Origin of the sequence: Guptibacillus algicola (assembly GCF_020171805.1) — a bacterium.
Lineage (GTDB): Bacteria > Bacillota > Bacilli > Bacillales > Guptibacillaceae > Guptibacillus > Guptibacillus algicola.
Genome location: NZ_JAIVAF010000001.1, coordinates 57,672 through 172,496, shown reverse-complemented (window position 1 = coordinate 172,496; position 114,825 = coordinate 57,672). Strand labels below are relative to the sequence as shown.

General features: G+C 40.3%; 127 protein-coding genes, 8 tRNA genes and 1 riboswitch (2 of these 136 running past the window's edge). Of the genes, 116 read left to right on the top strand and 19 right to left on the bottom strand.

Going from position 1 to position 114,825, the window contains the following annotated elements:
* A protein-coding gene (locus tag LCM09_RS00970; protein WP_224878085.1) for a DUF309 domain-containing protein crosses the window boundary here: on the bottom strand, positions 1–408 show its 5' portion. 120 nt of this gene lie to the left of the window's left edge; 408 of the gene's 528 nt are visible here — the first part of the coding sequence; it begins with the start codon at positions 406–408; its stop codon lies beyond the left edge, outside the window.
* Between the two features lie 133 nt (positions 409–541).
* Between LCM09_RS00970 and LCM09_RS00965 the strand changes: the two genes are divergently transcribed.
* The 17 genes from LCM09_RS00965 to LCM09_RS00885 all read left to right on the top strand — a co-directional run bounded on the left by LCM09_RS00965 (position 542) and on the right by LCM09_RS00885 (position 15,006).
* A complete protein-coding gene (locus LCM09_RS00965) occupies positions 542–694 on the top strand; it encodes a hypothetical protein (protein ID WP_224878083.1) in 153 nt (50 codons plus the stop codon).
* Between the two features lie 107 nt (positions 695–801).
* Entirely contained in the window at positions 802–1,551 is a 750-nt protein-coding gene (locus tag LCM09_RS00960; RefSeq protein ID WP_224878081.1) for a segregation/condensation protein A, read from the top strand.
* The gene (gene scpB / locus LCM09_RS00955; RefSeq protein ID WP_224878079.1) at positions 1,548–2,126 is read left to right on the top strand and encodes an SMC-Scp complex subunit ScpB; all 579 of its coding nucleotides are present in this window, start codon (positions 1,548–1,550) and stop codon (positions 2,124–2,126) included. The genes LCM09_RS00960 and scpB overlap by 4 nt, the downstream gene beginning before the upstream one ends.
* 27 nt (positions 2,127–2,153) lie before the next feature.
* On the top strand, positions 2,154–2,495 hold the full coding sequence (locus tag LCM09_RS00950) for a hypothetical protein (RefSeq protein ID WP_224878077.1): 342 nt from the start codon (positions 2,154–2,156) through the stop codon (positions 2,493–2,495).
* A gap of 100 nt (positions 2,496–2,595) precedes the next feature.
* Positions 2,596–3,681 carry a type III polyketide synthase gene (locus LCM09_RS00945; RefSeq protein WP_224878075.1) on the top strand — a complete coding sequence of 362 codons (1,086 nt, stop codon included), beginning with the start codon at positions 2,596–2,598 and terminating at the stop codon, positions 3,679–3,681.
* Between the two features lie 2 nt (positions 3,682–3,683).
* Positions 3,684–4,223 (top strand): isoprenylcysteine carboxyl methyltransferase family protein, encoded by a 540-nt coding sequence (locus tag LCM09_RS00940; RefSeq protein WP_224880018.1) that lies wholly within the window; start codon positions 3,684–3,686, stop codon positions 4,221–4,223.
* A 74-nt stretch (positions 4,224–4,297) separates the two neighbouring features.
* Positions 4,298–5,461, top strand: a complete 1,164-nt coding sequence (locus tag LCM09_RS00935) for a D-alanyl-D-alanine carboxypeptidase family protein (RefSeq protein ID WP_224878073.1) — start codon at positions 4,298–4,300, stop codon at positions 5,459–5,461.
* Positions 5,454–6,026, top strand: a complete 573-nt coding sequence (locus tag LCM09_RS00930) for a nucleoside recognition domain-containing protein (protein WP_224878071.1) — start codon at positions 5,454–5,456, stop codon at positions 6,024–6,026. The genes LCM09_RS00935 and LCM09_RS00930 overlap by 8 nt, the downstream gene beginning before the upstream one ends.
* A gap of 12 nt (positions 6,027–6,038) precedes the next feature.
* Positions 6,039–6,557, top strand: coding sequence for a spore maturation protein (locus LCM09_RS00925; protein ID WP_224880016.1), 519 nt, complete (start codon positions 6,039–6,041; stop codon positions 6,555–6,557).
* A gap of 140 nt (positions 6,558–6,697) precedes the next feature.
* Positions 6,698–7,432 (top strand): pseudouridine synthase, encoded by a 735-nt coding sequence (locus LCM09_RS00920; protein ID WP_224878068.1) that lies wholly within the window; start codon positions 6,698–6,700, stop codon positions 7,430–7,432.
* Positions 7,433–7,500: 68 nt separating this feature from the next.
* Complete coding sequence (resA, locus tag LCM09_RS00915; RefSeq protein ID WP_224878066.1) at positions 7,501–8,028, top strand: thiol-disulfide oxidoreductase ResA; 528 nt, start codon at positions 7,501–7,503, stop codon at positions 8,026–8,028.
* 12 nt (positions 8,029–8,040) lie between these two features.
* Entirely contained in the window at positions 8,041–9,663 is a 1,623-nt protein-coding gene (gene resB, locus LCM09_RS00910; protein WP_224878064.1) for a cytochrome c biogenesis protein ResB, read from the top strand.
* Positions 9,664–9,693: 30 nt separating this feature from the next.
* Positions 9,694–10,893 (top strand): c-type cytochrome biogenesis protein CcsB, encoded by a 1,200-nt coding sequence (gene ccsB / locus LCM09_RS00905; RefSeq protein WP_224878062.1) that lies wholly within the window; start codon positions 9,694–9,696, stop codon positions 10,891–10,893.
* 176 nt (positions 10,894–11,069) lie between these two features.
* Positions 11,070–11,786 (top strand): response regulator, encoded by a 717-nt coding sequence (locus LCM09_RS00900; protein WP_224878060.1) that lies wholly within the window; start codon positions 11,070–11,072, stop codon positions 11,784–11,786.
* Positions 11,786–13,555, top strand: a complete 1,770-nt coding sequence (locus LCM09_RS00895; RefSeq protein WP_224878058.1) for an ATP-binding protein — start codon at positions 11,786–11,788, stop codon at positions 13,553–13,555. Before LCM09_RS00900 ends, LCM09_RS00895 begins: the two co-directional genes overlap by 1 nt.
* Before the next feature lie 122 nt (positions 13,556–13,677).
* Complete coding sequence (locus LCM09_RS00890; protein ID WP_224878056.1) at positions 13,678–14,061, top strand: hypothetical protein; 384 nt, start codon at positions 13,678–13,680, stop codon at positions 14,059–14,061.
* A gap of 135 nt (positions 14,062–14,196) precedes the next feature.
* Complete coding sequence (locus tag LCM09_RS00885) at positions 14,197–15,006, top strand: histidinol-phosphatase (protein WP_224878054.1); 810 nt, start codon at positions 14,197–14,199, stop codon at positions 15,004–15,006.
* Between the two features lie 426 nt (positions 15,007–15,432).
* Here the strand turns inward: LCM09_RS00885 and serA are convergent, their stop codons facing one another.
* Positions 15,433–17,013, bottom strand: coding sequence for a phosphoglycerate dehydrogenase (gene serA, locus LCM09_RS00880; protein WP_224878052.1), 1,581 nt, complete (start codon positions 17,011–17,013; stop codon positions 15,433–15,435).
* Between the two features lie 157 nt (positions 17,014–17,170).
* Entirely contained in the window at positions 17,171–17,419 is a 249-nt protein-coding gene (locus LCM09_RS00875; RefSeq protein ID WP_224878050.1) for a ferredoxin, read from the bottom strand.
* A 213-nt stretch (positions 17,420–17,632) separates the two neighbouring features.
* Between LCM09_RS00875 and LCM09_RS00870 the strand changes: the two genes are divergently transcribed.
* From LCM09_RS00870 to LCM09_RS00855, 4 genes are all read left to right on the top strand, one after another.
* Positions 17,633–18,685 carry a YpbB family protein gene (locus LCM09_RS00870; RefSeq protein ID WP_224878048.1) on the top strand — a complete coding sequence of 351 codons (1,053 nt, stop codon included), beginning with the start codon at positions 17,633–17,635 and terminating at the stop codon, positions 18,683–18,685.
* Complete coding sequence (locus LCM09_RS00865; RefSeq protein ID WP_224878046.1) at positions 18,685–20,208, top strand: RecQ family ATP-dependent DNA helicase; 1,524 nt, start codon at positions 18,685–18,687, stop codon at positions 20,206–20,208. The genes LCM09_RS00870 and LCM09_RS00865 overlap by 1 nt, the downstream gene beginning before the upstream one ends.
* The gene (locus tag LCM09_RS20860) at positions 20,198–20,776 is read left to right on the top strand and encodes a CPBP family intramembrane glutamic endopeptidase (protein ID WP_224878044.1); all 579 of its coding nucleotides are present in this window, start codon (positions 20,198–20,200) and stop codon (positions 20,774–20,776) included. The genes LCM09_RS00865 and LCM09_RS20860 overlap by 11 nt, the downstream gene beginning before the upstream one ends.
* Positions 20,777–21,059: 283 nt before the next feature.
* On the top strand, positions 21,060–21,509 hold the full coding sequence (locus LCM09_RS00855) for a DUF2663 family protein (RefSeq protein ID WP_224878042.1): 450 nt from the start codon (positions 21,060–21,062) through the stop codon (positions 21,507–21,509).
* A 3-nt stretch (positions 21,510–21,512) separates the two neighbouring features.
* Here LCM09_RS00855 and LCM09_RS00850 read toward each other — a convergent pair whose 3' ends face one another.
* Positions 21,513–21,728 carry a hypothetical protein gene (locus LCM09_RS00850; RefSeq protein ID WP_224878040.1) on the bottom strand — a complete coding sequence of 72 codons (216 nt, stop codon included), beginning with the start codon at positions 21,726–21,728 and terminating at the stop codon, positions 21,513–21,515.
* 213 nt (positions 21,729–21,941) lie between these two features.
* On the opposite strand from LCM09_RS00850, the gene LCM09_RS00845 reads away from it, so the two are divergent.
* From LCM09_RS00845 to LCM09_RS00825, 5 genes are all read left to right on the top strand, one after another.
* Complete coding sequence (locus LCM09_RS00845) at positions 21,942–22,577, top strand: CBS domain-containing protein (protein ID WP_224878038.1); 636 nt, start codon at positions 21,942–21,944, stop codon at positions 22,575–22,577.
* A 57-nt stretch (positions 22,578–22,634) separates the two neighbouring features.
* The gene (locus LCM09_RS00840) at positions 22,635–23,027 is read left to right on the top strand and encodes a hypothetical protein (protein ID WP_224878036.1); all 393 of its coding nucleotides are present in this window, start codon (positions 22,635–22,637) and stop codon (positions 23,025–23,027) included.
* Positions 23,024–23,785, top strand: a complete 762-nt coding sequence (locus LCM09_RS00835) for a metallophosphoesterase (RefSeq protein ID WP_224878035.1) — start codon at positions 23,024–23,026, stop codon at positions 23,783–23,785. The genes LCM09_RS00840 and LCM09_RS00835 overlap by 4 nt, the downstream gene beginning before the upstream one ends.
* Positions 23,786–23,862: 77 nt before the next feature.
* Positions 23,863–24,774 carry a MerR family transcriptional regulator gene (locus LCM09_RS00830; RefSeq protein WP_224878033.1) on the top strand — a complete coding sequence of 304 codons (912 nt, stop codon included), beginning with the start codon at positions 23,863–23,865 and terminating at the stop codon, positions 24,772–24,774.
* Positions 24,775–24,911: 137 nt separating this feature from the next.
* Positions 24,912–25,502 carry a genetic competence negative regulator gene (locus LCM09_RS00825; RefSeq protein WP_224878031.1) on the top strand — a complete coding sequence of 197 codons (591 nt, stop codon included), beginning with the start codon at positions 24,912–24,914 and terminating at the stop codon, positions 25,500–25,502.
* A 45-nt stretch (positions 25,503–25,547) separates the two neighbouring features.
* On the opposite strand, the gene LCM09_RS00820 is transcribed toward LCM09_RS00825, so the two are convergent.
* Positions 25,548–26,261, bottom strand: a complete 714-nt coding sequence (locus LCM09_RS00820) for a PIG-L deacetylase family protein (RefSeq protein WP_224878029.1) — start codon at positions 26,259–26,261, stop codon at positions 25,548–25,550.
* A 202-nt stretch (positions 26,262–26,463) separates the two neighbouring features.
* Between LCM09_RS00820 and LCM09_RS00815 the strand changes: the two genes are divergently transcribed.
* The 3 genes from LCM09_RS00815 (at position 26,464) to LCM09_RS00805 (ending at position 30,079) form a co-directional block, all read left to right on the top strand.
* The gene (locus LCM09_RS00815) at positions 26,464–27,378 is read left to right on the top strand and encodes a D-alanine--D-alanine ligase (protein ID WP_224878027.1); all 915 of its coding nucleotides are present in this window, start codon (positions 26,464–26,466) and stop codon (positions 27,376–27,378) included.
* A gap of 309 nt (positions 27,379–27,687) precedes the next feature.
* Positions 27,688–28,968, top strand: coding sequence for a Glu/Leu/Phe/Val family dehydrogenase (locus tag LCM09_RS00810; protein WP_224878025.1), 1,281 nt, complete (start codon positions 27,688–27,690; stop codon positions 28,966–28,968).
* 118 nt (positions 28,969–29,086) lie between these two features.
* The gene (locus tag LCM09_RS00805; protein WP_224878023.1) at positions 29,087–30,079 is read left to right on the top strand and encodes a YpdA family putative bacillithiol disulfide reductase; all 993 of its coding nucleotides are present in this window, start codon (positions 29,087–29,089) and stop codon (positions 30,077–30,079) included.
* 441 nt (positions 30,080–30,520) lie between these two features.
* On the opposite strand, the gene LCM09_RS00800 is transcribed toward LCM09_RS00805, so the two are convergent.
* A complete protein-coding gene (locus LCM09_RS00800) occupies positions 30,521–31,492 on the bottom strand; it encodes an asparaginase (protein WP_224878022.1) in 972 nt (323 codons plus the stop codon).
* A gap of 122 nt (positions 31,493–31,614) precedes the next feature.
* Here LCM09_RS00800 and prsW point away from each other — a divergent pair, with 122 nt between their 5' ends.
* The 7 genes from prsW to rpsA all read left to right on the top strand — a co-directional run bounded on the left by prsW (position 31,615) and on the right by rpsA (position 37,493).
* A complete protein-coding gene (gene prsW, locus LCM09_RS00795; RefSeq protein ID WP_224878019.1) occupies positions 31,615–32,304 on the top strand; it encodes a glutamic-type intramembrane protease PrsW in 690 nt (229 codons plus the stop codon).
* A gap of 119 nt (positions 32,305–32,423) precedes the next feature.
* Positions 32,424–33,215 (top strand): spore cortex-lytic enzyme, encoded by a 792-nt coding sequence (gene sleB / locus LCM09_RS00790; RefSeq protein ID WP_404800774.1) that lies wholly within the window; start codon positions 32,424–32,426, stop codon positions 33,213–33,215.
* 15 nt (positions 33,216–33,230) lie between these two features.
* Positions 33,231–34,580, top strand: coding sequence for a germination protein YpeB (gene ypeB, locus LCM09_RS00785; protein WP_224878017.1), 1,350 nt, complete (start codon positions 33,231–33,233; stop codon positions 34,578–34,580).
* Between the two features lie 12 nt (positions 34,581–34,592).
* The gene (locus LCM09_RS00780; RefSeq protein ID WP_224878016.1) at positions 34,593–34,760 is read left to right on the top strand and encodes a DUF5359 family protein; all 168 of its coding nucleotides are present in this window, start codon (positions 34,593–34,595) and stop codon (positions 34,758–34,760) included.
* A 141-nt stretch (positions 34,761–34,901) separates the two neighbouring features.
* On the top strand, positions 34,902–35,573 hold the full coding sequence (cmk, locus tag LCM09_RS00775) for a (d)CMP kinase (RefSeq protein WP_224878013.1): 672 nt from the start codon (positions 34,902–34,904) through the stop codon (positions 35,571–35,573).
* A gap of 4 nt (positions 35,574–35,577) precedes the next feature.
* The gene (locus LCM09_RS00770; RefSeq protein ID WP_224878011.1) at positions 35,578–36,159 is read left to right on the top strand and encodes a lysophospholipid acyltransferase family protein; all 582 of its coding nucleotides are present in this window, start codon (positions 35,578–35,580) and stop codon (positions 36,157–36,159) included.
* Positions 36,160–36,347: 188 nt separating this feature from the next.
* The gene (gene rpsA / locus LCM09_RS00765) at positions 36,348–37,493 is read left to right on the top strand and encodes a 30S ribosomal protein S1 (protein WP_224878010.1); all 1,146 of its coding nucleotides are present in this window, start codon (positions 36,348–36,350) and stop codon (positions 37,491–37,493) included.
* Between the two features lie 45 nt (positions 37,494–37,538).
* On the opposite strand, the gene LCM09_RS00760 is transcribed toward rpsA, so the two are convergent.
* Positions 37,539–37,676, bottom strand: coding sequence for a YpzI family protein (locus LCM09_RS00760; protein ID WP_224878009.1), 138 nt, complete (start codon positions 37,674–37,676; stop codon positions 37,539–37,541).
* Between the two features lie 120 nt (positions 37,677–37,796).
* Here LCM09_RS00760 and LCM09_RS00755 point away from each other — a divergent pair, with 120 nt between their 5' ends.
* From LCM09_RS00755 to ndk, 17 genes are all read left to right on the top strand, one after another.
* Positions 37,797–38,399, top strand: a complete 603-nt coding sequence (locus LCM09_RS00755) for a YphA family membrane protein (protein ID WP_224878008.1) — start codon at positions 37,797–37,799, stop codon at positions 38,397–38,399.
* Complete coding sequence (locus LCM09_RS00750; RefSeq protein ID WP_224878007.1) at positions 38,396–39,286, top strand: YIEGIA family protein; 891 nt, start codon at positions 38,396–38,398, stop codon at positions 39,284–39,286. The genes LCM09_RS00755 and LCM09_RS00750 overlap by 4 nt, the downstream gene beginning before the upstream one ends.
* Positions 39,283–39,468 carry a capping complex subunit for YIEGIA gene (locus LCM09_RS00745; protein WP_224878006.1) on the top strand — a complete coding sequence of 62 codons (186 nt, stop codon included), beginning with the start codon at positions 39,283–39,285 and terminating at the stop codon, positions 39,466–39,468. The genes LCM09_RS00750 and LCM09_RS00745 overlap by 4 nt, the downstream gene beginning before the upstream one ends.
* 173 nt (positions 39,469–39,641) lie before the next feature.
* The gene (gene der / locus LCM09_RS00740) at positions 39,642–40,955 is read left to right on the top strand and encodes a ribosome biogenesis GTPase Der (RefSeq protein ID WP_224878005.1); all 1,314 of its coding nucleotides are present in this window, start codon (positions 39,642–39,644) and stop codon (positions 40,953–40,955) included.
* Positions 40,956–40,989: 34 nt separating this feature from the next.
* Entirely contained in the window at positions 40,990–41,589 is a 600-nt protein-coding gene (gene plsY / locus LCM09_RS00735; RefSeq protein WP_224878003.1) for a glycerol-3-phosphate 1-O-acyltransferase PlsY, read from the top strand.
* A gap of 12 nt (positions 41,590–41,601) precedes the next feature.
* Positions 41,602–42,654: an NAD(P)H-dependent glycerol-3-phosphate dehydrogenase gene (locus tag LCM09_RS00730; RefSeq protein ID WP_224878001.1), complete on the top strand. Its 1,053-nt coding sequence runs from the start codon at positions 41,602–41,604 to the stop codon at positions 42,652–42,654.
* Between the two features lie 71 nt (positions 42,655–42,725).
* A complete protein-coding gene (locus LCM09_RS00725; RefSeq protein ID WP_224877999.1) occupies positions 42,726–42,977 on the top strand; it encodes a stage VI sporulation protein F in 252 nt (83 codons plus the stop codon).
* Between the two features lie 256 nt (positions 42,978–43,233).
* The gene (locus LCM09_RS00720) at positions 43,234–43,431 is read left to right on the top strand and encodes a DUF2768 domain-containing protein (RefSeq protein ID WP_224877997.1); all 198 of its coding nucleotides are present in this window, start codon (positions 43,234–43,236) and stop codon (positions 43,429–43,431) included.
* 37 nt (positions 43,432–43,468) lie between these two features.
* Positions 43,469–44,188: a YphF family lipoprotein gene (locus tag LCM09_RS00715; protein ID WP_224880013.1), complete on the top strand. Its 720-nt coding sequence runs from the start codon at positions 43,469–43,471 to the stop codon at positions 44,186–44,188.
* Between the two features lie 221 nt (positions 44,189–44,409).
* A complete protein-coding gene (gene spoIVA / locus LCM09_RS00710; protein ID WP_224877995.1) occupies positions 44,410–45,888 on the top strand; it encodes a stage IV sporulation protein A in 1,479 nt (492 codons plus the stop codon).
* A 313-nt stretch (positions 45,889–46,201) separates the two neighbouring features.
* A complete protein-coding gene (locus tag LCM09_RS00705; protein ID WP_224877993.1) occupies positions 46,202–46,474 on the top strand; it encodes an HU family DNA-binding protein in 273 nt (90 codons plus the stop codon).
* 118 nt (positions 46,475–46,592) lie between these two features.
* The gene (gene folE / locus LCM09_RS00700; protein ID WP_224877991.1) at positions 46,593–47,159 is read left to right on the top strand and encodes a GTP cyclohydrolase I FolE; all 567 of its coding nucleotides are present in this window, start codon (positions 46,593–46,595) and stop codon (positions 47,157–47,159) included.
* A 21-nt stretch (positions 47,160–47,180) separates the two neighbouring features.
* On the top strand, positions 47,181–47,402 hold the full coding sequence (gene mtrB, locus LCM09_RS00695) for a trp RNA-binding attenuation protein MtrB (protein ID WP_224877989.1): 222 nt from the start codon (positions 47,181–47,183) through the stop codon (positions 47,400–47,402).
* 124 nt (positions 47,403–47,526) lie between these two features.
* On the top strand, positions 47,527–48,354 hold the full coding sequence (locus LCM09_RS00690) for a heptaprenyl diphosphate synthase component 1 (protein ID WP_224877987.1): 828 nt from the start codon (positions 47,527–47,529) through the stop codon (positions 48,352–48,354).
* A 4-nt stretch (positions 48,355–48,358) separates the two neighbouring features.
* Positions 48,359–49,069, top strand: coding sequence for a demethylmenaquinone methyltransferase (locus LCM09_RS00685; protein WP_224877986.1), 711 nt, complete (start codon positions 48,359–48,361; stop codon positions 49,067–49,069).
* 44 nt (positions 49,070–49,113) lie between these two features.
* Positions 49,114–50,085, top strand: coding sequence for a heptaprenyl diphosphate synthase component II (gene hepT, locus LCM09_RS00680; RefSeq protein ID WP_224877983.1), 972 nt, complete (start codon positions 49,114–49,116; stop codon positions 50,083–50,085).
* Positions 50,086–50,185: 100 nt separating this feature from the next.
* On the top strand, positions 50,186–50,629 hold the full coding sequence (ndk, locus tag LCM09_RS00675; RefSeq protein WP_224877981.1) for a nucleoside-diphosphate kinase: 444 nt from the start codon (positions 50,186–50,188) through the stop codon (positions 50,627–50,629).
* Positions 50,630–50,692: 63 nt separating this feature from the next.
* Here the strand turns inward: ndk and LCM09_RS00670 are convergent, their stop codons facing one another.
* Complete coding sequence (locus LCM09_RS00670; protein ID WP_224877979.1) at positions 50,693–52,111, bottom strand: amidase; 1,419 nt, start codon at positions 52,109–52,111, stop codon at positions 50,693–50,695.
* Between the two features lie 348 nt (positions 52,112–52,459).
* Between LCM09_RS00670 and aroC the strand changes: the two genes are divergently transcribed.
* From aroC to LCM09_RS00555, 23 genes are all read left to right on the top strand, one after another.
* A complete protein-coding gene (gene aroC, locus LCM09_RS00665; protein WP_224877977.1) occupies positions 52,460–53,632 on the top strand; it encodes a chorismate synthase in 1,173 nt (390 codons plus the stop codon).
* A gap of 3 nt (positions 53,633–53,635) precedes the next feature.
* Positions 53,636–54,712 carry a 3-dehydroquinate synthase gene (gene aroB, locus LCM09_RS00660; RefSeq protein ID WP_224877975.1) on the top strand — a complete coding sequence of 359 codons (1,077 nt, stop codon included), beginning with the start codon at positions 53,636–53,638 and terminating at the stop codon, positions 54,710–54,712.
* Between the two features lie 3 nt (positions 54,713–54,715).
* Positions 54,716–55,078, top strand: coding sequence for a chorismate mutase (gene aroH / locus LCM09_RS00655; protein ID WP_224877973.1), 363 nt, complete (start codon positions 54,716–54,718; stop codon positions 55,076–55,078).
* A gap of 270 nt (positions 55,079–55,348) precedes the next feature.
* Positions 55,349–56,869 carry an anthranilate synthase component I gene (gene trpE / locus LCM09_RS00650; protein ID WP_425589972.1) on the top strand — a complete coding sequence of 507 codons (1,521 nt, stop codon included), beginning with the start codon at positions 55,349–55,351 and terminating at the stop codon, positions 56,867–56,869.
* The gene (gene trpD, locus LCM09_RS00645) at positions 56,862–57,884 is read left to right on the top strand and encodes an anthranilate phosphoribosyltransferase (protein WP_224877971.1); all 1,023 of its coding nucleotides are present in this window, start codon (positions 56,862–56,864) and stop codon (positions 57,882–57,884) included. Before trpE ends, trpD begins: the two co-directional genes overlap by 8 nt.
* Positions 57,877–58,644 (top strand): indole-3-glycerol phosphate synthase TrpC, encoded by a 768-nt coding sequence (gene trpC / locus LCM09_RS00640; RefSeq protein WP_224877969.1) that lies wholly within the window; start codon positions 57,877–57,879, stop codon positions 58,642–58,644. Before trpD ends, trpC begins: the two co-directional genes overlap by 8 nt.
* Positions 58,634–59,266 carry a phosphoribosylanthranilate isomerase gene (locus LCM09_RS00635; protein ID WP_224877967.1) on the top strand — a complete coding sequence of 211 codons (633 nt, stop codon included), beginning with the start codon at positions 58,634–58,636 and terminating at the stop codon, positions 59,264–59,266. The genes trpC and LCM09_RS00635 overlap by 11 nt, the downstream gene beginning before the upstream one ends.
* A 2-nt stretch (positions 59,267–59,268) precedes the next feature.
* A complete protein-coding gene (gene trpB / locus LCM09_RS00630) occupies positions 59,269–60,453 on the top strand; it encodes a tryptophan synthase subunit beta (RefSeq protein ID WP_224877965.1) in 1,185 nt (394 codons plus the stop codon).
* On the top strand, positions 60,446–61,273 hold the full coding sequence (trpA, locus tag LCM09_RS00625; RefSeq protein ID WP_224877963.1) for a tryptophan synthase subunit alpha: 828 nt from the start codon (positions 60,446–60,448) through the stop codon (positions 61,271–61,273). The genes trpB and trpA overlap by 8 nt, the downstream gene beginning before the upstream one ends.
* Before the next feature lie 9 nt (positions 61,274–61,282).
* Positions 61,283–62,386, top strand: coding sequence for a histidinol-phosphate transaminase (gene hisC, locus LCM09_RS00620; RefSeq protein ID WP_224877961.1), 1,104 nt, complete (start codon positions 61,283–61,285; stop codon positions 62,384–62,386).
* Positions 62,383–63,486, top strand: coding sequence for a prephenate dehydrogenase (locus LCM09_RS00615; protein WP_224877959.1), 1,104 nt, complete (start codon positions 62,383–62,385; stop codon positions 63,484–63,486). The genes hisC and LCM09_RS00615 overlap by 4 nt, the downstream gene beginning before the upstream one ends.
* Positions 63,487–63,505: 19 nt before the next feature.
* The gene (gene aroA / locus LCM09_RS00610; RefSeq protein WP_224877957.1) at positions 63,506–64,792 is read left to right on the top strand and encodes a 3-phosphoshikimate 1-carboxyvinyltransferase; all 1,287 of its coding nucleotides are present in this window, start codon (positions 63,506–63,508) and stop codon (positions 64,790–64,792) included.
* Positions 64,793–65,051: 259 nt separating this feature from the next.
* The gene (locus LCM09_RS00605; RefSeq protein WP_224877955.1) at positions 65,052–66,044 is read left to right on the top strand and encodes a hypothetical protein; all 993 of its coding nucleotides are present in this window, start codon (positions 65,052–65,054) and stop codon (positions 66,042–66,044) included.
* Positions 65,984–67,252 (top strand): tetratricopeptide repeat protein, encoded by a 1,269-nt coding sequence (locus tag LCM09_RS00600; RefSeq protein ID WP_224877953.1) that lies wholly within the window; start codon positions 65,984–65,986, stop codon positions 67,250–67,252. The genes LCM09_RS00605 and LCM09_RS00600 overlap by 61 nt, the downstream gene beginning before the upstream one ends.
* Before the next feature lie 77 nt (positions 67,253–67,329).
* A complete protein-coding gene (locus LCM09_RS00595) occupies positions 67,330–67,866 on the top strand; it encodes a ReoY family proteolytic degradation factor (RefSeq protein WP_224877951.1) in 537 nt (178 codons plus the stop codon).
* Positions 67,867–67,938: 72 nt separating this feature from the next.
* Positions 67,939–68,763 (top strand): GNAT family N-acetyltransferase, encoded by an 825-nt coding sequence (locus LCM09_RS00590; protein WP_224877949.1) that lies wholly within the window; start codon positions 67,939–67,941, stop codon positions 68,761–68,763.
* The gene (locus LCM09_RS00585; protein ID WP_224877947.1) at positions 68,760–69,230 is read left to right on the top strand and encodes a YpiF family protein; all 471 of its coding nucleotides are present in this window, start codon (positions 68,760–68,762) and stop codon (positions 69,228–69,230) included. The genes LCM09_RS00590 and LCM09_RS00585 overlap by 4 nt, the downstream gene beginning before the upstream one ends.
* A gap of 131 nt (positions 69,231–69,361) precedes the next feature.
* Entirely contained in the window at positions 69,362–69,859 is a 498-nt protein-coding gene (locus LCM09_RS00580; RefSeq protein WP_224877945.1) for a ubiquinol-cytochrome c reductase iron-sulfur subunit, read from the top strand.
* 12 nt (positions 69,860–69,871) lie between these two features.
* Positions 69,872–70,543 carry a menaquinol-cytochrome c reductase cytochrome b subunit gene (gene qcrB / locus LCM09_RS00575; protein WP_194221909.1) on the top strand — a complete coding sequence of 224 codons (672 nt, stop codon included), beginning with the start codon at positions 69,872–69,874 and terminating at the stop codon, positions 70,541–70,543.
* A gap of 58 nt (positions 70,544–70,601) precedes the next feature.
* The gene (locus LCM09_RS00570) at positions 70,602–71,369 is read left to right on the top strand and encodes a menaquinol-cytochrome c reductase cytochrome b/c subunit (RefSeq protein WP_224877943.1); all 768 of its coding nucleotides are present in this window, start codon (positions 70,602–70,604) and stop codon (positions 71,367–71,369) included.
* 66 nt (positions 71,370–71,435) lie between these two features.
* Complete coding sequence (lhaT, locus tag LCM09_RS00565) at positions 71,436–72,029, top strand: lipoprotein heptaprenylglyceryl N-acetyltransferase LhaT (RefSeq protein WP_224880009.1); 594 nt, start codon at positions 71,436–71,438, stop codon at positions 72,027–72,029.
* A 67-nt stretch (positions 72,030–72,096) separates the two neighbouring features.
* Positions 72,097–72,870, top strand: coding sequence for a sporulation protein YpjB (locus LCM09_RS00560; protein WP_224877941.1), 774 nt, complete (start codon positions 72,097–72,099; stop codon positions 72,868–72,870).
* Positions 72,871–72,967: 97 nt separating this feature from the next.
* Complete coding sequence (locus LCM09_RS00555) at positions 72,968–73,645, top strand: zinc metallopeptidase (RefSeq protein WP_224877939.1); 678 nt, start codon at positions 72,968–72,970, stop codon at positions 73,643–73,645.
* Positions 73,646–74,030: 385 nt separating this feature from the next.
* Here the strand turns inward: LCM09_RS00555 and LCM09_RS00550 are convergent, their stop codons facing one another.
* On the bottom strand, positions 74,031–74,900 hold the full coding sequence (locus tag LCM09_RS00550; RefSeq protein WP_224877936.1) for a YitT family protein: 870 nt from the start codon (positions 74,898–74,900) through the stop codon (positions 74,031–74,033).
* A gap of 182 nt (positions 74,901–75,082) precedes the next feature.
* On the opposite strand from LCM09_RS00550, the gene LCM09_RS00545 reads away from it, so the two are divergent.
* The 19 genes from LCM09_RS00545 (at position 75,083) to LCM09_RS00455 (ending at position 92,415) form a co-directional block, all read left to right on the top strand.
* Positions 75,083–75,421 (top strand): nucleotide pyrophosphohydrolase, encoded by a 339-nt coding sequence (locus LCM09_RS00545; RefSeq protein WP_224877934.1) that lies wholly within the window; start codon positions 75,083–75,085, stop codon positions 75,419–75,421.
* Position 75,422: 1 nt separating this feature from the next.
* Complete coding sequence (gene dapB, locus LCM09_RS00540) at positions 75,423–76,223, top strand: 4-hydroxy-tetrahydrodipicolinate reductase (RefSeq protein ID WP_224877932.1); 801 nt, start codon at positions 75,423–75,425, stop codon at positions 76,221–76,223.
* A gap of 11 nt (positions 76,224–76,234) precedes the next feature.
* A complete protein-coding gene (gene mgsA / locus LCM09_RS00535) occupies positions 76,235–76,648 on the top strand; it encodes a methylglyoxal synthase (RefSeq protein WP_224877930.1) in 414 nt (137 codons plus the stop codon).
* The gene (gene bshB1 / locus LCM09_RS00530; protein WP_224880007.1) at positions 76,635–77,333 is read left to right on the top strand and encodes a bacillithiol biosynthesis deacetylase BshB1; all 699 of its coding nucleotides are present in this window, start codon (positions 76,635–76,637) and stop codon (positions 77,331–77,333) included. Before mgsA ends, bshB1 begins: the two co-directional genes overlap by 14 nt.
* A 10-nt stretch (positions 77,334–77,343) precedes the next feature.
* Positions 77,344–78,480 (top strand): N-acetyl-alpha-D-glucosaminyl L-malate synthase BshA, encoded by a 1,137-nt coding sequence (gene bshA / locus LCM09_RS00525; protein WP_224880004.1) that lies wholly within the window; start codon positions 77,344–77,346, stop codon positions 78,478–78,480.
* Complete coding sequence (locus LCM09_RS00520; protein ID WP_224877928.1) at positions 78,477–79,664, top strand: CCA tRNA nucleotidyltransferase; 1,188 nt, start codon at positions 78,477–78,479, stop codon at positions 79,662–79,664. Before bshA ends, LCM09_RS00520 begins: the two co-directional genes overlap by 4 nt.
* On the top strand, positions 79,649–80,626 hold the full coding sequence (locus LCM09_RS00515) for a biotin--[acetyl-CoA-carboxylase] ligase (RefSeq protein WP_224877926.1): 978 nt from the start codon (positions 79,649–79,651) through the stop codon (positions 80,624–80,626). Before LCM09_RS00520 ends, LCM09_RS00515 begins: the two co-directional genes overlap by 16 nt.
* 274 nt (positions 80,627–80,900) lie before the next feature.
* Positions 80,901–81,740, top strand: coding sequence for a 3-methyl-2-oxobutanoate hydroxymethyltransferase (gene panB, locus LCM09_RS00510; protein WP_224877924.1), 840 nt, complete (start codon positions 80,901–80,903; stop codon positions 81,738–81,740).
* Entirely contained in the window at positions 81,737–82,600 is an 864-nt protein-coding gene (gene panC, locus LCM09_RS00505) for a pantoate--beta-alanine ligase (protein ID WP_224877921.1), read from the top strand. Before panB ends, panC begins: the two co-directional genes overlap by 4 nt.
* Before the next feature lie 5 nt (positions 82,601–82,605).
* Positions 82,606–82,989 carry an aspartate 1-decarboxylase gene (panD, locus tag LCM09_RS00500; RefSeq protein WP_224877920.1) on the top strand — a complete coding sequence of 128 codons (384 nt, stop codon included), beginning with the start codon at positions 82,606–82,608 and terminating at the stop codon, positions 82,987–82,989.
* A 120-nt stretch (positions 82,990–83,109) separates the two neighbouring features.
* Positions 83,110–85,905, top strand: coding sequence for an ATP-dependent DNA helicase DinG (gene dinG, locus LCM09_RS00495; RefSeq protein WP_224877919.1), 2,796 nt, complete (start codon positions 83,110–83,112; stop codon positions 85,903–85,905).
* Positions 85,906–85,947: 42 nt separating this feature from the next.
* The gene (locus LCM09_RS00490) at positions 85,948–86,781 is read left to right on the top strand and encodes a ComEC/Rec2 family competence protein (RefSeq protein WP_224877918.1); all 834 of its coding nucleotides are present in this window, start codon (positions 85,948–85,950) and stop codon (positions 86,779–86,781) included.
* A 224-nt stretch (positions 86,782–87,005) separates the two neighbouring features.
* Positions 87,006–87,176, top strand: coding sequence for a YpmA family protein (locus tag LCM09_RS00485; protein ID WP_224877917.1), 171 nt, complete (start codon positions 87,006–87,008; stop codon positions 87,174–87,176).
* A 13-nt stretch (positions 87,177–87,189) separates the two neighbouring features.
* Positions 87,190–87,675, top strand: coding sequence for a cell wall elongation regulator TseB-like domain-containing protein (locus LCM09_RS00480; RefSeq protein ID WP_224877916.1), 486 nt, complete (start codon positions 87,190–87,192; stop codon positions 87,673–87,675).
* A 24-nt stretch (positions 87,676–87,699) separates the two neighbouring features.
* Positions 87,700–88,893 carry a pyridoxal phosphate-dependent aminotransferase gene (locus LCM09_RS00475; protein WP_224877915.1) on the top strand — a complete coding sequence of 398 codons (1,194 nt, stop codon included), beginning with the start codon at positions 87,700–87,702 and terminating at the stop codon, positions 88,891–88,893.
* Positions 88,894–89,005: 112 nt separating this feature from the next.
* Positions 89,006–90,298 carry an asparagine--tRNA ligase gene (asnS, locus tag LCM09_RS00470; RefSeq protein ID WP_224877914.1) on the top strand — a complete coding sequence of 431 codons (1,293 nt, stop codon included), beginning with the start codon at positions 89,006–89,008 and terminating at the stop codon, positions 90,296–90,298.
* 174 nt (positions 90,299–90,472) lie between these two features.
* Entirely contained in the window at positions 90,473–91,186 is a 714-nt protein-coding gene (locus LCM09_RS00465) for a DnaD domain-containing protein (RefSeq protein ID WP_224877913.1), read from the top strand.
* 70 nt (positions 91,187–91,256) lie between these two features.
* A complete protein-coding gene (gene nth, locus LCM09_RS00460; RefSeq protein WP_224877911.1) occupies positions 91,257–91,919 on the top strand; it encodes an endonuclease III in 663 nt (220 codons plus the stop codon).
* Positions 91,909–92,415, top strand: coding sequence for a YpoC family protein (locus tag LCM09_RS00455; protein ID WP_224877909.1), 507 nt, complete (start codon positions 91,909–91,911; stop codon positions 92,413–92,415). The genes nth and LCM09_RS00455 overlap by 11 nt, the downstream gene beginning before the upstream one ends.
* 20 nt (positions 92,416–92,435) lie before the next feature.
* Here the strand turns inward: LCM09_RS00455 and LCM09_RS00450 are convergent, their stop codons facing one another.
* Positions 92,436–95,129 (bottom strand): PBP1A family penicillin-binding protein, encoded by a 2,694-nt coding sequence (locus LCM09_RS00450; protein ID WP_224877907.1) that lies wholly within the window; start codon positions 95,127–95,129, stop codon positions 92,436–92,438.
* 75 nt (positions 95,130–95,204) lie between these two features.
* Positions 95,205–95,813: a Holliday junction resolvase RecU gene (gene recU / locus LCM09_RS00445; RefSeq protein ID WP_224877905.1), complete on the bottom strand. Its 609-nt coding sequence runs from the start codon at positions 95,811–95,813 to the stop codon at positions 95,205–95,207.
* A 94-nt stretch (positions 95,814–95,907) separates the two neighbouring features.
* Between recU and LCM09_RS00440 the strand changes: the two genes are divergently transcribed.
* The 5 genes from LCM09_RS00440 to LCM09_RS00420 all read left to right on the top strand — a co-directional run bounded on the left by LCM09_RS00440 (position 95,908) and on the right by LCM09_RS00420 (position 99,128).
* The gene (locus LCM09_RS00440) at positions 95,908–96,873 is read left to right on the top strand and encodes a DUF2515 family protein (RefSeq protein WP_224877902.1); all 966 of its coding nucleotides are present in this window, start codon (positions 95,908–95,910) and stop codon (positions 96,871–96,873) included.
* 339 nt (positions 96,874–97,212) lie between these two features.
* Positions 97,213–97,713: a MerR family transcriptional regulator gene (locus LCM09_RS00435; RefSeq protein WP_224877900.1), complete on the top strand. Its 501-nt coding sequence runs from the start codon at positions 97,213–97,215 to the stop codon at positions 97,711–97,713.
* Between the two features lie 88 nt (positions 97,714–97,801).
* Positions 97,802–98,182 (top strand): YppE family protein, encoded by a 381-nt coding sequence (locus LCM09_RS00430; protein ID WP_224877898.1) that lies wholly within the window; start codon positions 97,802–97,804, stop codon positions 98,180–98,182.
* 137 nt (positions 98,183–98,319) lie between these two features.
* Positions 98,320–98,571 carry a DNA alkylation repair protein gene (locus LCM09_RS00425; RefSeq protein WP_224877896.1) on the top strand — a complete coding sequence of 84 codons (252 nt, stop codon included), beginning with the start codon at positions 98,320–98,322 and terminating at the stop codon, positions 98,569–98,571.
* Between the two features lie 53 nt (positions 98,572–98,624).
* On the top strand, positions 98,625–99,128 hold the full coding sequence (locus LCM09_RS00420; protein WP_224877894.1) for a hypothetical protein: 504 nt from the start codon (positions 98,625–98,627) through the stop codon (positions 99,126–99,128).
* A gap of 49 nt (positions 99,129–99,177) precedes the next feature.
* Here the strand turns inward: LCM09_RS00420 and LCM09_RS00415 are convergent, their stop codons facing one another.
* Positions 99,178–99,381 carry an alpha/beta-type small acid-soluble spore protein gene (locus tag LCM09_RS00415; protein ID WP_224877892.1) on the bottom strand — a complete coding sequence of 68 codons (204 nt, stop codon included), beginning with the start codon at positions 99,379–99,381 and terminating at the stop codon, positions 99,178–99,180.
* A 172-nt stretch (positions 99,382–99,553) separates the two neighbouring features.
* On the opposite strand from LCM09_RS00415, the gene LCM09_RS00410 reads away from it, so the two are divergent.
* Positions 99,554–99,718, top strand: coding sequence for a hypothetical protein (locus LCM09_RS00410; protein WP_224877890.1), 165 nt, complete (start codon positions 99,554–99,556; stop codon positions 99,716–99,718).
* Positions 99,719–99,901: 183 nt separating this feature from the next.
* Positions 99,902–101,107 carry a D-alanyl-D-alanine carboxypeptidase family protein gene (locus LCM09_RS00405; RefSeq protein ID WP_224877888.1) on the top strand — a complete coding sequence of 402 codons (1,206 nt, stop codon included), beginning with the start codon at positions 99,902–99,904 and terminating at the stop codon, positions 101,105–101,107.
* Positions 101,108–101,143: 36 nt separating this feature from the next.
* Here LCM09_RS00405 and LCM09_RS00400 read toward each other — a convergent pair whose 3' ends face one another.
* The 7 genes from LCM09_RS00400 to kynU all read right to left on the bottom strand — a co-directional run bounded on the left by LCM09_RS00400 (position 101,144) and on the right by kynU (position 106,300).
* Positions 101,144–102,067: an NAD(P)/FAD-dependent oxidoreductase gene (locus tag LCM09_RS00400; RefSeq protein WP_224877886.1), complete on the bottom strand. Its 924-nt coding sequence runs from the start codon at positions 102,065–102,067 to the stop codon at positions 101,144–101,146.
* A 10-nt stretch (positions 102,068–102,077) separates the two neighbouring features.
* Positions 102,078–102,611 (bottom strand): 5' nucleotidase, NT5C type, encoded by a 534-nt coding sequence (locus LCM09_RS00395; protein WP_224877885.1) that lies wholly within the window; start codon positions 102,609–102,611, stop codon positions 102,078–102,080.
* Positions 102,612–102,718: 107 nt separating this feature from the next.
* On the bottom strand, positions 102,719–102,814 hold the full coding sequence (locus LCM09_RS20950) for a YjcZ family sporulation protein (RefSeq protein ID WP_224880002.1): 96 nt from the start codon (positions 102,812–102,814) through the stop codon (positions 102,719–102,721).
* A gap of 158 nt (positions 102,815–102,972) precedes the next feature.
* On the bottom strand, positions 102,973–104,355 hold the full coding sequence (locus tag LCM09_RS00385) for an alanine/glycine:cation symporter family protein (protein WP_224877883.1): 1,383 nt from the start codon (positions 104,353–104,355) through the stop codon (positions 102,973–102,975).
* Positions 104,356–104,498: 143 nt separating this feature from the next.
* A complete protein-coding gene (locus LCM09_RS00380) occupies positions 104,499–104,762 on the bottom strand; it encodes a spore coat protein (protein ID WP_224877881.1) in 264 nt (87 codons plus the stop codon).
* 13 nt (positions 104,763–104,775) lie between these two features.
* Positions 104,776–104,961 (bottom strand): hypothetical protein, encoded by a 186-nt coding sequence (locus LCM09_RS00375; RefSeq protein WP_224877879.1) that lies wholly within the window; start codon positions 104,959–104,961, stop codon positions 104,776–104,778.
* Between the two features lie 61 nt (positions 104,962–105,022).
* Positions 105,023–106,300, bottom strand: coding sequence for a kynureninase (gene kynU, locus LCM09_RS00370; RefSeq protein WP_404800773.1), 1,278 nt, complete (start codon positions 106,298–106,300; stop codon positions 105,023–105,025).
* A 166-nt stretch (positions 106,301–106,466) separates the two neighbouring features.
* Here kynU and LCM09_RS00365 point away from each other — a divergent pair.
* From LCM09_RS00365 to LCM09_RS00300, 14 genes are all read left to right on the top strand, one after another.
* Positions 106,467–106,551, top strand: a tRNA-Leu gene (locus LCM09_RS00365).
* Between the two features lie 6 nt (positions 106,552–106,557).
* A tRNA-Arg gene (locus LCM09_RS00360) sits at positions 106,558–106,634 on the top strand.
* Positions 106,635–106,656: 22 nt separating this feature from the next.
* Positions 106,657–106,733, top strand: a tRNA-Pro gene (locus LCM09_RS00355).
* Between the two features lie 13 nt (positions 106,734–106,746).
* A tRNA-Met gene (locus tag LCM09_RS00350) sits at positions 106,747–106,823 on the top strand.
* A gap of 22 nt (positions 106,824–106,845) precedes the next feature.
* Positions 106,846–106,930 (top strand) — tRNA-Tyr (locus LCM09_RS00345).
* 3 nt (positions 106,931–106,933) lie between these two features.
* A tRNA-Gln gene (locus tag LCM09_RS00340) sits at positions 106,934–107,008 on the top strand.
* A gap of 4 nt (positions 107,009–107,012) precedes the next feature.
* Positions 107,013–107,086: transfer RNA gene (locus tag LCM09_RS00335), tRNA-Gly, on the top strand.
* An 85-nt stretch (positions 107,087–107,171) separates the two neighbouring features.
* Positions 107,172–107,245: transfer RNA gene (locus LCM09_RS00330), tRNA-Arg, on the top strand.
* 178 nt (positions 107,246–107,423) lie between these two features.
* A riboswitch (ZMP/ZTP riboswitch) is annotated at positions 107,424–107,506 on the top strand.
* 44 nt (positions 107,507–107,550) lie between these two features.
* Positions 107,551–108,396, top strand: a complete 846-nt coding sequence (locus LCM09_RS00325; protein WP_224877877.1) for a bifunctional 5,10-methylenetetrahydrofolate dehydrogenase/5,10-methenyltetrahydrofolate cyclohydrolase — start codon at positions 107,551–107,553, stop codon at positions 108,394–108,396.
* A 138-nt stretch (positions 108,397–108,534) separates the two neighbouring features.
* Positions 108,535–109,275 (top strand): SDR family oxidoreductase, encoded by a 741-nt coding sequence (locus LCM09_RS00320; RefSeq protein WP_224877875.1) that lies wholly within the window; start codon positions 108,535–108,537, stop codon positions 109,273–109,275.
* 381 nt (positions 109,276–109,656) lie between these two features.
* Positions 109,657–111,144 carry an AbgT family transporter gene (locus LCM09_RS00315; protein ID WP_224879998.1) on the top strand — a complete coding sequence of 496 codons (1,488 nt, stop codon included), beginning with the start codon at positions 109,657–109,659 and terminating at the stop codon, positions 111,142–111,144.
* Positions 111,145–111,165: 21 nt separating this feature from the next.
* Entirely contained in the window at positions 111,166–112,350 is a 1,185-nt protein-coding gene (locus LCM09_RS00310; protein WP_224877873.1) for a M20 metallopeptidase family protein, read from the top strand.
* On the top strand, positions 112,347–113,666 hold the full coding sequence (locus LCM09_RS00305) for an amidohydrolase (protein WP_224877871.1): 1,320 nt from the start codon (positions 112,347–112,349) through the stop codon (positions 113,664–113,666). Before LCM09_RS00310 ends, LCM09_RS00305 begins: the two co-directional genes overlap by 4 nt.
* Positions 113,660–114,825 carry the 5' portion of a M20 family metallo-hydrolase gene (locus LCM09_RS00300; protein WP_224877869.1) on the top strand. 82 nt of this gene lie beyond the right edge of the window, so the window shows 1,166 of its 1,248 coding nt (coding positions 1–1,166); the start codon lies at positions 113,660–113,662; its stop codon lies off the right edge, out of view. The genes LCM09_RS00305 and LCM09_RS00300 overlap by 7 nt, the downstream gene beginning before the upstream one ends.

The window sequence follows — 114,825 nt, the reverse complement described above, 5'->3', positions numbered from 1 at the left end:
TCCATATACACAGCCAACTTCTGTACAGCGTGCTTCGCACAGTTTAAGAAGTTCTGAACTTGTAATCGGAAGGTCTATACTAACGTAAGGATCATTCTGTTCGATGAGCTGGATTTGTTTTGTTAGCTTCCCAATAAGCGTATCCACTTCTAGAGAAAGCTGTTTAAGCGGCTCTCTCTCCTGTATAGCAATTCTTTTGGCGTTGGTAAGCATACGTTTAGCTCCAGCAAAATTTCCTCTACGATGATGATAGAGACCAACGGCAATTTGGATAAGTCCTACCCAATGGGGTTTTCGATTCCCCCTTGGGTCTTCTTTCCAATGTTCTTCTAATATTTCGTGGCATTCAAAATAATCACGAAGGCCATGAAAGTGTACTAAATAATCAACGTAAGCTTTTGGATACATGTCTTTCGACCTCCAATTCTCTTGTAGTTTAGCACATGTGTAAATGGATTTTAAAGCGAATGGTATATGAATAGGTGTAACATAATAAGATTGTTCACTTTGTTGAACAAAACGAATACGGGAGTGGCAATTTATGGGCAAGAAAAGTAACATGATGCCTTTATTAACAGCGGTTAGTGTAGGGGCTGCATTATACAGTGTGTACCAAAATCGCCAGCCCAAAAAGGGTAACACAGAAGACATTACAAACATGATCGGATCCGTTCTCGGTCAACAAAAGCAGTAGTAGATCGGGCGTATGCCCGGTCTTTCTTTGTGTTTTCCTAATCCGGTTTCCGTGATCAGTGTGATATAATCGGTTTATTAGATGGTATATAAAAGGAAGATGTATTCATGAATCACTATAATGTTAAGGTGGATGCTTTTGAAGGTCCATTAGATTTATTGCTACACTTAATCAATAAGTATGAAGTAGACATATATGATATCCCGGTGTCACAAATCACTGATCAATATTTGACATATATACATACGATGCAAGAACTAGAGCTTGATATTGCTAGCGAATACCTTGTAATGGCAGCAACTCTTCTTGCGATTAAGAGCAAAACACTTTTACCACAAAGAGAAGAAGAGCTTTTTGAAGAAGAGCATGATTTAGAAGATGACCCGCGTGAAGAGCTAGTGCAACGGCTGGTTGAGTACCGGAAATACAAAGAAGCTGCTGATGAATTAAAGAAGAAAGAAAGCAGTCGGAGCTTATTGTACACTCGTCCTCCAGCAGATGTAACCGAGTATACTAGTGAAGATTCTAACACGTCCATCGGTGACGTAACCCTTTATGATATGCTAGCTGCGTTTCAAAAGATGTCAAGAAGAGTGAAAGAAAAGAAACCTAAGCGAACAACGATTAAAACAGAGGAAATTCCAATAGAAGATCGAATGAATGAAATCAAACAGCAGTTGAGAGGTGGGGGACGGAAGCGGTTCACAGATCTTTTTACTGAGCATGAAAAAGGTCCGATGATCGTTACGTTCTTAGCAATCTTAGAACTTATGAAAACAAGGGAACTAAGTTGTGAACAGGAAGGCAACTTTGGAGAAATAATGATATTTGAAAGTGAAAGGAAGGCAATGGAGTGACGAATGAAGAAGTAAAAAGTATCATTGAAAGTCTTCTGTTTGTTGTGGGAGACGAAGGGATCGACCTTAAACGTTTAGTCGAAGCGATATCAGTTGAAGAAGCGTTGGTGGTAGAATCAATAAATGAATTGCAAACAGAATATGCTGATAGAGAACGTGGTTTTCAAATCGTCTATTTAGGTGGGAGTTACCAGTTAACAACGAATTCAAAGAACGCTCCGTATATAGAAAAGATGGTTGAAGACCCAAAGAATCATTCGATTTCTCAAGCTGCACTAGAGACGCTCGCTATCATCGCATATAAGCAGCCTATTACAAGGGTGGAAGTTGAGGAAATACGTGGTGTGAAGACTGACAAACCACTTCAAACTTTAATGAGTAAACTTCTAATTAAAGAAGTCGGTCGTGCTGAAAAAACCGGTAGAGCAATTCTATATGGCACAACAAGAGAATTCTTATTCCATTTTGGCCTCAGTACGATTGAAGATCTACCTCCATTACCTGATGGACAAGATAAGGGTGAGGATGACGAAGCTGATTTGTTCTTTGAGAAATTCCAAGAAATTCCTGAATGAAAGAACTTGCGTATTGGAGGGATATTAATGCAAATTACAAACATCGCAGGAGGACAGTTAGAAAAGGATCGTTCCAACTCACCTGAAGATTCTTTTTCGCGTTGTACTGTTTCATATGAAGCAGAGGGTGATGAAAAACACTTTTCGGTCCTATATCCGCTCATTTTTGAAGACAAGGCGAAAGATGAGGGTTTATTTACTGCAGACGAACCTGTTCGAGAAATGATAGCAGTTTGTTTTTTTGAACGATATCCAAAAAGAAAACGAGTATACGTAAGTGACGAAGCAGAATTTTTAGAAGCTCTTAAATCGATGGACAAAGAACGGATAGTATCAAAGCTAAATGAGATAAATAGAAATGCTCATTAAAAGGTGCTCTTTATGAGCATCTTTTTTTATCTAAAATGTTGGAATAATAAGGACGACTGAGCCTCAAAATAAAGGAAAAGCGAGTTTAAGGAGTAGTATAATGATTCTATCAATAGGAAAACACCTTCCTCCAAATCGTCTTGACCAACATGAGGCAGTCGAGTTTGCGAGAAAACAGTTTGGAAGTCATTTTAAAGATATCGAAAGGCTTTTACCCGTTTTCCAAAGTGCAGATATCGATACGAGATACTTTGCGATGCCGGTAGAATGGTATTCAGAAGGACCAACATTTGAAGAGAAAAATGCAAAGTATGTTTCTTTAGCTGTCGAGTATGCATCTAAAGCAATACTAGAATGTTTAGAAAGTACATATTACCTTAGTAAACCGGTCGATTGTAGTGAAGTTGATGCCATCTTCTTTGTATCTACAACTGGTATTTCAACTCCAAGTATTGAAGCGAGAATTATGAACGTTCTACCATTCTCGACTCACACAAAACGAATCCCGATTTGGGGGCTTGGGTGTGCAGGTGGGGCAGCTGGGTTATCCCGTGCACATGAATACTGTCTTGCTCATCCGAAAGAAAATGTAATCGTTATTAATGTAGAACTTTGTAGCTTAACGTTTCAACACGGTGATTTTTCAAAGAGTAACCTAATTGGGACAGCACTATTTGCAGATGGTACTTCATGTGTGCTTTTGTGTGGGAAAGAATCCCCTCTTCTAAAACGGTCGCAGTTAAATTGCCTCCCAGAAGTTCAGTCAACATGCTCAACGTTAATGAAAGACTCAGAAGATGTGATGGGGTGGGACGTGAGCAATCAGGGTTTGCACGTCGTTTTCTCAAAATCGATTCCGTCGATCGTTTCTACATGGCTTGAACCAAATGTAAAAGAGTTTCTAACTTCACAAAACATCGAGGAGATCGATTATTTTATTGCACATCCTGGAGGTACGAAAGTGCTGTCCTCGTATGAAGAGGCATTGGGACTAGATCAGTCTAAAACAGCTATTTCAAGGTCGGTTCTAAGGCAATTTGGTAATATGAGTTCCGTAACAGTCATATTTGTTTTAGATCAGTTTTTAAGAGAGGGATGCAAGAATGGAGCTATTGGATTAATGGCAGCACTAGGACCGGGCTTTTGTTCAGAGTTATTACTATTAGTTTGGAAGGAAGTGCTGTAGTGATGGGAGTCGTATTTACTGCTTTTTTTTTATTAGTCGTTTTTCAGCGGCTTGCAGAGCTAGTTGTTGCGAGAAAAAACGAGAAGTGGATGAAGGATAACGGTGCTTTTGAAGCAGGGCAAGAGCATTATAAGTTTATTGTTTTTCTCCACGTTGCTTTTCTAGCAGCAGTTTTTGTGGAAGGAGCAATAAGAGGATTTACGCTTTCCTCTATTTGGGTAGTGATGCTCGCTATTTTCCTAGTCGCTCAAATCTTTAGAGTTTGGACAATGAAGAGTTTGGGGAAATTCTGGAACACAAAAATCATCGTACTGCCTGAAGCTAACGTTGTTTCAAGTGGTCCTTACCGATTTATTCGTCATCCGAATTATGTGATTGTAGCGGTAGAAATAATTGCATTTCCTCTCATCTTTTCCTCTTATCTCACAGCTTTGTTATTTACGTTATTAAACGCATTTCTCATATTAAAAATTAGGATTCCAGCTGAAGAATACGCGCTAAGTAAAGCAACTAATTATAGGGATTCTTTTTCGAAAGACTAGACCAATTGATAATCATATCCAAGCCCCGTGGTTCATAGACTTGTACAAATACGGAGCCAGGGGACGTGGAAGGCATGATCAATGTATTACGGTCAAAAGTTAGCATCATTGTATTAATCGTTACCTTATTGTTCCTATTGATTCCTGAGAATGTTTTTGCAGATGGAGTGAATGTGTCTGCAAGAAGCGCAATCTTGATGGAGCAAGAAACAGGACGTGTTTTATATGAAAAAGATGCTTATACACAGCGAAGAATAGCAAGCATTACTAAGATTATGACAGCTATTTTGGCTATAGAGTCAGGGAAAATGGCGAATAAGGTTGAAGTAAGCTCACGTGCAGCTGGTACAGAAGGATCTTCTCTCTATTTAAAATCAGGTGAGGAAATAACGCTTGAGAATCTTGTGTATGGTCTCATGCTGAGATCTGGAAATGATGCTGCTGTAGCCATTGCGGAGGAAGTCGGAGGTAGTCTTGAAGGATTCGTTAGTTTGATGAATAACAAAGCTGAAGAGATCGGAATGACGAGTACGGTTTTTGCAAATCCTCATGGACTTGATGATCATGAAAAGCATTATTCAACTGCTTTTGATATGGCTCTATTAACTCAATACGCGATGGATAATGAAGTGTATCGAATCATATCTAGTACGAAAGTTCATAAAGCCCCAAATGAGAATGAAAAATGGGATTATGTTTGGAGGAATAAAAATAAGCTAGTTACTGGTTTGTATAGCGATTCGACTGGAGGGAAAACGGGGTATACAAAGCGTGCTAAACGTACGTTAGTTTCGACTGCTGAACGTGATGGAATGTCACTGATCGCGGTGACGTTAAATGCTCCCTCTGATTGGAATGACCATATTTCGATGTTTAACTGGGGTTATGAAAATTACGAGCTAACAATGATAGCTCATAAAGGAATTCTTGATGAAGTGAGAAAAGAACCTTACAAAGGAAAGATTAAGCTACATCGGGATCTTGTATATCCATTAACGAAAAGTGAAAAAGAAGAAGTAGAATCAAGCATCCGTTTAGCCGCTCCACCAGATAAGGACGATTGGAATGAACCGAGTGCCTTTGATGATCCAGTGGGGATGTATAAAGTAAGTCTTGATGATAAAGTCTTAATGAAAGCCCCATTAACGTACGAAATTAAGAAAAAGGAAAGTAAAGGATTCTGGGGTTTCTTTAAAAACCTGTTCTCATTAGAGTTAAAGCGTGATTTAGATGGTTAATTTAATATGGGTCGGACTTTTTGTTATTAGCATTCTATATGCGATGTTTAATGGAACGATGGAAGAAGTAAATAAAGCGATTTTTAGCGGTGCTGAAGAAGCAGTAGCAGTATGTATTGGGCTGTTAAGCGTGTTGGTTTTTTGGTTGGGGTTAATGAGAATTGCCCAGAACGCTGGCTTGTTAACTAGTATATCAAAAGTTTTTAAGCCGATTGCAGTCAAACTATTTCCTGAAGTCCCTCCTGATCACCCAGCGATGGGGTATATCTTATCAAATATGATTGCAAATATGTTCGGGCTTGGAAATGCCGCGACACCGATGGGGATCAAAGCAATGGAAGAGTTAAAGCGATTGAACAATATGAGGGACAATGCCTCTAGATCTATGGTGACATTACTAGCTTTGAATACTTCTAGTCTAACGTTGATACCTACTAGTGTAATAGCTATCCGAATGAAATATGGTTCTGTATCACCTGCTGAAATAATAGGTACGACAATCGCAGCTACAATTTGTTCGACGATAGGAGCCATCATAATCGACCGTACGTTCAATAGGAGATAAGGGGGAGATGATCTGAGCATATCGATCTGGATTATCCCTATTTTAATAGCTTTTATCCTTGTTTATGGTACTTGGAAAAGAGTGCCCACTTACGAATCATTCGTAGAAGGTGGGAAGGAAGGGCTTTCTATTGCAATTTCGATCGTTCCTTATCTTATTGGAATGATGGTTGCGATCTCAGTATTTCGAGCGTCAGGAGCGATGGCGTTTGTAAGTGATCTATTAAAAGCTCCCCTCGATATGATAGGAGTACCAACGGAAATTGTTCCACTAGCGCTCATTCGTCCAATTTCTGGAACGGGTGCACTTGCGATGACAACGGATATTATTCGAACGTACGGCCCGGATTCATTTTTAGGGCGATTGGCATCTACTATGCAAGGAAGTACAGATACGACTCTATACATCCTCACTGTTTACTTTGGAGCAGTAGGTATTAAACGTATGGGGAATGCGCTTAAAGTAGGGTTGCTCGCAGATCTGGTCGGAATTATCGCAGCTATTGTATTTGTTACGATCGTGTTTGGGTAAGAGTCTCTTTTTAAGGGGGCTCTTTTTTACATTTTACGATGATTGCTATAGATGCTTCTTGCCTATAATAGATGATAGAATGAATCTGTACTTGAGGTTTCTTTAACACAAGAGTATGATGTTTTAGTGAGGTGAATTATATGGAACGTTTACAGAAGGTAATAGCACAAGCAGGAGTTACTTCTAGAAGAAAAGCAGAAACATTGATCGAAGATGGCAGAGTGAAAGTGAATGGCAAGCTTGTAACAGAGCTAGGCACAAAAGTGAAAGACAATGATAAAATAGAAGTTGACGGAATTCCGGTGTATCGTGAAGAACCGGTTTATTTTTTGTTCTATAAACCAACGGGGGTAATTTCCACAGTCGAAGACGACAAGGGACGAAAAGCTGTTGCAGATTATTTCCACCATATTGAACAACGCGTATTCCCAGTAGGTAGACTGGATTATGATACGTCTGGTGCGCTTTTATTAACGAATGATGGAGATTTCGCGAATAAGCTTATGCACCCAAGTTATAAAATCGACAAGGTCTACGTTGTTAAAGTGAAGGGGATCGTGACGAAAGAAGTTATCCAAAAGCTTCAAAGAGGTGTCCATCTTGAAGATGGGAAAACAGCTAAATCACAAGCTAGAATTCTTTCGATCGATAAACAAAAGGAAAAATCGATCGTTGAAATTACGATTCATGAGGGTAAGAACCGACAAGTAAGAAGAATGTTTGAAGCGCTTGGTTATCCAGTTCAAAAGCTTAAACGCGAGCGATATGGCTTCTTAGAATTAACTGGACTTAACTCAGGTGAGTACCGGGAGCTCAAGCCATATGAAGTGAAGCAGCTTCGTAATGAGGCTGTCACACAAAAGTCAAAAAAATAGTAATGCGTCTCCCTTACAGCACGTTATAGTAAAAGTAGTATTGTTTTGTTTGATTGGAGTTGGTCAAAATGAAAAAGAAAAACCGGCTCGTTGTCCGAACGGTGATCCTGGCTGCTGTCTTACTAGCAGTCGGGTATACGTTCTATACTAATTTCTTCGCTAATGATAGCGGTGTCGTTCAAGCGGGCGACAAGGCTCCTAACTTTATCCTTACTGACCTAGAGGGAAATGAAGTGGAGTTGAAGGATTATCGAGGAAAAGGGGTCTTCCTGAATTTCTGGGCAACTTATTGTGAGCCATGCAAAGATGAAATGCCAGCGATGGACAAGAAGTATAAGGAATACAAAGAAAAGGGCGTAGAAATTCTAGCGGTTAACGTTTCAGAACCGAAGTTAACAGCAAAGAGTTTTGCTGATCGATACAAACTTAGTTTTCCAGTTCTTCTTGATAAGGGGAACGACGTAACAAATCATTATGGGGTTGGACCAATTCCGGTTACATTCTTAATTGATAAAGACGGTAAAGTGATCCAAAAAACAGAAGCCAGCTTATCTGAAGAAGTAATCGACGAATATATGAAGCGAATCCAACCGTAACGGGGTGTTCGAATGAGCAACAAAACCATCACCTGTGAATGCGGACACGTGAACCCTTATGGAACTGAAATATGTGAGGCATGTGGTAAGCCGCTTCAAGGAGATTTAGAATCAAAGAAACTTCTAAACATGAGGTATGAGGGAAGTGCGAGGAGATCACAAACCTATAAAACAACTATTATCGATAAGGTTTGGAACTTCTTTTCTTCTGTAAAAGTAGGGATATGGATTATTGTATTGCTGTTAGTTTCTTCAGCAATCGGCACGATATTCCCACAGGAAATGTACATACCTCCACTTTCTGAACCCTCTGAATACTATAGGGAGCAATATGGTATCCCAGGTCAATTATTCTATGATCTTGGTTTTCATAACTTATACGGGTCCTGGTGGTATATGCTACTAATTGCGGCTCTTGGTCTCTCATTAATCGTAGCAAGCTTAGATCGTTTTGTTCCATTGTATCGCTCGTTAAAAAAGCAGCGGACAATTCGACACGAAAGCTTTATGAAACGTCAGAAGTATTTTGGAATCACCAAAGTTGAGGGCGAAAACCCAACTCTTTCTAAACTAAAAGAAGTACTTCGAAAAAAGAAGTATCATGTAAAAGAAGAAGATGGTCATCTCTTTGCAGAGAAAAATCGATTTTCACGTTGGGGGCCCTATGTAAACCACATCGGCTTAATCATCTTTCTTATTGGAGGAATGCTTCGATTCTTTCCAGGTATGTACGTAGATGAAGTGCTCTGGATAAAAGAAGACGAAACGAAGAAAATCAAAGGAACAGAAGAAGCTTATTATTTGAAGAGCGATGGCTTCATCCTAGAAACCTATGATAATAACGATGAAAAGTTCAAGGATGCAATCGAACAGTCGGGTCAAGAAGTAGTGGCCAAAAACTATCAAACGGATGCAGTTCTCTATAAACAAGTCGGAGATAGAATTCCAGGTACGGAACCAGAACTTGAAAAGGTAAAGGAACATCCGATCCAGGTAAACAAACCGCTAAAGTTTGACGATTACGCAATCTATCAAGTTGATTATAAATTGAACGAGCTTCAAAGCATGACGTTCACGATGGATAAGAAAGATTCTGGGGAGTCTTTTGGTGAACTTACGATCGATCTTTATAACCCAAAAGACGAATACAAACTTGATGAAGGGTATCGTGTCGAAGTGATGGACTATTTCCCTGACTTTGAGTTCAACGATAAAGGGGAACCGACTACGAAGTCTAAAATCCCGAATAACCCAGCATTTATTCTTCGCATGATTTCTCCAGATCATCCAGATGGAGAGGTGGCGTTTGTAGCGATCCGGAAGAACTTAGAGCCGTTAGGTGAAAATGACTATAAAATGTCATTCCAGAACGTTGATACGAAAAATGTTTCTGGTCTAGTTGTTCGTAAAGACAATACGCTTTGGATACTAGGTATCGGAGGAGCAATCTTTATGATTGGTGTCATCCAGGGAATGTACTGGAATCACCGTCGTATTTGGATACGTAGAAAAGAGGATGAAGTTTGGTTAGCTTCCCATACGAATAAGAATTGGTATGGATTAAAGCGCGAACTCGAAACGATTACAGAAAAGACGGGTATCGATATGCCTCAGGATCAATCGGAACAAAAATAGCACTTCTATTATGAAGGGAGGCATGATGAGATGGCACAACTTAGCAGTAACTTGCTTTATATTTCATTCTTTATCTATTTTGCAGCAAGTCTTGTTTTCGCCATTTCACTGCTTGGAAAGAAATGGAGAAAGTCAGATGAAGTGACCCATGCAAAGAAATGGGGCCGTGGTGGATTTATACTTTCAAGCATCGGCTTTTTATTCCAACTTGGATATTTTATTACAAGATGGATTGCGGCAGGACATGCACCTGTCAGCAATTTGTTCGAATTTACAACCTTTTTCGGAATGGCGATGGTATTTGCATTCTTAATGATCTATGCCATTTATAAAAGTAACGTCATCGGTGTTTTTGCGATGCCGGTAGCACTTATCGTTATCGCTTATGCGAGTGTATTTCCATCAGAAATTCAACCGCTAATACCAGCTTTACAAAGTAATTGGCTAAAGATTCATGTGACGACAGCAGCTTTAGGAGAAGGAATCCTTGCTATTAGCTTTGCAGCAGGTCTCGTTTATTTAGTTAAGAAAGTAAATCAAGAGAAAGCCAGTAAATCGACATTCTGGCTTGAAGCTGTCATGTATACGTTGATCAGTACGATTGCTTTCGTTATTATTGCTCTTAGTTTTGAAGCAGCAGGATATTCGTCTACATATGAATTTGTAGATGTTAATGAGCAACAAACAACGGTTGAATATACAATTCCTACTCTTATTGGTCCTAAGGATGCCTCTTTCGTTAGTGGGAATGAATTTGGCCCTCTTGTTGAAGCGCCATCTTGGATGAAAGGTGAAAAAGCTGCTCACAAACTAAATACATTAGTATGGTCTATGTTAGGTGGTCTCGCGTTATATTGGATCATTCGTTTGATTTTAAGAAAACGAATCGGTGCAGCACTGCAACCAGCTCTCAAAAATGTAAATGAGGAGCTTGTGGACGAAATTCAATACCGTGCAGTTGCAATTGGATTTCCAGTCTTTACGCTTGGAGCCCTAATTTTTGCAATGATCTGGGCGCAAGCAGCTTGGACTCGCTTCTGGGGATGGGATCCTAAAGAAGTATGGGCTCTCATAACATGGCTATTTTATGCAGCTTATCTACATTTGAGACTATCGAGAGGTTGGCAAGGAGAAAAGTCAGCCTGGCTTGCAGTAGTAGGGTTTATCATCATCATGCTAAATCTTGTTGTTGTTAACCTGGTAATCTCAGGTCTTCATTCTTATGCATAAATTGAAAGCCTTCACGTAATGTGAAGGTTTTCTTTCATGAAAATAGGAATAATGATAAAGATGAGTAAACATACATGAATGTGCCAGGGAAGTGTATGCGGTTTCTTGATTGGTGGTCTCATAAGCTGTGAGCGTGGTAAAATAAGGTATAGTAGTACAAGTAGGAGGGAATCTTCTTGGAAAAAGACGCAAAGATTTTAGTTGTAGATGATGAAGATCGTATTCGAAAATTGTTACGAATGTATTTAGAAAGAGAAAACTATGAAATTGAAGAAGCAGAGAACGGTGAAGCTGCTTTAGAGATAGCAACAGAAGATGATTTTGACCTTATTTTGTTAGATCTTATGCTACCTGGTATAGATGGAATAGAAGTATGCGAACAACTTCGCGAACAAAAAGCTACTCCAGTCATCATGCTCACTGCAAAAGGTGAAGAAGCAAATCGTGTTCAAGGTTTTGAAGTAGGTGCAGATGATTATATTACTAAGCCTTTTAGCCCTAGAGAAGTTGTGTTACGAGTAAAGGCATTATTAAGAAGGTCTTCAACAACCAAATTTTTACAAACAGAAACAACAACAAAGAATGTCATCGTCTTTCCATATTTAACGATCGACCATGATGCACACCGTGTGCTTGCTGAGGACCAAATCATTAATCTCACACCAAAAGAGTATGAACTCTTATATTATTTAGCAAAAGCACCAGACAAAGTTTTTTCGCGAGAAGACCTTTTAAAAGACGTGTGGAATTATGAGTTCTTTGGTGACCTTAGAACGGTGGATACACACGTAAAGCGTTTGAGAGAGAAATTAAACAAAGTTTCCCCAAATGCAGCTGCTATGATTTCAACAGTATGGGGAGTAGGCTATAAATTTGAGGCTGCTAAAGAGTAATGATCTGGAGAAGTGTTGTTGGGAAGCTTTGGTTAACCATTATCCTCCTCGTTGCCTTCGTGCTTTTCATCTTAACCACACTGCTACTTCAGTTTTTTGAAGACTTTCATGTGGAAAAGGAAGCAGAAGAGATGGAGAGGCTCGCAACGAAGGTGGCTTCCGTAATCGAAAAGTATGATGATCGAGATCAAGCTTTTGATACCGCTTGGGAAATTACTGATTTTTATCCAACAGGTGTCATGGTTGTAGAGAACGTGGAGGATTCTTCAACGATTCAGTATTCTCCTAATAGTCACGGACTACCTGAATTTCCGTTAAGTGTATTTAAGGATGATGAGAACTTACGAACGGTCTTTACTAGCCAACGAACCGTGGTGAAACAGGGGGAAGTGGCCGCGGATCCCGCTTCACGAAACGACTTGTTGATCGTTGGTGTTCCGTTGCAAGTTGGAGAAGAAAATGGGGCTGTCTTCCTTTATCAATCACTTGATGTCATAGCGGAGACAACGAGACAGGCGAGGAATTTAATCTATATATCTGCCGGAATAGCGATTGTTCTTACAACGATATTCGCGTTTTTCTTATCCACTCGGATAACCGCTCCGCTAAGAAAGATGAGAGAAGCTGCTACACAGGTAGCAAAAGGGAAGTTCGATACAAAAGTACCGATGGTGACACATGATGAAATAGGCGAACTATCCGTTGCATTCAATCGTATGGGCAGACAATTAAATAATTATGTAACCGCTCTGAATCAGGAGAAAGAACAACTGTCTAGCATACTGAGTAGTATGGCAGATGGTGTGATAACGTTTGATAAAACGGGTGCGATTTTGAGTACGAATCCACCAGCTGAACGATTCTTAAAAGCCTGGTACTATGAGCAAGGGATGCAAGAAGAGCCAGGAAAAGAAGTTCCTGAAGATATCCACTCATTATTCAGTTTAGTAGTCATGCAGGAAAGAGAACAGCTAACAGAAGTAGAAATGCAGGGCCGAAGTTGGGTTGTTGTCATGACTCCGCTTTATAATAAATCTGCTATTCGAGGAGCTGTCGCAGTTCTTCGTGATATGACAGAAGAGCGTCGTTTGGACAAGCTGAGAAAAGATTTTATTGCGAATGTCTCCCATGAGCTAAGAACGCCTATCGCAATGCTTCAAGGGTATAGTGAGGCGATTGTGGATGATATCGCAAGCAGTGATGAAGAGAAGAAAGAAGTCGCTCAGATTATCTATGATGAATCACTTCGTATGGGCAGACTTGTGAATGAGCTTTTAGATCTTGCTAGAATGGAAGCGGGACATACTGAATTATTTTATAGTGAAATCAACCTATACGATTTTGGGCAAAGAATTCTAAGGAAATTCTCTGGTCCAGCTCGTGAGAGAGAGGTTGGATTACGCTATTATGTGTCTGACCATGACCAAAACCTTTCGATAGACGGTGATCGGATTGAGCAAGTATTAACAAATTTACTCGATAATGCCGTGAGACATACGCCTAAAGGTGGAGAAGTTAGTTTAATTATTACGGTTTTGAGTAATGGTGTTCAATTTGATGTGAAAGATACAGGTTCTGGTATACCAGAGGAAGACCTGCCTTTTGTATTTGAGAGATTCTACAAAGCCGATAAAGCACGTACAAGAGGTCGATCAGGTACCGGTCTCGGGCTTGCTATTGCACGTAATATTGTTGAAGCTCACCATGGACAAATATCTGTTCATAGTAAAGATGGAGAAGGAACAACGTTTTCTTTCTATCTTCCATAAATAATTGCTTTGTATTCACAGAAAGTCCTTCTAGATGGAGGGCTTTTTTGTTTACCAAAAGGTATAATCTTCTCCTTTTTGCTACACAATAGATAAGTAGATAAACTAGACAGGAGGAAATTATGTTGAAAAAGTCTATGAAAAATTTAATCAGCTCTTTGGGCTTTTTATCTGTGATTGTACTCGTATTATCACTCTCTAAACGTGCAAGAAAGCTAACAAGAAAGGCAATTAAGGTTGGTGCTGAAACAGCAAAGCAATATGGTCAACAATCGAAATCTCCTGAGGCGAAGAAAACAAGCCAGAGTAACCCTAGTAATCAAGAGAACTACCCATCTTATATCGGTTATGGTAAGAGCGGTGATGAACAGGGAACAAATAATAAGAAAGTACGGAAAATAAACCCTGTTCGCTACAAGAATGCACAACATGTATTTAATGACGAGAAGATGCCTACGAAGATGGCTGAAATCGCCGAAGAATTTGATTTGAATGATAAGAAGTAGTTTTGTAAGAGGCGCTGAACCTATGAGAAATAGGTTTTAGCGCTTCTTTGTTTGGATACGTGCTATCTTGCGAAGCTTTTGTGCGTTACAATGATACTGTAAAAGTCAAACTAGTTCAATAAAGGGGATGTAGGTGTGTATACTGACTATCATAACCATTTGGAAAAAGGGACGCTAACGCTTGATTACTTAACTAAATTCGTGGAGGAAGCAAGAAAGAAAAATATTGATCACTTTGGGATATCAGAACATGCATATCATTTCCATGAAACGGAAGATATATTGCAAAACCCATGGGTGAATCAACGAAGATGGTACAACATGAACGAATATGTACGATTGTTTGAGGAAGCAAAGAACAAAGGTATGGATGTGAAAATGTCCATTGAAATGGATTATACGCCTCTGAAGCATGCAGAGATGAAGAAATTCATTTCATCGTATCAATTTGATTATGTGATCGGGTCTATTCATTGGGTAGAGGACTTTGGTATCGATCTTGCGGAATATCGCCATCTTTGGGATGAAAGAGATTTGTTTGATACATATAGAAAATATTTTGATCAGGTAGTGACGCTTGCTGAATCGAACTTATTCGATATAGTGGGTCACCTAGACCTAGTAAAGATATTCAATTATAAGCCTGATAATAAAGATTTTCTTCTCGAACAATATGATAGAGCTACAAATGCACTCGCAAATTCGAAAACGTGTGTTGAGATCAGTACTGCTGGATTAAGAAAACCTGTTGGTGAACTATATCCTGATTATGATTTATTAAAGATGTGCTATGAGAAAGGTATTCCGATCGTACTATCATCGGATGCTCATGTTCCTCGGGATGTTGGCGCTGATTATGACCAGGCGATTACTCTAGCGAAATCTGTTGGGTATTCGCATTTAATGACCTTTGATAAGGGAGAACGAAAGTCGATCGAGTTTTGAAAATCTGGTCTAATACCTTTCTATTGTGATCCCGAGGCCGTAGGAGTTTGAATATCGCTTGCTTTCCTGTGGACGAACGCCCGAGCCTCCTCGCGGACAAAAGCGGTCCACTCCGAGTCTCGAACGCCCGTTTTCCACGGGAGTCAAGCGATATTCACTCCTACTAGGTTGAGGTGGTTCAGAACAAACTTTCCGTGCGATAATTTATTAGGTAATCACTATATCCGTATTTAATAAGCTTTTGTCTAGTCTTTAAATCAATCATATTAATGTTGATTGGAGCGGAAGGGTGCTCGATTATAGCGGGATATGCGGGACAGGTGAGACCCCACAGGAGCCGAAATTCCCCCCTACCCGTCGCAAATGGTACTTAAGCCTTTCTCGAAATCTAAAAGAACAAGAGCCGTCGGCTCTTGTTCTTTTCGTTTACACGCTTTTAATTTGTTCTACCTTAACGATATCTTGAACGCTTTCGATTGTGCTTTCTATGTGGTTAGGGAGCGCTTCATCGAAAGAAAGCATCATGATGGCTTCTCCACCAGCAACTTTTCTTCCTACTTGCATCGTAGCGATATTCACTTCATGCTCACCTAACACTTTTCCTACGTTCCCGATCACTCCAGGGCGGTCATTATGTTGAATATATAGAAGATGCCCTTGAGGATGGAAATCGATATCGAATCCATTTAATTGTGTAATTCTCTCGCCGTATTCTTTGATGTACGTACCTTGTAAAGAAAATGAACCTTTGTCACCTTCTACTGTTACTGAAATGAGATTTGAGTAACCTTGCGTTTCTGAAGTGTGTTTCTCACCATAAGTAATGCCACGTTCTTTGGCGATGGAAGGAGCATTCACTTCATTAACAGTTGTGTCTAATCTATATCTTAGGAAAGAAGCCATTAAGCTCCTAGTTAAGATCGCTGTATCTAATTCTGTCAATGTTCCTGCATATGTTACATCGACAATGTTTACCGCAGATTTCATACATTGTGAGAGGATGCTGCCCATTTTACGTGTAAGTTCGTAGTATGGCTTGATCTTGTCATATTCTTCGTTTGAAAATGCAGGTAGGTTGATCGTATTTCGAATAGGTTTGCCATTAAGAAATAAGTGAACTTCATCAGCAACTTGTGCTGCAACGTTTAATTGAGCTTCTTTTGTTGATGCACCGAGGTGTGGAGTTACGATAACCTGGTCGTATTTGAGCAAAGGGTGGTCTTCATTTGGTGGTTCTGATTCAAAAACATCTAGTGCCACACCGCCTATGTGACCAGAATCTAGGAACGGAACGAGAGATGCTTCGTCGATGATTCCACCTCTCGCACAATTGATGAGGAAAACGCCTTTTTTAGTTTTTGCGAGAGTTTCCTCATTGATTAATCCTCGAGTATTTTCAGTAAGAGGAGTATGGACAGTAATGAAATCTGAATGCTCAAGCAGGGCGTCGATGTCGACTGACTCTACATCGAGTTTATCGGCACGGTCATTCGTTAAAAATGGGTCGAACACCATGACATTCATCCCAAAGGCTCTAGCCCTTCTTGATAATTCTGTACCGATTCTTCCTAAACCGATAATACCTAGTGTTTTGCGGTTCAGTTCTGTACCTACGTATTGTTTTCTCATCCATTTTCCGCTTTTCAAACTAGAGGTTCCTTGTGGGATGTTTCTTGCAAGAGAGGCCATCATCGCAAAAGTATGCTCTGTCGTTGAGATTGTATTACCGTCAGGAGCGTTAACAACGATAACACCTCGCTTCGTTGCTTCATCTATGTCGATATTGTCGATCCCTACACCAGCCCTCGCGACAATTTTTAAGTTGGGCATCTTATCGAGGAGGTCAGATGTTACTTTTGTAGCGCTTCTAACTAATAGCGCCTCATATCTAGGAAGGTGCTGCTCGAATTCCTCAGTTGAGCCAATATCACACTGAATAGAATCGTCATTAAGTAATGGTTGCAATCCATCTTCTTGAATAGAATCAGTAACTAACACATGTGCCAACAATCTCCACTCCTTTTTTCTTTTCTTTTTTTGTTATAATATTTAGAAAAGATAATACATTACTTTTTACCACGAAAGCACTAAAGTGTCAATTTCGATACAGAGAAAAAGATAATAAAAAAAATCTCCGATATATGTATCGGAGATTGGTGAATCTTTATTCGAATTTCAGTGGATCTCCATCAAAAGATTCTTCAGCAATTTTGATAGAATCTGTAGGACAGCCCTCAAATGCGTCCATCATATCTTCGTGAAGCACATCAGGAATTTCAACGATCCCTTCATTATCATCAAGTGTTACAAAAGCGATACCTTCATCATCGTAATCATAAATGTCAGGTGCAGCAGCGCCACAAGCCCCACAAGCGATACAAGTATCTTTATCTACAATAGTATACTTAGCCATGTATTAACCTCCTATTCAATACTTCTATATGTCTTTCATCACCACAATATTCATTAAATGAAAGTTTTTGATAACTTTATTGTAAAGGTGATGCCTTGACTTTTCAATAGCTAAATCCTTTACTAACGTTATTAAAAGGTTACCCGATTTGAAAATCACTAAACAGAACAAAAAATTTGATACAATAGAGGCAGAAAGAAATAGGGTGATACAATGGTACGATACATAGACGGACTCATTTTGTTTGTACTAAATCAAATGAATGGTGAACGAACAATTTCAGGAGCTTTACACTTACTAAAAGGTAAAAAATCATCTCAAACAATTCAGGATGCAAAGTTATTTCAACTGTCTTTCTTATTCGGGATGCAAAGGACATTGGATCGTAGCCATATTGAAGAATCTGTTTTGGTTCTTTATCAAAATGGCTTTCTAGAGAAGGTGAGTCAAGATACTTACAAGGTAAATGAGAAAGGGAACGTTGCCCTAGAAGGTTTTCTAAAACAACACCCTTTTCCCCCATACTTAAATGGTTGGAAGTACCATCAAATTACTGAAGTCTTTTGGGCTCGTATTAGTTTATTCATGCAGACGCTATCGCATTCAGTAAATAATAACATGATATTTTATCCAGTCATTCGTGATGAACAAGTTCAGGAGTGGGTTAGAAAGCATTTCCCTAAGAAATCAGAGAAACGTGAGCGGATTGCAAGGAGCCTTTACGAAGAACTAACACAGGTATTAAGGAAGCTCCCCGAAGCACATGCTCGATTGTTTGTACTACGGTTAAGTGGCTTTCATAGAACTGGTTTAACATTTCATCAAAGTTGTTCAACTCTTCATATTTCTAATGAACAAGGATTGTTGTTCTTTTATGGCGTCATACATGCTTGTATCACACATACGCGAGATGATCCGGCAACATTTCCTATATTATCGTCTTTTGTTGAGAATAAACGGATCCCTGTCCCATTGACAGCATCCACTCGAACTACGTATTCGCTCCTCCAAAAAGGAATGACGTTTCAACAAATCATGGACATTAGAAGATTGAAGAGGAGTACGATCGAGGATCACATCGTGGAAATAGCGATAAACGTTGCGGGTTTTTCAATCGATTCCTTCGTTTCTAAACAATCACAGGAGGACATCTTAAAGGCGAGCAATGAGACGAACAGTCAGAGACTAAAAACCATCCGAGATCATCTGAATGACCGCTATGGATATTTTGAAATTAGATTAACTCTGTGCAAAGAAGGGGTTTAATGGATTTAACAAAGGTGTTATATGAGCAGTTTGGCTATAAGGAATTTAGAAGAGGGCAAGAGGAGATTATACGAGACGTTTTAGATGGCAAAGACGTGTTTGCGATGCTTCCTACTGGTGCTGGGAAGTCGCTTTGCTATCAGCTTCCGGCTTACTCCGGACATTCTCCTGTCTTGATCGTTTCTCCTCTTGTTTCACTGATGGAGGATCAGGTTCAGCAATTAAAAACGAATGGTGAAAAGCGTGTCTTGGCACTGAATAGTTTCCTGAACTTCGATAAACGGATAAACGCTCTTCAAAACTTATCGACGTATAGGTTTGTCTTTGCTTCACCTGAAATTCTTCAAAATAATAGGGTGAAACAAACTCTGAAGAATATTCATTTCTCGTTGATGGTAGTGGATGAGGCACATTGTATATCACAGTGGGGGCATGATTTTAGAACTGATTACTTAAAGCTAGGTGACGTTAGGGAGGAGCTTTCGAACCCACCGCTTCTTGCCTTAACTGCTACCGCGACAGAAGATGTACGAAGGGATGTCGTTAAGCAATTAAACATGAAGCATCCCGCGCTACATATCAATACCGTCGATCGACCAAACATAGCGATTAAATTGGAAAGACATCATTCACTAGATTCCAAGTTACGCTCTGTTTTACAATATGGCAAGACTCTTCAAGGACCAGGAATCATCTATTTCTCGAGTAGGTCTCTTGCGGAACGGGTCAGTAACAAACTCACGGAATCTGGAGTTAAGGGTGTTGCAACTTACCATGCAGGACTGGAATCTGAAACGAGGCTTCTTATCCAACAGCAGTTTTTAAATGATGAGATTTCTATTATTTGTAGTACGAACGCTTTTGGGATGGGGATCAATAAAAGCAATGTAAGGTACGTTATTCATTTCCATCCACCATCGAATATTGAGAGCTACCTTCAAGAGATTGGCCGTGCAGGAAGAGATCAAAAACCAGCGATCGCAATCCATCTTTATACAGAAAAAGATGAGCGATTACCGATTGCATTTATTGATACTGAATTACCTGAACGCCAACAAATACAAGAGGTTTTGGCTAATCTTCAAATGAGAAAGGGTGAAGTGCTTTCGCTTGATTATGAGAAGGAAGGCGTTCAGCATAGGCTTTCTGAAACAGCTTGGCGGTTTATTGTTTATCAATTGCAACTGAAAGGTGTTTTGGAAAATGGTTTAATAAAACCATTTCACTATCATAACCTATTGGAAGAACTTTCGATTGAAGTTAATACGTTGAGAAAGAGGAAATTAACAAAGTGGTTAGGTTTTAAAAACTGGCTCTCTGAAGATGAATGTAGACGACACGGGCTTTTGAAACGGTTTGATGAATATACGACTTCGATCGAACAATGCTGTGATATTTGCGGCCTTGATGAAGAGCAGTATATGAAACAAGAAGATTCAGCTCTAGAGCACGTATGGATGAATTGGGATCAAGAATTGCAATTAATGTTAAACGTTACTAAGGGGGAGCAGGGTGAAGAATAGACAAGCAGAAGCTATAAAAACCCTCTCAGATCGAGAATTACTTTTGAATGTTTATTTAACTCAATTTGTATTGGTAGCACTATCGTTTGTAGGAGGATTTTTTCTTTTTCGTGAAATTTGGTTTCTTCCTCAGATTTTTGACTTAAGGTGGATCGACATGATCGTATTTGGTGGTGGGGCCGCACTTTTGATTATTTCCATCGATTTAGTCTTGATGAAGGTTCTACCTGAATCTGCATTTGATGATGGAGGGATCAATGAACGGATATTTGGAAAGAGATCTATTTTTCACATATTTGTATTGTCGTTACTTATATCGATCAGTGAAGAATTAATGTTCCGAGGAGTTTTACAGACACACTTCGGATTGGTGATGGCTAGTTTATTGTTTGCAATTATTCATGTTAGATATTTGACTAAACCAGTTTTGTTCAGCCTTGTAGTCGGGATAAGCTTCTTGTTAGGGATTGTCTACAAAAGTACTGGTAATATAGCAGTGACGATAACTGCACACTTCTTAATCGATTTCATTATGGGGTGTTTGCTCAAATTTAAAGCCTCAAAATGAGTCCATCATGAAAGGTGAGTTCAATGAGAAAAGAAAGTCCTTTGCCATCTAGAAAGGAATATCATAAGCATAAATCGAATAGAAAGAAAACAAATAAAAAAAGAGAAGAAACGACACCTTCTCTAACACTTGTGCGTATTTTAGCGCTGCTTTTTTTATCGATGGTGGCTATTTTCCTCTTGTATTCAATGTATTCCTAACGTGAGTTCTACGTGCTCTTTGCATCACTGGTATTATCTTCTGAATCTTGAGCATACACTAGTTTCAAAAAAGGAGGACAACCATGGATGCTTTAAAGCAGTGGAATCTCCCTCAACCACAGTCAGATGTAACGCTCGTTTTATTGAACGAACTCGTTGAGCGGAAAATGGAAGAAAAACAGTACAAAGCTAAATCACAGTTTTATAGTTATGTTTTCATGCTCTTATTAGTTGGTAGTGGAGGTCTCATCGTGTACCAGCTCCAGGTGAGCACTTCAATTCTGTGGGAGGTGTTTTCTTTCTCAAGAGCACCTTTCATTGTTATCTTGATTATGCTTACTGGGTTCGTATACTATCTGTTGAGGAGAGTTACAAAAAAGTTAAAGAAAGCTGAAGATGAGCTTGATTCGCTGCGACTAGAGGTTATTGATCGTAGTGAGGAACTATGGAAAAATGAATCTCAATGGGAAAAACGGCATGATGTGTTTACTTACATGAAAGACAACTTCGACATAAATCTGTTTTACAAGTAAAGCTTACCTATGCTCTGGGCATCCAAAGAATAGATATTGCTCGATCTGAAAACAATTTCCATTGATTAATAATTCGCTTTGATCGAACATTTCGATCTTCCCGAATGCTACGGTATCCTTGATCTTAGGACAAAACACTTCCACCGGCATTCCTAGACGACGGTTGAAATCAAGGTCATCGTTTCCCAACAAAGATTGTGTTTTTAGTTTGTTTATCATGGGTCCATCATCTCCGTTAGTTTAATATACGTCCTTTTAAGGGTATCTTATGATAATATCTTACCTTAAAAAGACTGAATATTCAAGAAACGATATCGCCCATTTTATTAAAAATTGACCCCATATTTGCATTATTGATCTTTAGGGAGGACATTGTATTGATAATATGGTATTAATAATATGGGAAAGTAACTTTTTGAAGAGGTGATGGACGTGTTTGTAAGAAGTGCAATGAAAACAATTAGAGAAACGGTTTATGTGAAGTACGACACAAGCCTTGAAGAAACACTTGAAATACTAAAGAACAATCAGATTGATGGGGTTCCCGTTATTCAAGAAGGAAAATATAGAGGGATCGTAACGTTTAACCGAATTTATAAAACGTTCTTTAAAAGTGAGATCGCGGATAAAGCTCAATTCTTAAGGGAGACAAAAGCTGGAGATATCGCTTATCAAAAGGATGTCACAGTTGATAAAGAAGCAGTATTTGAAACGACGTTGTTGTTAGTAAATGACGCACCTTTGGTTGCCGTTGTTGATGAGAAAGAAGAGTGTATTGGAATTATTACAAGAGCAGATATTCTTGATCAGTTCCAAAGTGCTTTTGGTATGCGTAAATCAGGAGTAAGGATTGCCTTCGCTTCTTCAGAAACGGAAGGTAGAATTGCTAGACTTGCTAAAATTGCAAAAAGTTTCCATGAGAACATCATTTCTCTCTCCACTTTTGATGAAACGAATCAGAATGTAAGAAGAATTGTTATGAAGATTGAGAAGAAGGAAAACATCGATCAATTCATAGCAAAACTTGAGCAAAATGGGTTCAAAGTTCTAGATATTAAAGAAATGTAGAAATCATATTTATAAAACCTCCTTCTCTTACATAGGTATAGAGGGGGAGGTTTTGCTATGCTGCTATCTTTTTTGCGTTTAGTGTTAGCGTTTGTGTTACTGTTTTTTGCTCAGCAAACGCTAGTGTTAAAAAGTATCACGTTTACAGATTTGATGTTGAATAGTTTTCGCTATGGTTTTGGAGCGCTTTGCTTTTTATTTGGGTTCTTAGCTGTAGCAAGTATAATAAGAAACCAACTTGAAAATTTCATCTCAATGGGAATTAAAGAGCGATACGGAGCGATTCTTTTGGAGTTTAGTTTATTAACTGGGATCTATTGGGTATTATTTGAGAGGAACGTTTGGTTATCGAGTGCTTCTCTTATCATGGCTGTGATCTATGGCGTGTTATCAGCTAATATAGAAACAGCAAGAGCAGCTAAGAAATTTAGGAAGGGCGTTGAAGGATGATCATCGTATTTTATGTGGGTACAGCAGCCATCGCGCTGCTGTTGATTTATATGTGGATCGAGGCACATTTGAATAGGGTGGTGAAGAAAGAAATTCCCATTGAAGGTCTACCTGAGCAATTTCAATCCTTCACTATCTTCTTTATTTCAGATTTACATAATCGCAGGATTTCTGATGGAATTATAAAGGAAGTTCAAGAGGTAGCAGATGTCGTTGTTATCGGTGGGGATGTGATGGAAAAAGGGGTTTCCTTCGATAAAGTGAATGAGAATATGAAGAAACTTAGTCATGTTGCACCGTGCTATTTTGTATGGGGAAATAATGACTATGAAGAGGACCCTGACCAATTAGAACAGATTCTTCTAAACAACAACGTACATATTCTGAACAATTCCGCTGAAACCATAGAACGTAATGGAGAAGAAATAAGTTTCCTAGGCATTGACGACCTCTCCACACATCACCATTCTCTTCGGAAAGCTTTAGCATGTGCAAAAGCAAATACAAAGATATTAATTAGTCATAACCCTGATATCAAACATGAACTAAAAGAAAATGACCGAATTCAGTTACTGCTCTCTGGTCATACACATGGTGGACAAATTAGAATTCTTGGCTTTGGTATCAGGGAAAAGGGTGGGATAAAACGAGTGGGTGAAACGACTGTAGTCATAAGTAATGGTTACGGTACAACAACACTTCCTTTAAGGTTGATGGCTCCAGCAGAGACGCATTTATTTACATTAAAAAGGAAATAACTTATACAAAGTTTACACAAACCTCACTCATCCCTTATACTAAGGGGGATAATGGAATAGTAGAGGAGAAGAAGACAATGTCAGAAGGTAAATATAATATTAAGGCAGTGTCTAAAAAGCTGGGTATTCAACCAGGCACGCTAAGAGCATGGGAGAGACGTTATAATATTATTTCTCCTATAAGAAATGATGCAGGTCATCGCCTCTATTCGGATGAGCATTTGTCTGTTTTGAAGTGGCTTGTACAGAAAACAGAACAAGGGTTTACAATTAGTCAAGCCGTGGAATTGCTTGAGGATGGTAATACTGAGCCTCATTCAGATTCTCAAGAGTTAACTAGAGATCGGTCCCATGCGTTAGCTGATGACATATTGGGAGCGCTACTTTCGTTTGATGAAAACAAGGCACAAGAGCTGTTGAACCAAGCTTTCTCTCTTTTTAGCATAGATAAAGTTGTACAAGACATCTTAGGTCAGCTTCAGGTTAAAGTTGGAGAGTTATGGGAAAATGAGAAGATAACGGTTGCGCACGAACACTTTGCTACTGCATTTCTTCGATCAAGGATAGGAATGATTTTTCATACTCTTCCAATCGATGGTTATTTACCAAAGGTAATGGCTGTTTGTTCAACCGATGAATATCACGAATTGGGTCTTCTAATCTTTACGTTATATCTTAGAAGAAAAGGTTTTGAAGTTATTTATCTAGGGCCGAGCATTCCTGAGAAAGATATTGAAATCGTTTTGGAAGATACAGTTCCTAGCATTTTGTTTTTATCTTGTACTCTTATGTCCAATCTACCAAAGTGCTTAAACTTGATCGATCGCCTCGACGATCGTTTTCCAGATTTGACGATTGGTGTAGGTGGCGGTGCTTTGTCACATCTACAGGGAGATAAGAGACAAGCCTATGAACAATACGTTGTAGGTAATAACAAAGATGAGTGGGATGGTTGGATTAAAGATAAGCTTCATAAACTCTCAACTTAGTAGAAGAGGTGCAGGACTTGTCTAACATTCCCAAAACGGTGTAGACTATAGAATATCGTCAACTAAGAACCATCTATGTAATATCACATATATTATGTTAAAGGATATGCTGGTGACAGACGGTAGGGGGGAATTAGATGCGTCTTGAACGTTTAACATACGATAAAATTAAAATATTTCTCACTTATGACGATTTAAACGAGAGAGGAATAACTAAAGAAGAATTATGGCAGGACGTGCCAAAAGTCCATAAGTTATTCAGAGAAATGATTATGGAAGCTGATGACGAACTTGGTTTTAAAGTAGATGGCCCTATCGCAGTTGAAGTGTTCTCATTGCCTGCACAAGGAATGGTCGTGATCGTTACGAAAGGTTCGAAAGAAAACGATATAGAAGACGACTATAATGATGAGTATATTGAAATGCAGGTAACGCTTGATGAAAGCGATGAAGTATTTTATGAATTTAATACCTTCGAAGACGTTATCGGTCTTTCAAAACGCTTGAATGATGTAGGGATCGAAGGTGGGACTCTCTATTCCTTCCAACAACACTTCTATTTGAAGATCAACGAGGAAGATTTTGGTGAAGTCGAATTAAATACGCTCATCGCCTTATTAGCTGAGTTTGGAAATCCATCTACAATTACAAGTTATCGTGTAATCGAATACGGAAAGACGTTGATGAGCGATACTGCTATAAAACAATTGAATCACTATTTTCAATAAAAAAAAGCCTTCCGGTGAGCGAAACGGAAGGCTTTTTCTTATGAGCTATAAAAGGATAGAGTTTTGATTCGAGCCGCTATCCCAAGCTTTAATAAAATATTCTTTGTTGCCAAACTTTGAAAACCCGCTGTTGTGATGGATAGTTGGAAAAACTCGCTCAACGGATAAGTGTTGCGTTTTATGAGCAAGTAGAGCACGTTGAACGGTTTTCATATGCTCTCCTGTAAATGATTTAATGAGAGTTATGTTCTCATCAGGATCCGCAAAAGCAGGATTTCCAGTTTCAGTGGCTAGGGATTGTGGGAATGTTGCGTAGTACAACTCTTTCACACTGTTTGGCTGTTCTTGGATAGCCTGTAGAGTAGCTTCTTGAATCGCTGTATGGTCACTGTGTCCTGATAAGCCATGAGGAGGGAACGTTACGACAGCATCAGGTTTAATGTGATCTATAAGCTCGATAAGCCTGTTTTTTAACGTATTAGGTGAGAGCTCGCTTAATTTACCGTCCTGGTAATCATCTATTATGAGATCATCGATTCCTAGGTGAGTAGCAGCTTCTGTTAGTTCATTTCTTCGAACACTAGCGAGATCTTCACGGGTGCAAATAGGTGGCTCACCGCATTTCCCTGCATCTCCTGCTGTTGCACTATATAGAACCGTTTTGGTATCTTTTTGCTTAGAGAGTTCAACTAACGTGCCACCACATGTGAATGATTCATCATCAGGGTGTGCAAACGTAAAAAGAATGGTCTTTGGCATGTCGGCATTTCCTTTCTTCTTGAAGATAATGCAAGTATACGAAAGAGATGGACAGAATTCCAATATAAATGGCTGAGGTCATGAAACTCTGCAACAAATTCCAAAAAAAACATGATATGATGAGAGAAGTTTTTAGTTGTTCCAATTAGATTAATAACGAATATAATGATGTACATAAATGTAGCCCAGGAGGTATTTGAACATGAAAGTAGCAGTTTTATATGGTGGAACATCTGCCGAGAGAGAAGTTTCCCTTTCAAGCGGTAAAGGAATTATTGCCGCTCTTGAACATAACGGCCATGATGTTGTCGGAATAGACTTTCACCCAGAAAGAATAAGTGAAATTCTAAAATTAGATGTAGATATGGTGTTTATTGGCCTTCATGGTAGATTTGGAGAAGATGGCAGAATTCAAGGTTTGCTCGATATGTTAGAAATTCCGTACGTTGGTTCTGGCGTTCTAGGATCAGCAGTAGCGATGGATAAAGCCAAGAGTAAAAAAGTGCTACAAGAAACAAGCATTAGACTTGCAAAGGATCTTGTACTAGAACGTGGTGACAACTATGCTAATCTCGATCTTCCTTTCGATTTCCCGGTAGTTGTGAAGCCAAATAGTGAAGGATCTACGATAGGGTTAACGATTGCACAAAATGAAGACGAATTAGTACAAGGAATAGAAGAGGCGTTTCGCTTTGATACAAAGGTGATTCTTGAAGAATTCATCTCTGGTACGGAGGTTACAGTTGCCGTGCTAGGTGAGAAGGGAAATGTACGTAGTTTACCTGTTGTAGAGATTGTTCCCCGAAATGCGTACTATGATTATGAATCGAAGTATGCAGAGGGCGGAAGTGAGCATATCGTTCCTGCACGAATTTCAAAAGAGTTTACAGATATGATTCAAGAAGAGTCTGTTCTTGCTCACGAATTACTAGGGTGTGAAACATATTCCAGGGTTGATTACATCATCCCTAAAGATGGTTCTAAGCCAGTCTTTCTTGAAGTAAATACATTGCCAGGCATGACACCTACTAGTTTGTACCCTGATGCAGCTAAAGAAATCGGTTTTACTTATGAAGAGATGATTGAAGAATTACTACAACTTGGCCTAAAAAAATAATATAATAAAAAGAACCTCACAATATTGTGAGGTTTTCTTTCTGAATAGCAAAATGGGCCTATGTAGTAAGCGTTTGCAAGTTTGTGAAACAAATTGCATAAAATGTGGACGGAATACCTTCTCATAGGATACCTAAACGTGTATACTATGTTTTGAAAGCAAGACAATAGAGTATTCTATTTACTAATGAACTAATGATGAAATATTGAAAAACGAAAAACTTTTAGAAGTAAATGGGTCAAAGGTCGCCTTAATTGGATCTTTTTATGAAAACACCACAGTAAGGGCATAGTAATGGGAGGTTAAGTAATGGTCGACAAAAACGAAACAGACAATGGACAAAGCAACAAAAAGAAAAGGGATGTATTAGAGTCGACGCAATCGGTCATTAATGAAGCACTTGATAAGTTAGGCTATCCAAAAGAGGTATATGAACTTTTGAAAGAACCTATGAGGTTGATGACAGTCCGTATTCCAGTTCGAATGGATGACGGATCAATAAAAATCTTTACCGGGTATCGTGCTCAGCACAACGACTCAGTTGGTCCAACAAAAGGAGGAGTTCGGTTCCATCCTGATGTAACCGAAACTGAAGTGAAAGCATTATCCGTATGGATGAGCCTTAAAGCTGGAATAGTCGATCTACCTTATGGCGGAGGTAAAGGTGGAATCATCTGTGACCCTCGTGAAATGTCATTTAGAGAGCTTGAGAGACTAAGTAGAGGCTATGTAAGGGCAATTAGTCAAATCGTTGGCCCCACCAAAGATATTCCTGCTCCTGACGTGTTTACTAATTCCCAAATTATGGCATGGATGATGGATGAATATAGCCGTATTCGTGAATTTGATTCACCAGGATTCATTACAGGGAAACCACTTGTTCTCGGTGGGTCGCATGGTCGTGAGTCTGCAACTGCAAAAGGTGTAACTATCTGTATTCGTGAAGCAGCGAAGAAGAAGGGCATCAAAATCGAAGGGGCACGTGTCGTTATTCAAGGATTTGGTAACGCTGGTAGCTTCCTTGCCAAGTTTATGCATGATGCAGGGGCAAAAATCGTAGGGATTTCCGATGCATACGGTGCTCTTCATGATCCAGAGGGTCTAGATATCGATTACTTATTAGATCGTCGGGATAGTTTTGGAACGGTAACAAAACTATTTAAAGAGACGATTAGTAATAAAGAACTTCTTGAACTTGATTGCGATATACTTGTTCCGGCAGCAATCGAAAACCAAATTACAGAAGAAAATGCACATCAAATTAAAGCAAGTATCGTAGTAGAAGCTGCGAATGGTCCAACAACAATTGAAGCGACCAAAATACTTACTGAGAGAGGCATACTTCTTGTACCGGATGTTCTTGCTAGTTCCGGAGGAGTAACCGTATCTTACTTCGAATGGGTACAGAATAACCAAGGTTACTATTGGACGGAAGAAGAAGTAGAAGCAAAGCTTGAAAAGGTTATGGTAAATGCATTCAATTCCATTTATAGAACCTCAGAAACACGACGCGTTGATATGAGGCTTTCAGCTTATATGGTTGGGGTACGAAAAATGGCTGAAGCATCACGTTTCCGTGGTTGGATTTAAATAGTTGATATTGTGATCGAAATTCCCTATCATTCAGGTAGGGAATTTTTTGTTTGTTATGAGTACAATAAATAGAAATAAATCGTCTTTATATGGATTGTTGCAGGAGTGAGGGAATATGAGAGAAGAAAAGGTAGTTATTATTGGAGCTGGACCATGTGGCATGTCTGCTGCGATCGAACTTCAAAATCACGGGTTCGACCCATTGATCATTGAAAAAGGTAATATTGTCAATGCGATCTACCATTACCCAACACATCAAACGTTTTTTAGTTCAAGTGAAAAGCTTGAAATAGGAGATGTGCCGTTTATTATCGAAGAAAGAAAACCGAAGCGAAATCAAGCGCTAGCTTATTATAGAGATGTCGCCAAAAGGAAGAATCTACGAATTCATTCGTACGAAAAGGTAAACAAAATCATAACGAATGAAGACGGATTCGTCATAGAGTCAGAAAAACTTCACGAGTCTAAGGAAGCCACATACCATGCAACGCATGTTGTGATTGCGACGGGGTATTATGATAGTCCCAATTATATGGGCATCCCTGGTGAAAACCTCGATAAAGTGATGCATTATTTCAAAGAGCCACACCCATATTTTAATAAAGATGTTGTGGTCGTAGGTGGGAAGAATTCAGCTGTTGACGCAGCTTTGGAGCTTGAGAAAGCTGGAGCTCGTACCACAGTCCTATATCGCCAAGGACAGTACTCCAAGAGCATCAAACCATGGATTTTACCTGAATTTGAAGCATTAGTGAGAAACGACAAGGTGAAAATGGAGTTTAATGCTGAGCTAGTGGAAATTCGCGAAAAAGAAATCGTGTACACTGTAAACAACGAAGAGAGAACCATTGCAAATGATTTCGTTTTCGCTATGACAGGCTACCATCCAGATCATTCTTTTCTAACTAAAATCGGTATCGAGATCGACGAAGCGTCTGGTAGACCTACATTTGATCAAGAAACGATGGAGACTAATGTAGGTAGATGCTATATTGCGGGTGTTATTGCTGCAGGGAACAATGCCAATGAAATCTTTATTGAGAATGGTCGCCATCATGGAGAACTAATAGCGAACGATATCATAACGAAAGCAAAAAAGCCTATTTAATATAGGTTTTCAGATTGTCGAGAAAGTATTGACGACCATCGGCCACGGATATGGTAGTGATTTCCGGATCAGGGTGCTCGTTTTCCGCAGGGCGGGCGGTGAGTCTCCTCGTCTCTTTCAAAACGCTCTTTTGGGGTCTCACCTGTCCCGCAGGAGCATCCTTCCGCTCCAATCAACATTGATATGTGGTTTTGAAAACAAAAAAAGCAAATTAAATTACTTTTAGGGATAAACAGAGGACTACTTAATAATAATCAGTCGGAAAGTTTGCTTTGATTGATTGCTACCTAGTAGGAGTGAATACCACTTGACTTCCGTGGAAAACGGGCGTTGGTCCACAGGAATCTTGTGGTATTCAAACTCCTACGGCATAGGGAACACATTAATTATGTTTCTCTACAAACTGAAAGCCTATCTAATATAGGCTTTTTCTTTTTGGTCTTATCTAAGAAATAGTTGTTGTAATTCTTTTATGTCTTCTGTGGCTTCTAGAGCGACGAGTAGTTTTAACCTTGCTTTTTGTCCGTTCAAACCGTTTGAGAAAACGACGCCAAGCTCTTTAAGGTGCTTGCCTCCACCTTCATATCCATACACATCTTGAACGATTCCATTGAAACAGCGAGAAACCATCACAACTGCGATGCCTTTTTTTCTTAGCTGTTTAATGCCTTCAATCGTCTCAGGGGGGAGGTTTCCTTGTCCTAGAGCTTCAATTACGATTCCGTTAATGCCAAGTTCACCTGCAGCGAGTAAAAGCTGTGAATCCATCCCTGCGTATGCTTTCAGAAGCATGACCTTCTTACTTAACTTCGATATGTGATACCTGTCTCGGTTTGTTAAAGTATGATGAAAATGCACCCTTTGTTTTGTAACGATTCCGATTGGTCCATACTGCGGGCTTTGGAATGTTGACACGTTGCTCGTGTGTGTTTTAGTAACGTTCTTTGCTGTGTGTATTTCATCGTTCAGCACAACGAGTACACCTTTTCCTTTGGCTTCTTCGCAACATGCTACTTTTAATGATGATATGAGGTTATAAGGACCGTCTGATCCAATCTCATTGCTTGATCGCATCGCTCCAGTCATTACCACAGGTAAATCAGTTTGTAGTATTAAATCGAGTAAATAGGCTGTCTCTTCTAGTGTATCGGTGCCATGGGTAACCACCACACCACTGATATGCTCTTTTTTTATTCTGTTTTCAATACGTTCTGCTATGTTGAACATTAACTCTGGACTCATATGTGGAGAAGGGATGTTTATAAAGTCATCAACAATGATATCTACATCATGAATGAGGTCACTTAATGTTGCGTTAAGAGGGTTTCGCTCACCAGGGCTCACGGCTCCTGATTTTCCATTTTCCTCCATTGCGATTGTTCCGCCAGTATGTAACACAAGAATTTTACTCAAAATCTCACCTCGACACATTTTTATTTAGTTTCCATAAATAAAGTAACATGGTACGATAATAAAAGTATAGGTATTGGAAAATTGCTTTTTCATCATCTACCGTGTAGAAATGGGGAAAGCCTATGTTAGCGGCTATAACTGCTGGGATTGCTCCTGGTATTGCACTTCTTTGTTTTTTTTATCTAAAGCACCATCAGTATGAATCTGAGCCTATAAGGCCAGTAGTAAGAAGCTTTATATTCGGTGCTATGCTAGTATTTCCAGTAATGGTAATTCAGCATGGCTTTAAAGTTGAACAGTTCTTACAATCTCCTTTTAGCCAAGCATATATTATGTCTGGATTGCTTGAGGAGTTTTTAAAGTGGTTTATTTTTTATTTCACTGTGTATATCCACTTAGAATTCAGTGATTTCTATGACGGAATCGTATATGGTGTGGCTATTTCGCTAGGTTTTGCTTCGGTAGAGAATGTCTTTTTCTTATTTGCATATGGCATTCAAGAAGCATGGTGGCGTGCATTGCTACCTGTTTCTAGTCATGCGTTATTTGGAGTGATCATGGGGTCTTACCTTGGTCGAGGAAAGTTCTCATTACAAAATAAGGTTGGAAAATGGATAGTGTTGTCTCTACTAGTCCCAATCTTGTTTCACGGTACGTACAATTACCTCGTCCTCCAGTTCAATAATAATACAATCTATATGATGATTCCTTTTATGTTGATATTATGGTCAATTGGTCTTAGAAAAATAAAAGTAGCAGATATAAATCAAGCTAAGCTTATGCAAACAAAAGAAGATGCGAGTATAAATTGATTGAAGAAGGTGCCTTTGTGGCACCTTTTTTTATTTATCTCTAAAAGAACACTTGTATAAAATGCCTTTTGATACAAAAACTACAACCATGAATACATATTGAGCAGGAGGTCCAAACGATGAGGAAGTTATTTAATGCATTGAAAATTCCACTCATGATTGGTTTATTGTGTGTACCGCTCATCACGGTACTCGACCATGACCAAGAAGCGGATGCATTTTCAAATCAAGTGATCCAAAAAGGAGCAATAGGTGACGATGTCATCGAGCTTCAGTCTAGGTTGAAGTATATTGGTTTTTACAATGGGAAAATAGATGGTGTATTCGGTTGGGGTACGTATTGGGCAGTTCGAAACTTCCAATATGAATTTGGGTTAACGGTCGATGGACTAGTAGGTTCTGAGATGAAAGCGAAGCTGAATAAGGCGACCAAATATGATCCATCGACCAAGCAAAAGGTAAATCAAGGGAAAAGCGGTGGTACTGCTGGCGGTGGCTCGGCAGGCGGTGGAGGGGGCTCTAAGGCGACTCAAGGTAAGAATACGCCTGCAGGTTATTCGCAAAACGATATAAAGCTTATTGCAAACGCTGTATATGGAGAAGCGAGAGGAGAGCCATATGAAGGACAAGTTGCGGTGGCTGCTGTCATATTGAATCGTGTTCAGAGCTCTTCTTTTCCAAATACGGTATCTGGTGTAATCTTTGAACCTCGTGCTTTTACAGCAGTTTCAGATGGACAGATTTGGCTTACGCCTAATGAACGTGCGAAAGAGGCAGTACTAGATGCAGTGAACGGATGGGATCCTTCAGGAGAAGCGCTGTACTACTTTAACCCAAACACTGCGACTTCAGGATGGATTTGGACCCGTCCTCAGATTAAACGAATCGGAAAACATATTTTCTGTGAATAGTGGAGGTGAACGAAAATGATTAGATCGATTTTGATTGGAGCGCTTGCTATTGGTGTTGTTTCGACGAGTTACTGGGGGTATAAAGAACACCAAGAGAAGAATGCTGTGTTGATCAATGCTGAAAATAACTACCAACGAGCATTTCATGAATTGAATTTTCATGTAGATGCACTTGAGGAGAAGATTGGATCCACTCTTGCGATGAGCTCACAAGCCCGCTTGTCACCGGCTCTTGCGGAAGTTTGGAGGTTGACTTCAGAAGCACAAAACGACGTAGGTCAGCTACCGTTAACGCTTATGCCATTTAACAAAACGGAAGAGTTTCTATCAAACATAGGACAATTTAGTTATCGGGTAGCAATAAGAGATCTTAATGAAAAACCATTATCCAGTGATGAGTATGACACGCTCAAGAAGCTTCATAAACACTCAACTGAAATAAAAGACGAGCTTCGAAAAGTTCAGGCGATGGTTATCAATCATAACCTTCGCTGGATGGATGTTGAATTGGCATTAGCATCCGAAAAACAAGCTCAAGACAATACCATTATCGATGGCTTTAAGACGGTGGACAAACAAGTCGAAGGATACAGTGATGTGAACTGGGGGCCAGAGGTCACGCAGTTGAATGAGAAGAAAGAAAATCTTGATAAGAATGTAAAAGGTGAGAAGCTAAGTGAAGAAGAAGTAAAAAAAGTCGTGATTGATTACCTAGATATTGAGAGTAATGCAGAGATCGATATTACCTCAACTGGTAAGAAAGCAGGATACCAGGCGTATAGTCTTTCAATAGATAATCCGAAAAACAAATCTAGTGTCAATCTAGATGTAACGAAAAAAGGTGCTCATCCAATCTGGATCTTAATGGACCGTAAGATTGGCAAGCAGAAAATCAGCTTGAATGAAGCAGCAGCCAAAGCAGAAAAGTTCTTGCAAGAACATGACATCACAAATATGGTCATCGTAGATAGCAGTCAATATGACAAGATGGGCGTATTTACATTCGTATACAAACAGGATGATGTTCCTATTTATCCTGATGCTGTTCATATTAAGGTTGCGTTAGACAATGGCGATATCGCTGGCTATGAATCGTTAGAATATTTAACGAACCATCACGAGCGAAAGCTTTCAAAACCAGCAATTTCACGTGAAGAAGCTTTAGCGCAAATTAATGAAAGTGTTCAGATTATGGAGGAAGGCTTAGGAGTCATCCAAAATGATCTCGGCGAAGAAGTATTGTGTTATGAATTTATGGGTACGATTGAAAATGAAACGTATAGAATCTTTATTAATGCAGAGAACTTACGAGAAGAAAAAGTAGAGAAGATGGATGGCACGGAAACGAACTACGATGCTCTTTAGTGAGGTGATCGAATGGGAAATGTGGAGCGGCTGTTAATCAAGCTAGTTGTGATTCAGTTCGCGTTTCTACTCATTGCTCAGACTCTTCTAACACAAGAAAGTGCTCGAATATACTTGAGCAAAACACTTTATTATGAAGGGGTTATTAACGGTACTCAAATGCCTTCGAAACGGGAATAGTTAATAGACCGTCCCCCTTGATTGTGTTATGATTAATTGGAAACTTCGAGTACAAAAAAGCAGGATTTCCTGCTTTTTTGTACTTTGTAGAACCTTTTATTATTATGACGGTGACCAATGAACTATGGGGGAAAGATTACTATGAGAAAAAGCATTAATATTGCAATAGATGGACCAGCAGGAGCTGGAAAGAGCACGGTTGCGAGAAGAGTAGCCGATAAGCTTTCTTTTCTATATATAGATACAGGAGCTATGTATCGTGCTCTCACGTACAAAGCGATTGAAAACAATGCAAACCTTGAAGATGGACCAGTTTTAAAGCAACTTTTAGAAGAGACAGAAATAGATCTTCAACTCGGAGAGAAAGATCAACACGTCCTAATAGACAACATCGATGTAACCGATGATATTCGTTCTTCTGAAGTAACGAACAACGTCTCTTTTGTGGCAAGGCAAAGTGAAGTGCGAATAGAGATGGTGAAACGTCAACAGCTATTAGCTGAAAAAGGCGGAGTAGTTATGGATGGAAGAGATATTGGCACCCATGTGCTTCCTAAAGCAGAGTTAAAAGTCTTCTTAAGTGCTTCTGTTGAAGAAAGAGCGGGTCGCCGTTACAAAGAGCTGATCGATAATGGCATAAAAGCAAATTACGATCAGATCAAAGAAGAAATTGCACTTCGTGATAAACGAGATTCAGAACGTGAGGTAGCACCTCTTGTGAAGGCAAATGATGCGGTTGAGATCGATACCACGACAATGACGATTTCTGAAGTAGTCCATCATATCCTACTACTAGCGAAAGAGAGGGCTTGATTCAGTGAGTTTATATGATGTAGGTAGAGGATTGTTTCGAGTATATTTTAAGTTATTTAACAGAGTGACAGTAGTTGGTGAGGAAAATTTTCCAACCGACAAAGGAATTCTTCTTTGTTCAAATCATATTAACAATCTCGATCCACCGCTAGTAGGAGCGATGTGTTCAAGACAGGTTCGTTTCATGGCTAAGTCAGAGCTGTTCAACATTCCGGTGCTAGGTAAATTGATCGATAACGTCGGTGCATTTCCGGTGAAGAGGGGAATGAGTGATAAGCAAGCTCTTAGAAGTGGGATAGGCATTTTGAAAGACGGTGGAGTTGTAGGATTGTTTCCTGAAGGGACAAGAAGCAAAACTGGCCAGCTTGGAGAAGGGCTGTCAGGAGCTGGGTTCTTTGCACTTCGTCCTGAGGTAAGGGTCGTACCATGTGCGATTATGGGCTCATACAAACCGTTCGGTAAATTGAAGATTGTTTACGGGAAACCTGTAGATCTATCTCCCCTTAGAGAAGAGCAGGGAGCAGCGAAGAAGGCGACACAAGCAATCATGCAAGAAATTCAGGAGCTTATCGACGCCCATCGTTAATCATTCATTATTTTCAAAAAAAACAAATAAATGTTTCAGGATACTTGACAAATTCACTGATTTTAGTGAAAGTTAAAGGAAAGGGTGATTAACTTTTCATAAAATTCTTTCGCTGATGGTAAGTGGAAGGCTTTTATAAATATTATTGAAAAGTTCTATTTCTTTTGGATTGAAGGAGGAGTTTGTCAATGGTTGAAGAGATGAATCAGGAAATGACCGAGTTCAAATCATTCGAAGTTGGAGATGTGGTGACTGGAAAGATCTCCAAAGTCGAGGAGAAACACGCATCGGTGGATGTAGGTTTTAAAATTGATGGAGTGCTGCCTATCAGCGAACTGTCAAGCCTTCACGTCGAAAAAGTCAGCGACGCACTCTCAGAAGGCGATGAAATAGAAGTGAAAGTAATCAAATTATCTGAGGATGAGCTAGTGCTTTCTAAGAAAGCAGTAGAAGCTGACAAAGCATGGGACGAGCTCGAAGCAAAGTATCAAAACAGTGAAGCTTTTGAAGTAGAAATAGCTGACGTAGTTAAAGGTGGATTAGTAGTTGACCTTGGAGTACGTGGGTTTATTCCTGCATCTCTTGTGGAGCGCCATTATGTCGAAGACTTTGCTGATTATAAGGGTAAAAGCCTAAGTGTTAAGATCGTGGAATTTGACCCTGAGAAATCAAAAGTTATTCTTTCTCATCGCGCTGTGTTAGAACAAGAAGCGGATGTTAAGAAGCAGGAAACGCTAGCTTCTCTTCAAGCAGGACAGATCGTTGAAGGTACAGTTCAACGCCTAACTGACTTCGGTGCTTTTGTAGACATCGGTGGAGTAGACGGACTTGTGCACATTTCTCAGATGGCACATCACCGTGTTGAAACACCATCTGAAGTTGTTGCAGAAGGACAAAAGGTAAATGTCAAAATCCTATCAGTTGATAGAGATAATGAACGTATCTCTTTATCCATCAAAGAAACATTGCCTGGACCTTGGGAAGAACTCGAAGGCAAAGTAAAAGCTGGCGATGAAATCGAGGGAACTGTTAAGCGTCTTGTAAGCTTCGGTGCTTTTGTTGAAGTGGCACCTGGAGTAGAAGGACTGGTACACATTTCTGAGATTTCAAACAAACACATCGGCACACCTCATGAAGCACTATCAGAAGGTGAAACCGTTCGAGTGAAAGTACTTGATGTAAACCTAGATGAGAAACGTATCTCACTTAGTATTAAAGTATTAGAAGCTGAACAAGTGTCGAGTCAGGTTGAAGAGTATCAAAAAGAAGGAGACGGAAATGCCCCGTTTTCTCTTGGAGATATGATCGGAGATCAACTAAAGAAATATAAATAATAATGATAAAGCTCTCTGCCCATTTTCGGCAGAGAGTTTTTTTCTTTACTTTTGTCCGTTTCTTCTCCTAGCTTGTTCAGGTCCTTCCATAGTAGAAGCTCCACGGTATTCAAGCGACTGATCACGATCAGACTCCACGCGTTTTGACTTCTTTAATTTCTTCTCTTGTCTGTCTGTTCCCATAACTCATTCCTCCTTTGCTTTATTATGATGAAATAAAATCGGAAACCTTATACATTTTAAAAATATAAGTCTAATCCCTTAGAAAATTTCCCATACTGAGCATAGTAAGGAGTGATCGTTGTGGATGGTGCATTATTCGTTTGGTTTAGTTGGATCGGTATAGTTGTTATTGGATTTTTCATTAAGCCAACTCAAAACACCAAAAAGATTTTGATTCTCTGTCTTTTGATTCTTTGTGTAGCAAATGTGGAGATTTCTGTCGCTTTATATAGTGTGAATGGAGCGTTGATATTATGTTGGGTATTAGGCTATTTCTTACTCATGAGAACGCTGCATATGAACAAGGTCTACGCTGCCTTAATCGTTCTGATGCTAACAGCAGCCTACGCATCTATTGAACTTTTCTCGATTTACGATCCGGTTTTTAGCTATTTATACACACCTTGGGCAATAGGGCTAGCCTTATTTACTATTGTTCATTTGAGTGTTCAAGGAGCAGGGCAAAGGTGCGCTTTATTGATGCTGTCGATCGTGCAAGGAGAAATTATCTTGTCAGTAATCTATCAGCAGATGGGGATCCATTCTGTTATCGGAAGGTTTGTATCGTTAGATATCATGGCGATTTCAGTGATGGGCACATTCATGTGGGATGGTTTTGTTCAACTAACAAGCCACTTAGAAAATGTCTTGAAAAAACATCAAGAAAGACGTGGGTATTCATGAACGAGTTTACAATTCCAATCGTGTTTAGCGTCGTGATCGGTACGTTGTCGCGTATCTATATGTTTAGAACGGACTATCGTCAATATCCAACATATCCTCATGGGATGATCATTCATCTTGCACTTGGATTTATTGCTGCAGCGCTCGGAGCTTTAGTCGTTCCATCGATCATGTCAGAAGAGTTCACCGCGGTTACTTTTCTGACACTTGCTGCATCTCAATTCAGAGAGGTTAGAAATATGGAACGAAAGACGCTTACCGAAATGGATACATTGGAACTCGTTCCTCGGGGGGCTTCCTATATTGAAGGGATCGCAGTTACATTCGAAGGACGGAATTATTTAGTTATTTTCATTTCCTTTGTAACCTCTCTTGCATATTTATCTTTAAATATATGGGCCTCTCTTGTTGCCGCAGTTCTTTCTTTCCTAGTGGCAAAGAAATACATGACTGGCAGTAAGCTAGGGAAAATCGCAACGATTGAACATTCAGAGCTTTCGTTTGAAGGTGCAGGGTTATATGTAGACAACATCTATATTATGAACATAGGTATTCCTGAAAGGCAGGAGGAAATCTTAAATCACGGTCTTGGCTTCGTTATTAGTCCAAAGAACTTTGATGCTAGGATGACGATCGGAAATTTAGGGCAAAGGCAAGCGATCCTTCACGATCTTGCTATATCCCTCGGGGTTTATCGTGACTCTGGGACTCCGGCATTAGTTCCTTTGATCAAACGAGATCTCGATGATGGTCGTATCGGTGTATTTATCCTACCTCAGAACAAGAACGTCGACCTTGCGAAAAAAATAATCTCGCAAGTACCGACTCTTGAAAATGCGATCCGAATGCCGACAGAAACAAAGGAAAAAGGAAGTGATCAGTCGTGATATTGGAGAAAGTGATCCTGGCTGCTATTACGAATTCTGTTAATAAAGTCCCGGTGGGCGGAAATGTGTTCGTTTGTGATTCAAAGGAGGAGATGGACAAAGTAGCTGCGGAATTGGAGGCTATTTTGGATGGTATCGCACATAAGTTAAGCAACGATGTGTACATTATCGTCAAACATTAAATAGATACTCTGTTGTTCATTGGTGTCTTTTTTGATAAGATATAAAAGCTATCAAGAGACTACACCCTTCTTAGTAAAGGAGGGTTTTTTAGGGTGAGCTACTGGAAAGTTTGTCCACGACTTTCTAGAGGTAAGCTTTAGATAGATACTTATTTTGAAAGGGCGTGTACATATTGGCTAAGCCAGTTGTCGCAATTGTTGGTCGTCCAAACGTAGGAAAATCGACCATATTTAATCGTATAGTAGGAGAAAGAATTTCAATAGTTGAAGATACACCAGGAGTTACAAGAGATCGTATTTATAGTTCTGCAGAATGGTTGAATCGTGATTTTCATATTATTGATACAGGTGGTATTGAAATCGGAGATGCTCCATTCCTTTCTCAAATTCGATTCCAGGCAGAAATTGCAATAGATGAAGCGGATGCTATTATCTTTATGGTTAATGGTAGAGATGGAATCTCTAATGCTGATGAAGAAGTAGCAAAAATTCTATACCGCTCAAAGAAACCAGTCGTATTAGCGGTCAATAAAATTGACAACCCTGAACAGCAAGCGTTAATTCACGACTTTTACTCGCTTGGAGTTGGTCAACCATTCCCGATATCAGGATCTCACGGGCTAGGGCTTGGAGATTTATTAGATGAAGTATTTAAATCTTTCCCTGAAGAAGGGGAAGTTGAATACGACGAGAATACCATAAAGTTCTCTGTAATTGGCCGTCCGAACGTTGGTAAATCTTCGTTGGTAAATGCCATTCTAGGAGAAGAAAGAGTAATTGTAAGTGATGTAGCAGGTACCACACGCGATGCGATCGATTCTACCTTCACAAAAGAAGGACAAGAGTATGTCATCATCGACACCGCCGGTATGCGTAAACGTGGTAAAATATATGAAAACACTGAAAAATACAGTGTACTTAGAGCAATGAGAGGAATTGAACGTTCAGATGTTGTTCTTGTTGTGCTTGATGGAGAAGAAGGCATCATTGAACAAGACAAGAAAGTGGCTGGCTATGCTCATGAAGCTGGGAAAGCAGTTATTATCGTAGTAAACAAATGGGATGCAGTAGAGAAAGATGACAAGACAATGCGTAATTTTGAACAGAAAATTCGTGATCATTTCTTATACCTAAGTTATGCTCCCATCGTATTCCTTTCTGCTAAAACGAAGCAACGCCTTCACACATTACTACCAGTTATTAATACGGTTGCAGAAAATCATACGCTTCGCGTGAAAACAAACGTTTTGAACGAGTTGATCATGGACTCCGTAGCGATGAACCCAACGCCGACAGATAAGGGTAGAAGATTGAAAATTAACTACGCGACTCAAGTTGCTGTTAAGCCACCTACGATCGTACTGTTTGTGAATGACCCTGAATTACTTCATTTCTCATACAGGCGCTTTTTGGAGAACAGAATTCGAGAAACGTTCGGTTTCAAGGGAACGCCACTTCGTATTCTTGCAAGAAAGAAGAGCGAATAAGATATAAAGCATCACTTTTGAGGGGGGGAATTTGATGGTCGCAATTCTGATTTGCATCGCTGCTTATCTTCTCGGATCAGTTAGCTTCAGCTATTTAATCGCCCGAATTGTGAAAAAGATAGATATTAGAGAACATGGAAGTGGAAATGCGGGTGCAACGAATACCCTTAGAGTATTAGGGACCGCACCTGCTGTCGTTGTTCTCCTTCTCGATGTCTTGAAGGGGGTCATTGCTGTCTGGTTAGGGTATTGGTTTGCAGCTGAACCAATCGTACCGTTCTTAGCAGGAATCGCTGCTATAATCGGTCATAATTGGCCAGTCTTCTTCGGTTTCAGAGGAGGAAAGGGTGTAGCAACCACGATCGGTGTATTCGCTACTATTGCCTTCCTGCCAGCTCTATATGCTGGGATCCTCGCAATTATAGCTATATTTATTACGAGATATGTGTCACTCGGATCCCTTATTTTTGTTGTATTAACACCTGCATTCATCTTTTTATTAGGTGGTAATCCAGTATCGTATGTACTGCTTGGGTTTATTGTAGCTATTTTATCGATCTTTAGACACCGTACGAACGTTAAACGACTTCTATCAGGAACTGAGAGTAAGCTTGGACAAAAAGTAGAGCAGTAAGGAGTGGGTAGAATGGCAACTATTTCAGTAATTGGGGCAGGTAGCTGGGGTACAGCACTTGCTATTGTTCTTGCAGATAACAACCACAACGTGAAGGTATGGGCAAGGCGTGAAGATTTAGCGAATGAAATCAATCAAAATCACACGAACGAAAAATATTTGCCAGGTATAACCTTACCTACAGCATTACAAGCAACCACTTCGCTTGCTGAATGTGTGGATGGTACAGATGCAATCCTTCTCGTTACTCCTACAAAGGCATTGAGAGAAGTTCTTCCTGAGCTTAAAGGGTTGCTAAAGAATTCAGTTTCGATCATCCATGCAAGCAAAGGAATTGAACCAGGATCTCTTATGCGTATTTCACAGGTTATTGAAGAAGAGATTCCAGAAAACTTGAGAAAATCAGTTGTTGTGCTATCTGGCCCAAGTCATGCAGAAGAGGTCAGTCTTCGTCACCCTACTACGGTTACAGTATCTTCAAAGAATATTGAAGATGCAGAATACGCTCAGGGTCTCTTTATCAATTCGAATTTCCGAGTGTACACAAATGACGATATCATTGGCGTTGAACTAGGTGGAGCATTAAAAAACATTATTGCTCTAGGAGCTGGACTATCTGATGGCTTAGGATATGGTGATAATGCGAAAGCGGCTCTCATTACACGAGGTCTTGCTGAGATTGCACGTCTAGGTGCAGCTATGGGAGCTAACCCCCTCACGTTCATGGGGCTTACAGGAATCGGCGATTTAGTCGTTACTTGTACGAGTGCCCACAGCCGAAACTGGCGTGCAGGGAACTTGCTTGGGAAAGGCAAAAATCTAGATGAAGTTCTTGAGAATATGGGGATGGTAGTTGAAGGTGTTCGCACTACGAAAGCAGCTTACTATCTTGCTAAGGAACAAAATGTTGAAATGCCGATCACCTCTGTTTTGTATGATGTGCTTTTCAATAACAAAGAACCAAAAGATGGTGTCGACCAGCTAATGGGAAGATTGCGTACCCATGAAACTGAGGATCTAACATCTCTATTAGCTGATAAATTTGAATTGAACAGAAAACAATAGCGATTGGTAAAGCACGAAGTTTTCCTCCTTGCATACACTATGTTGAACCTTAATGGTAAGGAGGAAACAGTGTGAGCGATTTGTTTGATAACATTGAAAAGAAAACCAATGTTAAAAAAGAAGACATATTTAAATTGGCTGACTCGGTCCAGGGCGCAGATTTTTCAGATGAACGAACGGTGCGCAGGCTCATTGCTAACGTTGCACGTGTAGCAAATGTGACGGTAACAAAAGAAAAGGAAGACCGAATTGTAAAGGCCATTGTTAATAAAAACATACCTTTGGATTTCGCTTCCATTGCAAAATTATTTAGCCAGAAATAGGAAAAGTATACGAAATCTAGGCGTTTACACGATACCGTATGAATGAAACATCATATACTGATACAGAACGATTATTGAGCAGAAGCATACTTCAAATGAAATTCATATAGTCAAAGCTGAGGAAATTGCCCCTTTCTTCAGCTTTTTATTTGTGTATACATAAAGAATTCAAACTTTCATCAAACGTGATTAGGACGGATTCGTGAAATTTTGATATAATGATGGGCATCAGTTAGATTAGAGTGGGGGAAATCATATGTCACCGGGATTAATAAAAATGTGGGTAGCGCTATCATCGATGGGATTGATGTTTATCGCTGTACTCGCGATTATGTTTAGTAGAGCGAAATTAAAAGGCGTAATAAAGGTTGTCGTTTCAACCTTCGCATATTTGTGTATGTTCACTTCAGGTGTTCTCATGCTTCTCGTCGTTTTCACAGGTCCAACTGATTGAAGAAGGCTCGAAATCTTTCTTATAAGGAATGAAAATCATGAAAAAATGTGGACTACAGTTCCTCTTATGGACAGGCGTCTTACTGATTCTTTCTGGTTGTTTGTATCCAGAAAGTAGAAAAGGGGAAAACAGAATACCATACACTGATCAAATCGACTCAGTTCAGACTGCTGTTGACCAATATCAGAGTAATAAATCGGTCTTACCTATCAAAACGAGGGACGAAGGTACGCCGATCTATCAGAAATACCCTATCGATTTCAAAAAAATAGTCCCTGCATACTTACAAGAACCACCTGGAAATTCTTTTGAAAATGGTGGGGTCTTCCAATACGTATTAATCAATGTAGAAAACGATCCGATGGTCCGTATATTGGATTTGATTATTGTTGAGGAAGTAAAGGACCTACAGTTAAGGATTAATGATTATAGAAGAAATCATAAGTATCCACCCTTTAAAGACATCCTTGCAAAAGATCGATATTCTATTGATTACGAAAAACTAGGTATGGATACCGAACCAACAATCAAGAGCCCTTTTACGAATGATGATCTTCCTTTCTTTCTTGATGAAAAAGGAAATGTTCACGTAGATTATCGAAGTGATCTGAATAAAGCGATCACGAACAACCCTGAGCATTCCTTTAAAGAAGGAGACGACATTAGGGATCTGTTAGCATTTAATTCTTTCTACGTTCCTGTATCTTCCGTACCTTACACAATTGATAACGGTAAAGCTGTTTTTTTAGTAAAATAGGTATTTTCCCTCCTCTTTAGCAATACATCTATTAAAAAGAGGAGGGACTTTTTTATGTGGAGGATTTATAGAGGGACGAAGGTATTTCTCGTAAATCAAATGCTTTTACTTTGATTTGTCATATTTGTTGGACAACATCAATAGAATGATAGTGTCCAAGTAAGTCTGCGGTCAGTATTGAATTATTCCATCCACAGAGGTGGAATTCAGGAGGCGATCACGTGGAGAGAGTGGATATCTTCAAAGATATCGCAGAGCGTACAGGAGGAGATATATACCTGGGGGTCGTAGGTTCTGTTAGAACAGGTAAATCAACATTCATCAAAAAGTTTATGGAGTTAATCGTACTGCCGAATATGGAAAGTGATTCTGACCGTGCCAGAGCACAGGATGAGCTTCCACAGAGTGCTGCAGGAAGAACAATTATGACTACTGAACCAAAATTTGTACCTAACCATGCCATTTCAATTCACGTTGAGGATGGACTAGATGTTAATGTGCGACTTGTAGACTGTGTAGGATATGCTGTGCCAGGTGCAAAAGGATATGAAGACGAAGACGGACCAAGAATGATCAACACACCTTGGTACGAAGAACCGATTCCTTTCCAAGAAGCTGCTGAAATCGGTACACGAAAAGTGATACAGGAGCATTCCACTCTCGGTGTAGTGATTACAACAGATGGATCGATTGGAGAAATTCCTCGACATGATTATCTTGAATCAGAAGAAAGAGTGGTTGAGGAGTTAAAGGAAGTCGGTAAGCCTTTTATTATGATTGTGAACTCAGCTCACCCACACCACCCTCAAACAGAAGCCTTACGAGGAGATCTATCAAACAAATACGATATTCCTGTTATTTCACTCAGTGTTGAGAGCATGACTGAGCATGATATCAATACTGTGATGAGAGAAGTTCTTTATGAATTTCCTGTCCTCGAAGTGAATGTGAACTTACCAAGCTGGGTGATGGTGCTTCATCAAGACCACTGGTTAAGACAGAATTACGAAGATTCTGTGAGAGAGACGGTTAAGGACATCAAAAGACTTCGTGATGTTGACCGTGTAGTTGGGAATTTTGAAGAATTTGAATTTATACAAAATGCACGGTTAGCTGGCATCGAAATGGGTCAAGGGATAGCAGAAATAGACCTTTATGCTCCTGAAGACTTATATGACCAGATATTAAAAGAAGTAGTTGGAGTAGAGATAAGAGGGAAAGATCACCTGTTGCAGCTAATGCAAGAGTTTGCATTTGCTAAAGCTGAATATGACCAAGTGTCAGATGCTCTTAGAATGGTAAGGCAAACTGGCTATGGAATTGCAGCACCTTCCATCGAGGATATGAGCCTGGATGAGCCAGAAATTATTCGCCAGGGATCAAGGTTTGGAGTAAGGTTGAAGGCCGTAGCACCATCGATCCATATGATAAAAGTAGACGTTGAGTCTGAATTTGCACCTATTATTGGTACTGAGAAACAGAGTGAAGAACTTGTTCGATACTTGATGCAAGACTTTGAAGAAGATCCGCTTTCAATCTGGAATTCTGATATCTTCGGAAGATCTTTGAATTCGATTGTAAGAGAAGGCATTCAAGCTAAGCTTGGGTTAATGCCTGAGAATGCTCGATATAAGCTTAAAGAAACGTTAGAGCGAATTATCAATGAAGGTTCAGGCGGATTAATTGCGATCATATTATAAAAGAGCCGACTCCAATAGCTGGAGTCGGTTTTTCGTTTGTTTAGGTGGGAATCAAGAGGGAGCATGGGTTAGTATGATGAGCTTTATTTTATCGAAAGATTGAGCTAAAGCGTTTACAAATAGGAAAAATAGCGGATAATAGATAAAAAATCCCTTAAAAATCGCTTAAATCGGGACAAACATATTGAATTCTTTCGCGTCTTCGTATAATATAGGGCTTGCAAACGTACTAAACGTGCATTGCTCCGTATAAATATCGGATTTTCTGTGAATGAATGTATGTATCCATCTCTCTTGAGAGGAGGTGAACGGAATGAACAAGACAGATCTTATCAATTCTGTTGCAGAATCTGCAGAGCTTTCTAAAAAAGAAGCTACAAAAGCTGTTGATGCAGTTTTTGATAACATTATGCAGTCCTTGCAAGAAGGTGACAAAGTTCAACTAATTGGTTTTGGTAACTTTGAAGTCCGTGAGCGTTCTGCTCGTAAAGGGCGCAACCCTCAAACTGGCGAAGAAATTGAAATCGCTGCAAGCAAGGTACCTGCTTTTAAACCTGGTAAAGCCCTTAAGGATGCAGTTAAGTAAATACATAGGGCAGAAGAAGAGTCGCACCTTATGCGACTCTTCTTTTTTGCTAACTGTTCCTCCGTGTGCTAAAATTTTTATATGTATTGTAAAGTCTTGAATGGAGGAGTAAAGACGAATGTTCGAAGTTAATCATGGAAAAATACAAGAAGCAGTTAAAATGATTTTAGAAGCGATCGGCGAGGATCCGGAACGCGAGGGTCTACAAGATACGCCGAAGCGTGTTGCACGAATGTATGAAGAAATTTTCCAAGGACTAAATCAAGATCCGAAAGAACACTTCCAAACGATTTTTGGAGAAGATCATGAAGAGTTAGTCCTTGTTAAAGATATTCCATTTTATTCAACATGTGAGCACCACCTAGTCCCATTCTTCGGTAAAGCTCACGTTGCTTATATACCAAAAGGTGGCAAGGTTACTGGACTTAGTAAGCTTGCAAGAGCAGTGGAAGCTGTCACAAAGCGTCCACAGCTACAAGAACGTATTACTTCAACAATTGCAAATACGATGGTCGACACACTCGAACCTCACGGTGTAATGGTTGTTGTGGAAGCTGAACATATGTGTATGACGATGAGAGGCGTGAAGAAACCAGGTTCTTCAACGGTTACGTCAGCAGTTAGAGGAATATTTGAAAACGATACTGCTGCAAGAGCAGAAGTACTTGGTTTAATTAAGGGTTAATCCTGATTCAGGAGGGATATCATGAAATTAGAGAACAATGATTTCTTCGTTATTAAAGCTCTTGAGAATGGTGTGAATGTAATCGGACTAACACGTGGTTCTGATACGCGGTTTCACCATTCCGAAAAGCTGGATAAAGGTGAGGTAATGATTGCGCAGTTCACTGAGCATACTTCTGCTGTGAAAATAAGAGGGAAAGCAGTTATTCAAACCAGTCATGGTGAGATTAACAACGATGAGTAAAGCAGGGTATAAGCCTGCTTTTCTTCTTTTATCACCGCTTCAGTTTCGTTTTAGCATAGGCCTTCTTGTGCTATACTAAGTGTAAATACATACTCTACTGGATGATATGTTAGGGGTAAGGGATATGAACAATCCGATGGATTACAAACATAAACAACTAAACATCGTACGGGAAAAGTTGCATTCTCGTTTGGCACATTCCTACTTGCTTCGTTTCATCGATATCCCAGTTATTGATGAAGAAAGGCTGTATTTGTTCCACGAGATGTTAGAGCAGACTTCGCTCGAGAAGGAAAGAAAGCAGGATACACTGCTATCGATCATGCTTGTACAAATTGCGCTAGATACCCATGAACGTATCTCATTAGCAGATGTTCAGAATGAAGATGAGCGCAAAAACAGACAGCTTACTGTATTAGCAGGTGACTATTTCAGCAGCATGTACTATCACATTCTTTCTAAATGGAAAGACAACGAATTGATTCGAACACTTTCTGGTGCTATCCAAGAAATCAATGAATCTAAAATGTCTTTTTACCATGCGGAAGAACAATCTGTAGATTACATTTTTAGCAACTTGAAGGATATTGAATCCATCCTAATTAGAAAAGTCGCAGAACATTTCGATCTCAGTGAGTGGAAGTCGTTCGGTACACAATATTTTTACTTGAATCGATTGCTTTTTGAAAGAAAACAAGAGCTCATTCAATCAGGTACCAATCTGCTTCACAAAATCGCCTTTACGTTCCTTGCGGTTAGGGAATCTACATTGACGACTGAACAAACTGCTAAAGCACGATCGATTCTAGATTCATATGTGGATCATGCAAAGAAAGATATTGATTTTCTGTTTCAGCAGTATTCGGATTTTCATCGCTGGTTTCATAACAGGCATGAGTTCTACTGGGGACTGAACGGGGTTCAGGAAAAGAAAATGGCGGAAGAGGGATAAATAGATGGCTACCACCAAAGAAGAACGAGTTCACCAAGTTTTCCAGTCGATTTCAAAAAGATACGACGTAATGAATTCTGTTATTAGCTTTCAGAGGCACAAGGCATGGCGTAAAGATACGATGATGCGTATGGAAGTGAAAAAAGGATCCCAAGCACTAGATGTTTGTTGCGGCACAGCCGATTGGACTCTTGCCATGGCTGAAGCAGTCGGTGAGAGTGGTCATGCGATCGGACTAGATTTTAGCGAGAACATGCTTGAGGTAGGTAAATCCAAGGTTAAGAATCAAAACAAATCGAACGTTACCCTTATCCATGGTAACGCAATGGAACTACCGTTTGATGACAACTCCTTTGATTACGTTACGATTGGCTTCGGATTACGGAACGTACCTGATTACAGTCAGGTGATTAAAGAGATGTACAGGGTTGTGAAGCCTGGTGGCCGCGTAGTATGCCTTGAAACTTCTCAACCGACCTTACCTGTCTTTCGACAAGTGTATTATGGTTATTTTAAGTTTGTTATGCCTGTACTAGGAAAAATGTTTGCTAAAAGCTACGATGAATATTCCTGGTTACAGGAATCAGCTAGTTCGTTTCCGGGATCAGAAGAATTAAGAAAACTATTTCTTTCAAATGGTTTCAACCGAGTAGATGTAAAACCATACTCAGGTGGAGTTGCTGCCATGCATATGGGCTTTAAGCCAGAAATGTAAATTACACACTAAAGATATTTGTGAAAATCAGTTAGGTGGATCTCATGAAACTAACAACGATATATGCCTCATTAAAAAAAGACTTAACGTTTATCGAATCAGAACTCGAACAAACAGTGAATGCTCACCATCCAGTTTTAAGAGATGCATCTAACCACCTTCTTAAAGCAGGAGGAAAGAGGATTCGTCCAGTTTTTGTATTACTTTCTGGAAAGTTCGGAGACTATGATTTAGATAAGATGAAGAATGTTGCGGTTGCTCTGGAATTGATCCATATGGCGTCTCTCGTACACGACGATGTAATCGACGATGCTGAAATGAGAAGAGGAGCTAAGACCATTAAAGCACAATGGGACAACCGTGTAGCGATGTATACGGGAGACTATATATTCGCACGAGCTCTTGAACTTGTAACAGAACTTGAAGATCCAGAAGCGAACAGTATATTGTCTAACGCAATATTAGAAATGTGTATTGGTGAAATTGAGCAAATTAAAGACCAATTTAATTGGAATCAGAATGTAAGAGATTACTTCCGTAGAATAAAAAGGAAGACCGCATTATTGATATCTATTTCTTGTGAACTTGGTGCCGTAGCAGCTGGTGCCTCTAAAACAGAACAGCGTTATCTAAAGCAGTTTGGTTATTATGTTGGTATGGCATATCAGATCACAGATGATATTCTTGATTACACCGGTACAGAAAGAGAATTAGGGAAGCCTGCTGGAGGAGATCTTCTTCAAGGCAATATTACGTTGCCAGTTCTATTTGCCATGAAGCAAAGTAACTACAAGAGTCAGATTATGAGCGTATTCTCTGAGGAGAAACCAGTATCACAAGACGAAGTGAACCAAGTTCTTTCGATCGTGAAATCGTCTGGAGGGATTGAATTTGCTCGTGAGATTAGCGATTGCTACCTCCAAAAAGCGTTTCATGCTTTAGAACATCTACCATCTACTTCTTCAAGAACATCACTGAAACAAATTGCAGAATACATAGGGAAAAGAAAACATTAAAAGTAAATGTTGTTATTTTTTCGAAAATTTGATAGAATTTGGAGGGCAGAAAGCGCTTTCTGCCCTATACATATAACTTGTTGAAAGTGAGGAGATTTACATGGAGAAAACCTTTTTGATGGTAAAGCCTGACGGCGTACAGAGAAATCTTATTGGCGAAATCGTATCTCGTTTTGAAAAGAAAGGCTTTAACCTTGTTGGAGCAAAATTGATGACGGTTTCAAAAGATCTTGCAGAAAACCACTATGGTGAACATAAAGAGCGCCCATTCTTTGGAGAGCTTGTTGACTTTATTACTTCTGGACCAGTTTTTGCAATGGTATGGGAAGGCGAGAACGTTATCTCAACAGCTCGTACAATGATGGGAGCAACGAACCCTAAAGACGCAGCTCCAGGAACAATCCGCGGAGACTTCGGTGTGCAGGTAGGAATGAACGTAATTCATGGTTCAGACTCTCCTGAAAGCGCTGAGCGTGAAATGTCATTGTTCTTCAATGAAAATGAAGTGAATGAGTATTCAAAAACCATTTCTAAATGGGTTTAATTTTTTCAAGCGTATGAAAGCGCTTATATATAACCGACTGGACATTTGTCCAGTCGGTTATTTTTATAGCGTAGGAGAATGGACCCCGAGCTCACTTTCTAATACTTTTGCGATTCGAAGTAAGATCGAATCATTAAATTTACTCGCTGAAGCTTGAAGTCCAATCGGCATCCCTTGCGGTGTAAACCCTACTGGGATAGATGCTGCTGGATGACCTGTACAATTATAGAGCTGTGTCATCATCCAGTCTGAGATTGGAGAGGAGGTCTTTCCGTTAATTTTTTCTGGACCTTCGATGTCGTGTTTGAAAGCAGCAACTCCAAGTACTGGAGACAATAAGCAATCGAATTCACGATAGATGTGCTGTAGGTTATTCCAGATTACAGTGCGGAGCTCTTCTGTTTTCCGAAGTTCCACTGCGCTGATCTTTCTTCCTTCTTCTATCATTGAGGCTACGGATGGACTGAAATCGCTAGGATTGCGATCATACAAACTACCGTAAGCACTTGCGAGTCCTGCAAACCACATCTTATTAAAAAATGAGATCAACTCGGTTAAGTCTAACCCGAAATCAATTGGAATCTTTACTAGTTTAGCACCATGGTGTTCCAATATAGGAAGTATCTTTTCGATAACATCACTCACTTCTGGTTCACATTCATATAATCCATAATTCCTTGTGTAAGCAAAGGTCATTCCTTTAATACCTTTGTTACTTTCTGATAGTAAATCTTCTTTAGCTAACGGTACAGAGTAGGGATCATTTGCTTCATACCCCTCCATAACTGAGAGAAGGGTGGCTGAGTCTTCCACTGTTCGGCTCATTGGTCCGTAGTGAACATAAGGTTGTGTCGTACCAAATCTATTGAAAGGTGAACTATCGAATGGCACTCGACCAAACGTTGGTTTAAGACCTAAAATTCCGTTGAAACTCGCTGGAATTCGTATTGAACCTCCACCATCGCTTCCTTCAGCAATCGGTACGCATTTACTAGCAACGGCTGCCCCAGATCCACCACTTGAACCACCGGCTGTCATTGCTTTGTTCCAGGGGTTTTTCGTAGTACCAACGATTTGATTGCTAGTCGTTCCTTTATGTCCAAACTCTGGTGTATTTGTTTTTCCTATGATAATAGCGCCAGATTGTCTAATTCGTTTTACCATCGTTGGTTCATGAACGGGTATATGATCGTTAAAGAGTTCAGAGCCAAAGGTTGTTCTTCTTCCTATGACGGGAGTGAGGTCCTTCAATGCGATTGGAACTCCATGAAGTGGCCCTGTACTTACGCCTTTCATGATAGCGTATTCCGCAGATTTCGCATCCTCTAGAGCTTCTTCCTCAAATACCGATACGAACATATTCAATTCATTGTTCAAGCTGTTGATTCGCGCTAGATGAGCAGACACCACATCGACGGGAGAAATCTTTCTTTGCTCTATTAACTTAGCCATTTCCATTGCACTTAAGTCTACAATTTCCACTGCATCACTTCCTAACCATTACTATATTGTTAACTTTAGCGAAAAAAATCAATTGAGGCAATTTGAAGCATGTTTGTTAGGAGAGTGATTCAATAATTGAAATGACTTTTTTATCTATGAAATTAATGACAATGTGTTTCAAATCCTCTAGGAGGTCAAAATAGGTATGAAAGTAGAAAAACATTGTTTTAACAGTACGAAAAGTAGGTAATGGGCATCAATAGGATGATGTATCTATTTTGTTATATAGGAATTTATGATGTCTGAATAGAAAAAATCATTACACGGATGTTTTTCATTATGATATAGTAGTACGTAAAAGCGCCAAAGTGTATTGGAGGAGATAGGATGAGATACTTAACAGCAGGAGAATCACACGGGCCACAATTAACAACGATTTTAGAAGGTGTTCCTGCAGGATTAGAACTTCTGGCAGAGGATATAGATAACGAACTAGCGAGAAGACAGTTAGGTTATGGTCGAGGACGAAGAATGCAGATTGAAAAGGATCGCGCTCAAATATTGAGTGGGGTTCGTCACGGGAAAACGACGGGGGCACCCATCACTCTTGTCGTTGAGAATAAAGACTGGACACACTGGAAGAACTATATGGGTGCTGAGCCACTGACAGAATCTCAGGAAAAGAACATGAAACGTCAAATCTCACGTCCAAGACCAGGACATGCAGATCTTAATGGTGCTATTAAATACGGACATAGAGATATGCGTAACGTTCTTGAACGTTCATCAGCGCGTGAAACGACAGTTCGTGTTGCTGCAGGGGCAGTAGCTAAGAAACTATTAAAAACACTTGGAATTAACGTAGCAGGCCATGTGCGTATGATCGGTGGAATCGAAAGTAATTACAATGGTGGCATGACGCTCGAGGAAATGCAGCGTGTGTCAGAAGAATCACCCGTTCGTAGTCTTGATGAGCAAGCCGCTGAGAAAATGATGAAAGCAATCGACGATGCTAAGAGTAATGGAGATTCGATCGGTGGTATCGTTGAAGTTGTCGTTGAAGGAGTGCCTATCGGACTCGGAAGTCACGTTCAGTTTGATCGAAAACTCGATTCGAAAATCGCTGCTGCAATTGTAAGCATCAATGCGTTCAAAGGCGTGGAGTTTGGGATCGGGTTTGAAGCTGCTAAAATTCCAGGAAGTGAAGTTCATGATGAAATAGAATGGTCGAAAGAAGATGGCTACACTCGCAAAACGAACCGTCTAGGTGGGTTTGAGGGCGGTATGACAACAGGTATGCCGATCGTTGTGAAAGGTGTTATGAAGCCCATCCCAACATTGTACAAGCCGCTTCAAAGCGTTGACATCGATACGAAAGAACCTTTTTCTGCGAGTATCGAACGCTCAGATAGCTGCGCCGTTCCTGCAGCTAGTGTAGTAGCTGAGAGCGTTGTTGCTTGGGAAATTGCCACATCATTACTCGATAAGTTTGGACATGATCGTATTGAAGAGATTGCGAGCAACCTCAGTCAATACAAATCATATAGTCAGGAGTTTTAAAACATGGAATCTATGATGATCGATACGACTGACAGGAGCTACCCAGTTTATATTGGGGTAGGGATAAGTGATAGTTGGCGAAAGCTTATCGATCAGTTTCAATCGTATTCCAAGTATTTCTTAATCACTGATGAAACGGTGTCTGAACACTATCTCTCTTCTTTTATGGGTGTCGAGAAAGACATATCAGTCCATGTGATCCCGACAGGTGAGAAATCAAAGTCTATGGAAGAGTACGGGAAATGCTTAACAGCGATGCTTGAAGCAGAACTTGATCGAAAATCTTGTGTGATCGCTCTTGGAGGAGGGGTTGTAGGAGATTTAGCGGGTTTTGCAGCAGCTACCTATATGAGAGGAATAGACTTTATCCAGGTTCCGACGACGCTTCTTGCACACGATTCAAGTGTAGGAGGGAAAACGGGGATCAATCATGAATATGGCAAAAACCTTATCGGAGCTTTTCATCAACCAGCAGCGGTGATTTATGATGTGAACTTCCTTCGTACGTTACCTAACAAAGAGTGGCGATCAGGATTCAGTGAAGTGATTAAGCATGCCTTCATCCACGATGAAGACTTTCTAAATTGGCTCATGAGTCTGGAAAAGCGAGTAGAAGCTTATACCGATGACGAGCTTCAATATATTATAAAAAAAGGTATCAGTATTAAAGGGAACATTGTAAAAGAAGATGAAAGAGAGAAGGGCATTAGAGCCTATCTCAACTTTGGCCATACGCTCGGTCATGCGATCGAGGCTGAGCAAGGGTTTGGTGTTATCACACATGGTGAGGCAGTTGCCATCGGAATGATCTATGCTTTGAAAATGAGTGAAGCATATTATTCATCAGATTTTCGTATCCATGAAATAGAGAACTGGTTTTCACAGGTCGGCCTTCCGACTAGCATTCCAAAGACGTTACAACCTGAACGGCTTATAAAGCGAATGAAAAAAGATAAAAAAGCAGAGAATCAAACCTTGTCATTTGTTCTTCTGAAAGAAATCGGTGACCCACAACGAGTCACAATCGATGAGAGCTTGGCTATGGAGCTGCTCGAATCTTGTTTTGAAGGGGGAAGCTAAAGGGTGCTTAGAGGAATTAGGGGTGCAACAACGGTTGAAAACAATGAGAAAGATGAAATTCTTCAGGCAACTGAGGAGTTATTGCTTCAAATGATTGAACAAAACAATGTGAATCCAGAGTATGTTACTTCCATCCAATTTACGATGACGAATGACCTGAATGCTGTTTTTCCGGCTGAAGCTGTTCGTTCATTAAAAGGATGGATGCACGTACCTTTACTCTGTTCTTCTGAAATAGCAGTCGAAGGAGCACTGCCATCATGTATCCGTGTCCTTATGACGGTAAACACAGAGATCAATCAGGATCAGATACAACATATTTATTTAGAGAAAGCTGTATCATTACGCCCAGATCTCGTTAGTTGACAAATAAGTACGACCATACTAGTATGTATGTAAGTTTAGAAGAGAAGAACGAATTAGAATGAACGAGCTGAGATAGTAGAGAATAGGATAGTTGAGTTGAGGAGAGCTTAGAGGGATACGTCTATTCACACCCCCTGAGACATTCAGGGGGTTTTCTATACCCTTTTTAGGTATGTGAGTATTCAGACAACTTGTCTGTTATTTGGCATACCTCCAATATAAATCCTCTTATTACTCGACTTTTCCATTCTCCATTACACTAATGGAGGAGTGAGAAAGTTGACCACAGAATTTTCTTCTTTTAAAAAGGATGCAGCAACTTATCGGACCATCCCACTAATGAAATCGTATTTTATGGATACGACAACCCCAATCCAAATTTTTCAAAATTTAGGTGAGCGCGCAAGTTTCTTATTAGAAAGTAGTGACCAGGAATCGAAGTGGTCAAGGTATTCATTTATTGGAACAGATCCAATCTATTCACTTGTCGAACGACGTGGCGTTTTCTCAGTTATTGATACCGAAGGAAAAAGCGTATTAACGAGACAGGCATTTCAAACAGGTGTAGAAGCCCTTTTCCAATTAATGAACCCTAAAACAATCGATTCAGATTTCCCATTCTATGGTGGAGCGGTTGGCTATATTGGCTATGATTCGATTAGTCAATTTGAGAAGGTACCTGAACATCCGAAACGAGATAAAGATTTCCCTCTCTATCATTTGCATGTTTGTGAAAATCTTTTGATCTATGATCATCACCTTAAACGTCTTACCGTTAGTCATAATGCAAGAATAAATGAGGGTGAGCACCTTAAAGAAACATACCAGTATGGCATCCATGTCATAGATGAACTTGCTGAGTTAGCAGCGGTTCCTGTTCAAAATAATGCGCTTTACATTCCAGATAATATGGACGACGAAGTGGATTTCTCTCAAGTGACATCTAATTATCCAAAAGAGAAGTTCTTAGCTGATGTAGAAAAAATAAAACAATATATCCTCGAAGGAGACGTGTTTCAAACAGTCCTTTCTCAACGGTTCGAGAAAGATATTTCTGTTGAAGGATTGGACCTTTACCGTGTATTAAGAATAATTAACCCTTCACCTTACATGTTCTACCTAAAGATGGATGATGTTGAGATTATCGGGAGTTCACCTGAAAAACTTGTACAAGTGCGAGATGGAACGGTTGAAATCGATCCAATCGCTGGGACTAGAAAACGAGGGAAAACGGAATCAGAAGATCTCTCTCTTGAAAATGAACTGTTAGCAGATGAGAAAGAACGAGCGGAGCACTATATGCTTGTAGATCTTGCAAGAAATGATGTCGGGAGAGTATCAGAATATGGGAGTATCTCAATACCTCAATTGATGGAAATCGGCCGTTTTTCACATGTTATGCATATTGTTTCTCGAGTCACAGGGGTGTTATCTCCTTCAGTTACGAGCCTTGATGCTGTTATCGCTTCGTTCCCTGCAGGAACCGTATCGGGTGCTCCGAAAATAAGAGCGATGCAAATTCTTAGGGACCTTGAGCCAACTCCTAGATCGATCTACTCTGGGGCGATCGGTTATATTGGCTTCGATGGCAATATCGACTCTTGTATTGCGATTCGAACGATGGTCGTGAGAGACGGAAAAGCCTATATACAAGCAGGAGCGGGAGTTGTAGCAGATTCGGTACCCGAAAAAGAATGGGAAGAAACACGAAATAAGGCGAGTGCTCTTATAAAAGCGATTCAGGTAGCGGAAGCCATTTTTTATAGAAGGGAAGAGCAGCTCAATGTTTAAACAACAACTAAAAGATATGGTAAATGGATCAACACTATCTGAGGGAACAGCAGAGAAAATGATGGATTTCATTATGGAAGGTCAAGTGGATGATGCACAGATTGCTAGCTTCCTAACATTATTAGAAGTGAGGGGAGAGACAGTTGACGAGCTGACGGGCTTTGTTCGTTCGCTAAGGAACCATGTGCTACAGCTTGATCACGGAGGTCTCCCACTAATCGATACATGCGGAACTGGCGGAGATGGACAGTCAACCTTCAATATCTCGACTGCAGCAGCGATATTGGTATCGAGCCAGGGAGTTAAAGTAGCGAAGCACGGAAATCGAGCGGTTTCATCAAAAAGTGGAAGTGCGGACGTATTAGACGAATTGGGGATTCCGACGCAATCTTCAAGAAACTTAGCAGTTGACGTGTTAAGAGAGAAAAACATGTGTTTTCTATTTGCGCCAAACTACCACGTCGCTATGAAGCATGCGGTGAATGCTAGGAAAGCGGTCGGTTTTCGAACTGTGTTTAATAGTCTTGGACCATTAGCTAATCCTGCTGGAAGTCAATCGCAATTGATCGGTGTCTACTCTCATGAGAAAGCACTGAAGATGGCTGAAGCGCTAAAGAGACTTGGTACGAAGAGAGCTCTTCTCGTCACTGGAGGAGAGGGAATGGATGAATGCTCGATCAGCACATATACCGATTTTGTGGAATTAAGAGATGGTGAGATCGATACGTATCGATTAACTCCTGAAGAGGTTGGTTTAGAGTCACACCATTCAAATGAACTTAAAGTCGAGACCGCGAGAGAGAGCGCTAAGATCATTTCCGATATATTTGATAATAAAGCAAACAAAGCGAGTAGTGGAATCGTTCTATATAATGCTGGTGCCGCTCTTTATCTTGCAGGAGTATGCGAGTCGATTGCAGAAGGCGTTCGTATTGCTAGAAAAGCAGTTGAGAGTGGAGATGCGAGTAAACAACTAGCATTGCTGAATGGAAAGGAGCTTAACGTTCATGCTTGATAAAATTGTGGAAGTGAAAAAAGACGAGTTGAAAAACTTTACGATGCCGAACCCCATCGAAGTGAACCATGTATCGCTAAAAGATAGTCTACAAAATGCTAATCATGATATCGGATTGATTGCAGAGGTCAAAAAAGCATCCCCCTCAAAAGGCATTATAAATGAAAATTTCGATCCAGTAGAAGTTGCTCTCGCTTATGAACGAGCTGGAGCAGATGCAATTTCTGTACTTACCGATGAAACGTTTTTCAAAGGGAAAAACGCATTCCTATCACAAGTTAAGAAGCATGTTAACCTTCCTGTTCTCAGGAAAGATTTCATCATCGATGAAAGACAGATTGAAGAGAGTAAGCTTATTGGGGCAGACGCCATATTATTGATCGTGAAAGTTCTAGGAGCTAAGAAGACGAAAGAATTTTATGACTTAGCGAAGGATCACAACCTGGAATGCCTTGTGGAAGTTCATTCTAAAGAGGAGCTCCAAGCTCTAACAGAGATATTTGAGCCAGAGATTATTGGAATCAATAACCGGAACTTAGATACGTTTGATACATCGACAAAGAACACAAGTGATTTGAGTCGATTCGTACCTTCTCACTCATTGATGATTAGTGAGAGTGGGATATCAGAGTTTAGTGATATCAAAGATGTGATGAAAGTAGGAGCATCAGGTGTTCTTGTCGGAGAAGCACTGATGAGAGACGGCATGTATGAAGAAAGGATAAGCCATCTGTTTGGAGGAGCTGTTTATGAAGCCTAAGTTAAAGTTATGTGGTAATAGATCACTTGAAGATTGGAAACTCGTACGAGAAAGTCATGCGAACTATGCAGGATTTATTTTTGCTAATAGTCCTCGTAGAGTAGAACAAAGCCAAGTAGGGAAATGGTTAGCGGATTATCCACCTACAGGAATGAAGATTGTTGCTGTTTTCGTTAATCCTGATTTAGAAGAGATAGCTGATACGGTTAGTAGTGTGCCGATCGATATCATTCAACTTCACGGGAATGAGAATGCTGCATTCGCTACGAAAATAAAGCAAATGACTGGGAAAGAAATATGGAAAGTCATCCATCATCATAACGGAGCAAAAGAGGAAATGGCGAATTTCGCTTGTATAGCTGAAGGATACGTAATCGATACGAAACTACCAGGGCAATGGGGAGGAACAGGGAAAAGGTTTGATTGGGAATCAATTCCTTCCTACAAAGAAGTAGCTGAAAAGCAGGGAGTGCCATTGTTTGTTGCAGGCGGTATCAATGCAGATAACGTTTCTGAACTTCTTGAGTATCACCCTGACGGAATCGATGTATCAAGCGGAATTGAGCGAAACGGTGGGAAACATTACGACAAAATCCAAAAACTCCAAGAAAGGCTGTGTTAATCATGACAACAAAGGTACCTGATCAACGTGGTAGATATGGACAATTCGGCGGGAAATATGTTCCTGAGACGGTGATGTATGCACTTGAGGAATTAGAAAGCTCATTAAACGATGCGATGAAATCAGAGGAATTTATCGCGCACTATCATGAAGAACTAAAAAAATACTCTGGGAGACCGACACCGATCACACATGCGGAGAATTTATCGAGCCGTCTCGGCGGAGCTCAAATATACCTTAAACGAGAAGACCTTAATCATACAGGTGCTCACAAATTGAATAATGCGATTGGACAAGCATTACTTGCTGTTCGTATGGGTAAGGAAAAAATCGTAGCTGAAACGGGCGCTGGTCAGCACGGTGTAGCTGCCGCAACAGTTGCTGCAAGGTATGGTCTAGAATGCAAAGTCTTTATGGGTGAGGAGGACATTAGACGACAAGAGTTGAATGTATTCAGAATGAAGCTCTTAGGAGCGGAAGTAGTGCCTGTATCTTCAGGAAGTAAGACATTAAAAGACGCTACGAACGAAGCGATTCGTTACTGGGTATCGAATGTAGAGGATACATTCTATTTGATCGGATCAGTCGTCGGACCCCATCCATATCCTAAAATGGTTCGAGACTTTCAACGTGTAATCGGTGATGAGTCACGTACTCAAATGGAAACTCCGAACAAAATCATCGCCTGTGTTGGGGGCGGAAGTAATGCGATGGGCATGTTCTATCCTTATCTAGAAGAAGATGTCGATTTGATTGGTGTTGAAGCTTCAGGTAAAGGTATTCATACAGGCAAACATGCAGCTACATTATCAGAAGGTCGACTTGGCGTTATACACGGTTCGATCACATATCTCCTCCAAAACGAAACGGGCCAAATCCAAGAGCCTTATTCGATTTCAGCCGGGTTAGATTATCCAGGTATCGGACCGGAGCATGCTTATTTATCGGAAACAGGTCGCGTAACCTATAAAGGAATCACTGATCAGGAAGCATTAGATGCTCTGGAGATTCTATCAGAGGAAGAGGGAATCATCCCTGCGATCGAGAGTGCTCATGCACTAGCAGAAGCGATCAAACAAGCACCAGAACTCCCATCTTCTGACGTGATTCTTGTTTGTTTATCAGGTCGAGGAGATAAGGACGTTCATACGATTATGGAACATCTCGGAGGTGAGGTAGATGAATAAACGATTCAAAGAACATGTAGATGGTAAAAAGGATTTATTTATTCCATTCATAACAGCGGGAGACCCTAATCCTGAATCAACGATCGACCTTGCGATCATGCTTCAAGAAGAAGGGGCAAATGCAATTGAGCTCGGAATCCCTTATTCTGACCCTCTTGCAGATGGTCCTGTTATTCAACGCGCATCCGAACGCGCATTAAAGAATGGGATGAGCCTTGAAAAAGCGATGGATTTAGTTCCTAAAATGCGAGAAAAAGGACTTCAAATACCTGTAATTATATTTACTTATTATAATCTTTTGTTACAATTAGGAGAAGAACGCTTCTTCGCTTTAGTGCGTAAAAATAACGTTGATGGTCTTTTAGTTCCAGACCTTCCATATGAAGAGAGCGAAGAATGGAGAGAGAGCTGTGAGAAAAACGAAACGGCTCTCATTTCACTCGTCGCACCTACAACTTCGGAAGAACGCTTAAAGAAAATAGCTAATGAGGCTACTGGTTTTCTCTACTGTGTTTCTTCACTTGGCGTAACAGGAACAAGGTCTCATTTTGGGAGTCCTGTTTTCACTTTCTTAGAACGAGTGAAAAAACACAGTAATGTGCCTGTAGCAGTTGGCTTTGGTGTTTCTAGCCCTGAGCATGTGAAGGAGCTCAAAGATTACTGTGACGGTGTTATCGTTGGAAGCGCGATTATTAGGCAAGTTGAATCACAAGTAGATGCATTGCAAAATAAAGAGTTACAAAAGGATGCTATCGAACAAATCCGAGCTTATGTTAGGGATTTGGTCGCTCCCTTTGAGAAATCGAAAATTCATTCGTGAGGTGCAGTTATGATTCCAAAACGTCAACTAAAGGGCCTGACCCCTTACAAACCAGGTAAACCGATTGAAGAAGTGAAAAAGGAGCTTGGTTTAAAAGAAGTTATAAAGCTCGCTTCTAATGAGAATCCGCATGGATCATCTCAGTCTGTAAAAGAGGCCATTAAGAAAGAGCTTTCAGAGCTTCATATTTATCCAGATGGCTACGCAGCATCGTTAAGAGACGCTGTTGCTGCATATCTTAATGTCGATAAAAAGCAGTTGGTTTTCGGGAATGGGTCTGATGAAGTCGTACAAATGATTTGTAGAACCTATCTTGAAAAAGGAACCAATACTGTAATGGCAACTCCTACGTTTCCGCAATATCGTCACAATGCTGTTATTGAAGATGCGGAAGTTAGAGAAATCCCTCTACAAGAAGGGAAGCATCAGCTCGAAAAAATGCTTGATGCGATCGATAAAGAAACACGTATCGTTTGGGTATGCTCGCCAAATAACCCAACAGGTGAGCATGTAACCGAAATGGAGCTAATTGAATTTCTAAACCGAGTGCCTGAAGATGTTCTCGTTGTTTTAGATGAAGCTTATAAAGAGTATGTAACAGCGAGTGATTTCCATGATTCTTTACAAGCTTTACCTAAATACAACAACCTTGTCATTCTTAGAACGTTCTCAAAGGCATATGGCATAGCTGCGCTAAGAGTCGGCTATGGCGTTGCAAGTCAGGAAGTTATTCAGACGATCGAGCCTTCAAGAGAGCCGTTTAACACTTCTAGAGTTGCTCAGGCAGCAGCGATTGCTGCGCTTAATGATCAGAAGTTTATCGATATATGCCGTGAAGAAAATGCAAAAGGAAGAGAGCTTTATTACGAGTTTTGCCGAGAAAATGGACTTACTGTCTATCCATCACAAGGTAATTTCGTACTCATTGATTTTGAGATCCCTTCTGATGAGGTTTTCGAGCATTTGCTTAGAAAGGGTTATATCGTCCGTTCGGGGAGTGCTCTAGGATTACCTACATCTCTCAGGATTACGGTCGGTTCAGAAGAACAAAATAAGGAAATCATTTCTCACCTAACAGAGTTTGTAAAAGAACGGAGAAACTTGCCCTCATGAAAAAAGAAATAGCAGTGGTTGGGCTTGGGTTGATCGGTGGTTCTATCGCCCTTGCGATAAAGAAGGCACATGAAGATGTTGTTATAAAAGGGTTCGATGTGAACGAAAATCAACTAAAGCTCGCACAAGCATTAAGAGTAGTGGATTTAACAGCTTCTTCTCTTGAAGAGGCTGTTAAATCAGCTGATGTAATCATTATTTCTACGCCAGTCGTGCAAACTGAAATGATCCTCGATCAGCTCAGTGAGCTTCTATTAAATAAAGAGGTTATTGTAACAGACGTTGGGAGCACAAAGCAGTCTATCGTTGAGCATGCAAAAAACATATTGCCAACAAACGTAACATTCATAGGGGGACACCCCATGGCTGGTTCTCATAAAACAGGCGTCTCTGCTGCAAAGTCTCATTTGTTTGAAAATGCATTCTACATCCTAACACCTGAAACAGGTGTTGATGCAGATAAATTAGATGAATTAAAGCATTTGCTAAAAGGGGCAAATGCAACTTTTGTAGAGTTAGACGCTAAAGAACATGATTATTTAGTAGGGCTAATCAGTCATTTCCCTCATGTTCTAGCTGCTAGCCTTGTAAACTATGTAAGTTCAAGTAATCAGAATGAAGGTTTGAATGTGGCCAGGTTTGCGGCTGGTGGGTTCCGTGATATCACGCGGATCGCTTCGGCAAGTCCTGTAATGTGGCGCGACATCTTACTTAGAAATAAACACGTTCTTCTTCAGATGATCGATGGTTTAAAGGATGAGCTCGGACGTATTCGTACGCATATTGAGAGGGAAGATGGGGATGAAATCTTCAGCTACTTCGCTGATGCAAAAGATTTTAGAGATGGTTTACCTGTTCGCTCAAGAGGAGCGATACCTGCATTTTATGATTTGTTTTTGGATGTTGAAGATGAGCCTGGTGTTATCGCTGCAGTTACACAAAACTTAGCAAGTGAAAACATATCTATAACAAACATTAGAATCATCGAAACGCGTGAAGATATTATGGGCGTATTGCGAGTTAGCTTCAGGTCTGAAAGCGATCGTGACCGAGCAAAGCTTGTACTTGATACTTATTTTAAAACGTATATAGATGACTAGTAAGGAGATGCAGAACAATATGGAAACGATCAAGAGAGCCAAACGGCTGGAAGGTAGCATCACGATTCCTGGTGATAAATCCATCTCACATAGAGCAGTAATGTTCGGTGCTATGGCCAATGGGACAAGTAAAATCACAAATTTTTTACCTGGCGATGATTGCTTGAGCACGATATCATGTTTTACAAAAATGGGCGTGAAAATCGAACAAGTAGGAACTTCGGTTACCGTACATGGGAAGGGGATCGATGGCCTACAGGAACCAGCCGAACTACTGGATGTTGGAAACTCAGGTACGACTTTCCGATTGATGATGGGTGTTCTTGCTGGTAGATCATTTTATTCCGTATTAGCTGGCGATGATTCTATTGCAAAACGTCCAATGAATAGAGTTTCCATTCCTCTTCTAGAGATGGGAGCTAAGATTGATGGTCGGGATAATGGTACATACGCGCCGATTTCCATACGCGGCGGACAACTAAAAGGCATTCATTATTCTTCACCTGTTGCGAGTGCACAGGTGAAATCAGCTATTCTTCTTGCTGGACTTCAGGGTTCAGGTACAACTTCAGTAACAGAGACACATCGTTCGAGAAATCACACTGAAAACATGCTTGAGAGCTTCGGTGTAAACGTTGTTCGAGATGGTCTTACTGTTCATGTTGAAGGTGGTCAGGAGCTCATAGCAACGGATGTAGAGGTTCCTGGTGATATTTCCTCTGCTGCTTTTTTCCTTGTCGCAGGTGCAATTGTGCCGGATAGTACGATAACGCTTCTGAACGTTGGTATTAATCATACTCGTTCAGGAATTATTGATGTGTTAGAGCAGATGGGGGCAAACCTTTCTATTAAGAACAGGCGAGTAATCAACCAAGAAGAAGTTGCAGATCTTACGATTAAGACAAGCAACCTCTCTGGGATTACTATAGAAGGCGAAATGATTCCACGCCTTATCGATGAGATTCCTGTTATTGCCCTTCTAGCTACAAAAGCTAAAGGAAGAACGGTTATCAGAAATGCTGAAGAACTCAAGGTTAAAGAAACAAATCGCATAGATGCAGTTGTCCATGCATTGAAGCAGCTGGGCGCAAACATTCATGGAACAGAAGATGGGATGATAATTGAAGAAACTGATCGATTATCAGGTTCGACGCTTTCTAGTCTTGGAGATCATAGGATTGGAATGATGCTAGCAGTTGCTGGTTGTATGACAGATGGTGATCTTAAGCTTGAGAACCCTGAAGCAATCAAAGTGTCATACCCTGATTTCTTTGAGCACATGAAGCAATTGAGAGTAAATTCTTAAGAATTTACTCTCTGTTTTATTAGAAATAAAAAAATATTACTAACTTTTCTAAATAATCTGTTGATTTAATCGATTTCCCTGTTATACTAAGGATAGTAATGGTTTCTCTCCACTCCTATCCATATTTATTTTTGTCCCTGTGTTTTGAAAGCGCTGTCAAACGCTTTCTGCACAGGGAATTTTTTTATTGGGTGGGGTATCATAAACGTGAGTAATCTCTCATAGCCTGTCATTATAGAATGACAGGGGAGGATTCCTTTTGAAACACCTATATAATAAGGCTTCCATTAATAGTGTGAGTGATGAGTATAATCTAGTTGCTGGAGAGAAAGTAACGTATAAGACGAACGAGGGTCGATTGGAGAAAGGAATCTGTTGTTCATTAAGTGGTTTTGTCATGTACCCTGGAAAAGTGGGTTTTGATGAAAAGATGTATTCGTTGTCGAGTGATAATTTTTCAAGTGAAATCGAAAAGTACGTGCAGTGCGGGGTTACGACATTAATGACGATTGTTCCTATTACTTCTGAGAGAAACTTTGAGGAAGAATTGCATCATGCCCTTAAACCTTTCAATGAATGTCCGATTGATTATGTTCCTGGTATACGTATGGCTGCTGAACGAGTCACACCTGAAGTGATGAGAAAGTGTGCCCGTTACCATTTGCCTTTTATACTGCTCGATTTTGAACAAGAATCGACTTGGAATAACTTTGTGTTCGAGTGGATTCATCAAGCTAACTTTCCTTATCGAGCCGCGATGATGGTAAACTTGGGATTTTTGTCAGATCTTCCAGAGTTAATACGTGTGAAAGAAAAGAAACATTGCTATGACTTGATCAAAAGAAAGGGACTCGACCCATTCGATTATGATAGCATTGAAAATTATGGGGTTTCTAATTCCTTTTTAAAACGGACAGGGCTTTTCCCTCTGAAAGGGACGTTAACTCAAGGGTCGCATTTCGATTATAATCTTTATTCCACTCATATAGGCAATCGAGTTGATGAACAACCCATTCTTGATTATCATGGAGAAGAACCAGCTATTATCGGACTACGCGGTGAAATCATTAAAGTAGATCAACAATACATGTTGAAACGAGGATTCGGACAACGGTTAGACATTAAAAAGCCCGGATTCTTCACTGCAAGTCATGCAAATAAAAAAAGTAGAGCTAGAAGGAGTTTTGGGTCGTGGAGCGTCTTAAACAAGCTATCTCCCTCATTGAGGCGGGTAATTTCGAAGAAGGATTAAAAGAATTAACAAAAGTACGCGAAACAGCGGATCATGAAGGGCTGTATGATTTATCAAATATTTATTACAGCCTCGGACTTATAGAAGATGCTCGAGATGTCGTTGAAGAGCTATTGATGCATTATCCAAATGAAGGGGAGCTTCTTGTACAAGCGGCAGAATGCTATGTTGATCTTGAACAAGAGCAAGAAGCGATCGCTGCACTCAGTAAGATCGATGAGAACGACGCTGCCTATCCGCCAGCATTATTATTACTTGCAGATCTTTACCAAACAGAAGGTCTAGAAGAAGTTGCTGAGCAAAAAATGCTTGAAGCGAAACGAATATCACCTGATGAGCCGATTATTGACTTTGGTCTTGGTGAATTTTATTTAACTCAAGGACATCATAGTAAGGCAGTTCCATACTACGAAGCGGTGATTAATACGAAAGGCGAGCTCGCTAATGAAAACATAGAGCTCAGACTTGCTGAAGCCCTAAGCGGAAGCGGGCAGTTTGAAGAAGCGATTACGTATTACGAAAAAGGGCTAGAAAACGCTCGTGAAATCAATGCTTTGTTTGGTTATGGATTTACAGCTATCCAAATTAACGATTATAAGAAGGCTATCCATGCATTTAAAGAACTTAAGGATTTAGACCCACAATATAGTACGCTTTATCCTTATTTAGCGAAAGCATATGAAGAAGAAGGTGCCCTTACTGAGGCATTAGAAACATTAGCCCAAGGAATTAAAGTGGATGAATACAATGAAGAACTTTACTTGCAAGCAAGCAGACTAAGCTTTAAATCGCATGATGAAGAAAGTGGTGAGAAATACTTAAGGGAACTACTTGCCATTAACCCTTCTCATGTAGAAGCCGCTAAGACCCTTGCTACATTCTTTAGAACTGAAGAGAGATATGATGATATTCTCGACCTCATCGAAAACATTGAGGAAGGCGAAGAGACCGATCCTTATCTAGACTGGTCAGCTGCAACAGCTCTCGCACATGAAGAGAAATATAAAGAGGCAATAAAACGATATGAGAATGCATATACTTATTTCAAAAACGATCCATTGTTCCTTGAAGAGTATGGCTTATTCTTAATAGAAGAAGGTCGGAGAAAAGAAGCGATCGAATTATTTAAACAAGCCTTGAAGCAAGATCCGACATTAACTCACCTTGAAGAAGACATTATGCGTTTTGAGGAAGAAACAAATCAATAGGATTAAGAGCGGATTGGAAGGATATTCATCTTCAATGACGAATTCTTAATTTAGGAAAATCTCAGGGAGGAATCGCTATGAGCAGCTCCGTTTCAGTCGTTGAAAAAAAGGACTTTCTTAAATGGTTCCTGAAAAATTATCAGGTAAAGAAGCGTGAATGTGTCTGGCTTTTGAATTATTTAATCAGCGACGAAGTTCTTATGGGAAATGTTCATTTTGTTGAGAATGCAGAATTTTGCCCGAAGGCTCTCGTTATTTCTACACACTGTGTAGAAAACGCTCCTTTCAGATTTTACAAACATAATATCATTACGACTGATCCTGAAAAATCATTCCATGATATCAGGTTGAATCAGGACGAGCCTATTTTTATTCAGCTTAACTTCAAAAGTAAAAATGTTTCTCCTCACTATGTAGCAGTGCTTGAAGAAAATCCTTTCCTGCCAGAGAACATGGCAGCGGATAAGAAGTATTCCTTCCTTGCAGAGATGGTGCTTGATGAATCATTCACTCGATTTAAGCGCGAATCAATCTTGAAGCAAATAGACGATGCCCTGGACCGAAAAGATATGGATAGATTTGAGCATCTGAGCAAACAGTTAAATAACCTTTAACCCTTGAAACTTTTCAAGGGTTTTTTTATACTTTTAAAAAGGTTTACATGGGTAAAAGATGGAGGTTCAAAGGTGATTAGATACTTAACATATTCAGATTATGGTCTACTAGAAAATATGAAAACGAATATTCATAATGATTACATACTTAGAATCTTTCCAAGACTTGTTGAGCAAGGATCACTGTTAGGATATTTTGAGAACGATCGGTTAATAGGTATAGCGGGGCTTACAGTATTTGAGGATGAAATAGGCATACTCGGCAGGTTGCGCACTGATGTTACTTATAGAGGAAGAGGGGTAGCGACATCCTTAATGAAAGAGCTTATACAAAAAGCTTATGTGAGTGATTCTATGAAATGGGTGGGTTACGCTACAGAAATGGATAACATACCAGCCAATGAACTATCTAAGAATTTAAATATGTCAATGAAATCGAAGCTTGTTTCAGCTCGTATCCGTCCAGGTGAAATAGATGGAACAGATGATGGATTGGTATTTAAAAGCATAACGGATCCTTTAGTGAAGCGATCAGAACTAATCAACAGTTTTAAAGAAAGTCAGTTCTCTTTCTTTCCTTATGAAATTTATTATCCACTACCCTACACTCCATCCTTAAGTAACCTATACATGGAGAAACTAGAGATGTATAGTAGTGGAGGCGGAAGTTTTTTTCTAATGAGAGATGAGAAAGGTGATTCTTATCTTCATGTAAAGCTATTTAACGCTCATCTTCTTACGAGTAAACCGATGTGGAATATTATTAATAAGATAGCGAATGTTGAGGGAAGAACGATCTGGATTGATCTGCCTAAAGAACATGCTGATATGCTAGGAGAATCTTTTCAGAAAACAGTTTGGCATTTAATTGGACAAGGGAGGACGATGAAACTATGAAATGGACAGAAAGTGATATTGAAGTATACGCAAAAGAAAGAGAATACGTGGACACGGCCGTTGTTCCTTTGATTCCAATATCTCTAACTTCAAATTTAAAGAGTACAGTTTCGATGGGTGAATATATCAACATTATTTCAAATGAACTCGAGAGACAATTGAAGGGCAGATTACTTTTGGTTCCAGCCTTTACATATCTCCAATCTGAAACTCAAGATTCTCGAACTGAAAGATTTAAAAAAATAGAGGACGAATTAACAGATGGTGGAATGAAACATATTATTACACTTACTTCAGATGTAGATTGGAAGCAATCCGAAGAGCACCTATCTAGCGGTCTGCTGTGGATGCCAGCGATCCCTCTTGAGCACATGGATGAACAACATAAAGTCGAAACAATTTCAGCACAAATCAAACAAGTTTTGCAATTTGTAACAAATAAGTGGCAAAGTAGTATAAAAGGCTGATTTGAGGCAAGCTAAAGACTAATCAGAATATTGACAGCGTAAGAGTGACTACGCTATCATAGGAATGTCCTAGTTATATGTGTGTATTATACGTCCGGCTGGACTGACTTCATAGGATAGGGGGGAAACCAATGGCGAAGAAGAAGGAAGTAACAAGACGCCAATTTCTAAACTACAGCCTGACTGGTGTAGGTGGTTTTATGGCAGCTGGAATGCTTATGCCGATGGTTCGATTTGCGATCGATCCATTGTTAAAGGAAAAATCTAAGCAAGACTTTGTTCCTGTAATGGAAACAAGTGAAATTACCAATCAACCAGTACGAAAAGAATTCAAAATCGACCAGGTAGACGGTTGGTACGAATCAGAAGTAACACAATCCGCATGGGTTTACAAAGATGAAAAGGACGAAATAGTCGCTCTTTCACCTGTATGTAAGCACCTTGGATGTACGGTTGACTGGGCTTCAAATCCTGCATATCCTGATCAGTTTTTCTGCCCATGCCATGCAGGTCGTTACACAAAAGACGGCGTGAACGTTCCGGGCACACCGCCTCTTGCACCACTTGATGTTTACAACAAGAAAGTCGAGAATGGAAAACTTTACCTCGGAAAACCTGAACCACGTTAGGGGGCGTAATCTATGTTAAATAAGATCTATGATTGGGTAGATGAACGCTTAGATATTACGCCTATGTGGCGCGATATTGCGGATCACGAAGTGCCTGAGCACGTTAACCCGGCTCATCACTTTTCAGCGTTTGTTTATTGTTTTGGAGGATTAACGTTTTTTATTACAGTAATCCAAATTTTATCCGGGATGTTCCTTACAATGTATTATGTACCAGACATTGTGAACGCCTGGGAGTCTGTTTACTATCTTCAAAATGAAGTAGCATTCGGACAAATCGTTCGAGGAATGCACCACTGGGGAGCTAGTTTAGTTATCGTTATGATGTTTCTACATACTCTTCGAGTGTTCTTTACAGGTTCGTATAAGAAACCTCGTGAACTAAACTGGGTTGTCGGTGTACTAATTTTCTTCGTAATGCTTGGCCTAGGATTTACAGGATATCTCCTTCCTTGGGATATGAAAGCACTATTCGCAACGAAAGTTGGTCTAGAAATTGCTGTTACGATCCCTGTAGTTGGTGAGTGGGCGAAAACCCTACTTGCAGGAGGAGAAATTATCGGGGCTCAAACACTTGCTCGTTTCTTTGCGATCCATGTGTTCTTCCTTCCAGCAGCATTGCTTGGATTGCTTGGTGCCCACTTTATTATGATTCGAAAGCAGGGTATTTCTGGCCCGTTGTAAGATGCGGCTGATTTACATGTAAATACCAAACAATTTTTTTTACGAAGGAGGGGGACAGATGCATCGCGGAAAAGGAATGAAGTTTGTGGGCGATTCGCGTATTCCTGCGCAAAGAAAGCCAAACATTCCAAAAGATTACTCAGAGTACCCCGGCAAAACTGAAGCGTTTTGGCCGAACTTTCTATTAAAAGAATGGATGGTTGGTGCTGTATTCCTTATCGGTTACCTAGCACTAACGATTGCTCATCCGTCTCCGCTCGAACGTGTAGCGGATCCAACGGATGCAACATATACACCACTTCCAGACTGGTATTTCTTATTCTTGTATCAACTCTTGAAGTATAAATATGCCGCAGGGGATTACACGCTAATAGGTACGATCGTTATGCCAGGTCTTGCTTTCGGTGCCCTATTGTTAGCACCTTGGCTTGACCGCGGACCTGAAAGACGACCTGCAAAGCGTCCTGTAGCAACTGCACTTATGTTACTTGGTGTTATCTCGACTGTTTATCTAACTTGGGAATCCGTTGTTACTCATGACTGGGAAAAACAAGCTAAGCAAGGTGAAATTGTTGAGGCAACAGTAGACAAAGAGTCAGAAGGTTATCAGATTTATTCCTCGCAAAGCTGTATCGGATGTCACGGTGATAGCTTGCAAGGTGGCTCTGGTCCATCACTTCTTGAGACCTCTCTAAAGCAGGATCAAATCAAAGACATTGCAGTAAATGGTATTGGTGGTATGCCAGCTAACGCATTCAAAGGTTCTGACGAAGAGCTAGAGAAGTTAGCAGCATTTATTGTTGAGACTGCTGAAGCGAATAAATAATGTTGAAAAGCTGACTGTAAAGGTCAGCTTTTTTTCAATCATTTACTAATGAGGAGAAGGCAGATGATTCACGAACTTTTCTATATTCTAAAGTCAAAACCAATTCTGTGGAGCATGCTCATCATCAATGTACTTGGAACAGCTTATGGGTATTACTGGTACGGATGGCAGCTCGAAGATACTGCACCTGTCTTTTTATTGTTTGTACCTGATAGTCCGACTGCAAGCTTGTTCTTTTGTTTTGTTCTAATTGCGTTTTTGTTAGGGAAAAACTGGCCGTTACTTGAGGCGTTAGCTGCTGTGACGTTATTCAAGTATGGGATATGGGCTGTTGTTATGAATATCATGGTTATGCAAGTGACAGGTGTTTTATCTCCAATCGCGTTGATGTTGATTTTATCTCATTTTGGGATGGCCATAGAGGGATTGCTATATTCACCGTTTTACAGAATTAAGAGCTGGCATCTGATTCTTGTAGCTGTTTGGACGTTACATAACGATGTGATCGATTATGTGTTTGGACAAATGCCGAGATATTCCATTTTACATGAATACACATTACAAATCGGGTATTTTACATTCTGGCTATCTATTGCGTCACTACTGCTCGTTTACATACTATCTATTAGAAATACTCGTACAAAGTTGACTATTCAATAAAGAAGAGTTAATGGTCTACTCTTGTCCCTTTTATCATACATTGAATTAGGATGAAGGAGGGACAGGTATGGTTAGACGATTACTCCTGGTTTTATTGCTTTTCATTCTTCCTATTAACGTACTTGCTACAGATAATGACACAAGACAATCATGGGATGAGCTCGCTTCAAAAGTTCTTGAATTCGGGAAGCAAGAAGAGTTCGAGAGAGCTAAGGTAATGCTTGAACAATTTGCTGAAGTATTCCCTGGTTCAGAGGGTACTGACCTCTCGACAACTGAAATGCGCATTGTATTGAATACTCACAATAGAGCATTACATTCAGCCACTGCGATCAATCAAGAATCAGATCAAAGAGTGAAGGCACTAACTGAATTCCGTCTCGCTGTTGATGCGCTCGTTACAGAAGAGCAGCCGATTTGGCGCCAAACGGATGATAAGATTCTTGGGTTAATAGAAGAAATGAAAGCAGCTGTGGACCACAAAGATTACGATGTTTATGAAAGGAATCTACAGACGTTCTTAGGGTCTTATAGTGTCATTCGACCAGCTCTTGGAATTGATTTATCTACAGAACTTCAACAAAGACTCGACTCCCATATTGCATTCTTTGAAAACTATGGTTCTTCCCATAAAAAAGAGTTATTGACGCAACTTGAGACAATGGAGACAGATTTTAAAGAAGTGTATGAAGGTCCGGTTGAGGAGAACGAGACATCGATCGTTTGGATGATTTTTTCCATAGGTGGAATAATAACTGTTACGTTACTCTATGTTTTATATCGAAAATATCGTGGAGAAAAGACAGATGTGAAAAAATATAAACAGGTAGAGAAAGATTAAACACTGTTATGACAGTTAAATGATTGACTTTTACGGTTTATTTGACTAAAATTGACGTTAGATAGAGAGATAGAGATACTACTATGGAGGAATGGAAATGGCTAGTATTCTGATTTATTTTGCGCTTCTATTAATCATACCGCTCTGGGCTCAAAGCCGAGTGAAAAGCGCGTACAAAAAATATTCAAAGGTTCCCAATTCATCAGGAATGACAGGTGCTGAAGTAGCACGAAAAATCCTTGATGAAAATGGTTTATATTCAGTAGGAGTAGAAGAAGTTCGCGGTCATTTATCAGATCACTACGACCCGCGTTCTAAGACGGTAAGGTTGTCTTCAGGCAATTATCACGGACATTCAGTTGCAGGAGCAGCGATCGCAGCTCACGAAGTAGGACATGCTATTCAGGATGAGCAAGATTATGCACCATTACGTTTTAGACATACGTTAGTACCAGTAGCTAATTTAGGATCTAACTTTAGTTATTTTGTTATCTTAGCAGGTATTTTGATGTCGTCAGCAAACTTCATCCTTCTCGGCATCATTTTCATGAGTGCTGCTGTACTTTTCCAACTCGTAACGTTACCGGTTGAGTTTAACGCTTCTAGTCGTGCGATGGAACAAGTTGTTTCATCAGGAGTCATTCGAAATGACGAAGAGCGCGAAACGAAGAAAGTATTGAATGCGGCTGCCCTCACGTACGTTGCAGCTGCAGTAGTTGCACTACTTGAACTTGTGCGCTTCGTATTCATCTTCCTCGGAATGAACGAAGATTAATAAGTAAACCTCGCCTAAAGGCGAGGTTTTCAGTTTGTATTGGACCTGATTAATGTGTTCTCTATGTACATGTAAACTTTCTGAGAGATTTGTATTAAGTAGTCCTTTGTTCTATTTCTATAAAAGTAATTTAATTTGCTTTTGTCTTGGTTTTCAATACTACTTACTAATGTTGATTGGAGCGGAAGGGTGCTCGACTCCTGCGGGACGTGCGGGACAGGTGAGACCCCACAGGAGCGTTTTGAAAGCGACGAGGAGACTCACCGCCCGCCCCGCGGAAAGCGAGCATCCTGTAGCGGAAATCACCACCATACCCGTGAAAGATAGTCCTAAAAACTTTCTGTACAATCTGAAAACCTCGCCCTTCAGGCGAGGTTTATCTCGATTAATCTTCAATTGGATTTTTATTTTCATCTAACGTAAATCCTTCTCCAAGGACGTCGTGCACATCATTTACGGCTACGAAGGCATGTGGGTCCACTTGGCGAATAATACTCTTCAGCCTCGAAAGTTCATTTCTTGCTACTACACAATACAGTACTTCCTTCTGGAGTCCTGAAAAGCTCCCTTTCCCATTTAGAACTGTTGCACCTCGGTCCATCTCTTTCATAATCGTTTCAGCAATCTCTTTGTTATTCTCGGATATGATCATCGCTGCTTTAGCAGCATATGAACCTTGTTGGATAAAGTCTATGACTCTTGCTGCGATAAATACAGCAACGAGTGTATACATCGCTTCTTTATAATTTAAATAAACGAGGGATATGGCAATTACACAGAAATCAAAAACAAACATGGTTCGACCCATGCTCCAGCCTGCGTATTTAAAACCGAGCCTCGCAATGATATCTACGCCACCCGTGGTTCCTCCGTATCTGAAGATAATCCCTAACCCTATACCGATGAAAACCCCTGCAAACAAAGCTGCGAGCGTCATGTCATCTCGTAGAGGAATCGAAAGAGCTGAGTAACGCTGGAAAATCCATAGAAATACGGATAGCGCAACTGTTCCTAACAAGGTGTATATAAATGACTTTCTACCTAACAAGCGCCAGCCTATAAAAAACAGTGGAATGTTCAAAACCAAGTTAGAAATGGCAGGGTCTATATTGAATAGAAAATATAGCAAAAGGGTTATCCCTGTAAATCCACCTTCAGCTAAGTTATTTTCCATATTAAAATGAACGAGTCCAAAAGCAAAAATAGCAGATCCTAATAAAATAAAGATGACATTCTTCAACCGTATCCCATCCATATCCACACACTCCTTTACGTACATTACGGGCAACAGCATTTATTATAATCAAATATCGAGCGAACGGCAATTTGATTTTGATATACTTTCTACTGATGAGTTATGACTAGCATTGACTAAATATTTGTCAAACCCCTGTCTTTTAGCTAACATAGTAGCAGATGAGAAAGGTGGAATCACTCATGTCAGAGAAGACGATTAAAGATATGCAAGAAGAAGTAGATCAATACATAAGTCAATTCAAAGAAGGCTACTTCAGCCCGCTTTCCATGTTAGCAAGAATGACTGAAGAGTTAGGAGAGCTTGCTAGAGAAGTGAACCATCATTATGGGGAGAAGCCTAAGAAGAATAGCGAAACTGAAAGGTCTATGGAAGATGAGATGGGAGACCTTCTTTTTGTTTTAACTTGCTTTGCAAATTCTTTAGACATCGACCTAGATGAAGCATTTGACCGGGTTATGACTAAATTCAATACGAGAGATAAAGATCGTTGGACGAAGAAAGAAGAGGAGAGTGAGTAAGATGGATATGGTAAAGATCGTAGTAGCAGGACCAAGAGGGAAAATGGGGAGCGAAGCAGTAAAGCTCGTTGATCGGACAGACCATTTCTCATTAACAGCTGTAGTGGATTCAAAACAAACTGGGGAGACTGTAAAAGACATCAAAGGTTTACCACCCCTAGACGCTCCAGTGTACACTGATCTTGATGTTTGTCTATCTGAAGTTGAATGTGACGTGTTGATCGATTTAACAACGCCTGAGTACGGGAAAAAACATATGGAAATCGCGTTTCAACACAATGTAAGACCTGTTGTAGGTACAACTGGTTTCTCGACTGAAGATGTTGAAAACTTATCAAAGCTAGCAGACCAAAAAGGAATTGGTGCCATAATCGCTCCTAACTTTGCGATCGGTGCTGTCTTAATGATGAAGTTTGCTTCCATGGCTGCAAAATATTTTCCTGACGTTGAAATTATCGAGCAGCACCATGATCGTAAGCTCGATGCTCCTTCAGGAACAGCAGTGAAAACAGCCAAAATGATTTCTGAAGTCCGTGAACAGAAAGAACAAGGACATGAGGATGAAAAGCAAGATCTAGAAGGTGCTAGAGGTGCTGATTATGAAGGCATGAGAATTCATAGCGTGAGACTTCCTGGGCTTGTTGCTCATCAGGAAGTGTTGTTCGGTGGTGAAGGACAGACGCTCAAGATTCGTCATGATTCTATGCACAGAGGTTCATTTATGCCTGGTGTACAGCTTGCTGTTGAAACCGTATTGAAAATCGATCAGTTGGTATATGGGCTTGAGAATATAATGGAATAGGGGATGGTCTAATGAATATCGCCTTAATTGCTCACGATAAAAAGAAAGATGATCTTGTTCGATTTACAATTGCTTATAAACAAATTTTAGAACCACATACGCTTTATGCAACTGGAACAACAGGAAAACGCATTATCGATGAAACCGGATTAACGATCCACCGCTTCCAATCTGGTCCTCTAGGTGGCGATCAGCAGATTGGTGCTATGATCGCTGAAAATGCTATGGATGCGATCATCTTCTTTCGTGACCCATTAACAGCGCAGCCACATGAACCAGATGTAACTGCGCTGATCAGACTATGCGATGTATACAATGTTCCTCTAGCAACAAATATGGGAAGCGGAGAGATCCTTGTACATGCTTTGAGAAGAGGAGAACTGGATTGGAGAGAAATTGTACATGGAAGAAATACAGAAACTTGATATATTAGCATTCGGCGCGCATGCAGATGATGTTGAGATCGGTATGGCTGGTACATTGAAGAAACTTGCAGATAGTGGGAAGCGAACTGGGATATGTGACTTAACTGAGGCCGAGCTATCTTCAAATGGAACGGTTGAACAAAGAAAGCAAGAAGCAAAAGCAGCTGCAGATATTCTGATGGTTTTAGGTCGCTATAACCTCGGTCTACCCGACCGGGGACTTAATGTGTCTGAAGACTCGTTGGAAAAGTGTGTTGAGCTTATAAGAGCAGTCCAACCGTCTACAGTCTTCATCCCATACTTTGAAGACCGTCATCCAGACCATGGTCATGCTGCTACATTAATAGAAGAAGCGGTATTCTCAAGCGGTATTCGAAAATACAAACCTGAGTTAGGGAATGCTCACAAAGTAAAACGAGTTTACTATTATTTTATTAACGGGTTTCACAAGCCACAGTTTACTATTAATATTACGGATCAGATCGATGCAAAAAAGAATGCTTTAGAAGCTTATGAAAGTCAATTTGTCCTTACCGAAGACCGAATAGAAACCCCATTAACAAACGGGTATGTTCAAAAGGTAATCCATCGAGAATATCTTTATGGAAAAGAATCTGGTGTCGAGTACGCTGAAGGGTTCATATCTAAGAACATGCTATGTATGGAAGAGATACCGTTAGAATAGGAGTAAGATGATGAAGTTAAAAATCGGCATTACGTGCTATCCGACAGTTGGAGGCTCAGGGGTTATTGCAACTGAGCTTGGAAAAATGCTTGCTGAAAAAGGACATGAAGTACATTTTATTACAAGTAGCGTTCCATTTAGGCTTGATACATTTCATCCGAATATATTTTTCCATGAGGTAGAGGTCAACCAATACGCTGTATTCCGTTACCCGCCTTATGATTTAACACTAGCTAGTAAAATGGCTGAAGTTATACAACGTGAGAATTTAGATCTCCTGCATGTTCACTATGCTGTTCCTCATGCTGTTTGTGCGTTTCTTGCAAAAGAGATGGTGGGAGGGAACGTTAAGATCGTAACGACTCTCCACGGGACAGATATAACTGTATTAGGCTATGATCCATCTCTAACGCAGCTGATTCGATTTGGTATCGAGAAGTCAGATTGTGTGACAGCTGTTTCTAGAGATCTTGTCAGACAAACACAAGATCTACTAGAGACAGACAAGCAGATACAGACGGTCTATAACTTTGTCGATGAACGGGTCTATTATCCGAAACGTCGCGAAGATCTACGAGTTGGGTATGGGATTACTGAAGAAGAAAAAGTAATCGTGCATATATCTAATTTCAGAGGTGTGAAACGAGTTCCGGATGTTATTAAGGTTTTCAATCAAGTACAAAAAGAGATTCCAGCAAAGCTTCTTCTTATTGGAGACGGTCCAGAAATACAGGTGGCATGCAGATTAGTGAAAGAGCTCGGGTTGGATGAGAAAGTGAAGTTTCTCGGAAAACAAGAGAACGTAGCTGAAATCTTGTCGATTAGCGATTTGAAGCTGCTTTTATCTGAGAAAGAAAGTTTCGGCCTCGTAGCTCTTGAAGCGATGGCTTGTGGCGTACCAGCTATAGGTACAAACATCGGCGGCATCCCTGAAGTAATCGAACACGAAGTGAACGGCTTTATTGCAGAAGTAGGAAACGTAGATGAGATCGCTTCTTATGCTCGTAAACTTTTATCTGATCGAGAATTACACAAGAGATTCAGCGACGAATCGCTTAAAACAGTTCAAAGAAAATTTGGTTCTGAGTTGATATTGGAGCACTATGAATCTCTATACTATAAAACCATTCAGGAGGAGCTAGTTTGATTCAACTCGAAGGTGTTACTGCTCTGAAGTGTCTCAAAGTCCTAAAGCGTCTGAAAGATGCAGGCTACGAAGCTTATATCGTTGGTGGAGCGGTTAGAGATCTTTTGCTAGACTTACCTGTTTCAGACTTCGATATTGCTTCTTCTGCGCATCCAAACGAAGTTATGAAGCTTTTTAAAAAAGTTATTCCAACTGGTGTGAAACACGGAACAGTAACGGTCGTCTTTGAAGATGAACCTTTTGAGGTGACAACGTTTCGATCTGAAAAGAAGTATGACGACTTTCGTCACCCCTCTGAGGTTCAATTCTTGAGTCATATCGACGATGATTTGGCCAGAAGAGATTTTACGATAAACAGTATGGCTCTTTCAGGAAATGGTGAGATCGTAGACCCGTTTCAAGGTAGGGGAGATTTGAAAAAAGGGTTGATCCGCACAGTTGGCCATGCTGATGAACGATTTACCGAAGATCCGTTAAGGATGGTAAGAGCGTTACGATTCTTAAGTGTCTTTTCCTTTCAATTTGAAGAAGAGACCATACAGGCCATTAAGAAACATGCATCCCTTCTATCACATATTGCAGTTGAAAGAGTAGCAACTGAATTTACTAAACTGCTAGCTGGTGCTGCTGTAGAACGAGCATTGAAATTGATCGTTGAAACGGGAGTTTATTCCTATTTGCCAGGTTTAGACGAGATGAAATCATACCTAGAGAGAGGTATGAAAGTGAGTCTTTTGGAAACTGATGAAGAACGTTGGGCGTGGCTCGCTTTTGAGGTTGAAGACCCTGTTCTTTTTTTGAAAAAGTGGCGACTATCGAACGATGTTATCAAAAAGGTGCAAAAGATTTTAAGTGTTAGTAAGAAAGTGCAACGAGTCGGATGGAACCGAGAAACTGTATACTTCGCACGTCCACTTGATAAAGAAAGTGAACGCGTACTAGCTGTTGTACACGATCGAAAACCTACATATGAACATATTGATCTCATTGCTTCAGCTCTTCCGATCTCCTCTTCTGATATGTTAGCTGTAACAGGCGAAGACCTATTAGCATGGACAGGTCAAAAACCAGGTCCTTGGGTTGGTGAGAGTCTTATGAGGATCGAACAAGCGGTTCTTAAAGAAGAGGTTACGAATGAGAAATCTAGCATCAAAAGGTGGCTTGAACATTGGCAGACTCAATAAGACAGCGATTGCTGCAAATGCTTGAAGAACATACCGATACGTATGTTTCAGGACAAATGATTAGTGAATCTTTGAATGTCTCACGAACTGCAATTTGGAAACATGTTGCTGAGCTGAGGAAGAATGGATATGAGGTTGAAGCGATCCAAAAGAAAGGCTATCGAATCGTGACTCGTCCGAACAGCCTCTCGAAAGAGGAAATTAGCTTGAAACTTGATACGACATTTATTGGTAGTGAAATCCATGCCTATCCATCGGTTGAGACGACCCAATTCATTGCTCATAATCTAGCTCATGAAGGAATACAGGATGGAGCGATTGTCGTTGCTGATGAGCAGACTGCAGGTAAAGGAAGGCTGGGTAGATCGTGGCACTCTCCAAAGGGTAGCGGGATTTGGACGAGCATCATTCTAAGACCAAAATTACCTCCTCAACGTGCGCCTCAATTCACATTGATCGCTGCTGTGAGTGTTGTCCAAGCGATCAGAAAGCAAACAGGACTAGAAGCTGAAATCAAGTGGCCGAATGATATCTTGATCAACGGAAAAAAGATAGTTGGAATTCTTACAGAGTTACAAGCAGAAGCTGACCAAATCAAGTCTGTCATCATTGGTATGGGGATCAATGTAAATGCCGCCAAAGAAGACTTTCCATCTGATTTAACTACAGCAACATCCCTTAAGATCGAAAGTGGTGAAGACGTTAACCGTGCAGCTCTACTAGCATCGATATTGAACGAACTTGAAGTGTTATATACAGAGTATATGGAAAATGGGTTTCGCATGATCAAGCTTTTATGGGAAAGTTATGCGATTAGCCTCGGTAGGAAAATTAAAGCAAGGACCTTAAATGGCGTAATTGAAGGTCTAGCGAAAGGGATTACCGAGGAGGGTGTACTGTTACTCGAGTCGGATGATGGCGAGGTTCATCATATTTATTCAGCTGATATTGAAATCTGTTGATTCATTTTCCACATGAATCTGCTATACTACAGGTGTAAGGGCGGTATCTTTGTTAAAGAACCGCACCATGTAAGGAAAAAAACTAAAATATTCTGCCTTGATCCGAAACGGACTAGGACAGAGGGATGAAGCCGATATGTAACCTCCTGGATCGTGGAGTGTTGCGGTATGCCTGTGTTTTCACAGGCCGATTAGGGTACCCCTGTCAACCGTTAACCTCATCCAGGAGTTTTTTGTGCGGTTTTATATTCCTCTAAAAAAGGAGGAGTAAGAAATGAAAACAACGAGTGATTTCAAAAAAATGAAGCAAAACAATGAGCCGATCGCCATGTTGACCGCTTACGATTTCCCTTCTGCTAAGCTTGCAGAAGAGTCTGGGATCGACATGCTACTAGTTGGGGATTCTGTAGGAATGGTCGCGCTCGGCTATGATTCTACTGTTCCTGTAACGATGGATGATATGGTACTTCATACAAAAGCAGTTAATAGAGGAGCTCGTAAGACGTTTATTGTAAGCGATTTACCTTTCCTAACGTACCATAGCAGTACAAGTGAAACGTTAGCCCATGCAGGTCGATTAATGCAAGAAGCAGGTGCTGATGCTGTTAAGCTTGAAGGTGCGGGAGAGGTAATCACCCACATTGCTAAACTCACTTCTGCTGGTGTACCTGTTATGGGACATTTAGGACTCACACCACAGTCTGTAGGTGTACTAGGCGGGTATAAGGTGCAGGCAAAAGGAAGTGAAGAAGCAGCTCAGCTTCTTGAAGATGCGAAAGCGATCGAACGTTCTGGTGCCTTCGCCCTTGTCCTTGAATGTGTGCCACAGCAGTTAACAGAGATTGTTACGAGTGAGCTTTCGATTCCAGTCATCGGAATAGGAGCAGGTATACAGGCAGACGGACAAGTGCTCGTCTATCATGATCTAATCGGTTATGGGAGTGGGCATGTCCCTAAGTTTGTGAAGCAGTATGCACAAATAAGCGGGACTGTTTCACATGCCATTCATTCATATATTGAAGATGTCAAAAAGCAAGCGTTCCCCGAGCAGAAGCACTCTTTCAATATGAAAGAAGAACAGCTCGCATCGATGTATGGAGGGAAGAAGGCATGAAGATAATTTCTGGCATTAAAGATATGCAAGCTGAAGCAAAAAGACAAATGAAACTTGGTCATTCGATCGGGTTTGTTCCTACGATGGGGTTTCTTCATGAAGGGCACATAAGCCTTGTAGAAGCAGCTCGAAAACAAAATCACATCGTCGTGATGAGTGTATTTGTAAACCCTCTTCAATTCGGTCCAAACGAAGACTTTGATCGTTATCCAAGAGATATAAAGCGTGATGAAGAGTTAGCGAGAGAAGCCGGTGTAGATATATTGTTCTACCCTCATGTAAGTGAGATGTATCCGGAAGATCGTACGACAACTCTTACTGTTAATAGAAGGGTCGATACCCTTTGTGGTGAATCTAGACCAGGGCATTTCGATGGTGTAGCAACGGTTGTTCTAAAGTTATTTCAAATCGTTTTACCTGATCGCGCATACTTCGGATTGAAAGATGCGCAACAAGTTGCAGTTATTTCAGGGCTTGTAGAAGACTTTAATGTTCCGGTTGAAATTGTCCCATGTCCAATCGTTAGAGAGAGTGATGGTCTAGCGAAAAGCTCGCGTAATGTGTACTTGACACCCTCAGAGCGAACGGACGCCTCAGAGCTTTCAAATAGCTTACGAGCAGCGAAAGAAGCGATCAGCAGTGGGGAATCAAGTGCTCTTCACATTAAGAAAATAGTAGAGTCCAAACTACAAGAAACTGTCGGTACAATTGACTACGTAGAGGTACTCTCCTATCCAGAACTTAAGCCCATCGACACAATCGATGAAGATATTATTGTGGCTGTTGCTGTGCAGTTCTCAGCAGCAAGGCTCATTGATAATGCCATTATTACAAGAAGTGGAATACCGATAGGAGTGTAAACAGAATGTTTTTGACGATGATGAAAGGTAAAATCCATCGAGCGCGTGTTACAGAAGCAAACCTAAACTATGTTGGAAGTATTACCATTGACGAGGACATTATAGAAGCAGTAGGAATGCTACCGAATGAAAAAGTTCAAATCGTAAATAATAATAATGGTACAAGGTTAGAAACGTACATCATTCCAGGAGAAAGAGGTTCTGGTGTTGTGTGTTTGAACGGTGCGGCAGCAAGACTTGTGCAACCTCAAGATGTCATCATTATCGTTGCGTACGGTATGATGACTGAAGAAGAAGCAAAGCATTTCACACCTCGCGTAGCAATTATGAATGAACGAAATGAAATCGTAGATATGATCGGAGCAGAACCTGCTTCCACCATTTTATAGTCGAAAAAGCTCTGGAAACAAATCCAGAGCTTTTCTTTATAAAAAAATTTTCCGTTCTACATAAAAAGTGATAAAGTTATACAGGTGAGAGTAAGGTTTTAAGCAACTGGAGTGAAACGAATGAACCGCTATACAGTTATAGATTTTGAAACGACGGGAAATTCTCCAAAAAATGGAGACCGTATTATACAGATCGGTTTGGTTGTGATCGAAGAGGATAAGATCGTAGATCGCTACTCTTCCTTTGTGAATCCTGAACAGCCACTACAATCATTTATTCAACAATTAACAGGAATTACCGATGAGGATTTAGAGGACGCTCCACTTTTTGATGAAGTAGCTCCAGAGCTACTCAAACGACTGGATGGAGCTTATTTTGTTGCGCATAATGTCAGGTTTGACCTAAACTTCATGAATGCAGAGCTTGATGAGAGCGGATATGAACCATTCTCAGGACCTATTCTTGATACGGTTGAACTTGCAAGGATCTTTCTTCCTCAAGCAGAAGCTTATAAATTATCTTGGTTAGCTGATCATCTTGCTATCGAACATAACAATCCGCATCAGGCAGACAGTGATGCGGAAGTAACGGGTGAATTACTTCAGTATTTATTCAATAAACTTGAGTCACTTCCTGTAGTGACGTTGAAGCAGTTAGCAGAGCTAAGCCCAAGATTATTTAGTGACCTAGAAAATATCCTTCAGGAATTAGTGGAAACGAAAGAAGCATCCATCGAACCTGAAGGGGACTTTGAGATCTTTCGTGAAATTGCGCTAAAGAGACAATCTGAACCTATAGAAACAGACCCATTGAAGGAAGCTATCCTATTTCAAACGATTCAACAAGACCTGGATAAAACGATGGCTACCATCATTCCTGGATACGAAACACGTGATGGACAAAATGACATGATGAGAAGTGTTGCGGATGCTTTTGAATCGAACCATCATGTGTTGGTCGAAGCTGGGACAGGGATTGGAAAGTCTCTAGGTTATCTATTACCAGGTGTTGTTCATGCAAAGAACACGCGTAAACCAGTCGTCGTAAGTACACATACGATACAGCTGCAAGAGCAATTACTTCAGCGTGATATACCGTTTTTAAAAGAGATTTTACCATATGATTTTGAAGCAACTGTTCTAAAAGGTAGAAGTAACTATCTTGATATGACGAGGTTTGAACAACAGTTATTACAATTCGAAGATAACAACTATGACACCATTTTAACGAAAGCTCAGATATTAGTGTGGCTACTCGAAACAAATTATGGTGACGTGGAAGAGCTCAACCTTTCAAGCGGAGGAAAACTCTTTTGGCAACAAGTGAAAAGCGATGCAACCGTATCTGCAAATCACCGGTCACCATGGTTCTCTAGAGACTTTTATCATCGTCGAAAACGGCTAGCCATGAGTGCTGATCTCATTATTACGAACCATGCACTCTTGTTTAGTGATTTGATCAATGACCATCAGCTTTTACCTGCGTACCAGCAGGCAATCATCGACGAAGCGCACCACTTAGAAGATATTGCTACTGAGTTCTTTGGTGTGAAAACGGACTATTTTTCTATTCTGCAAGGATTTGTAAGAATGGGTTTGAAAGATGGAGACGGTCTATATGGAAAAACGATTGGCATCCTAAAGGACATTGGCGTTGAAGTAGATGAGATGACATCAGAAATTGAAACATATGTGAAAACAATTTTGTCAGATCTTGATGAGCTTTTCAGAATGTTGCACAGATATGTTCAGAAGAATATCAATCGATCGAATGAAATCGGACGATTAAGCTATCGCCTAACGGAAGAGAATGGTTCGTCTTGGGATGCGATTCAAGAAGCCGCACATAGACTCGTTTTTTACTTGAAAGATCTCGATAAATTATTAATAAAGATCGAAAAGGAATTGGATCTAAATGAGGAAGAGTTAACTCGTGAGCAGATTAACGCTGCGGCTGATTTCAAAGGATTACATGCATCTGTATTAGAAGAATTGGCCAAAGTGGACTATCTATTGTTGCAAGATAAATCAAATGACGTAAAGTGGGTAGAGATTGATCCAAAAGGTGCGATCAATTCAGCGTTTCTATTCAGTCGTCCTGTAGAAGTTGGCGAGTTATTATCTGAAGAGTATTTCGGAAAAAAGAAGAGTATTCTTCTTACCTCTGCAACATTGACAGTCAGAAACTCGTTCGACTTCATTATTAAACGATTAGGACTTGAAGAATACGGACCAAAAACGTATCGCTACGAGTCACCGTTCAACTATGCTGAGCAAGCAAGGTTAATGATTCCAACAAACCTCCCTATGATAAAAGACGTTTCTGATCATCAGTTCGTCGATCATATTACAGATGCAATTTTGAAAATAGCAAGGGTAACAAGAGGAAGGATGCTCGTTTTATTTACGTCTTATGATATGCTGCGAAAAGCACATATAAGGATGAAGGAGCTTATGCAGTATGATGATCTAACCTTGATTAGTCAGGGAGTAGACAGTGGAAGTCGTGTGAGATTAACGAAGAACTTTAAAGAAAGTGATGATGCGATTTTATTCGGCACGAGTAGCTTCTGGGAAGGTGTCGATATCCCAGGGGAAGATCTAAGCTGTCTTGTGATCGTTCGTCTGCCATTTTCTCCACCAGATAACCCGGTCTTCCAAGCAAGGTCTGAAAAGCTAAAACATGCAGGAGGCAACCCTTTTATGGAGCTTTCTCTTCCTGAAGCGATCATAAGATTCAAGCAAGGGTTTGGTCGCCTTGTTAGATCCCAAAAAGACAGAGGTGCGGTATTCGTCTTCGATAAAAGGATTGTTTCGACGAGGTATGGAAGCTTGTTTGTAAAGTCCTTACCAGATGTCCCTATGATTAAGGGAGATGTGGATGAGCTTGTGAACGAACTTGATCTGTGGTTATAAATAAACATTTCGTCACACACTACTTTCAGGGGTGGTAGTGTGATGAAAAAAATGATGATGTTAACCTTTTTACTATTCGTTCTAACAATCAATACTGGTGGTTCAAACGCACCTATACAATCAGTCGATCTAAACTTAGAACATCAAGAAATTGCGGTTACATTCTTCGACTTATCAATAGGAGAAGCAATATTAGTCCAGGATCCTATTGGTGGAAATGTTTTAATTAACACGGGTAGTTCTTCATCGGAAGAAGAGTTGATCAAACGGTTGCAAATGTACCAGGTAAAGGAAATTAATAAAATTTGGCTAACGAACGCAGATGAAGCTTATTCTGGTAATACCAACTCTTTACTTCGTTATTTTAATGTGAAAGAAATCGTGGCACCTGCACAGCTTGTAGAATCGTTAATTCAAGAAATACCATCACAAACAAAAGTGAGTAATCTGAAGGTGAAAGAGTCGATTGAAATTGTGGAAGGGGCAGCGATCGATATCCTTCACATATCTAACACAGGTGTGGCAACATTTATGCTATCCTTAGGTAGTCAAGACTTATTAGTGATGGGTGAGACCGATCGAGCACTTGAAGAAGAACTCGTTGATTCTGGTAAAACGGCCGAAGTATTGAAAGTTGCGAACTTCGGTAGTGATGTAGGAACAACTTCAGAGTTCTTGGATGCGATCAACCCTCAAATGGCCGTCATCTTTCGTCACAAGAAAATAGACATCGGTGAAGCTGTTCTCGAACGGCTCAGTGAAAATTGGACTGAAGTGTATTATCCATATCGAATAGGTAGTGTTACACTACGGATGCAAGAGGATGGATACGATGTGATCACCATCCCAACTAAGAAATCACCAAGTGGTCTCTGAACAATAAGTATTGCAAAATACGCGAACTTATTTAAAAATAAGGTAAGGTCAGAAATAGAAAAGCCTGCGTCTAACGCAGGCAATTGTTGGATAGTGGGGCGAGTATTACGGTTTGCACCGTTCCCGCTTTTGCGGTACTTTTAGTTTGTCACGAAGAAAGCAAACTATAAGTAGCAAATATTTGCGTTGATGGAATATCCAAACTAAATAGGGAGATGACACGAGTGGAGAGTAATATCGAAGTATTATCAACAGTGAAAGTTACAAAATCCCTTGATATTTACAAAATCGTAGACGCGTTAAATCGAACGTTGAAAGAAAGGGATTTAATGTTTGGTCTGGCCCTTGATGAAGAGGATCAGGAAAAGATGGTTTTTACTATCTATCGTACATAAATAGGGTGTTCGTATGCGAATTTTCTGGATAATATTAGTTTTAGTTCTTGGTGTAGGGATTTGGCAGGGTTTCTCTTTTTATCATTCAATTAAAGAAAGCCCTGACAAGTTAGAAGAGAAAGCCAAACGTGTTGCAGAATTAAACACAATAGAAGAAACGATTCATTACCATGGCACAAATGGCGCTTATGTGGTGTTCAGGGGGAAAAATGATGAGGGAGAGAGCGTATATACTTGGGTTCCTGAAAAAAAGGAATCTTCTGTTACAAAAAAAGCAGATGATGGTGTAACCTCAGAAGTCGTTAAGTCAAACTTAACGGAACGATTTTCCCCTTCAGAAATAATCAATATCAAGCCAGGAATAGAAGTTAATCAAGAAGGAAAAGAAGTACTTGTTTGGGAAGCAACGTTTGTAGATGCCAATGATCGATATACGTTTGCATACTACTATTTCAGTAACGGTGAATACTGGCGCTCAAGAAGCATTAAACAAAGTTAAGGAATACGAAGGAGGAAGAGTGGGATGAAACTATCTAACAGAGTGGCGGCACTTACGCCTTCTGCCACACTAGAGATTACAGCCAAAGCAAAAGCATTGAAAGAAGAAGGTCACGATGTGATCGGTCTTGGAGCTGGTGAGCCTGATTTTAATACTCCAGAACATATTCTTTTAGCTGCTGAGAAAGCAATGAAAGATGGCTTAACAAAGTATACGCCAGCAGGTGGAATTCTTCCCCTTAAGAAAAGCATCATCACTAAATTTGAAAGTGATCAGAACATCTCGTATACACCTGAAGAAGTGATCGTTTGTACAGGAGCGAAGCACGCTTTGTACACGCTTTTCCAAGTCATCCTGGATGAAGGTGACGAAGTGATCATACCAACTCCGTATTGGGTAAGCTACCCTGAGCAAGTTAAATTAGCAGGCGGTGATCCTGTATATGTTGAAGGCAAGGAAGAAAATGAGTTTAAGGTGTCAGTTGATCAACTAAAAGAAGTTGTTACATCAAAGACGCAAGCGATCGTGATCAATTCTCCTTCCAATCCTACAGGTTCCATCTACTCGGCAGAAGAGTTAGAGAAAATCGGAGCGTTCTGTCTTGAAAACAATATTCTCATTATCTCTGATGAAATCTATGAGAAGCTTGTTTACGAAGGTGAGAAACACACATCGATCGCTCAACTTTCGAATGAGTTAAAAGAACAAACCGTTGTGATCAATGGTGTGTCGAAATCCCACTCGATGACAGGTTGGAGAATAGGATACGCAACAGGGAATAGGAAAATCATTAAAGCTATGACTAACCTAGCGAGTCACTCAACATCGAATCCAACTTCGATTTCTCAATATGCAGCACTTGCGGCCTACGAAGGCACTCAAGAACCTGTAGAGACGATGAATAAAGCATTTGAAGAGCGACTTAACATCGTACATCAGCGTTTGAGTGAGATTCCAGGTTTTACGTGTGTGAAGCCTAAAGGTGCATTCTATCTTTTCCCAAATGCGAAAGAAGCAGCAAAATCGACTGGTTTCGATTCTGTAGATGCGTTTGTTAAAGGACTGTTGGAAGAAGAAAAGGTTGCACTCGTACCAGGATCAGGATTCGGGTCTCCTGACAATGTTCGTCTTTCGTATGCGACTTCTTTAGATGTTATTCTTGAGGCGATTACGCGAATTGAACGTTTTGTAACATCTAAACAAACGTCAGCAGTCTAAGTATGTTGTAGAACAAAGAGTGGACAGGTATAATACAAAGTGATTACGATTAAGAGGCTATCTAGAAGTGTATGGCCCACACGTTTCTATATAAGTTGGAGGGAATTAAGAAGTGAAAACGACGATTTCAAACGTAAGTAAAAAAGTCGAGCAAACTGTAACGATAGGAGCATGGCTACATAATAAACGCTCTAGCGGCAAGATTCAGTTCTTACAGCTACGAGACGGTACTGGATTTATTCAAGGTGTCATGGTGAAGAAGGAAGTTTCAGAAGAAGCTTGGGAAGCTGCAAAGGGACTTACGCAAGAGTCTTCTGTTTGGGTTACAGGAACTGTCCGTGAAGATGATCGTTCACAGTCAGGTTATGAATTAACCGTTACGGACATTGAATTAATTCACGAAGCAGTGGATTATCCGATTACTCCGAAAGAGCATGGAACGGAATTTCTTATGGATAACCGTCACCTTTGGATCCGTTCTCAGCGTCAAAACGCGATCCTGCGTATTCGTAATGAAATCATTCGAGCAACTTACCAATTCTATAACGAAAATGACTTCGTAAAGATTGACCCACCGATTTTGACTGGTAGCTCAGCAGAAGGTACAACTGACTTATTCCATACGAAATACTTTGAAGAAGATGCTTATCTTTCTCAAAGTGGTCAGCTATACATGGAAGCAGCGGCTATGGCTTTTGGAAGAGTCTTCTCATTTGGACCAACGTTCAGAGCAGAGAAGTCAAAGACACGTCGTCATCTAATTGAATTTTGGATGATCGAACCTGAGATGGCATTCATGGACCACGAGGAAAGCCTTGAAGTTCAAGAACAATATGTAAGTTTCCTTGTGAAATCCGTACTTGAGAATTGCCAGATCGAATTGAAGACTTTAGGACGTGACGTAGCGAAGCTTGAAGCTATTCAAGCGCCATTCCCTCGCATTTCGTATGATGATGCGATTACGTTATTGAAGGAAAAAGGATTTACTGATATTGAATGGGGAGAGGACTTCGGTGCGCCTCATGAAACGGCGATCGCAGAAAGCTTTGAGAAGCCGGTCTTCATCACAAACTATCCTAAGGATATTAAAGCATTCTACATGAAGCCTGATCCTGAACGTGAAGAAGTTGTTCTATGTGCAGACTTGATCGCTCCTGAAGGATATGGGGAGATTATCGGTGGTAGTCAGCGTATCGATGACCTTGCTCTTATGGAAAAGCGTTATGAGGAGCATGGTTTAACAGATGAAGCGTATAAATGGTATTTAGAACTACGTAAGTACGGATCTGTACCGCATTCTGGATTTGGTCTTGGACTAGAAAGAACTGTCGCATGGCTTTCAGGCGTGGAGCACGTTCGTGAAACCATTCCATTCCCTAGACTTTTAAACAGATTGTATCCGTGATAAACTAACAATGCTATGGCGCTTCTTTCTTTATGAAGGGAGCGTCTTTATATGAGAAAATTGCCGTATTTTTTTACACTGGTTAAAAAGGGATACATTGAAAATGATCAATCGATGGTTTTCTCCCCATCACAAAATGCCGGCATGCTATAATGAAAGGTAGAGGTGGATGGGATGAAGAAAGAACATATTATTCAATTGTTGAACGGGGGACACGTGTCAATACCGAGGCTGTTACTAAACCATTATGCTACAGTAGGGCTTCATGAGGAAGACTGCTTCTTTTTAATAAAGCTACATGGGTTTATAGAGCATGGTAACTCGTTTCCTACTCCTGAGGAACTCGCGTCTGAAATGACGTATACGCCTCAAACGTGCATGGATAAAATACAGCAGCTCATGCAAAAAGGCGTCTTAACAATTGATGAGCATCGTGATGAAGAAAAAGGGTATTATTCCGAAGCCTATTCGTTACTTCCACTTTGGGAACGAATCTTTACGAAGTTAGAGCAGCAAGAAGCTGAATCAAAAGCTGAGAAGAATGCACAGAATGAAGAGAGTCTCTATACTCTTTTTGAACGAGAGTTTGCAAGACCTCTTTCTCCAATTGAATGTGAAACACTTGCGATGTGGATCGATGGTGATAAGCATGAACCTGAACTTATTAAAGCAGCATTAAAAGAGTCAGTACTTGCAGGGAAATTAAACTTCCGCTATATTGATCGTATATTGTTCGAATGGAAGCGAAATAATATCCAAACAATTGATCAGGCAAGGGCTTACGGAGAGAAGTTTAGGAAGCGTCAATATGAAAAAAAAACACCATCATCTAAGTCTGAGAACACAACAAATACGAGTGCTCCAATCTATAATTGGCTCGGTAAATAGACAGACGATAAGGTGATGAAACGGGAGCTAACCTCCCGTTTTTTTTACGTTAATGGAAGGAGGGCTATTGTTGTTAACAAAGCCACAGATTCGAACTGTACTAGATTCAATGCAAGAAATGTTCCCCGATGCGCACTGTGAGCTTCATCATTCTACACCATTTGAACTGACCATTGCGGTTGTTCTATCTGCACAGTGTACGGATGCACTCGTTAATAAAGTAACACCTGGTCTCTTTGAAAAGTACAAGAAACCTGAGGATTATTTAGAGGTTCCTTTAGAAGAGTTAGAAAACGACATTAGAAGGATAGGTCTATTTAGAAATAAAGCTAAGAATATTAAAAAGCTCGCTCGTATGGTGGTAGAAGAGTATGGAGGGAAGCTCCCACAAGATCGTGATGAGCTAATGCTATTACCAGGAGTAGGGCGAAAAACAGCGAACGTCATAGCATCTGTTGCCTTTGATCTACCTTATATCGCTGTGGATACTCATGTGGAGCGAGTTAGCAAGCGGCTAGGTATCTGCAGATGGAAAGACTCTGTGCTTGAAGTTGAAAAAACGCTAATGAGAAAGATCCCTAAAGATGAATGGTCCGTATCACACCATCGCTTTATTTTCTTTGGGAGATACCATTGCAGGGCTCAATCACCTAAATGTGAGATTTGTCCACTTTTAGATTTGTGTAGAGAAGGGCAAAAACGAATGAAGAAACGTGCACAAAATGGGAAATAAAGAAGTGATTTCGAGCGAACTTATGCATTCTTTATTTTTTAATGAATTTGATTGGCATGAAGAATTTCAAACAAGTAGTAAACGTAACCCATTCAGCTACGAAAGAAGCGCGCGTCAAACGAATCGTGCGTATCCATGGTATGCGCCTGCACCGTATGTGAAAGCATATTTTGAACAATGGAATGAAGTCCATCTGAATATAGGAACGCTGTTTTCTAACAGGAATAAGAAGGAAGCTAGTATAGAAATGGTTTATCAAATCGGCTATTTCATAGAAGCTTTGTTCTGGATAAATGAAGAAATGGCACTTGTAGGTCTGTGGCAAGAGAAGTTTACATGCATAGAAATTGCACCAATTAATGGAAAAGAACGATTGCAGTACGTTATCGATCACTATGATCATTACACAGCTTTTGTCCAATTACGTGAGCTTGTAAATGATCTTCATAAAAAGTGGATGAAAAATGAAGCCATAAAGAAAAGCCAATCGGAATAAGTCCGATTGGCCTTTTGCTATCAATTGTTTTGCGGAATTAAATCGGTGGTAGAGCCCTCGTTGTCTTCTTCAGGCTTTGTGCCATCACTTCCATTGCCTTGACCATTTCCTTGCCCACCGGTATTTCCACTGCCATTTCCATTTCCACCATCGCCTTGATTGCCGTTACCCTGACCGTTTCCGGATCCATCGTTACTAGATCCGTCATTGCCGGAGTCATCGGAAGTGCCATCATTGCCACCGTTGGAGTTACCCTGACCATCACCATTTCCTTCATTGTTTCCATCGCCTTGGTTATCGTTACCTTCACCTTGGCCGTCCTGATCAGTTTCTTCATTTTCTTCTTCTTCAGGCTCAGGTTCCTCTTCTTTTGGAACAGTGACGGATGTTTGTGCAGATTTCGATGTAACCCCTGTATCTGAAACGATAGCCGTTACTTTAAACGTAAATTCGCTTCCAGGAGATACGTTGTCGACCGAAACAGCCGTATTGCTGGATTCTGAGATCGTAGCGTATTCACCGCCATCAACACTCATTTCGACTTTATACGTGTAGTCTTTCTGTCCACCTGGCTTCCAAGAAACTGAAATACTGTTAGAAGCTTCGTCATATTGAGCGGATAGGTCTTTCACACCTTCAGGTTGTTGATATTTATTAGACGTTTTTTCTGGTGTATGACCTTTTACGAATAGTTCATAAACGATTTGATCTTTTGGTGTGTAATCACTTGGTAATAAACCAGTTTCTTTCTCTACACCTACTTCTACAACAGAATCTGGTTTTTTGAAGTCTGCTGTATTGATCCCTTCAGAAACTCTACGCATGATTTCTCTAAAGAGAATCTTTGATGTATCATCTTCACCTTTACTTGAATCAAGATAATGGCTATTCGGAGAGTTGAACCCTGTCCAAACTGCCATAGAATACTCCGTCGTATACCCAGCGAACCAAGCGTCTCTCGTAATTCCTGAAGTTGGGAACCCTTTTGATTCAACTACATCTTGAGGGTGGTTCGTTGTACCTGTTTTTCCTGCAACAGGTAAGCCAGAAATCTTAGCATCAGTTCCAGTTCCGCTTGTCACAACAGTTTTTAGCATATCTGTAATCATATAAGCCGTGTAGTCTTTCATTGCTGTGACTGATTCAGGCTCGAGATTAATTTCTCGTCCATCTGGAAATACAACTTTTCGGACCGTGTGTGGTTTATTGTAATTACCATTGTTACCAAATGCAGCATATGCTCCTGCCATTTCGAGTGGAGAAGAGCCAAATGATCCGATCGCTGCTGTTGGTACCATATTCTCGTCCTCCAGTCCAAGCCCAAGCTTATTAGCGAATTCCTGAGCAGGACCTTCGCCAACTTCCGTAAATGTATTAACCGCAGGTACGTTGTAGGACCACTCTAGCGCTTTTCTCATAGATACTTGTCCACGATATTTACGGTCCCAGTTCCTTATAGGGTGACCATTAATTTCTAGTTTCTCATCCTTAATCGATCGCCCTGTTGACCACTGCATATTTTCAATCGCAGGACCATAAGAGATGATTGGTTTCGCTGTAGATCCTGTTTGAAGATTGTCTGTTGTCGCATACGGAATGACGCTTTCATCTTTCCGCGTTTCTCCAATTGCACGAACAGAGCCTGTCTTCGTATCGAGTAGGACAAGACCTGACCTCATATAGTCATTTGTGTAATTATAGTTAGAAATAACATCATTCGTAATTTCTTGAGCGTTTGTATCTAACGTCGTGTGAATCGTTAATCCGCCAGAATAAATATCTTTTTCAGATATATCTTTTCTTTCTTGTAGTTCTTTAACGACACGATCGATAAATACTTTGTATTGCTCACCGGTTTCGTCTTTATTACTTTCAACGACCATATCACTTACTTTGATCGCACTATATTTTTCTTGCTCTTCTGCAGTGATGACACCTTGTTTCTTCATCAAGCTAAGAACGGTGTTTCTACGTTCTTCTGCTACTTCTGGATGATCGAATGGGTCATATGCTGTTGGACGTTGAGGTAGTCCAGCAAGCAATGCTGCTTCACCAGGAGTTAATTCATCTTCAACGATGTTCTTGTCGAAATAAGTTTCTGCTGCATCTACTACTCCCCATGCACCATTTCCGAAATAAATCTTGTTCAAGTACATCTCAAGAATCTGATCTTTCGTGTATTGCTGTTCTAGTTTGATGGAAAGGTAAGCTTCTTGTACTTTTCGCTCTAGAGATTTTTCTGACGTGAGAAGCGAGTTTTTAATAACTTGCTGTGTAATCGTACTTGCACCTTCTGCACCGAAACCTTCCTTGAAGTTAGCAAGGACAGCTCCACCGATACGCCTAGGGTCTATACCAAAGTGTTCATAGAATCTTGTATCCTCTACAGAAACAAAGGCGTTTTTTACGATATCTGGAATTTCATCGATTTTGGCTACTTCTCTCGATTTACTTCCTGCAAGCGTTTGAACTTCTTCATCGTTCCTGTCGAGAATGACAGAAGATTGTGGGTTTGCTAGCGAATCTGGATCTAGCTCTGGAGCGTTATTGATGTATGCGATCGCTGTAATTCCTCCTGCAGCGATACCGATCAAAAACAATACAACGAGAGAAAGGAGTACCTTTTTGAACGTTCCTTTCTTTCCTTTTTTCTTCCCTTTTGATTTAGGACTTTTCGTTTTACGTCTTTCTTGACGAGAGTTATATTCACTCATGCATATTCCTGCCTTTCAAACCAATACTCTTTATAGGATTCGATACAATCCCTTATTTTATGAATGCGCTAAAAACTAGCAATAATTGAAATACATTTTATCAATAATCTTCATATAGTCAATGCGTGGCTGAAAAGAATATGGGATCTTGATTCCATTCCGTTCAATATCTTGTTTTTTAATCGATTTTCTACCACCATTTGTCATTTCACACCAGTGGTGCAATAAATGCGAAGCATCATAGAAGAAAACTTCGTCAGAGGTAGAGAAGCGTAAAATGATGAAACAAATGCCATCCTGGTCTATGACTTGCTTCATATGAGTTATCTGATGCTCATGGAAGTTATTTAAAGGAAAAGACGTTTTATTTTTCGTCTCTTTGGCTTCAAAATCAATATATCTTCCTTTATAGACTCCATTGTAGTCAGTAGTGGAAGCTTGTTTGAAATAGGCTTCTTTAATAACGGCTGCACTTCGTTTTGGGTAATCGACATTAACAATTTGAACAGGTGTTGGTTTTTTATGAATAACTGCTTTGCCTACCGAGAGATAATAAGTATTACTTTTGTTGATGTCTTCTTCAAGGGTCATTCCGCGGTTGCTATATGATTTTTGTTTCTGACTTGCAAGCTGATTCTGAGCCGAAGGGACATACGGCTTTCCGTTCGGATATCGAATCGGCAATCTAACCATCCTTTCTGTAGAAGCTACTTCAACTATTCTACTCTAATTATAACGTCTTGCACGACCAAAATGTTTCAAGCAGGTGAAAAAAAGATTGAAAAAGAAGATGGGGATTACTAAGACAGAGCTAGAAGAAATTAAGAAAATTACTACAAGAGGAAACAAGGATAATATTTCACGTACCGTATTTTATCAAGCTTATTTTAAGCGCAATCCTGAGATTAAATGGGCATTCTTAGCGTCCATGGTTTCAAGAAATGCGGGATGGAGCATGGGAGATTTACGAGGTGAATGGTTTCCTAAGGTATTATCAGACGAACAGATCACCACATTGTTTCTTACATATGAACGTGCGAACTGGACCATTTTTGAAGACGCATTTCCTCAGCTTTTGCTATATGAAAGAAGTAAACAGTCAAATAGCTCCATTATGTCAGCTCTGAGTGAATTCAATGTATCAGCTTTTATGCAGCAAGAATGGGACGTGTTCTTTGAAAGTAGGGATGAAGAGCGGTTGATGAAGGCATTAATCATAAATGAACAGCATGTTATCGAACGCCCAGTGCTGTACCATCATAGCTACCAAAAAAAGGTTTTCCATTCTTTCCTTTTCAATGTGCAGGAGTGGTTTCATTTTAGTACGGTTCTCTTTCCAACTAGAAATGGAAAATTGTACGGAGTCACAGTAAAGGGGTTTCGACATACGAAGAAAAGGGTGGAGTTAGGGAAAAAGCTAGCAACGTTATTGTTTCATCCAGCTCTTTTCTCATCGTTTTATGAGTTCGCGTTAAAAACCCCTGCAACAGGAAACCGCTACGATTATGAAAAGTATATGGGGAAAAGAAAGGAAGGACCGCTGTTAAGGGAAGCTTTTCCAATCGTATCTCATCATCAAAGAGAAAAAGTGGAATGGTTTAAAGGAAGGAGGCAAATCTCTTCCATGTTATCAAAAGAGGTTCACCTTCCACATACCGATGATTTGACAGAATGGTATCAAAAGAAAAGGAGTCAGTTAAAAATAGGAATAGAGCTTGAGAACATGATAAAACCCAGGGGATAGCGTGTATCCCCTGGGTTTTATGTTGAAGGACGATTTGGTCCTTCTAGCTTCTTGTTACCATAACCAGTTCTTGTTTCTTCTTGTGAAGGTTGTGTGTTTCTTGCAGGTTTTTGTAACTTGCGTTTTTTTGTCATCTCACTACACCTCCTGTCAATAGTGTGAGCAGATGTTACAAAATCATTCGTTCAGCTGTCGAATAAGTTTCTCTTTATCAGGAAATCACTACCTTTGGCGAAACGCTTCTAGTTTTGTCAGTGAAGAAGGCGATAGCACACTTAAGGAGAATTATACAATTACAAAACAGGCGGAAGCCTAAAATGAACGAAAGGATGGGATTTCATGTTGGTAAAAACGAAGCAAGTTTCTGATGAACTTGGAGTGAATCCTACTACTGTTCAGAGATGGGTGAAATTCTTTGATTTAGATTGTGAGAAAAATGAACTCGGTCATTTTTTATTTAGCGAGGAAACCATCACAAAGCTGAAACACATTCAAGAAGAGTTGCGTAGGGGTCAATCTATGGAAGAGATCAAGACGACTGATCAAGGTACGAAAAAGCCAGTCGCTAAAGTTGTTTCACAAGAGAAATTTGAACAGAGACTCGATCGTTTCTCTGTTAGACTTGAGCAGCTTGAAAAACAGTTAGAAAAGAAGGCAGATGAAGTGATTACAGTTCAAGTGCTGCAACACCGTGCTGAACTCGATGAGCTCGTTAAGAAAGTCACTCGTATCGAAGAAAAATTAATGGAGCTTGAAGAGCATACATCTATTCAAGAAGCAGTGGGCCAGTCATCAGGAAAAGTAAAGCGTCCCTGGATTATGAGTTTATTTAGTTTCTAATAAGGAAGCTAAATCAATATGCTGGCCTTATGTCCACGTTGGATATAAGGTTTTTTGTTTGTGATTGAAGAAGGGGATTTGTGTTAGGATGGATAAGATGGGAGTGACTGTCATGAATGAGAAGTTAATAATAAATACAAAACAATTGATGGAAATAACAGAGGAAGCGCGGCTGCAGTACGTGAACCGTACTCAACTCGATACATACGAGGTTGATTTTTATGGTGAAGTCAAACCGTTCGCAGATCGTGCGCTTGCCTTATTAAAAGAATGGGAGCCTTTAGCGAAAGAATGGGTGATCGAGAATAAACCCAAATATTTATATCCCATTCAAATAAAAAATACGTATGAAAATCTAGAAATGGTTTCTGTTATTGCCTGGCAAAAGGATACAGGACCTAAGAAGTTTAATGAGAGAGTACAATCGATCGAATATGTGCTCGAAAAGATACTCGAACAAACAGAATAACGTTCATCCAAACTGTCGAGAATGCCTCGACAGTTTTTTTTGACAGTTGTTCGTGTACGATTGTTTAATTTCACGTACTGTATTAATTGAATAGTTTTCCTTTTTTCATAAATACTAATAAAAAAGGGAGTGACATTATGACAGCTTACTTATGTCCAAGATGTAAAACAAATCGATCGAGGTTTAACAAATTAGAGCAGAAGGTTACGTCGGTTAAAATGGACCCAGAATCAGGTGAGGTTATGTCGATCATGGGAGAAGGAGAGATGGATCCTTTTCATATGGAATACAGAGGTCCTGAATATCGAATACAATGTGCAACATGTGGTGAGATTGCAGATGAAGAAACGTTTATCCAATTTGCACGCTCACATCCAAGGGGTTCATAGACGTTATCCATACCCAGTTCATGATATAGTAGGGAGACTGGGAGGTTTGAGATATGTTCGATCCAACAATATATGAGAATGTTAAAGTTGTCCTTGAAGGTGAGTTATACGATCGAGATCTAGACGGTGAGATCACTATAAGTAACCGAAGCGATCTGGTTGATCTAGCGACTCTTTCAAGGACCTATGTCGTTACTTTTGAAGAAAATGAGAAGGTTATAAGTACGATAAACCTTCATGCAAGTCTTGAGAGTTTTAGCGCTGAGCAGCTACAGTTAGAGGACATAGAGCCTGGTTGCGAGTTAAAGCTGAGTTTTGAAATGGCTGTTCGCGATAAAGGGATATGTGATGAAATCTATAAACTGATTAAGAAGATATGGGGCGATCGTCCTTATGTAAGTCAAACGCTTTCTTATAAATATCGACAGGAATCAACGATAATGAATAAAATTGATCTTGAGTTCAATCGTCAAATCAATGAAGATCAAATAAGTGATCTTACGACGATTGTTGATTATACCATTCGTACAGCTAATGAATTAGCTGAGCTAAAATGAAAAAGGCGGAAAGCATCCGCCTTTAACTATCCATACTTATTAGTTGATCTTAGTACTTGCCGCCGCCAAGTTGCTGTTCAGCCATTTGGACAAGGCGCTTTGTGATTTCTCCTCCAACAGATCCGTTAGAACGAGAAGTGGAGTCTGGACCAAGCTGTACGCCAAATTCTCTTGCAATTTCATACTTCATTGAATCTAAAGCTTGTTGTACACCAGGGACTACCAAGTTGTTTGAGCTATTGTTATCTGCCATGTTGTACACCTCCTTGCTCCTTATCATGTACAAAGGGATAGTCCCTTATCCAAAAATCTATTGGTAGATATTGGGCTTGTGATGAATGTTTAGAATATTCAAAAAGGATTCAAAGAATCTGAGTCGAATAGTACTAGAGAGATTGGTAAGAGCATACTGGAGGGGAAATAACATGGATCGGTTCATAAAAAAATCGGGTATTTATCAAAACCTTGAAAAAAGAAGATGGGAATACTGGCTCGTATTAACGGATGAGAATAAAATACTTGTTTCCTGGCTATGTTGGACAGCTCCTCAGGAAATTTTTGAACAATGGAAGCATTCGAATGTTTCGTAGGGGTCGCCTATGCGGCTTTTATTTCATTACAATTCTTTTACATTAAAATTTTTAGAGCAATAATTGTTGTTGCTGGTCATTGGTTTCTTTTATAATGGTATAGGTGAGTCTATTGTACTAGACAGTGGATGGAATAAGTGTACGAACTCTTTTTAATACCATTTTAAAGAAAGAGGAGCTCCTATGGTCGCAAAACAAAGGTGGTTAATGATTTTTGTCGCTTATTTTATTACGGTAAGTGTTTTTCCTACTTCAATCTTAGCGGAAGAACCAAACATAAAAAGTGAGTCGGCAGTACTGATTGACGGCAAGACCGGTCAAATTCTATATGAGAAGAACAGCAGTAAAGAAATGTATCCAGCAAGCATCACAAAGATTGTGACAGCAATACTAGCAATTGAATCAGGGAACTTAAGTGAACCTGTCGAAGTCAGTAGTCGAGCTCGAGAAGTCGATGGAACGAGAGTGTATTTAGCTGAGGGAGAAACGCTTCCCCTAGAAAAGCTCGTTAAAGGCATGATGATTAATTCAGGTAATGATGCGGCTGTTGCGATAGCAGAGCATTTAAGCGGGAGTGTAGAAGCTTTTGCAGATGAGATGAATGCATTTGCAGAGAACGAACTAAATCTCGAAGATACTCATTTTACGAATCCTCATGGATTATTTAATGAAAATCACGTAACCACAGCATCAGATATGGCCAAGATTACGCAATATGCAATGAAAAATGAAGAGTATCGCGCTATTGCTGGTTTGAAAGAAATGGACTGGAAAGGCGAAGAGTGGGATACAACCCTTATTAATCACCATCGCCTACTATTGGATTATGACTATGTAACAGGTGGAAAGAATGGATATGTTTCGAAGTCTGGGTTCACTCTTGTTACAAGTGCATCACAAGATGACCGCGAATTAATCGCAGTTACGATGAAAGCGAGCAGCAACAATACTGCTTACCAAGATACCCTCAGGCTGTTAAACTATGGGTTCAATGAGTTTTCGCCAGTGGTATACAAAGAGGGAACAGAAATTGGGACTCTTGAGGATACAAATTACACACTATCTAAAGATCTGACATTGTTAAATAACTCGGATGGTGAACCGGAGTTAACAATAACGAAAGAAGGGGTTATGGAATCGAATATTGGTTCAATCACCTCAATACTGGATTCATCACTCTTAGCAAGCAAATCTCTAAAAGAAGATTCCTCAACAAAAGTGGAAGAAGTCGCATCCGTCAAAAAAGCTGACGAAAAGAATGAATCGAACAATGAGTGGTTGAATCTTGCCATTCTGTTAATAGGAATAGGGATGTTTATCTTTATTTTACTTGCGTTATTCTTAAGTAAAAAGTCTTCTTCACGTCGAAGATCACGAACTTTTCCATAATATAGAAAAAGACTGCAGTGAACACTGCAGTCTTTTTCATGATTCATTTACGTTTTCTAAATAAAGAGATAAGCTCTTGACTGCCGTCATCCCTTGACCAGCAGCAGAGGATATACTGGATAATAGTGGTCTTGTACATACATCTCCAGCAGCATAAACATATGGTAAAGAGGTTTTGCCCGCTTTATCACATATAAGATACCCTTCTGCATCACATTCAAGACCATTTATGAACTGTGCCGTATTTGGCTCAACTCCAATTCTTATAAATACACCTGCAACACATGTCTCATATGTACTCTGCTTCTTCATATAAGATAATTGCTTTTCATTCGTTCCTTGTATCTTTGTTACGACAGTGTCTGTTAACACTTCGATAGAAGGGTGAAAAAAGACTGGATCACGAAATTCTTTTCTTGCTTTAAAAGATGAAGAGCGATGCATCAATTGCACAGTCGCGCCTGCTTCTGCAAGAAGAAGCGCCCCTTCAAAGGCGCGATCACCTCCACCAATTACGGCAACTTTCTTCCCTGTAAACCTATCGCGATCTCGAGTAGCAGAATATACCTCTTTATTGTCGATCATTTCTTGTTCACCTGGTATCTTTAGTTTCTTAGGTGAGGAGCCCGTAGCGATGATTAACGATTTGAATGTATACGTAGCAGTATCGGTTTGCAATGTCTTGTTATTAAGATCAACATCTTTAATTGGAATACTTGTACATACTTCACATCCGAGCGTTTTTGCATGATGGACCATTTGTTTTTTGAGGGAAGGCCCATTTTCTGAAACGACACCTGGGTAATCAACAATCTTATTGTTGATCGATGATAGTTGCCCTCCGAGTTCTTCTCTTGATTCTAACAATACATGGTCCAATCCTAATCGCTTAGCCCAAATCGCTGCAGAAATTCCTGCCGGGCCTCCTCCTATTATGATGAGATCTTTTTTTAGGAACAACTGTTTTTCCTCACTTTCTCATAGAAAGCCATTTCTCAAATTCAAGCCAGCTTTTCACGCGCGGCACATCGACATCCTTGTTGTAAGGGTAATTCATGGCGAGCGCTGTTCTGCCCGTATCACGAAATGCTTCAAGGTTGTGCGGAGCATCATCGAATAAAAGGTCACCTCGGATCATGTCTTTACGATGGGTAAAGATTATGTTTCGCTTTCCTATGAAAGGAAGGTGTTTTTCCACCCATAACTCCTTTTCCGTGTAGGCATATGTACGACTGCTTGTAACAATTAAGAGCTCGTAGTGTTCTGACAATCTTTCTAGTACCTCAATAGCGTTTGGGAGAGGTGATAGCGAAAGAAAAAGCCCTGGCTCATCTAGATACTCATATATTTTGGTACCGCACGCTTCTTTTACATAGTCTTCTGACCGCCAACATTCAAGCTTCTCTACATTCAAATTATCATTGTAATCCTCATTATAGCGTTTATGCCATTCAGTCATTAAGTCACAAATAACCGAATCCATATCGATTAATAACGTTTTCAAATTCTTCACTTCCTTATGACTCTTTCAAAATAATCATATCAGTCATGGGGTTACCTTACAATTTATAAAAAAAGACAGGAACGATATGTTCCTGTCTTCGCTATCTATCACTTTACAAAAGCAGCACCTACGATGATGAGTAAGATAAATAGAACAACGATTAACGCAAAGCCATTGCCATTATTACACCCATAATAAGGCATGCTTGCACCGCCGACCTGGTTATATGGCTCATTTGGATATGGTGCATTTCCATAATTCATAATTGTGGTCCCCCTTAGACTTTCTCTTTCTTTATCACTATATGCATTCGTCTAGAAACGATATAGGCAAGAGCGGAAAAACAAGGGGATTACCTATTTCATCCACTAAATGTTTGATCTTTCTTTTGTGATTGTTTTAAGAAATTATGTTTGTAGTCGTCCGTCATTTCTTTTACTTCTTTACTTAAGAATAAGATTGCGATGACGTTTGGTATGACAAACAGAGCTAGTGTAATATCCACTAATTCCCATACAAATTGAAGTCCTCCAATTGCGCCTACAAATACAGCGGCTATATAAACGAATCTCATCACTTTTGAAGCCTTAGAACCATATAAGTATTCTGCTTGTTTTTCTCCATAAAAAATCAGGACACCGATCGTACTAATAACAAAAATGAGAAGAAGGGATGAAACAAATATAGGCCCCCATGTTTCTCCCATTAAGCCAGCGAAAGCATCTGATACCATGTCAGAAGCTTTCGAAGGCTTTACATCCTTCCAAGCACCAGACACGAGAACGGTAAAGGCTGTCACTGTACAAAGGACGATCGTATCAATAAATACGCTGAATATGCCCCATAACCCTTGACGACTAGGGTGAGGGGTTTGTGCTGCCGAATGCGCGATCGAAGCTGTTCCCATACCAGCTTCATTCGAGTATAAGCCTCGGGCAAGACCCCAACGAACCGCTGCAGCAAATCCTGCTCCTGCAAAACCCCCAGCGGCAGAGATGGGTTGAAAGGCATGTACGAATATTAATTTCATAACTTCAGGGAATTGATCGATATTAATGACCATGACCCCGATCGCGCCTCCAATATATGTAAGGATCATAAACGGTACGATTTTTTCTGCAACTGATCCGATTCTTTTTATTCCTCCAAATACGACGATTGTGATGAGTACCATCAGGATGATTCCAGTTAACCAAGTTGGGAGGCCAAATGACCCTTCTGTAAGTGTAGAAATAGAGTTAGTTTGAACCATAACACCAGGAATAATTTCGATCATAAGTCCAAAAGCAAATAACCATGATGCAAACTTCCAGTTCAAACCTTTTCGTATGTAGTACATAGGTCCACCAACAAATACGCCATCTTTGTTTTTCTCTCGATACTTGATCCCCAAAACGATTTCAGAGTATTTTGTTGACATACCGATAATCGCGACGACCCACATCCAAAAAATTGCCCCAGGACCACCAAATGCAATCGCAACAGGTACACCTACGATGTTTGTAGCCCCAGCGGTTGAAGCAAGTGCAGATGTGAAAGCTTGAAAAGGTGAAATCGTGCCATCGCCTTTTTCTTTTTCAAAAATTTTTCCGATCGTGTGCTTTAGTGCGTGAGGAAAGAAGAGGATTTGGAAGAATCCTAATCGGATGGTCAAGAAAAGCCCTCCACCTAAAAGTAGAATCATCATCGGATAGCCCCAGATAAAACCTGAGAATTCCGTGACGGCATTCATAAAAGTCTCCATAAGTATCGCTCCCTAAGAATATACTGTATAACGTAAATATCCATAATTAGGGAATGTGAAACGCGATTTAGTAGGAAATAAGTGAAATGGCATAAAAAAACAGCCAGATTGTTCCGGCTGTTAGGTATTATGGAGGAGTTTTTTTATTGCTGAGGCTGTTGAGGTCCGTTAAGCTGATTCTTTACGTTTTGAACTTCCTGCATATCTGCAGGTTCGGCTGGTTGATAGTAGCCTTTTTGTTTTGCATATTGATAAAGACTGTATTGTCTTTGTTCATCTGTATTGCGTATTTGTTGAAGTGCTTGTCTAAGCTGTTGGTTATCACATTGTGAAATGACGCTTCCATATTCGCTCAAGCTTCCATTAAGAGCTGATAAATAATCGTTCACCATATCTTTTTCATTCATCACGTACTCCTCCTTAACCTAAAAATGACATAAGTTGTTGTTTTGTATTTCTTGCATCTTGTGCATCTTTTTGCAGCATCTGTTTCAACTCAGGACACGTACACGTCGCTGCATAGTCATCAAGCTTATTCGCTAGCGTTTCGTGACCACCGATCATGTGGCGAAGGTTTTGTAACTCCAATTCGTTTAACTGCTCCATGGGATTCCCTCCTTAAATTCAATCACTCTTAATATTGAATGATGAGGAGGTTTTTATACGTTTAAGCAATGATATTTCGATTATTCGAGTATTGTTCATACTTTTTGGAATCCATGATTTCCTCAAGTATATGTACAACGTTCCATACATCCTCGAATGAGGTATACAGGGCGATCGGCGCTAAACGAATAACGTTAGGAGCTCTGAAATCTGGCACCACACCGCTATTTTTCAATGCCTTACATATTCTCGCAGCTTCTGGGTGTTCTAAACAAACGTGTCCTCCGCGTCTATGGTCTTCATTAGGATTTGCTATCGTGAATCCATAATCAAGTAACTTCTCGTTAGTTAAATCCATTAAGTATCTCGTAAGTTTCAGTGATTTTTCACGGATATGATGAATTCCTGCTTCAGAAAATATCTCAAGAGACCCAATTAATGTAGACATACTAAAAATATGAGGCGTTCCAATTTGGAAAGCTCCCGCTGACTGAGCGTGGTCAAGGTCGTGACTCATATCGAACTGCACATCTTTCTTTGAACTAAACCAGCCTGCGAGACCAGGCTTCTGACCAAGATGTTTTTCGTGAACATAAAGCCCACCTACTCCACCTGGGCCGCTGTTCAAATATTTGTAGGTACACCAAACAGCAAAATCGACACCCCATTCATGTAAATCATGTGGGATAACACCGATCGAATGGGCAAGGTCAAAGCCAATGACAATATCCTTTTCGTGTGCTGCTTTTGTTATTTTTTTGATGTCGAGTAACTGACCACTACGATACAGAACAGAAGGGAGGAGGATTAAGGCGACCTCACACGTCATCTTATTTATGATGTCGTCCTCATTAATCGTTCGACCATCCGAACTATTTACTTGAATAAGGTGTTCCTCAGGGTCAAGTCCATGCAACTCTAGTTGTGCTTTAATCGCATAAATATCTGATGGGAAAGTAAGTGAATCGGCGAGTATTTTCATTTTGCTGCCTTGTGGCTTATAAAAGGTAGATAGCATCTGATGGAGGTTTGTAGTGATGGATCCAGTCGTTATTGTTTCTTCTTCCTTTGCTCCGATAAGTGGGGCAGTCATCTTACCAAGCTCTTCTGCCATATAGAACCATGGTTGCTTGGCATCTGTCCAGCCGTTTATTCCATGAGTTTTCCAATCCTCCATAGATTGTAGAAGTGCTGACTCAGCTCTTTTTGAAAGAAGGCCTAGAGAATTACCATCCATATAGATGGAATGCTCAGGTGTGTAAAATTCATCTTTAAAGCCGTTAAGATGATCATTACGATCTAACTCTTTTGCATGATAAATGGACTGTGGTACACTCAATTTATTCAGCTCCTTTACTTACATAATCGTATTGTAAAGAAAGAGAAGCTGTCAACGCTTACATAAGAAGCTCGAAAAGCTATTAAATTTTCTTAGAATAATGATTGACTTTAATCCTTTAGCAGTGTTAATATATTAATTGTCGCCGAAACGAAAGAAACCACATGCGGGTGTGGCGGAATTGGCAGACGCGCTAGACTTAGGATCTAGTGTCTTACGACGTGGGGGTTCGAGTCCCTTCACCCGCACCAATATATGCGCCCGTAGCTCAATTGGATAGAGCGTCTGACTACGGATCAGAAGGTTAGGGGTTCGACTCCTCTCGGGCGCGCCAATACATAATTTAGTGATACGATCGGGAAGTAGCTCAGCTTGGCAGAGCACTTGGTTTGGGACCAAGGGGTCGCAGGTTCAAATCCTGTCTTCCCGACCATCACACTTCAAGTGGCGGTGTAGCTCAGCTGGCTAGAGCGTACGGTTCATACCCGTGAGGTCGGGGGTTCGATCCCCTCCGCCGCTACCATATCATCTAATAATTTGATCGTGGAGGGGTAGCGAAGTGGCTAAACGCGGCGGACTGTAAATCCGCTCCCTCAGGGTTCGGCGGTTCGAATCCGTCCCCCTCCACCATGTTGGGCTATAGCCAAGCGGTAAGGCAACGGATTTTGATTCCGTCATGCGCTGGTTCGAATCCAGCTAGCCCAGCCATCTTGCGGGTGTAGTTTAGTGGTAAAACCTCAGCCTTCCAAGCTGATGTCGTGGGTTCGATTCCCATCACCCGCTCCATTACATATTTTTATTTAAAGGTCTTTTCCATTAAGGAAAAACATGATATACTAACTTTCAGTTATTGTATCACTCATACTACCATGCGCCTTTAGCTCAGCAGGATAGAGCAACAGCCTTCTAAGCTGTGGGTCAGAGGTTCGAATCCTCTAAGGCGCATACCTCTAAACCTCTGAACGGGTAAACTGTTCAGGGGTTTTATTTATTGTTTTGAATAAAGAAGAAATAGAAAAAGACGAACGATGTATGTGTGGAGTGGTTTATCATTAACTTTCTAAGGTGTTTTAAAGGGTTTCACTTGATTTTCACACCTCATATGCTACTATATCCGTAGAAACCTTATTGCAGTAACTGACGACACATGTGGAAGTAACCACAAGGGAGCTGTAATGAATAAAGCCGGTCGTCTGGGCGAAGAAATGAGAAACCCTTATTTCTTAACACTGTCTAGGAGGAATCGATAAATGACACAAGACAAGCTATTAGATGGGAAAGCAGTAGCAAATCGAATTAAAGATGTGCTGAAAGAAAGAGTGGAATCCCTTAAGGTTCACGGTGTTACGCCCAGCCTCGCAACGATTCTAGTTGGAGATGATCCGTCTTCTGAAACGTATGTACGAATGAAGGGGAACGCTTGTGAGCGTATTGGAATCTTATCGAAGAAGATTCATCTTCCGGAAGATACAACGACAGAGACGCTACTCGAAACAATTGAAGAATTAAACCGTGATTCATCGGTCCATGGCATTTTACTTCAACATCCTGTTCCATCTCAAATCGACGAACGATTAGCTTTTGAAACGATCGCGATCGAAAAAGACGTAGATGGCGTAACGAGTGAGGGATATGGTCAGACAGCTCTTGGTTTTGGAACTTATCCTTCTTGTACACCTGCTGCTATCATGAAGATCATGGAAGACTACGACATAAATCCGGAAGGAAAGCATGCAGTTGTTGTAGGTAGAAGCCCTATTCTTGGTAAGCCCGTAGGTGCACTCTTATTAAATCAAAATGCTACTGTGACGACATGTCATTCTCGTACGGCTAACTTGGCCTCGCACGTTAAGCAGGCAGACATTGTGGTTGCTGCAGTTGGGAAGCCTGAATTCATTAAAGGTGAATGGATAAAAGAGGGGGCAGTCGTACTTGACGCTGGCTATAACAAGGGAAACATCGGTGATGTTGAATATGAAACTGCAAAAGAAAAGGCGTCTGCCATCACACCAGTACCAGGAGGAGTTGGCCCTGTCACGATTGCGATGCTGCTAAAACACACCGTAGATTCAGCAGAAAGATCGATTCCTCAATAATCGAAAACTCGGGATAGCTCCCGAGTTTTTTTATTATGAATTGAAATGATGGCACACTTCCTGAGCAGGTTACTCAATGATTGGGGAATACTGTGTTAGTCTCGTAGTGTGAGATCATATTTTGAAAGGGGAATGAAAATGAAACTTGAAGGTAAAGTCGTCCTCGTAACAGGAGCAAGCAGCGGTATAGGTGAAGCGATTGCTAGACACCTAGCTGACGAAGGAGCGAACGTTGTGCTCGCAGCACGCCGTGAAGAAAAGCTAACGGACCTCGCTCAGTCTTTGAATGACCAATCAAATGGTAAAGCTCTCGTTGTGAAAACCGACGTAACAAAAAAGGAAGATATGGAAAACTTGGTACAACAAGCGAAGGATACATACGGCAAAGTTGATATGATTATTAACAATGCTGGTGTGATGTTGCTTTCGTTTATGAAAAATGATGAAGTTGATCAGTGGACTCAAATGGTTGATGTTAACATCAATGGTGTTCTTCACGGTGTTCACGCTGTCTTACCAGATATGTTAAAGCAAGAGAGTGGACATATCGTTAACGTCTCTAGTGTTGCAGGACACGAAGTATTCCCATCAAGTAGTGTATACAGCGCAACGAAGTATGCTGTTAGAGCACTTTCAATGGGGCTAGAAAAAGAACTTTCTAAAACTGGAGTACGTGTAACAAACATTTCTCCTGGTGCTGTTGAGTCAGAACTGACAAATCATATCACGGATGATGAAGTGCTAGAAATGTTTAAAGATCGTGCATCTTCAATGAAGAAACTTCAGGCTGAAGATATCGCGCGTTCAGTAGTCTATGCTGTCACACAGCCTGATTACGTGAATGTGAATGAAGTAGTCGTTCGTCCGATGCAGAAATAAGCTAGCGAACATAAGCTAGAACCCAATGAGAATTCATTGGGTTCTTTTTTGTTTCCGAAAACTTCCAAAAAAAACGGAAGTATCGAATAGCAATAACGAAGGCGTACCCAACCCCTCCCGTTTATTCAACTATGGATTGAAATATTCTGAAAAAATTAACACGAATATACGTGCTATAACACTTGAGCTGAATGCATTCGTAAATAGAAGGTTAGGTTTTCTCTCAATAAATTTTCTGAAAAATGCTTTAATAAATAGCTAAAATGCGTTAGTGTATTTATTAACGGAATAAATAAGGAAAATGTCCGAAAATAAAGAGGGGGAATGGCCTTGAGCTTACATGACCAGAAAGATAGCTATGAAGTTGAAAAGAAGTCGATCGTGTCAAAGATTCTTGATGGAGTGGAACGAGCGGGAAATAAACTACCTCATCCTTTTATGCTGTTTGTTTATTTATCAGTTGGAATCATATTATTATCATTTGTCGTAAGTTTGTTCGATGTTGAAGTGGTCCATCCAGGTACGAAAGAGGAAGTGGCGATTAAAAGCCTAATGTCCGGTGAGGGACTTTCGTATATCCTGACTTCTATGTTGACGAACTTTACTGAGTTTAAGCCGCTTGGGCTTGTGTTAGGAATGATGCTAGGAATTGGTTTGGCGCAGAAAGTCGGTTTAATTCAGACATTTATGAAGAAAACGATTATCAATGCACCACCACGTTTTGTAACCTATGCTGTTATTTTTACAGGCGTTTTAGGTAACCTTGCTTCGGATGCAGCCTTTATTATCGTCCCACCGATTGCGGCGATGGTGTTTCTAACTCTTGGAAGGCATCCGATAGCAGGTCTTGCTGCTGGGTTTGCTGGAGTTGGTGCCGGTTTTACAGCGAATATTATCATCGCGGGTACAGATGCACTACTCTCTGGAATCTCAACAGAAGTTGCAAAGAACATCAGTGATGACCTTGTCGTAACGCCAGTAGATAACTGGTATTTCATGTCTTTCTCAGTCATCATGCTGATGGTTGTGGGTGCTTGGGTAACTGAGAAAATCGTTGAACCGAAACTAGGAAAGTACGAGGGAGAAGTAACAAAAGAATTAGAGCAAGTTACGAAGATTGAATCGAAAGCATTGCGGAATGCTGGGATCGCTGGCGGAATCTTTCTCACTATTCTTGCGTTAGGAATTTTTCTACCGGGCGCACCGCTTAGTAATGAAAACGGCGGTTTGATTCCTTCTCCATTCTTAGATGGAATCGTTCCGATCATCTTATTTCTATTCATTACTGTTTCGGTTGCCTATGGAGTTACAGTCGGCAAGATAAAAGGGACAAGTGATGTTCCGCGCTTCATGGGTGAATCAATGAAAGATATGTCTGCATTCATCGTGCTTATTTTCGCAGCAGCACAATTTATTGCTTACTTTAACTGGAGCAATATAGGCGTTTGGATTGCGGTATCAGGAGCAGAATTCTTACAAAGCATCAATATGACAGGATTACCTGTTATCGTTGGTTTTATCTTCTTAACAGCCATTTTGAATCTATTTATATTCAGCGGATCTGCTCAGTGGGCATTGATGGCACCGGTGTTTATTCCGATGTTTGCCTTACTGGACTTCAACCCAGCATTTGTGCAACTAGCCTATCGAATCGCAGATTCTTCAACAAATATCATTACACCACTCAATCCTTACGTTCCTATGGTGCTAGCATTTATGAAAGAATACGATAAGAAAGCAGGGTTCGGTACGTTGTTCTCTGTCATGCTACCGTATACTGTAGTATTTCTTATCATATGGACAGCAATCTTTATCATGTGGACCTTACTTGGCCTTCCGATCGGACCAGGAATTCACATGAAACTATAAAAATTACTCGGAGCTGATGGTATGAAATTTGAACTTAGCAACGATCTTGTGCAAGAAATCATTAAAATGAGAAGACATCTTCACAGAAACCCTGAAGTGAGTGGAGAAGAACAGAATACGGCAAAGTTTATATCTAGTAAATTGAATGAATATGGCATACCGTTCGTATCGGGAATTGCAGGGAATGGCATTAAAGGTATTGTTGATGGAGGGAAATCCGGTCCAACAGTAGCGTTAAGAGCTGATATCGATGCACTTCCGATCAACGAGAAAACCTCTTGTGAATTTAAGTCCAATAACGATGGTGTCATGCATGCATGTGGACACGATGCCCATACCGCTATGTTACTTGGAGCTGCGAAACTATTAATTGAACGAAAAGAACAAATAAGCGGCAGAATCCTATTGGTGTTTCAACCTTCTGAAGAAAATGCTCCAGTTGGAGGGGCGCAACCAATGATGGACGATGGGCTATTTGATGATGATGAACCAGATGCAATATTTGGCCAACATGTTTGGCCAGACCTCCCTGTTGGCCAAATCGGAATATCTGATCGAGAGATGATGGGTGCATCTGATCGGTTCAAGGTTACGTTTAAAGGGAAAGGTGGGCATGCCAGCATGCCTCACCAAACGACTGATGCCATCATGATCGCGAACACTGCAATCATGCAACTGCAATCGATCGTTAGTCGAAACATCGATCCACTTCAATCAGCTGTATTAACAGTGGGTAAGATTGAAGCAGGGTATCGCTATAATGTTATCGCGGATAGAGCGGTAATCGAAGGCACGATTCGGACGTTTGATCCAACAGTGCGGAAACAAATGAAAGAACGATTTCACCAGGTTATCAAAAGTAGTTCTTCTGCAATGGGTGGAGAAGCGGTTATCGATTATGTCGAAGGCTATCCAGCAACAATCAATCATGAGCGTTGGGCAAAACGTGTCAGGGAAACTGCGAGGAAACATTATGGGGAAGAAGCTGTGCCTTCTGTTAATCCTTCTCTTGGAGGAGAAGACTTTAGTAGATATCTGAAACAATATCCAGGAGCCTTCTTCTGGCTAGGGGTAATGCCAGATAATGAGAAACCTTTTCCACTCCATGATCCGTATTTCGAATTAAATGAAAAAGCACTAACACTCGGAGTAGAAATGCTTGCAAATGTTGCTATCGATGCATTAGAGGAGTTGAATGTAACGTGAGCAACACTTCCAATATTAAACTAAGTGAAGCTGAAGAGAGGGACCTCATTTCCTTACGGAGGGAATTTCATGCCTACCCTGAATTGGGATGGACTGAATATGTGACAACGTGGAAAATTGCAAGGGCTTTTAAAAACACATCGTTTTCTTTGAATGTTGGCCGTGATTCCATAGACCCTAGTGCGAGAATGGGTGTTCCAACACTTGAACAAGTCGCTTGTGAAGAAGAGCGGGCGAGAGCATATGGTGTTCCAGAAGAACTAATGGAGAAGATGGATGGTGGGTGTACTGGATTAGCAGCAGTACTCGATACTGGGAAGGAAGGTCCTCATATTTCCCTTCGCTTCGATATCGATGCATTACCGATTCAAGAAGACCAATCACATGTTCATGTTCCCTTCGAACGAGGCTTTTCTTCTAGTCGAAACAATGTGATGCATGCCTGTGGCCACGATGGTCATACTGCAGTTGGAGTTTTTCTTGCGAAGTACTTGGACCAGGTAAAGGATCAATTGATTGGAAAAATCACCATATTATTTCAGCCAGCTGAAGAAGGCGTCCGCGGTGCCAAAGCGATGGTAGAAAAAGGCTTGCTTGATGAAGTCGATTATTTTATAACAGGTCATATCGGAATTCTAGAGGAACGAAACACAGGTGAAGTAACCACTTGTACTGGAGGATTCCTCTCTACTTCAAAATTAGATATCGAATTTAGTGGAAAGAGTGCACATGCCGGGAAAGACCCTGAAGCAGGCAGTAATGCATTGTTAGCAGCAGCTACTACAGCACTCCATCTTCATGGAATATCGAGGCATAGCGAAGGTGCAACTAGAATTAATGTAGGAAAGCTAAATGGTGGTCGAGGGAGAAATGCCATTCCTGATCATGCAAAGATGGAAGTAGAAACAAGAGGTGAAACTTCGAATCTAAACCGCTATATGGTAGAAGAATTAGAGCGAATCGTTCACGGAACTGCTCATATGTACAACGTTGAAGTTGATTTTAAGATGGTCGGACATGCGTCTTCATCAGAAAGCGATCATACCTTGTCGGAAACAATCCAAGCTGTCTTAAACCATTCAGAGCGCGTTCATACAATTCATAATTACGGAGAACTAGGTGCTTCGGAGGATGCTACACTCATGATGGATAAAGTGAAAAAGGCTGGAGGTAAAGCCGCATATCTGTTATTTGGAACAGAATTAACGGAAGGCCACCATCATCCTTCATTCGACTATAGCGAATCTACATTAGCTATTGCGGTAGAAACTTATATAAACACGATCTTGAAATTACAGGGGGAGTATAGATGTTAAAGGTCGATGAACAGTGGTTATCTGATATTACTTATCAGGTGAATTGTACAGATACCTTACTCAAAGAAGAAGGGTTCACAAGGCTTGGGTTCAGTAAAGAAGAAGAAAAAGCGATCCAGCAGTTCACAGAAATTTCAACGAACGTCGGATTGCATACGAGAAGTGATGAAGCGGGGAATGTGATTGCGAGATGGGAAGGTGCTAGCCCTGATGAGGCCCCCATTGCAATCGGCTCACATCTAGATACTGTAAAGCATGGTGGTGGTTTTGATGGGGCTGCTGGTGTTATTTGCGCACTAAGCGCTATCAAAACCCTTAAGGATAATGGTTTTACCCCATCTGTACCAATCGAAGTGATTTGCTTCAGGTCAGAAGAGTCCTCAAGGTTTGGCGTTTCTACGATCGGGAGTAAAGCGATGTCTGGTCGCCTCGACATGGATGCGATCAAGGATATAAAAGATGAGCATGGTACAACGGTGCAAAAAGCTGTGGAAGAAGTAGGCTTGACGTGGAGTGATTTTGAAAAAGCTGAACGGTCGGAGTCAGATCTAAAGCAATTTATTGAACTTCATATCGAGCAGGGGACGCGAATTGAAAAGGCAGGCGCTTCATTTGGGATAGCAAGAGCAATTGCGTGTCCTGTCAGACTTTCGATTAAGCTCTTAGGAAAAGCTGGTCATACCGGAACGACTCCGATGGATAATAGACGAGATGCTCTGTGTGTAGCTGCCCCGTTAATTTCGTATGTTTCAGAAGAGGCAAGTAGGCGATCTGTAACGAACGAGTACCCTGTAGTAGCAACAGTTAGTACGCTAACTGTAGAACCGAACGTAATGACAGTCATACCTGACACTGTTCATTTAGGAATCGATATCAGAAGTGTTGATGACGAGCTCAAGAGAGAGCTTGCAGAAGATATCAAAAAGAAAATGAACTCACTCGCAAATGAAAGCAATGTAGAATGTCAGATTGAAACCCTTGTAGATGACGATTCAGTATTCCTCGATCCAGAGACGTTAAAGAAAGTAAAACAAGTCGGAGAAGGTCTTGGATACAAAGGGTTCGATATGGAAAGTGGAGCTGGTCACGATATCATGAATATGGCTCATAAATGGCCGACAGCTATGCTTTTCATTCCTTGTAAAGATGGAGTGAGCCA

What these genes read in the sequence shown, in the direction of transcription:
- resA (WP_224878066.1), top strand. Translation starts at nt 7,501, where the DNA reads ATGAAAAAGAAAAACCGGCTCGTTGTCCGAACGGTGATCCTGGCTGCT.
- hisC (WP_224877961.1), top strand. Translation starts at nt 61,283, where the DNA reads ATGATTCCAAAACGTCAACTAAAGGGCCTGACCCCTTACAAACCAGGT.
- LCM09_RS00415 (WP_224877892.1), bottom strand. Translation starts at nt 99,381, where the DNA reads ATGGCAGATAACAATAGCTCAAACAACTTGGTAGTCCCTGGTGTACAA.
- LCM09_RS00405 (WP_224877888.1), top strand. Translation starts at nt 99,902, where the DNA reads ATGGTCGCAAAACAAAGGTGGTTAATGATTTTTGTCGCTTATTTTATT.
- panD (WP_224877920.1), top strand. Translation starts at nt 82,606, where the DNA reads ATGTTTTTGACGATGATGAAAGGTAAAATCCATCGAGCGCGTGTTACA.
- LCM09_RS00585 (WP_224877947.1), top strand. Translation starts at nt 68,760, where the DNA reads ATGAAATGGACAGAAAGTGATATTGAAGTATACGCAAAAGAAAGAGAA.
- LCM09_RS00375 (WP_224877879.1), bottom strand. Translation starts at nt 104,961, where the DNA reads ATGGAGCAGTTAAACGAATTGGAGTTACAAAACCTTCGCCACATGATC.
- LCM09_RS00325 (WP_224877877.1), top strand. Translation starts at nt 107,551, where the DNA reads ATGACACAAGACAAGCTATTAGATGGGAAAGCAGTAGCAAATCGAATT.
- LCM09_RS00940 (WP_224880018.1), top strand. Translation starts at nt 3,684, where the DNA reads ATGGGAGTCGTATTTACTGCTTTTTTTTTATTAGTCGTTTTTCAGCGG.
- LCM09_RS00560 (WP_224877941.1), top strand. Translation starts at nt 72,097, where the DNA reads ATGGTTAGACGATTACTCCTGGTTTTATTGCTTTTCATTCTTCCTATT.
- LCM09_RS00570 (WP_224877943.1), top strand. Translation starts at nt 70,602, where the DNA reads ATGCATCGCGGAAAAGGAATGAAGTTTGTGGGCGATTCGCGTATTCCT.
- LCM09_RS00945 (WP_224878075.1), top strand. Translation starts at nt 2,596, where the DNA reads ATGATTCTATCAATAGGAAAACACCTTCCTCCAAATCGTCTTGACCAA.
- LCM09_RS00750 (WP_224878007.1), top strand. Translation starts at nt 38,396, where the DNA reads ATGAACGAGTTTACAATTCCAATCGTGTTTAGCGTCGTGATCGGTACG.
- LCM09_RS00855 (WP_224878042.1), top strand. Translation starts at nt 21,060, where the DNA reads ATGGATGCTTTAAAGCAGTGGAATCTCCCTCAACCACAGTCAGATGTA.
- ccsB (WP_224878062.1), top strand. Translation starts at nt 9,694, where the DNA reads ATGGCACAACTTAGCAGTAACTTGCTTTATATTTCATTCTTTATCTAT.
- LCM09_RS00455 (WP_224877909.1), top strand. Translation starts at nt 91,909, where the DNA reads ATGGGAAATAAAGAAGTGATTTCGAGCGAACTTATGCATTCTTTATTT.
- LCM09_RS00410 (WP_224877890.1), top strand. Translation starts at nt 99,554, where the DNA reads ATGGATCGGTTCATAAAAAAATCGGGTATTTATCAAAACCTTGAAAAA.
- LCM09_RS00380 (WP_224877881.1), bottom strand. Translation starts at nt 104,762, where the DNA reads ATGAATGAAAAAGATATGGTGAACGATTATTTATCAGCTCTTAATGGA.
- LCM09_RS00705 (WP_224877993.1), top strand. Translation starts at nt 46,202, where the DNA reads ATGAACAAGACAGATCTTATCAATTCTGTTGCAGAATCTGCAGAGCTT.
- LCM09_RS00760 (WP_224878009.1), bottom strand. Translation starts at nt 37,676, where the DNA reads ATGGGAACAGACAGACAAGAGAAGAAATTAAAGAAGTCAAAACGCGTG.
- LCM09_RS00385 (WP_224877883.1), bottom strand. Translation starts at nt 104,355, where the DNA reads ATGGAGACTTTTATGAATGCCGTCACGGAATTCTCAGGTTTTATCTGG.
- LCM09_RS00685 (WP_224877986.1), top strand. Translation starts at nt 48,359, where the DNA reads ATGGCTACCACCAAAGAAGAACGAGTTCACCAAGTTTTCCAGTCGATT.
- LCM09_RS00320 (WP_224877875.1), top strand. Translation starts at nt 108,535, where the DNA reads ATGAAACTTGAAGGTAAAGTCGTCCTCGTAACAGGAGCAAGCAGCGGT.
- LCM09_RS00690 (WP_224877987.1), top strand. Translation starts at nt 47,527, where the DNA reads ATGAACAATCCGATGGATTACAAACATAAACAACTAAACATCGTACGG.
- LCM09_RS00920 (WP_224878068.1), top strand. Translation starts at nt 6,698, where the DNA reads ATGGAACGTTTACAGAAGGTAATAGCACAAGCAGGAGTTACTTCTAGA.
- LCM09_RS00835 (WP_224878035.1), top strand. Translation starts at nt 23,024, where the DNA reads ATGATCATCGTATTTTATGTGGGTACAGCAGCCATCGCGCTGCTGTTG.
- trpD (WP_224877971.1), top strand. Translation starts at nt 56,862, where the DNA reads ATGTTTAAACAACAACTAAAAGATATGGTAAATGGATCAACACTATCT.
- trpC (WP_224877969.1), top strand. Translation starts at nt 57,877, where the DNA reads ATGCTTGATAAAATTGTGGAAGTGAAAAAAGACGAGTTGAAAAACTTT.
- resB (WP_224878064.1), top strand. Translation starts at nt 8,041, where the DNA reads ATGAGCAACAAAACCATCACCTGTGAATGCGGACACGTGAACCCTTAT.
- panB (WP_224877924.1), top strand. Translation starts at nt 80,901, where the DNA reads ATGAAAACAACGAGTGATTTCAAAAAAATGAAGCAAAACAATGAGCCG.
- LCM09_RS00555 (WP_224877939.1), top strand. Translation starts at nt 72,968, where the DNA reads ATGGCTAGTATTCTGATTTATTTTGCGCTTCTATTAATCATACCGCTC.
- LCM09_RS00595 (WP_224877951.1), top strand. Translation starts at nt 67,330, where the DNA reads ATGAGCAGCTCCGTTTCAGTCGTTGAAAAAAAGGACTTTCTTAAATGG.
- mtrB (WP_224877989.1), top strand. Translation starts at nt 47,181, where the DNA reads ATGAAATTAGAGAACAATGATTTCTTCGTTATTAAAGCTCTTGAGAAT.
- LCM09_RS00815 (WP_224878027.1), top strand. Translation starts at nt 26,464, where the DNA reads ATGAAAGTAGCAGTTTTATATGGTGGAACATCTGCCGAGAGAGAAGTT.
- LCM09_RS00935 (WP_224878073.1), top strand. Translation starts at nt 4,298, where the DNA reads ATGATCAATGTATTACGGTCAAAAGTTAGCATCATTGTATTAATCGTT.
- aroB (WP_224877975.1), top strand. Translation starts at nt 53,636, where the DNA reads ATGGAATCTATGATGATCGATACGACTGACAGGAGCTACCCAGTTTAT.
- panC (WP_224877921.1), top strand. Translation starts at nt 81,737, where the DNA reads ATGAAGATAATTTCTGGCATTAAAGATATGCAAGCTGAAGCAAAAAGA.
- dinG (WP_224877919.1), top strand. Translation starts at nt 83,110, where the DNA reads ATGAACCGCTATACAGTTATAGATTTTGAAACGACGGGAAATTCTCCA.
- LCM09_RS00480 (WP_224877916.1), top strand. Translation starts at nt 87,190, where the DNA reads ATGCGAATTTTCTGGATAATATTAGTTTTAGTTCTTGGTGTAGGGATT.
- LCM09_RS00820 (WP_224878029.1), bottom strand. Translation starts at nt 26,261, where the DNA reads ATGCCAAAGACCATTCTTTTTACGTTTGCACACCCTGATGATGAATCA.
- LCM09_RS00965 (WP_224878083.1), top strand. Translation starts at nt 542, where the DNA reads ATGGGCAAGAAAAGTAACATGATGCCTTTATTAACAGCGGTTAGTGTA.
- aroC (WP_224877977.1), top strand. Translation starts at nt 52,460, where the DNA reads ATGAGATACTTAACAGCAGGAGAATCACACGGGCCACAATTAACAACG.
- LCM09_RS00865 (WP_224878046.1), top strand. Translation starts at nt 18,685, where the DNA reads ATGGATTTAACAAAGGTGTTATATGAGCAGTTTGGCTATAAGGAATTT.
- LCM09_RS00465 (WP_224877913.1), top strand. Translation starts at nt 90,473, where the DNA reads ATGAAGAAAGAACATATTATTCAATTGTTGAACGGGGGACACGTGTCA.
- LCM09_RS00895 (WP_224878058.1), top strand. Translation starts at nt 11,786, where the DNA reads ATGATCTGGAGAAGTGTTGTTGGGAAGCTTTGGTTAACCATTATCCTC.
- sleB (WP_404800774.1), top strand. Translation starts at nt 32,424, where the DNA reads ATGAGGAAGTTATTTAATGCATTGAAAATTCCACTCATGATTGGTTTA.
- cmk (WP_224878013.1), top strand. Translation starts at nt 34,902, where the DNA reads ATGAGAAAAAGCATTAATATTGCAATAGATGGACCAGCAGGAGCTGGA.
- hepT (WP_224877983.1), top strand. Translation starts at nt 49,114, where the DNA reads ATGAAACTAACAACGATATATGCCTCATTAAAAAAAGACTTAACGTTT.
- trpB (WP_224877965.1), top strand. Translation starts at nt 59,269, where the DNA reads ATGACAACAAAGGTACCTGATCAACGTGGTAGATATGGACAATTCGGC.
- plsY (WP_224878003.1), top strand. Translation starts at nt 40,990, where the DNA reads ATGGTCGCAATTCTGATTTGCATCGCTGCTTATCTTCTCGGATCAGTT.
- LCM09_RS00850 (WP_224878040.1), bottom strand. Translation starts at nt 21,728, where the DNA reads ATGATAAACAAACTAAAAACACAATCTTTGTTGGGAAACGATGACCTT.
- mgsA (WP_224877930.1), top strand. Translation starts at nt 76,235, where the DNA reads ATGAATATCGCCTTAATTGCTCACGATAAAAAGAAAGATGATCTTGTT.
- LCM09_RS00875 (WP_224878050.1), bottom strand. Translation starts at nt 17,419, where the DNA reads ATGGCTAAGTATACTATTGTAGATAAAGATACTTGTATCGCTTGTGGG.
- LCM09_RS00420 (WP_224877894.1), top strand. Translation starts at nt 98,625, where the DNA reads ATGTTCGATCCAACAATATATGAGAATGTTAAAGTTGTCCTTGAAGGT.
- LCM09_RS00930 (WP_224878071.1), top strand. Translation starts at nt 5,454, where the DNA reads ATGGTTAATTTAATATGGGTCGGACTTTTTGTTATTAGCATTCTATAT.
- LCM09_RS00960 (WP_224878081.1), top strand. Translation starts at nt 802, where the DNA reads ATGAATCACTATAATGTTAAGGTGGATGCTTTTGAAGGTCCATTAGAT.
- LCM09_RS00810 (WP_224878025.1), top strand. Translation starts at nt 27,688, where the DNA reads ATGGTCGACAAAAACGAAACAGACAATGGACAAAGCAACAAAAAGAAA.
- ndk (WP_224877981.1), top strand. Translation starts at nt 50,186, where the DNA reads ATGGAGAAAACCTTTTTGATGGTAAAGCCTGACGGCGTACAGAGAAAT.
- LCM09_RS00615 (WP_224877959.1), top strand. Translation starts at nt 62,383, where the DNA reads ATGAAAAAAGAAATAGCAGTGGTTGGGCTTGGGTTGATCGGTGGTTCT.
- LCM09_RS00870 (WP_224878048.1), top strand. Translation starts at nt 17,633, where the DNA reads ATGGTACGATACATAGACGGACTCATTTTGTTTGTACTAAATCAAATG.
- LCM09_RS00435 (WP_224877900.1), top strand. Translation starts at nt 97,213, where the DNA reads ATGTTGGTAAAAACGAAGCAAGTTTCTGATGAACTTGGAGTGAATCCT.
- LCM09_RS00780 (WP_224878016.1), top strand. Translation starts at nt 34,593, where the DNA reads ATGGGAAATGTGGAGCGGCTGTTAATCAAGCTAGTTGTGATTCAGTTC.
- LCM09_RS00310 (WP_224877873.1), top strand. Translation starts at nt 111,166, where the DNA reads ATGAAATTTGAACTTAGCAACGATCTTGTGCAAGAAATCATTAAAATG.
- LCM09_RS00550 (WP_224877936.1), bottom strand. Translation starts at nt 74,900, where the DNA reads ATGGATGGGATACGGTTGAAGAATGTCATCTTTATTTTATTAGGATCT.
- LCM09_RS20950 (WP_224880002.1), bottom strand. Translation starts at nt 102,814, where the DNA reads ATGCCTTATTATGGGTGTAATAATGGCAATGGCTTTGCGTTAATCGTT.
- LCM09_RS00805 (WP_224878023.1), top strand. Translation starts at nt 29,087, where the DNA reads ATGAGAGAAGAAAAGGTAGTTATTATTGGAGCTGGACCATGTGGCATG.
- LCM09_RS00715 (WP_224880013.1), top strand. Translation starts at nt 43,469, where the DNA reads ATGAAAAAATGTGGACTACAGTTCCTCTTATGGACAGGCGTCTTACTG.
- LCM09_RS00490 (WP_224877918.1), top strand. Translation starts at nt 85,948, where the DNA reads ATGAAAAAAATGATGATGTTAACCTTTTTACTATTCGTTCTAACAATC.
- LCM09_RS00635 (WP_224877967.1), top strand. Translation starts at nt 58,634, where the DNA reads ATGAAGCCTAAGTTAAAGTTATGTGGTAATAGATCACTTGAAGATTGG.
- dapB (WP_224877932.1), top strand. Translation starts at nt 75,423, where the DNA reads ATGGATATGGTAAAGATCGTAGTAGCAGGACCAAGAGGGAAAATGGGG.
- bshA (WP_224880004.1), top strand. Translation starts at nt 77,344, where the DNA reads ATGAAGTTAAAAATCGGCATTACGTGCTATCCGACAGTTGGAGGCTCA.
- LCM09_RS00580 (WP_224877945.1), top strand. Translation starts at nt 69,362, where the DNA reads ATGGCGAAGAAGAAGGAAGTAACAAGACGCCAATTTCTAAACTACAGC.
- ypeB (WP_224878017.1), top strand. Translation starts at nt 33,231, where the DNA reads ATGATTAGATCGATTTTGATTGGAGCGCTTGCTATTGGTGTTGTTTCG.
- LCM09_RS00825 (WP_224878031.1), top strand. Translation starts at nt 24,912, where the DNA reads ATGCGTCTTGAACGTTTAACATACGATAAAATTAAAATATTTCTCACT.
- rpsA (WP_224878010.1), top strand. Translation starts at nt 36,348, where the DNA reads ATGGTTGAAGAGATGAATCAGGAAATGACCGAGTTCAAATCATTCGAA.
- qcrB (WP_194221909.1), top strand. Translation starts at nt 69,872, where the DNA reads ATGTTAAATAAGATCTATGATTGGGTAGATGAACGCTTAGATATTACG.
- LCM09_RS00450 (WP_224877907.1), bottom strand. Translation starts at nt 95,129, where the DNA reads ATGAGTGAATATAACTCTCGTCAAGAAAGACGTAAAACGAAAAGTCCT.
- LCM09_RS00720 (WP_224877997.1), top strand. Translation starts at nt 43,234, where the DNA reads ATGTCACCGGGATTAATAAAAATGTGGGTAGCGCTATCATCGATGGGA.
- prsW (WP_224878019.1), top strand. Translation starts at nt 31,615, where the DNA reads ATGTTAGCGGCTATAACTGCTGGGATTGCTCCTGGTATTGCACTTCTT.
- LCM09_RS00545 (WP_224877934.1), top strand. Translation starts at nt 75,083, where the DNA reads ATGTCAGAGAAGACGATTAAAGATATGCAAGAAGAAGTAGATCAATAC.
- trpA (WP_224877963.1), top strand. Translation starts at nt 60,446, where the DNA reads ATGAATAAACGATTCAAAGAACATGTAGATGGTAAAAAGGATTTATTT.
- LCM09_RS00730 (WP_224878001.1), top strand. Translation starts at nt 41,602, where the DNA reads ATGGCAACTATTTCAGTAATTGGGGCAGGTAGCTGGGGTACAGCACTT.
- LCM09_RS00890 (WP_224878056.1), top strand. Translation starts at nt 13,678, where the DNA reads ATGTTGAAAAAGTCTATGAAAAATTTAATCAGCTCTTTGGGCTTTTTA.
- LCM09_RS00840 (WP_224878036.1), top strand. Translation starts at nt 22,635, where the DNA reads ATGCTGCTATCTTTTTTGCGTTTAGTGTTAGCGTTTGTGTTACTGTTT.
- LCM09_RS00475 (WP_224877915.1), top strand. Translation starts at nt 87,700, where the DNA reads ATGAAACTATCTAACAGAGTGGCGGCACTTACGCCTTCTGCCACACTA.
- LCM09_RS00830 (WP_224878033.1), top strand. Translation starts at nt 23,863, where the DNA reads ATGTCAGAAGGTAAATATAATATTAAGGCAGTGTCTAAAAAGCTGGGT.
- LCM09_RS00950 (WP_224878077.1), top strand. Translation starts at nt 2,154, where the DNA reads ATGCAAATTACAAACATCGCAGGAGGACAGTTAGAAAAGGATCGTTCC.
- folE (WP_224877991.1), top strand. Translation starts at nt 46,593, where the DNA reads ATGTTCGAAGTTAATCATGGAAAAATACAAGAAGCAGTTAAAATGATT.
- LCM09_RS00425 (WP_224877896.1), top strand. Translation starts at nt 98,320, where the DNA reads ATGACAGCTTACTTATGTCCAAGATGTAAAACAAATCGATCGAGGTTT.
- LCM09_RS00430 (WP_224877898.1), top strand. Translation starts at nt 97,802, where the DNA reads ATGGATAAGATGGGAGTGACTGTCATGAATGAGAAGTTAATAATAAAT.
- aroA (WP_224877957.1), top strand. Translation starts at nt 63,506, where the DNA reads ATGGAAACGATCAAGAGAGCCAAACGGCTGGAAGGTAGCATCACGATT.